The organism is Sphingobacterium thalpophilum (assembly GCF_038396785.1).
In the GTDB taxonomy this organism is placed as follows: domain Bacteria; phylum Bacteroidota; class Bacteroidia; order Sphingobacteriales; family Sphingobacteriaceae; genus Sphingobacterium; species Sphingobacterium thalpophilum_A.
Genome location: NZ_CP151087.1, coordinates 3,863,993 through 3,979,335 on the forward strand (window position 1 = coordinate 3,863,993; position 115,343 = coordinate 3,979,335).

The 115,343-nt window shown below is 41.0% G+C and carries 87 protein-coding genes and 4 tRNA genes (2 of these 91 running past the window's edge); 54 read left to right on the forward strand and 37 right to left on the reverse strand.

Annotated features, from left to right (window positions below):
* The 7 genes from AACH28_RS17205 to AACH28_RS17235 all read right to left on the reverse strand — a co-directional run.
* Positions 1-536, reverse strand: the 5' portion of a protein-coding gene (locus tag AACH28_RS17205; RefSeq protein ID WP_341831084.1) for a sugar transferase. 379 nt of this gene lie to the left of the window's left edge; the window shows 536 of its 915 coding nt (coding positions 1-536); the start codon lies at positions 534-536; the stop codon falls past the left edge of the window.
* A gap of 3 nt (positions 537-539) precedes the next feature.
* Positions 540-1,412, reverse strand: coding sequence for a glycosyltransferase family 2 protein (locus AACH28_RS17210; protein ID WP_341831085.1), 873 nt, complete (start codon positions 1,410-1,412; stop codon positions 540-542).
* The gene (locus AACH28_RS17215) at positions 1,413-2,873 is read right to left on the reverse strand and encodes a lipopolysaccharide biosynthesis protein (protein ID WP_341831086.1); all 1,461 of its coding nucleotides are present in this window, start codon (positions 2,871-2,873) and stop codon (positions 1,413-1,415) included.
* A 23-nt stretch (positions 2,874-2,896) separates the two neighbouring features.
* The gene (locus AACH28_RS17220) at positions 2,897-3,640 is read right to left on the reverse strand and encodes a DeoR/GlpR family DNA-binding transcription regulator (protein WP_341831087.1); all 744 of its coding nucleotides are present in this window, start codon (positions 3,638-3,640) and stop codon (positions 2,897-2,899) included.
* A 63-nt stretch (positions 3,641-3,703) separates the two neighbouring features.
* The gene (locus tag AACH28_RS17225) at positions 3,704-5,131 is read right to left on the reverse strand and encodes a hypothetical protein (protein WP_341831088.1); all 1,428 of its coding nucleotides are present in this window, start codon (positions 5,129-5,131) and stop codon (positions 3,704-3,706) included.
* A 119-nt stretch (positions 5,132-5,250) separates the two neighbouring features.
* Positions 5,251-5,976, reverse strand: coding sequence for a YebC/PmpR family DNA-binding transcriptional regulator (locus tag AACH28_RS17230; RefSeq protein ID WP_341831089.1), 726 nt, complete (start codon positions 5,974-5,976; stop codon positions 5,251-5,253).
* Between the two features lie 2 nt (positions 5,977-5,978).
* On the reverse strand, positions 5,979-6,926 hold the full coding sequence (locus tag AACH28_RS17235) for an NAD-dependent epimerase/dehydratase family protein (RefSeq protein ID WP_317669178.1): 948 nt from the start codon (positions 6,924-6,926) through the stop codon (positions 5,979-5,981).
* A 576-nt stretch (positions 6,927-7,502) separates the two neighbouring features.
* Here AACH28_RS17235 and AACH28_RS17240 point away from each other — a divergent pair.
* Positions 7,503-8,492, forward strand: a complete 990-nt coding sequence (locus tag AACH28_RS17240) for an aspartate-semialdehyde dehydrogenase (RefSeq protein WP_046671587.1) — start codon at positions 7,503-7,505, stop codon at positions 8,490-8,492.
* Positions 8,493-8,616: 124 nt separating this feature from the next.
* On the opposite strand, the gene def is transcribed toward AACH28_RS17240, so the two are convergent.
* On the reverse strand, positions 8,617-9,843 hold the full coding sequence (gene def / locus AACH28_RS17245; RefSeq protein WP_286769196.1) for a peptide deformylase: 1,227 nt from the start codon (positions 9,841-9,843) through the stop codon (positions 8,617-8,619).
* Between the two features lie 322 nt (positions 9,844-10,165).
* Between def and ruvX the strand changes: the two genes are divergently transcribed.
* Complete coding sequence (gene ruvX, locus AACH28_RS17250; RefSeq protein WP_070561409.1) at positions 10,166-10,579, forward strand: Holliday junction resolvase RuvX; 414 nt, start codon at positions 10,166-10,168, stop codon at positions 10,577-10,579.
* A gap of 49 nt (positions 10,580-10,628) precedes the next feature.
* Positions 10,629-11,057: an rRNA maturation RNase YbeY gene (gene ybeY, locus AACH28_RS17255; protein WP_070561407.1), complete on the forward strand. Its 429-nt coding sequence runs from the start codon at positions 10,629-10,631 to the stop codon at positions 11,055-11,057.
* Positions 11,058-11,196: 139 nt separating this feature from the next.
* On the opposite strand, the gene AACH28_RS17260 is transcribed toward ybeY, so the two are convergent.
* Positions 11,197-11,616, reverse strand: a complete 420-nt coding sequence (locus tag AACH28_RS17260) for a nucleoside-diphosphate kinase (RefSeq protein ID WP_046672716.1) — start codon at positions 11,614-11,616, stop codon at positions 11,197-11,199.
* 285 nt (positions 11,617-11,901) lie between these two features.
* On the opposite strand from AACH28_RS17260, the gene AACH28_RS17265 reads away from it, so the two are divergent.
* The 5 genes from AACH28_RS17265 (at position 11,902) to galK (ending at position 17,424) form a co-directional block, all read left to right on the forward strand.
* Positions 11,902-12,750, forward strand: a complete 849-nt coding sequence (locus tag AACH28_RS17265; protein WP_070561403.1) for a 4-hydroxy-3-methylbut-2-enyl diphosphate reductase — start codon at positions 11,902-11,904, stop codon at positions 12,748-12,750.
* An 81-nt stretch (positions 12,751-12,831) separates the two neighbouring features.
* Positions 12,832-13,866, forward strand: a complete 1,035-nt coding sequence (gene hemH, locus AACH28_RS17270; RefSeq protein ID WP_070561401.1) for a ferrochelatase — start codon at positions 12,832-12,834, stop codon at positions 13,864-13,866.
* 12 nt (positions 13,867-13,878) lie between these two features.
* Entirely contained in the window at positions 13,879-15,153 is a 1,275-nt protein-coding gene (locus tag AACH28_RS17275) for a metallophosphoesterase (RefSeq protein ID WP_070561399.1), read from the forward strand.
* A 68-nt stretch (positions 15,154-15,221) separates the two neighbouring features.
* The gene (locus AACH28_RS17280) at positions 15,222-16,271 is read left to right on the forward strand and encodes a UDP-glucose--hexose-1-phosphate uridylyltransferase (RefSeq protein ID WP_201640007.1); all 1,050 of its coding nucleotides are present in this window, start codon (positions 15,222-15,224) and stop codon (positions 16,269-16,271) included.
* 1 nt (position 16,272) lies between these two features.
* Entirely contained in the window at positions 16,273-17,424 is a 1,152-nt protein-coding gene (galK, locus tag AACH28_RS17285; RefSeq protein WP_112375072.1) for a galactokinase, read from the forward strand.
* 91 nt (positions 17,425-17,515) lie between these two features.
* Here galK and AACH28_RS17290 read toward each other — a convergent pair whose 3' ends face one another.
* The 5 genes from AACH28_RS17290 to AACH28_RS17310 all read right to left on the reverse strand — a co-directional run bounded on the left by AACH28_RS17290 (position 17,516) and on the right by AACH28_RS17310 (position 25,644).
* On the reverse strand, positions 17,516-18,706 hold the full coding sequence (locus AACH28_RS17290; RefSeq protein WP_286767503.1) for a PLP-dependent aspartate aminotransferase family protein: 1,191 nt from the start codon (positions 18,704-18,706) through the stop codon (positions 17,516-17,518).
* A 219-nt stretch (positions 18,707-18,925) separates the two neighbouring features.
* Complete coding sequence (gene mfd / locus AACH28_RS17295; RefSeq protein WP_341831090.1) at positions 18,926-22,261, reverse strand: transcription-repair coupling factor; 3,336 nt, start codon at positions 22,259-22,261, stop codon at positions 18,926-18,928.
* Positions 22,262-22,553: 292 nt separating this feature from the next.
* Positions 22,554-23,138 carry a hypothetical protein gene (locus tag AACH28_RS17300; RefSeq protein ID WP_312482494.1) on the reverse strand — a complete coding sequence of 195 codons (585 nt, stop codon included), beginning with the start codon at positions 23,136-23,138 and terminating at the stop codon, positions 22,554-22,556.
* A 137-nt stretch (positions 23,139-23,275) separates the two neighbouring features.
* Positions 23,276-24,568: an HAD-IB family phosphatase gene (locus AACH28_RS17305; protein WP_070561389.1), complete on the reverse strand. Its 1,293-nt coding sequence runs from the start codon at positions 24,566-24,568 to the stop codon at positions 23,276-23,278.
* A gap of 104 nt (positions 24,569-24,672) precedes the next feature.
* On the reverse strand, positions 24,673-25,644 hold the full coding sequence (locus AACH28_RS17310; RefSeq protein WP_341831091.1) for an NAD-dependent epimerase/dehydratase family protein: 972 nt from the start codon (positions 25,642-25,644) through the stop codon (positions 24,673-24,675).
* A gap of 191 nt (positions 25,645-25,835) precedes the next feature.
* Between AACH28_RS17310 and AACH28_RS17315 the strand changes: the two genes are divergently transcribed.
* On the forward strand, positions 25,836-27,023 hold the full coding sequence (locus tag AACH28_RS17315) for a formimidoylglutamase (protein ID WP_070561385.1): 1,188 nt from the start codon (positions 25,836-25,838) through the stop codon (positions 27,021-27,023).
* 222 nt (positions 27,024-27,245) lie between these two features.
* Positions 27,246-28,568 (forward strand): DNA recombination protein RmuC, encoded by a 1,323-nt coding sequence (rmuC, locus tag AACH28_RS17320; RefSeq protein ID WP_341831092.1) that lies wholly within the window; start codon positions 27,246-27,248, stop codon positions 28,566-28,568.
* Between the two features lie 106 nt (positions 28,569-28,674).
* Here the strand turns inward: rmuC and AACH28_RS17325 are convergent, their stop codons facing one another.
* Positions 28,675-29,751: a DUF4407 domain-containing protein gene (locus AACH28_RS17325; RefSeq protein WP_070561383.1), complete on the reverse strand. Its 1,077-nt coding sequence runs from the start codon at positions 29,749-29,751 to the stop codon at positions 28,675-28,677.
* A gap of 170 nt (positions 29,752-29,921) precedes the next feature.
* Here AACH28_RS17325 and AACH28_RS17330 point away from each other — a divergent pair, with 170 nt between their 5' ends.
* Positions 29,922-32,033 (forward strand): M3 family metallopeptidase, encoded by a 2,112-nt coding sequence (locus tag AACH28_RS17330; protein WP_286752774.1) that lies wholly within the window; start codon positions 29,922-29,924, stop codon positions 32,031-32,033.
* Between the two features lie 127 nt (positions 32,034-32,160).
* The gene (locus AACH28_RS17335; RefSeq protein ID WP_070561379.1) at positions 32,161-32,481 is read left to right on the forward strand and encodes a hypothetical protein; all 321 of its coding nucleotides are present in this window, start codon (positions 32,161-32,163) and stop codon (positions 32,479-32,481) included.
* Positions 32,482-32,621: 140 nt separating this feature from the next.
* Here the strand turns inward: AACH28_RS17335 and AACH28_RS17340 are convergent, their stop codons facing one another.
* A complete protein-coding gene (locus tag AACH28_RS17340; RefSeq protein WP_286752773.1) occupies positions 32,622-34,007 on the reverse strand; it encodes a nucleotide sugar dehydrogenase in 1,386 nt (461 codons plus the stop codon).
* 226 nt (positions 34,008-34,233) lie between these two features.
* On the opposite strand from AACH28_RS17340, the gene dnaG reads away from it, so the two are divergent.
* From dnaG to AACH28_RS17355, 3 genes are read left to right on the forward strand one after another with little or no spacing between them, the layout of a single operon-like run.
* The gene (gene dnaG, locus AACH28_RS17345) at positions 34,234-36,237 is read left to right on the forward strand and encodes a DNA primase (RefSeq protein ID WP_115046406.1); all 2,004 of its coding nucleotides are present in this window, start codon (positions 34,234-34,236) and stop codon (positions 36,235-36,237) included.
* Between the two features lie 8 nt (positions 36,238-36,245).
* Positions 36,246-36,602 carry a YraN family protein gene (locus AACH28_RS17350; RefSeq protein WP_046672699.1) on the forward strand — a complete coding sequence of 119 codons (357 nt, stop codon included), beginning with the start codon at positions 36,246-36,248 and terminating at the stop codon, positions 36,600-36,602.
* A gap of 30 nt (positions 36,603-36,632) precedes the next feature.
* The gene (locus tag AACH28_RS17355) at positions 36,633-37,661 is read left to right on the forward strand and encodes a glutaminyl-peptide cyclotransferase (protein WP_046672698.1); all 1,029 of its coding nucleotides are present in this window, start codon (positions 36,633-36,635) and stop codon (positions 37,659-37,661) included.
* Between the two features lie 548 nt (positions 37,662-38,209).
* On the opposite strand, the gene AACH28_RS17360 is transcribed toward AACH28_RS17355, so the two are convergent.
* On the reverse strand, positions 38,210-39,232 hold the full coding sequence (locus tag AACH28_RS17360; RefSeq protein ID WP_341831093.1) for a kelch repeat-containing protein: 1,023 nt from the start codon (positions 39,230-39,232) through the stop codon (positions 38,210-38,212).
* Positions 39,233-39,235: 3 nt separating this feature from the next.
* Positions 39,236-40,612, reverse strand: a complete 1,377-nt coding sequence (locus AACH28_RS17365) for a DUF4270 family protein (protein WP_341831094.1) — start codon at positions 40,610-40,612, stop codon at positions 39,236-39,238.
* Positions 40,613-40,731: 119 nt separating this feature from the next.
* Here AACH28_RS17365 and AACH28_RS17370 point away from each other — a divergent pair, with 119 nt between their 5' ends.
* Both AACH28_RS17370 and AACH28_RS17375 read left to right on the forward strand, forming a co-directional pair.
* A complete protein-coding gene (locus AACH28_RS17370) occupies positions 40,732-42,168 on the forward strand; it encodes a HAMP domain-containing sensor histidine kinase (RefSeq protein WP_341831095.1) in 1,437 nt (478 codons plus the stop codon).
* 121 nt (positions 42,169-42,289) lie between these two features.
* Positions 42,290-42,964: a response regulator transcription factor gene (locus AACH28_RS17375; protein WP_286833951.1), complete on the forward strand. Its 675-nt coding sequence runs from the start codon at positions 42,290-42,292 to the stop codon at positions 42,962-42,964.
* Between the two features lie 71 nt (positions 42,965-43,035).
* On the opposite strand, the gene AACH28_RS17380 is transcribed toward AACH28_RS17375, so the two are convergent.
* Positions 43,036-45,777 carry an outer membrane beta-barrel protein gene (locus AACH28_RS17380; protein ID WP_341831096.1) on the reverse strand — a complete coding sequence of 914 codons (2,742 nt, stop codon included), beginning with the start codon at positions 45,775-45,777 and terminating at the stop codon, positions 43,036-43,038.
* Positions 45,778-45,995: 218 nt separating this feature from the next.
* Between AACH28_RS17380 and AACH28_RS17385 the strand changes: the two genes are divergently transcribed.
* Together AACH28_RS17385 and AACH28_RS17390 are read left to right on the forward strand one after the other, a co-directional pair.
* A complete protein-coding gene (locus AACH28_RS17385; RefSeq protein ID WP_070561361.1) occupies positions 45,996-46,538 on the forward strand; it encodes a TetR/AcrR family transcriptional regulator in 543 nt (180 codons plus the stop codon).
* 305 nt (positions 46,539-46,843) lie between these two features.
* Positions 46,844-48,550: a glycoside hydrolase family 3 protein gene (locus AACH28_RS17390; protein WP_201640014.1), complete on the forward strand. Its 1,707-nt coding sequence runs from the start codon at positions 46,844-46,846 to the stop codon at positions 48,548-48,550.
* 96 nt (positions 48,551-48,646) lie between these two features.
* Here the strand turns inward: AACH28_RS17390 and AACH28_RS17395 are convergent, their stop codons facing one another.
* Complete coding sequence (locus tag AACH28_RS17395; RefSeq protein WP_070561357.1) at positions 48,647-50,194, reverse strand: glycoside hydrolase family 10 protein; 1,548 nt, start codon at positions 50,192-50,194, stop codon at positions 48,647-48,649.
* Between the two features lie 215 nt (positions 50,195-50,409).
* Between AACH28_RS17395 and AACH28_RS17400 the strand changes: the two genes are divergently transcribed.
* Entirely contained in the window at positions 50,410-51,837 is a 1,428-nt protein-coding gene (locus AACH28_RS17400) for an L-serine ammonia-lyase (RefSeq protein ID WP_201640015.1), read from the forward strand.
* Positions 51,838-52,068: 231 nt separating this feature from the next.
* On the opposite strand, the gene AACH28_RS17405 is transcribed toward AACH28_RS17400, so the two are convergent.
* The gene (locus AACH28_RS17405; RefSeq protein ID WP_341831097.1) at positions 52,069-53,265 is read right to left on the reverse strand and encodes an IS110 family transposase; all 1,197 of its coding nucleotides are present in this window, start codon (positions 53,263-53,265) and stop codon (positions 52,069-52,071) included.
* A gap of 151 nt (positions 53,266-53,416) precedes the next feature.
* On the opposite strand from AACH28_RS17405, the gene AACH28_RS17410 reads away from it, so the two are divergent.
* The 6 genes from AACH28_RS17410 (at position 53,417) to AACH28_RS17435 (ending at position 60,176) form a co-directional block, all read left to right on the forward strand.
* Positions 53,417-54,229, forward strand: a complete 813-nt coding sequence (locus AACH28_RS17410; RefSeq protein ID WP_341831098.1) for an MBL fold metallo-hydrolase — start codon at positions 53,417-53,419, stop codon at positions 54,227-54,229.
* A gap of 389 nt (positions 54,230-54,618) precedes the next feature.
* Entirely contained in the window at positions 54,619-55,335 is a 717-nt protein-coding gene (locus AACH28_RS17415) for a DUF4198 domain-containing protein (protein ID WP_341831099.1), read from the forward strand.
* A gap of 122 nt (positions 55,336-55,457) precedes the next feature.
* Positions 55,458-57,875, forward strand: coding sequence for a TonB-dependent siderophore receptor (locus AACH28_RS17420; protein ID WP_341831100.1), 2,418 nt, complete (start codon positions 55,458-55,460; stop codon positions 57,873-57,875).
* A gap of 29 nt (positions 57,876-57,904) precedes the next feature.
* Positions 57,905-58,237 carry a hypothetical protein gene (locus AACH28_RS17425; protein WP_341831101.1) on the forward strand — a complete coding sequence of 111 codons (333 nt, stop codon included), beginning with the start codon at positions 57,905-57,907 and terminating at the stop codon, positions 58,235-58,237.
* Between the two features lie 10 nt (positions 58,238-58,247).
* Complete coding sequence (locus AACH28_RS17430; protein WP_070561349.1) at positions 58,248-58,526, forward strand: hypothetical protein; 279 nt, start codon at positions 58,248-58,250, stop codon at positions 58,524-58,526.
* A 6-nt stretch (positions 58,527-58,532) separates the two neighbouring features.
* Positions 58,533-60,176, forward strand: coding sequence for a PepSY-associated TM helix domain-containing protein (locus AACH28_RS17435; protein WP_341831102.1), 1,644 nt, complete (start codon positions 58,533-58,535; stop codon positions 60,174-60,176).
* A gap of 242 nt (positions 60,177-60,418) precedes the next feature.
* On the opposite strand, the gene AACH28_RS17440 is transcribed toward AACH28_RS17435, so the two are convergent.
* Complete coding sequence (locus AACH28_RS17440; protein WP_341831103.1) at positions 60,419-61,834, reverse strand: PLP-dependent aminotransferase family protein; 1,416 nt, start codon at positions 61,832-61,834, stop codon at positions 60,419-60,421.
* Between the two features lie 2 nt (positions 61,835-61,836).
* A complete protein-coding gene (locus tag AACH28_RS17445) occupies positions 61,837-62,208 on the reverse strand; it encodes a hypothetical protein (protein WP_201667071.1) in 372 nt (123 codons plus the stop codon).
* Positions 62,209-62,381: 173 nt separating this feature from the next.
* Here AACH28_RS17445 and AACH28_RS17450 point away from each other — a divergent pair, with 173 nt between their 5' ends.
* The 3 genes from AACH28_RS17450 to AACH28_RS17460 all read left to right on the forward strand — a co-directional run bounded on the left by AACH28_RS17450 (position 62,382) and on the right by AACH28_RS17460 (position 66,417).
* A complete protein-coding gene (locus AACH28_RS17450) occupies positions 62,382-63,959 on the forward strand; it encodes a Na+/H+ antiporter (RefSeq protein WP_341831104.1) in 1,578 nt (525 codons plus the stop codon).
* A gap of 76 nt (positions 63,960-64,035) precedes the next feature.
* A complete protein-coding gene (locus AACH28_RS17455) occupies positions 64,036-64,674 on the forward strand; it encodes an NAD-dependent epimerase/dehydratase family protein (protein WP_341831105.1) in 639 nt (212 codons plus the stop codon).
* 603 nt (positions 64,675-65,277) lie between these two features.
* Positions 65,278-66,417 (forward strand): ATP-binding protein, encoded by a 1,140-nt coding sequence (locus AACH28_RS17460; RefSeq protein WP_341833128.1) that lies wholly within the window; start codon positions 65,278-65,280, stop codon positions 66,415-66,417.
* A gap of 47 nt (positions 66,418-66,464) precedes the next feature.
* Here the strand turns inward: AACH28_RS17460 and AACH28_RS17465 are convergent, their stop codons facing one another.
* The 3 genes from AACH28_RS17465 to AACH28_RS17475 all read right to left on the reverse strand — a co-directional run bounded on the left by AACH28_RS17465 (position 66,465) and on the right by AACH28_RS17475 (position 69,783).
* A complete protein-coding gene (locus tag AACH28_RS17465; protein ID WP_341831106.1) occupies positions 66,465-68,156 on the reverse strand; it encodes a HEPN domain-containing protein in 1,692 nt (563 codons plus the stop codon).
* 23 nt (positions 68,157-68,179) lie between these two features.
* Positions 68,180-68,725, reverse strand: coding sequence for a hypothetical protein (locus AACH28_RS17470; protein WP_341831107.1), 546 nt, complete (start codon positions 68,723-68,725; stop codon positions 68,180-68,182).
* A gap of 296 nt (positions 68,726-69,021) precedes the next feature.
* On the reverse strand, positions 69,022-69,783 hold the full coding sequence (locus tag AACH28_RS17475; protein ID WP_341831108.1) for a hypothetical protein: 762 nt from the start codon (positions 69,781-69,783) through the stop codon (positions 69,022-69,024).
* A gap of 186 nt (positions 69,784-69,969) precedes the next feature.
* Here AACH28_RS17475 and AACH28_RS17480 point away from each other — a divergent pair, with 186 nt between their 5' ends.
* The 3 genes from AACH28_RS17480 (at position 69,970) to AACH28_RS17490 (ending at position 72,234) form a co-directional block, all read left to right on the forward strand.
* Positions 69,970-70,386, forward strand: coding sequence for a hypothetical protein (locus tag AACH28_RS17480; protein WP_201667078.1), 417 nt, complete (start codon positions 69,970-69,972; stop codon positions 70,384-70,386).
* 28 nt (positions 70,387-70,414) lie between these two features.
* Entirely contained in the window at positions 70,415-70,795 is a 381-nt protein-coding gene (locus tag AACH28_RS17485; RefSeq protein WP_070561333.1) for a hypothetical protein, read from the forward strand.
* 218 nt (positions 70,796-71,013) lie between these two features.
* The gene (locus AACH28_RS17490; protein WP_341831109.1) at positions 71,014-72,234 is read left to right on the forward strand and encodes a hypothetical protein; all 1,221 of its coding nucleotides are present in this window, start codon (positions 71,014-71,016) and stop codon (positions 72,232-72,234) included.
* A gap of 183 nt (positions 72,235-72,417) precedes the next feature.
* Here AACH28_RS17490 and lipB read toward each other — a convergent pair whose 3' ends face one another.
* The 9 genes from lipB to AACH28_RS17535 all read right to left on the reverse strand — a co-directional run bounded on the left by lipB (position 72,418) and on the right by AACH28_RS17535 (position 84,501).
* Positions 72,418-73,113, reverse strand: a complete 696-nt coding sequence (lipB, locus tag AACH28_RS17495; RefSeq protein ID WP_070561330.1) for a lipoyl(octanoyl) transferase LipB — start codon at positions 73,111-73,113, stop codon at positions 72,418-72,420.
* Positions 73,114-73,173: 60 nt separating this feature from the next.
* Positions 73,174-74,364 carry a GTPase HflX gene (hflX, locus tag AACH28_RS17500; protein ID WP_046672676.1) on the reverse strand — a complete coding sequence of 397 codons (1,191 nt, stop codon included), beginning with the start codon at positions 74,362-74,364 and terminating at the stop codon, positions 73,174-73,176.
* A gap of 511 nt (positions 74,365-74,875) precedes the next feature.
* Positions 74,876-76,981, reverse strand: a complete 2,106-nt coding sequence (gene recG / locus AACH28_RS17505; RefSeq protein WP_341831110.1) for an ATP-dependent DNA helicase RecG — start codon at positions 76,979-76,981, stop codon at positions 74,876-74,878.
* Between the two features lie 65 nt (positions 76,982-77,046).
* Positions 77,047-77,472: a hypothetical protein gene (locus AACH28_RS17510; protein WP_341831111.1), complete on the reverse strand. Its 426-nt coding sequence runs from the start codon at positions 77,470-77,472 to the stop codon at positions 77,047-77,049.
* Between the two features lie 308 nt (positions 77,473-77,780).
* The gene (locus tag AACH28_RS17515; protein WP_341831112.1) at positions 77,781-79,451 is read right to left on the reverse strand and encodes a RagB/SusD family nutrient uptake outer membrane protein; all 1,671 of its coding nucleotides are present in this window, start codon (positions 79,449-79,451) and stop codon (positions 77,781-77,783) included.
* Positions 79,452-79,547: 96 nt separating this feature from the next.
* Positions 79,548-82,607, reverse strand: coding sequence for a SusC/RagA family TonB-linked outer membrane protein (locus AACH28_RS17520; RefSeq protein WP_341831113.1), 3,060 nt, complete (start codon positions 82,605-82,607; stop codon positions 79,548-79,550).
* Between the two features lie 448 nt (positions 82,608-83,055).
* A complete protein-coding gene (locus AACH28_RS17525; protein ID WP_341831114.1) occupies positions 83,056-83,967 on the reverse strand; it encodes an EamA family transporter in 912 nt (303 codons plus the stop codon).
* 3 nt (positions 83,968-83,970) lie between these two features.
* A complete protein-coding gene (locus AACH28_RS17530) occupies positions 83,971-84,357 on the reverse strand; it encodes a RidA family protein (protein WP_159333461.1) in 387 nt (128 codons plus the stop codon).
* A 12-nt stretch (positions 84,358-84,369) separates the two neighbouring features.
* The gene (locus tag AACH28_RS17535; protein ID WP_338112831.1) at positions 84,370-84,501 is read right to left on the reverse strand and encodes a DUF6728 family protein; all 132 of its coding nucleotides are present in this window, start codon (positions 84,499-84,501) and stop codon (positions 84,370-84,372) included.
* Between the two features lie 147 nt (positions 84,502-84,648).
* On the opposite strand from AACH28_RS17535, the gene nagA reads away from it, so the two are divergent.
* The 3 genes from nagA to AACH28_RS17550 all read left to right on the forward strand — a co-directional run bounded on the left by nagA (position 84,649) and on the right by AACH28_RS17550 (position 88,132).
* Positions 84,649-85,758 (forward strand): N-acetylglucosamine-6-phosphate deacetylase, encoded by a 1,110-nt coding sequence (nagA, locus tag AACH28_RS17540; RefSeq protein WP_341831115.1) that lies wholly within the window; start codon positions 84,649-84,651, stop codon positions 85,756-85,758.
* A gap of 94 nt (positions 85,759-85,852) precedes the next feature.
* A complete protein-coding gene (locus AACH28_RS17545; RefSeq protein WP_341831116.1) occupies positions 85,853-87,478 on the forward strand; it encodes a family 10 glycosylhydrolase in 1,626 nt (541 codons plus the stop codon).
* Positions 87,479-87,577: 99 nt separating this feature from the next.
* Positions 87,578-88,132, forward strand: coding sequence for an acyl-CoA thioesterase (locus AACH28_RS17550; RefSeq protein ID WP_341831117.1), 555 nt, complete (start codon positions 87,578-87,580; stop codon positions 88,130-88,132).
* Between the two features lie 15 nt (positions 88,133-88,147).
* On the opposite strand, the gene AACH28_RS17555 is transcribed toward AACH28_RS17550, so the two are convergent.
* Complete coding sequence (locus tag AACH28_RS17555; protein WP_341831118.1) at positions 88,148-88,795, reverse strand: DUF6266 family protein; 648 nt, start codon at positions 88,793-88,795, stop codon at positions 88,148-88,150.
* Positions 88,796-89,358: 563 nt separating this feature from the next.
* Here AACH28_RS17555 and AACH28_RS17560 point away from each other — a divergent pair.
* From AACH28_RS17560 to AACH28_RS17650, 19 genes are all read left to right on the forward strand, one after another.
* Positions 89,359-92,520: a SusC/RagA family TonB-linked outer membrane protein gene (locus AACH28_RS17560; RefSeq protein WP_286710256.1), complete on the forward strand. Its 3,162-nt coding sequence runs from the start codon at positions 89,359-89,361 to the stop codon at positions 92,518-92,520.
* 12 nt (positions 92,521-92,532) lie between these two features.
* Positions 92,533-94,305 carry a SusD/RagB family nutrient-binding outer membrane lipoprotein gene (locus AACH28_RS17565; RefSeq protein WP_201667089.1) on the forward strand — a complete coding sequence of 591 codons (1,773 nt, stop codon included), beginning with the start codon at positions 92,533-92,535 and terminating at the stop codon, positions 94,303-94,305.
* A gap of 85 nt (positions 94,306-94,390) precedes the next feature.
* Positions 94,391-95,005 carry a peptidoglycan recognition family protein gene (locus AACH28_RS17570; RefSeq protein WP_341831119.1) on the forward strand — a complete coding sequence of 205 codons (615 nt, stop codon included), beginning with the start codon at positions 94,391-94,393 and terminating at the stop codon, positions 95,003-95,005.
* A 444-nt stretch (positions 95,006-95,449) separates the two neighbouring features.
* Entirely contained in the window at positions 95,450-96,694 is a 1,245-nt protein-coding gene (locus tag AACH28_RS17575; protein WP_341831120.1) for a DUF1343 domain-containing protein, read from the forward strand.
* A gap of 51 nt (positions 96,695-96,745) precedes the next feature.
* The gene (locus tag AACH28_RS17580; protein WP_286727414.1) at positions 96,746-100,237 is read left to right on the forward strand and encodes a TonB-dependent receptor; all 3,492 of its coding nucleotides are present in this window, start codon (positions 96,746-96,748) and stop codon (positions 100,235-100,237) included.
* A 13-nt stretch (positions 100,238-100,250) separates the two neighbouring features.
* Positions 100,251-102,092 carry a RagB/SusD family nutrient uptake outer membrane protein gene (locus tag AACH28_RS17585; RefSeq protein WP_286802848.1) on the forward strand — a complete coding sequence of 614 codons (1,842 nt, stop codon included), beginning with the start codon at positions 100,251-100,253 and terminating at the stop codon, positions 102,090-102,092.
* A 143-nt stretch (positions 102,093-102,235) separates the two neighbouring features.
* Positions 102,236-104,095: a PQQ-binding-like beta-propeller repeat protein gene (locus tag AACH28_RS17590; protein ID WP_313419863.1), complete on the forward strand. Its 1,860-nt coding sequence runs from the start codon at positions 102,236-102,238 to the stop codon at positions 104,093-104,095.
* Positions 104,096-104,137: 42 nt separating this feature from the next.
* Positions 104,138-105,964, forward strand: coding sequence for a glycoside hydrolase family 9 protein (locus AACH28_RS17595; protein WP_236586153.1), 1,827 nt, complete (start codon positions 104,138-104,140; stop codon positions 105,962-105,964).
* A 50-nt stretch (positions 105,965-106,014) separates the two neighbouring features.
* Entirely contained in the window at positions 106,015-106,659 is a 645-nt protein-coding gene (locus AACH28_RS17600; protein ID WP_231585211.1) for a polysaccharide deacetylase family protein, read from the forward strand.
* 22 nt (positions 106,660-106,681) lie between these two features.
* Positions 106,682-107,494: an N-acetylmuramic acid 6-phosphate etherase gene (gene murQ, locus AACH28_RS17605; RefSeq protein WP_201669728.1), complete on the forward strand. Its 813-nt coding sequence runs from the start codon at positions 106,682-106,684 to the stop codon at positions 107,492-107,494.
* 39 nt (positions 107,495-107,533) lie between these two features.
* Positions 107,534-109,024 (forward strand): sodium:solute symporter, encoded by a 1,491-nt coding sequence (locus tag AACH28_RS17610; RefSeq protein WP_115046435.1) that lies wholly within the window; start codon positions 107,534-107,536, stop codon positions 109,022-109,024.
* A gap of 119 nt (positions 109,025-109,143) precedes the next feature.
* Positions 109,144-109,959, forward strand: coding sequence for a purine-nucleoside phosphorylase (locus AACH28_RS17615; protein WP_286710248.1), 816 nt, complete (start codon positions 109,144-109,146; stop codon positions 109,957-109,959).
* Between the two features lie 113 nt (positions 109,960-110,072).
* Positions 110,073-112,142 (forward strand): putative porin, encoded by a 2,070-nt coding sequence (locus AACH28_RS17620; protein ID WP_341831121.1) that lies wholly within the window; start codon positions 110,073-110,075, stop codon positions 112,140-112,142.
* Positions 112,143-112,272: 130 nt separating this feature from the next.
* Positions 112,273-112,350: transfer RNA gene (locus AACH28_RS17625), tRNA-Val, on the forward strand.
* Positions 112,351-112,360: 10 nt separating this feature from the next.
* Positions 112,361-112,438 (forward strand) — tRNA-Val (locus AACH28_RS17630).
* A 9-nt stretch (positions 112,439-112,447) separates the two neighbouring features.
* Positions 112,448-112,522 (forward strand) — tRNA-Val (locus AACH28_RS17635).
* Between the two features lie 34 nt (positions 112,523-112,556).
* Positions 112,557-112,631 (forward strand) — tRNA-Val (locus AACH28_RS17640).
* Between the two features lie 137 nt (positions 112,632-112,768).
* Positions 112,769-113,134 (forward strand): transposase, encoded by a 366-nt coding sequence (locus AACH28_RS17645; RefSeq protein ID WP_149525777.1) that lies wholly within the window; start codon positions 112,769-112,771, stop codon positions 113,132-113,134.
* A gap of 115 nt (positions 113,135-113,249) precedes the next feature.
* Positions 113,250-114,098 (forward strand): transposase, encoded by an 849-nt coding sequence (locus AACH28_RS17650; protein ID WP_341831122.1) that lies wholly within the window; start codon positions 113,250-113,252, stop codon positions 114,096-114,098.
* A gap of 80 nt (positions 114,099-114,178) precedes the next feature.
* On the opposite strand, the gene AACH28_RS17655 is transcribed toward AACH28_RS17650, so the two are convergent.
* On the reverse strand, positions 114,179-115,343 hold the 3' portion of the coding sequence (locus AACH28_RS17655; RefSeq protein WP_341831123.1) for an acyloxyacyl hydrolase. 17 nt of this gene lie beyond the right edge of the window; 1,165 of the gene's 1,182 nt are visible here — the last part of the coding sequence; the start codon falls outside the window, past its right edge — the gene reads right to left on this strand; it ends in the stop codon at positions 114,179-114,181.

Below are 115,343 nucleotides of genomic sequence, written 5' to 3' on the forward strand. Positions count from 1 at the left end.
GTAAAATCCGATACAAGTTCATCAATATTCGGATTGAAATGTTGCCAGGCGCGGTCCCAGGTTGCCCAGCCCCAACTATTGGCGACCCGAAAAAAGAAGGTCTCAGGCAGTTTATTTAAATCTTTTAGCGGATAACCATAACCGCTGATCTCCATGACCTGATCTTGATCTTTATAGCGCTCCAGTGCTTGATTGAAATAATCTAGGGCAAACACAGCAGTTTCCAGATCATCTTCCAAAACTATAATCTTTCCATGTGCATTAACCACTTTTGTAACTCCGTCGATCACATTGGCTGCCAAACCCCAATTTTCTGTTCGTTCGACAATAATAACTTCTTTGAAGTTCCAGAACTCGTTGATAATCTTTCGGACTTCAGTAACAGCTTGAACAGATTTTTCGTTTTTTGCAGCATCCGAATAGATGTAAAGTGTAGTCTGGTCCGCAAGTTTATTCTTTTCTAAAGCTGAGAGCGTTCTTATCGTATGATCAGGACGATTGTACACAAAAAGTATGACTGGAGCAATACTGTTCATTTATCAATAGATTTTGTTGTATGCTTTTTTGTTGCTTAGACGAGTACGATAAACTGCTCCCGATTTGCCCAGCAATCTAAAAGCAATGTTTAAGTAGCTTTTTGCTTCAAAAATATGACCTTTAAAAATTGAAGCTCCCATTTTCTTCAGACTCGCCAATACGGCCATCGAAAAAGATCTTACAAAGGTATAATTGATATTGCAATACTCTGTCAAATGATAGACAAATTCGCTTTTCAGAAAGGTTTTTCGGTCTGTTTTACGCTGTTGTCTATCGTGATAGGCTCTGGCTCCTTCGGCAAGAACAATGCTTAATCCGTAGTACTTGATGCGGTTGGCATAATCCTTATCTTCTCCATAATGGAAAAAGATCGGCGCGAAACCACCGACTTTTCTGATCACCGGATTAGGGATAAACCAAAATGCAGCGTTGACGAAAGAGCAAATGCGATGTGAATTTTCGGTAGTAGCATTTTTTGTATATACAGCAAAACCATGGTCCAGCGTTTTTTCGGTTCCATCGTAGTGAATAGGCGAGATAATTCCGATATCGTCTGTGTTTATCTTCACTAAATTGGCAATACAGTCCCGATCCAGCCAGGCGTCCTGATTAACCAAAAATGCATAATCATATTCTTCCTTCAAAACAATGTCAAGTCCGATGTTGTTGGCCTTTCCAAAACCCAGATTTTCGGAACTTTCTATTAGTCTTATTGTCGGATACGTTTCTTTTATGATCTGTGTGGAATTGTCTACCGAATTGTTGTCGACAACTAAAATATCTGTAGGGTAGCTCGAATCCAATAGACTGGGTAAGCACTTGTGGATCCAAGGCTCAAAATTATAAGAGACGATTATGGTGAGAATCCTGGCCATCTATTTTTTTCGGATAACTGTTAGGAAATAGTGGAATAATTCCAACAAAATGCTGGGTTTAAAGATTCTATTGACAATGATATATGCACATACGGCCACTCCAATTGTGCTTGCAAACCTAAGATAGAGATTGGCGATAGCTGCGGTGGCATAATGAGCTGTAATACAACTGGCAGCTGCCAATAATGCATAAGCAAAAATATCTGCCAGAAGATAACGAAACGAATAACTCATATAAGGTTTAGCAGAAGCATACCATACGAATATCCAGAGCGTATTTAATGCTGAGGTTAATCCAATGAGCAATTCAAGACCTAATGATTTGCCGAAGAACAGAATAGCGATTTGGAGCAGACCAAACACGATGATATTCCGCATATAAACTTCGGGTTTTCCCTTGCTAATGATAAGGTTGGAAAAAACATTGCTTACAGAATCAAATGCCGCGCCAATACAAAATATTTGGAGAAATATGGCACTTTGTGCCCATTTATCGGTGATCGCAATAGTAATGAAATCTTGTGCTACAGTTGTTAAACCAAATAACATTGGAAAGGCTAAAAAGGCCGTAAAGGAAATTAGCTTGCGAAAAACCCGAACTTGTCTATCCTTATCATCTTCTATTTCCTTTAAAATAGGCTGTGTCACATTATTAACCATATTGGTCAATATATTCTGGGCCATGATGCTCCAACGATTTGGATTCACGGTATATCCTAGTTCTTCGGCGGTATAATGCCGGCCTAAGATCGCGGCATATATATTTTTGTTGATGTTGATGAAAATATTGGTGACTAGTATTTTACTGCTAAATCCTAAAATGTCGCGAATAGGTCGGAAATCGAACTGGAAAGTAGGTCTGAATTTGGAAAAATACCAGAATCCGAGCATATTGAAACCACTATATGAGACAATTTGGATGGCGTATGCCCAATAGGCATAGTCCTTATAGGCTAAATAAACCCCGACTATATTTGATGCAATAAGCGCAAAGGTGCCTGTGATGACTCTTTCTTTGATTTTTAAATTCCGGAAGAGGTAAGCATTGTGCGCAATACCAAAGCTGCCTAGCCAAAAGGATAAAAAGGTAAATCTACTAAGTTCTACAAGTACTGGTTGATTATAGTATAAGGCGATAAGAGGAGCCGCAAAAAATAAAACAATATAAATAAATGTTCCAATTCCTACACTTGTCCAAAATACCGCGTTATAATCTTTATGTTCGACTTCTTTTTTATTGACAATTCCATATACAAATCCACTTTCTTGAAAAGCAGAAGCGAGAACAGAAAAGATGGTGATCATAGCTACTAAGCCATAATCTTCTGCTGTTAGCTTACGGTTTAGTAGGATGCCGAAGCCGAAGCCCAAAAACTGCTGGATGATACTGGCCATACCACCCCATAGCAGTCCTTTTGTTGTTTTTGATTTTAAAGAGTCATTTTTCGTTTGCGATGACATGCTAAATTAAATGAGCGGCAATATTAAAGTATTGCAATTGTATTCGCAAATTCTTTTAGGGAAACATCAGTTGGATTGACATCGGTAATTAAATAAGAAATATCACGTAACGGCACAACTTTCATTTTTTGAACTGAATTTAGTTTCTCAGCAATACTTAAAATAGCCACTTTTTTCGAGCATTTAATCATTGCACGTTTGATTTGTACCACCTCCCAGTCAGAGTCGGTCACTCCGTCTTCTACGGAAAGAGAATTTGTCCCCAATAAACAAAGATCGACTTTAAGATCCGCCAATTCATTAGCTACCTGGGCTCCGGAAACAATGTTTGTATTGCGTGAAAGTTTTCCGCCAACTAAAATGACTTCAAGATTTGGCTTTTCGGCCAATTCTAGGGCAACTAATGGACTTATAGTAAAAAATGTACACTGAAAATGATCGGGTATTGTTCTCGCTAATTCAATTAAGGTTGTCCCGCCTCCGACTAAAACAGTCATTCCATTGGAGATTAAAGTGCTTGCTTTCTTGGCAATTTCTTTTTTTGCCTCCTTGGCATATACGTTTCCATCCTGAAAAGGGAATTGAAAAGATTTTGATAATGCCCCACCATAGACTTTTAGAACTTTTCCATTCTCGGCGAGTTCGTTTAAGTCACGTCTAATTGTATCTTCAGATACATTCAGTTGAACACTTAGATCTGACGATAAAACTTTGTTATGTAGGTTAATCTGATGTATAATGAATGCTTGTCTTTCTTCCTTTAACATTGGTCTTTGGTTTTTAATCGGAATTTAAAAATAATTAAAAAATCAGTCTAAATGTAGTGAAAATTATTCTTCCTTTTTGTCAATTTTTGTTATGCCAGCTTTGAACCTCGGTTTGAAGCCCGTGGGTTTACTTGCAGCGGATTCCTGTGTTTCTGTGCTGCTGTTTTCAGGTTCGGTTTTTACGCTGTTATCTAACTTAATTTCGTCTTTCGTATTGGGCAGCTGTGCCTGTTCAGAAGTTTCCGTTTTTGTTATGCCAGCTTTGAACCTTGGTTTGAAGCCCGTGGGTTTACTGGCAGCGGATTCCTGTGTTTCTGTGCTGCTGTTTTCAGGTTCAGTTTTTACGCTGTTATCTAGCTTAATTTCGTCTTTCGTATCGGGCAGTTGTGTCTGTTCAGAAGTTTCCGTTTTGGTTATGCCAGCTTTGAACCTTGGTTTGAAGCCCGTGGGTTTACTGGCAGGGGGTTCCTGTGTTTCTGTACTGCTGTTTTCAGGTTCAGTTTTTACGCTGTTATCTAACTTAATTTCGTCTTTCGTATCGGGCAGCTGTGCCTGTTCAGAAGTTTCCGTTTTTGTTACTCCAGCTTTGAACCTCGGTTTGAAGCCTGTAGGTTTTGGAGCGGAGTTTGTTGTCTCGTCCGTCGTTTCTTCGGATGCAGATGTGCTTGCGGCTGCGTCAGGAGATTTGGTTACTCCTGCTTTGAACCTCGGTTTGAAGCCTGTGGGTTTTGGAGCGGAGTTTGTTGTCTCGTCCGTCGTTTCTTCGGATGCAGATGTGCTTGCGGCTGCGTCAGGAGCTTTAGTAACTCCTGCTTTGAACCTTGGTTTGAAGCCTGTAGGTTTACTGGCAGCAGGTTCCTGTGTTTCTGTGTTGCTGTTTTCAGGTTCAGCCTTTACGTTGGTATCAAACTTAATTTCATCTTTCGTATCGGGCAACTGTGCCTGTTCAGAAGTTTCCGTTTTTGTTACTCCAGCTTTGAACCTTGGTTTGAAGCCTGTCGGTTTTGGAGCGGCTGTTATTGCCTCGTCGGTTTTTTCTTCTGGTACAGATGTGCTTGCGGCTGCGTCAGGAGCTTTAGTAACTCCTGCTTTGAACCTTGGTTTGAAGCCTGTCGGTATTGAATCAGGGGTGGATTCAGCTGAATCAGTTATTTCCTTTTTGGTTATTGCCTCGACTTCATCTTCTACGACTGTAGGCGGAGCCTTGAATCGCGGTTTAAAGCCTGCTGGTTTTGCCGTATGAATACTGGAGGTCTCGGATGCTGTATCAGTGATAACCTGCTTTACAATAGGTTTTGCAATGACAGTTTCCTCCTCTGCTAGATGGAAACTTTTTCGGAGCTTGTTGAACCAAAACTTTTTGCTGTGGTCAAAACTCTTTTCTCCCATAGCAGAATAATGTGCTTTGAACTCTTCAAATAAAGGTCCATCTGCAGCTTGTAAAGCTTTTAAATCAATTTTCTTTTTTATGAAAAATTCTTCAAAAGTCATCCTGTTATGAGTTTAATATAGTCTATTACAAATGTAGTAATTTTTCTGACGCAGCTGGGAGGCCTAAAATAAAAAAGAGCGACTAGCGCTCTTTTTTATTGTTTTATAGGTTCAATAGCTTAAGCCATGTTATGGTAAACTGCTTGAACATCGTCATCTTCTTCGATTTTATCGATCATCTTCAACACATCAGCAGCTTGTTCTTCCGTAATATCTGAATGCGATAAAGCAATACGTTCCAATTTCGCAGATGTTACTTCAATTCCCTTTTCTTCAAGTAATTTTTGCATATTACCAAAGTCTTCGAAGGAAGTTTGAACGACAGCAATATCATTGCCTTCTTCATCAGCTTCTACGTACAATTCTTCTAAGCCTCCATCGATCAACTCTAATTCAAGCTCTTCTAGGTCCAGTTCGTCTGTTGCAGCAAAACGGAAAATGGATTTACGATTGAAAATAAAATCCAATGATCCTGTTTTTCCCAATGAACCACCTGCTTTTGTAAAATAGCTACGGATGTTTCCTACGGTGCGGTTGGTGTTATCTGTTGCAGTTTCAATTAAAACAGGTACACCATGCGGGCCATAGCCTTCGTATACATACTCTTCGTAGCCTTTTGAATCTTTTTCTGAAGCACGTTTGATTGCGGCTTCGATACGATCCTTGGGCATATTTACTGCCTTGGCATTGTGTATTGCTGTACGAAGTCTCGAGTTGGTTTCAGGGTTAGGGCCGCTTTCTTTAACCGCCATGGCGATTTCTTTACCTAAACGTGTAAATTGAACGGCCATTTTGGCCCAGCGTTTGAATTTCCGCTCTTTTCTGAATTCGAAAGCTCTTCCCATTGTTATATTTTGTTTTTAAGATTTTCAATCATGTCGACTGTCATCTTCTGGATGTCAAATTCCGGCGTCCAGTTCCAGTCTTTTCTTGCATAAGAATCGTCTAGACTAGCAGGCCATGAATCGGCAATCTGTTGTCTTGGATCGTTCTCGATGTAAGAGATTGCAAAATTAGGAAGAATTTTTTTAATTTCTTGTGCAAGTTCTTTTGGCGTAAAAGTAATACCACCAAGGTTATAACTGTGACGAATGCTTAGACTTTCTTTCGGTGCGTCCATTAATTCGAGTGTACCACGGATGGCATCCTCCATATATAACATGGGTAATGCTGTGTTTTCAGATAAGAAACAGGCATAAGTCCCGGTTTTCAATGCTTCATAAAAAATATCGACTGCATAATCTGTCGTTCCACCTCCTGGTTCAGTTTTCCAGGAAATGATGCCCGGATAACGGACACTACGAATATCCAGGCCACGGTGTTCCTGATACCATTCGATGAGGCGCTCACCTGCAAGTTTGCTGATGCCATAAATCGTGTTGGGATCCATGACGCAATATTGTTCGGTATTTGTTTTCGGAGAATGCGGTCCAAAAACAGCGATTGAGCTTGGCCAGAATATCTTGGAGACTTTATAGTTCACGGCTAGATCAAGAACATTCAATAAACCATTCATATTCAATTCCCAAGCCTTTTCAGGGTATTTCTCACCTGTAGCCGAAAGCATAGCAGCTAGTAGATAGACTTGAGTAGGTTTGTATTTTTGAAATAATGTCTCGAGTCCGTTTTTGTCAAGAACATTAGCGATTTCGAAATTTTCGTCAGGGCTTTTAATCTGTGGTTCTCTAATGTCAGTGGTTACAACATTGTCTGCACCAAATTTTTTGCGCAAGGCGATAGCTAATTCTGTGCCGATCTGGCCATTTGCACCAATGATAATAATGCTTTCTTTCATTTGTAAGTTTTATTTTATGAAGCTCCCGCTTTCACTATATTGAGGATCTATACTCAAGAATATAAATGAATCGCTTCGCTCGTTTCTTCCTATCGATATAATAGGATCTAGCCTGACATAATTTACGTTTCATCATGTAATGAAAAATGAAATTTCAACCATGGCGGTTTATGATGCAAATATAAAGGCTTTTCAGTATCTATCAACTTTGATGGCTTTAGGGGGGAAGGGAAAAAATGCTAATTTATAGACTCTCTTGGCTGTTTTTATGAGATTTTAAACTGTTTCAATCGTTTGTTCTTTTTTTTTGAATAAGCAGCGAAAATTTTTATTTTTTTTGAATTGCTTTGATCTTGATTTCTAGCAATAGTTATGGGGTGCAGGGATTCCATTTTAGCAATTTAGGCGGGAAAATGCTAAATGTTGTGACATTTTTAGCTAAGCGCTTAATATTTTGTTATTTTAATAGTGGAATTGGGGAATATTTTTTAAATTTGAAGAATTCATTCTTCGAGAATCAACTAAAAACAAAATCAAATAACAATTTTAATATACACAATTTAAACACAGACAAAAATGAAAGTGGCAGTAGTCGGCGCAACAGGCCTTGTAGGTACTGAGATGCTAACCGTGTTGGCGGCGCGAAATTTCCCAGTAACAGAATTAATTCCAGTAGCTTCAGAGCGTAGTAAGGGTAAGGAAATTGAATTCAAGGGAAAGAAGTATAAGGTGGTTACACCATCTGAGGCTATTGCTTTGAAACCTGATGTTGCGTTATTTTCTGCTGGCGGTGATACCTCGAAAGAATTTGCCCCTCAATTTGCAGAAGCTGGAATTACAGTGATCGACAATTCTTCAGCATGGCGTATGGATCCAACGAAAAAGTTGGTTGTTCCAGAAGTAAATGGTGATGTGTTATCTGCTGAAGATAAAATTATTGCAAACCCGAATTGTTCAACTATACAAATGGTGGTGGCTTTAAAGCCATTACATGATAAATATAAAATCAAACGTGTTGTCGTTTCTACCTACCAATCTGTAACAGGTACAGGTGTTAAGGCCGTTAACCAATTGATGGATGAACGTGCCGGAAAAGATGGTGAAAAAGCTTATCCTTATCAGATTGATCTGAACGTGATTCCGCATATTGATGTTTTCCAAGAAAATGGATACACCAAAGAGGAGATGAAGATGATTTTGGAAACAAATAAAATCATGCGTGATGATTCTATTAAAGTAACTGCAACGACAGTGCGTATTCCTGTTATGGGAGGACACTCTGAATCATTGAATATCGAATTTGAAAATGACTTTGATTTGAATGATGTACGTGCAGCTTTAGCCGCGCAAAGTGGCTGTATTGTTGTCGACGATCCTGCGTCACTACAATATCCAATGCCAAAGGATGCACACGGTAGAGATGAGGTTTTTGTAGGACGCATCCGTCGTGATGAATCTCAGCCAAATACGCTCAACATGTGGGTAGTAGCGGATAACTTACGTAAGGGTGCTGCAACAAATGCAGTTCAGGTAGCGGAATTATTGGCTGAAAAAGGATTGATCTAACTCAAGTAGATTCCATAATAAATATTGAGCCCCCATGAATTCGTTCATGGGGGCTCTTTTTTGTTCCATTAGCAAATCACAATTTAGATACTTATGATTTGGTCCTTGATGTCGGGGCTATAAATTATGGTGTCAATGTTGTGGGGTGGATCGAAAATTCAATCTTGTCATTCAACGGAGCATAGCTTTCTTTGCTTTGCTCTTCCAGTCGATCTGGAAATAGAATGCCGAAAAGATGATCCGTTTCGTGCTGAAAAATAACAGCAGTAAAACCCTCGATATTTTCTTCGATAACTTTACCTTCTTTATTGATGTATTGCAGGCGGATCGCATAACTCCGTAATACATCTTCTTTACGGTTGGGGATAGAAAGACAGCCTTCTGCACCTTTGCGCTTCAGTTTGGAGCGCCATAGAATTTTAGGATTTACATAGAATTCAAATGGCTGATCCGGTTTGTCAAATCGCTGTACCCAGATTAAATTTTTATTGATGCCGATCTGTGGCGCTGCGATGCCTACACCGGGGTGATTGGGATCACGTACAGTCGCGAACATTCTTTTGGAAAGAGACTCAATCAATGGGTCGTTGTATTTGACATCACTGCTTGTCGCTTTTAAAACTCTCAGATCTTTATCGTCTGTTGTTTGCAATACGCGAAGAATTGCATTTTCATCTCCTGATAAAATGATTTTCTTGTCGGCAGCACTGAACTCCTGTCCTGCGTTAAGATTGACTGGTCTTTCATTCTTTGACTTATGAAATGCTTTTTCTCCGGCCATAATTTTTGTTTCTAAATTGTTCTCGACTGGGGGTACTGGGCAACGGTACCCGTTGCTATAGGCACAGTATGGGTTGTAGGCTTTGTTAAAGTCTATCTCAACATCGTTTCCTTTAATGTCGTCTGTGGATAAATCAATATACCGGCCCCCACTGTAGCTTTCCTGACCATTTGTTAAATCTAAAAATGGTAAAAATAAATGTTTTTTGTATGCAGGATTTTGAAATAATGCGACACTTTGGTAGACATTCAACGTATGTTCTTTTCCATGAAGCGTAAATGTTATGATAGCATAACGTTTGTATTCGTTGCTTGTGCCGTCGTAGGTCGGCATCCGGAATACCGGTTCATCAAATAGGACTTCAATTTTGGCGTTGACTTTATAACTGGCGTCTACAGGAAAGTAATCCAAAAACGCTACCTGATCTGATTTCAATGGGCCATATTGTTCTTTCGCCAATTCAGCGGCTTTTTCTTCACGAAGAGCAGTAATGTGTTGCTCGTATTTACTTTGGGCATGCGTATTCAAGCATAAGGCCAAAAGGAAACTGGCAATAAGTGTTTTTTTCATTTGTTTGCATATTTATTTGCCCGATTTCATACAGCCCAATGCCCTGTTGCTTTTGCTGTTATTTTGATCCGTTTACTTATAGGGTAAGTCGGTAGACCCGCTATGATCGGATTGAATTCGGTGATCTATTGCCCCAAAAAGCAAGTTAGTTTGCTTTTGTTAAATAGTCTATCAAAGTTATAGTTTTTTTTGATTAAAAAGTCAGAATTAAAAGATCAAAAATGAAAAGGGCATGTATTGAAAAGAAGTGTCCAATTGAAATATTACATCTTCCTGTGTAATACTCAGGACTACTTTGTATTTTTGTGAAAAATATATATCCATGAGATTGATGGCCTTTGATTACGGTACAAAACGAATAGGGGTTGCGGTGACCGATCCAATGCAAATTATTGCTACAGCATTGACGACGGTACACCCGCAGGATATCTGGACATACTTAGCCGATTATTTACAGACAGAACAGGTGGAAACTTTTGTTGTAGGCAAGCCACGGCAACTGGATGGGACCGACTCTGAATCCGCACAGCATGTTGTCGGGTTTATTCGAAAACTGAAAAAGACTTATCCCACAATTGCTGTCGCTGAAATAGACGAGCGTTTTACTTCTAAAATGGCTTCTGCAGCGATCGCACAAAGTGGCAAAAAAAAGAAGGATCGTCAACAAAAAGGGCTGATTGACACGGTGTCTGCAACGATTATTTTGCAAAGCTACATGGATAGCCGTAATTTTTAGATACACAGCGACTAATACGTCAAAATAAGAATGAATAAAAAATAGAAGGATGAAGAGCATATTATTTTTTACCGAGGATACGGATTTCAAATTAAAAGAAAAGGGAAAGATTCGTCAATGGATTGCTGATGCCATCAAAGGCGAAGGATTTAAGCGTGTGGGCGAATTGAGCTTTATCCTTTGCTCGGATGCTTACTTGCTTGAAATCAATAAGCAATATTTAAATCACGACACCTATACTGATATCGTTACTTTTGATTCTTCCGAATATGAGGACACCATCGCCGGCGATATTTTTATCAGTGTGGAACGTATTCAGGAGAATGCCGAAAAATTTAAGGTTGATGTGCGAGACGAGCTTCATCGGGTGATCATTCATGGTGTAATGCATCTGTGCGGTTATCCGGATAAAAAGCCGGCAGATAAAGCCAAGATGACCGCCAAGGAGGATGAGTATCTCGGTAAAAGAAACTTTTAATATACTCCTTCGTGCATTCATTAGGACCCACAGTTCGGTGAACCGACTGAAGATTCTATTTTACTCGAGAGAAGGAAGCAATACATAAAAAAAGCGCTTTACAATTTGTAAAACGCTTTTTTTATGTTGTTTCTAACGACTAGAATCTTTCAAATTGAGAGAAGAAGAAGTTTCCTTCAATAGCAGCATTCTCATCTGAATCCGATCCATGTATAGCGTTTGCATCAATAGATTTAGCATATTTGTTACGGATTGTACCTTCAGCTGCATCAGCAGGATTAGTCGCGCCGATCAATGTGCGGAAATCCTCAACAGCATTATCTTTTTCCAGGATTGCAGCAACGATAGGACCTGAAGTCATAAAGTTTACCAACTCACCATAGAAAGGACGCTCTTTGTGTACTGCATAGAATGCACCTGCTGTCTCTTGAGAAAGTTGGATGTATTTCATTGCAATGATTTTAAAACCACCAGCAATGATATCGTTCAAGATTGCACCGATGTGACCGTTCGCTACTGCGTCAGGTTTGATCATCGTAAAAGTTCTGTTAGTTGCCATTATTTTAATTTTTTTGCAAAATTAGATAAATTGCTTTTCATATGCAATATCATTACGCCTCAATATAGACACAATTATTGATAAGCCGACTAGCTGATGTCACCCTTATCGCTAAATTATTGGTTTTTGTTCCCGGATTTGTGCATCTACTGAAATAGATGTTTCCTTTTGTTCCCAGCCCAATGTTTTTCTCTGTATGTAACAAAACTTTGTATCTGGCCGTTTATAGAAAAGTAAAAAAACAATTGATCTAAGTTCAATACGAATATGTAACTTTGTGTTATTATGGCATTAAATCTAACAGTAGACATCGATAAAGATTCAGGCTTTTGCTTTGGAGTGGTATACGCTATTGATATGGCAGAGGAAATTTTGGAGGAAGAGGGTTATCTTTATTGTTTGGGAGATATCGTTCATAATGACGAAGAAGTTGCCCGATTGAAAGCAAAAGGCTTACGCATTATCGATCATGCCGCCCTGCCGACCTTGAGCAATGAAAAGGTATTGATCCGTGCTCATGGTGAAGCCCCCGAGACTTATCGTGTTGCTTTGGAAAATAACATTACCTTGATAGATGCCTCTTGTCCTGTAGTGCTCAAACTACAGAACCGTATAAAAACGTCGTTCGATCAAGAGGAGAAAATTTTAATCTTTGGGAAGCACGGGCATGCTGAAGTGATCGGCTTGCAGGGGCAGACAAATAATGAAGCCTTAGTTTTTCAGGATATTTCCGAATTGGATCAAGTCGAATTGCCCGCCTCATTTACCTTATACAGCCAGACAACAAAAAGCGTGGATAAATTTTATGCCATCAAAGACGAACTGATCAGGCGAGGGTATGAAGTGAAAGCTAATGATACCATTTGTCGACAAGTTTCCAATCGATACGAAGATCTTGGCGCTTTCGCCAGACAATATGATAAGATCGTTTTTGTCTCAGGTAAGAAATCCTCCAATGGAAAGGTGCTGTTTGAAGTTTGTCAGAATGCCAATCCCGCTAGTTATTTTATTTCTGATCCTGCTGAATTAGATGCATCAGTCTTTGCTGAAAATGATCGTATTGGTATCTGTGGTGCCACTTCAACGCCAATGTGGTTGATGAAAGATGTAAAAGCAAGTTTAGAAGCATTATAAGCACAATTACCCGTCACAGATATTTCATAATTCCGCGGTTTAGATCCGGAGTGCATTCTTTTTTGCGTAGCTTTGTAAGCTATGAGCAATAAAGGCAAAAAAGGTATTCTTTTAGTACAATTGGGTACACCTGATAGTCCCACTACTCCAGATGTAAAGAGATATTTAACGGAGTTCCTAATGGATCCGCGAGTTATTGATATTCCTTATTTTCAACGCACCTTATTGGTCAAGGGAATCATTGCACGTACACGTGCGCCCAAATCGGCAAAAGTATACGAAACGATTTGGGATAAAGAAACGGGATCACCTTTGATGCACTATAGTATTTTGCAACGCAATCTGCTTCAAGAAGCGTTGGGTGAAGAATACCATGTGGAATTAGCGATGCGTTACCAAAACCCATCGATTGAGGCTGCATTGAAAAATATGGAGGGTCTATTTTTGGAGTCCATTCGTGTCATTCCTTTATTTCCACAGTACGCTTCAGCAACATCGGGTTCGGTCATCGATCGTGTCATGGAGCTTATTCGCAAATGGAATTATCTGCCAGAAATCAGTTTCGTAAGCAATTTCTGTACGGACGACTTAATGGCAGAAACTTATGCGGATCATGCCCGCAGGCACGATTTGGAAAGTTTTGACCATTTTGTCTTTAGTTATCACGGCCTTCCTGTGCGGCAGCTTGGAAAAGTAGATCCGACAGGTCAGCTTAAATGCCCCGAATCAGGCTGTGATTCTTGTAAAATGACAGTCAATTCATATTGCTATCTTTCGCAATGTTATGCGACAACACGGACGATAGCTGCCAAGCTCGGGTTGAAAAAAGAACAATATTCGCTCTGCTTTCAATCCCGTTTAGGTAAAGAACCCTGGATACAGCCCTATACCTCCGATTTATTGCATGATCTTGCCGCTAAGGGTTATAAGAAGTTATTAATTTTTAGTCCTGCTTTTGTGGCGGATTGTATCGAGACCATTGATGAAATTGGCGTGGAATATGCTAATGAATTTAAACATTTAGGGGGGGAGGAAGTGTGTTTGGTAGAGAGTCTTAATGATGATCCCAAATGGATCGAATCTTTAAAACAATTGGCGCTTAATGCCAAAAACTAAAATCGATAAAAGATGTTGTTAGTAAACGCGTGTGTATTACTCATATTGGATTTTTATATTTTCTTTGCGCTCCGTGCAACGAAGATTAAATTTCCCAAAACAAAGGTATTTTCCATTCTCTGGTGGTCTTATTCTGTTTTACTGCTATTGGGCGTTTTTATCTCAGCACAATATAGTATTCCTTTAATCGTACGGTCGGTTATTTTAGTCGCCTTTTTTCTGACAGCGGCGTCAAAGATATTTTTCTTTTTGATTTTGTTGATTGATGATATCCGACGTGGGGGTGTATGGTTGAAGCGTCTGTTCGCAAAAAAGAGATCTGTTGAGGATTTGGTCGACGATGCCGGAGACCCTTTACCAGAGAATCCAGTGAAAGGGATTAGCCGATCCGAATTTTTGACCAAAGCTGGTATTCTAGTTGGTGCCTCACCCTTGATACCCCTGAGCTGGGGAATTATTTCAGGAGCCTACGACTATCGTGTCAGGAGAGTCCCGTTGTATTTGCCAAATTTGCCCAAAGCATTCCATGGAATGACCATTGCGCAGATTTCAGATGTGCACTCAGGATCTTTCTATAATAAAAAGGCTGTCAGCGGTGGTATTGATATGCTTTTAAAGGAAAAAGCGGATGTGACATTTTTTACAGGTGATATCGTGAATGCCCAAGCTTCTGAAATGCGTGGTTATCAAGATATTTTTGCGCGTGTGAAATCTGATTTAGGTGTGTTTTCTACATTAGGTAACCACGATTATGGTGACTATTATTATGGTAAAGAAGATTCTCCTGCAAAGCGTAAGAACCTCCAGGATGTTATCGATGTGCATAAAATCATGGGCTGGGATCTTTTAATGGATGAAAATCGTAAGATTAAGGTCGACGGTGAAGAGCTTTGTATTGTCGGGGTCCAGAATTGGGGGACAGGTCGTTTTCCGAAACATGGTGATATCAAAAAAGCATTAATGGGTACCGAAGAGCAACCTGTTAAGTTGCTGTTATCGCACGATCCGTCGCATTGGCGGGCTCAGGTATTGGATACCGACGTGGATGTGATGTTTGCCGGACATACACATGGTATGCAATTTGGTGTAAGGTCCGAGATGTTGCAATGGAGTCCGGTACAATATATCTATAAGGAATGGGCAGGGCTTTATCGTGCGCAACAGAACAAACGATTATATGTTAATGTCGGCTATGGCTTTTTGGGTTATCCAGGACGTGTTGGAATTCTGCCTGAAATTACCATATTCGAATTGCTAAAAGCGCAGGACCCAAAGTTTAAAGCCTAAAAAATCCCCTTTGACTTTTGACTTAATATAGCTATAATTGTGTATTCTGTACACCAGTTATACATAACATGCAATCAACTTTAAACTTTGGGGACTCTCCCCACACACGTGTTAATATTCTTACCGGGGAAAAAGTACTTGTGTCTCCGCATCGTAGTAAAAGACCATGGCAAGGGCAAGTAGAAGATCTTCCCGGGGATAATAGACCGGAATATGATCCTCAATGCTATTTGTGTCCGACAAATAAACGAGCAGATGGTGATATCAATCCAGATTATAAAGAAAGTTTTGTCTTTGTGAACGATTTCTCAGCTTTATTAAAAGATACAAGCCAGCAGGAATTTAATGAAGATGAATTATTTATCGCCGAAACCGAAAAAGGAATCTGTAAAGTAATTGCATTCACCCCGCGGCACGATCTTACACTACCCGAAATGGATCAGGCTGCAATCAAATCGGTGGTCGATCTTTGGCAAAAAGAGTTTGTCGAACTTTCGAAGGTTGACTGGATCAAATACATTCAGATTTTCGAAAATAAAGGTGCGATTATGGGCTGTAGTAATCCGCATCCCCACGGGCAGATCTGGTCACAAAATCATTTGCCTGTAGAAATCCAGAAAGAATGCGTTCAGCAACTGCACTATTTCAGTAAATATCAACGTACCATCCTGTCAGATTATGTTAAAGCGGAGTTGAGAAAAGAAGAGCGCATTATTGACGAAAATGATTCTTTTGTTTCGCTAGTCCCTTTCTGGGCCGCCTGGCCTTACGAAACGATGATTGTGAGCAAACGATCTATCCAAAACATTGCCGGCTTTGACGAGAAGGAAAAGTCGGATTTTGCCGCTATCCTCAAGTTGCTGACGACGCGTTATGACAATCTCTTCAAAACATCCTTCCCCTATTCTGCAGGAATGCATCAGTCCCCAGTAAATGACGGTGACCACCCGGAATGGCACTGGCATATGCACTTCTATCCACCACTGTTACGTTCTGCTACCGTTAAAAAATTTATGGTTGGTTATGAAATGCTAGCGAATCCACAACGTGATATCACACCGGAGGTTGCCGCAGAACAGTTGCGAAATTGTTCGACAGTACATTATAAAGCTAAATAAGATGATAACAAAAGATACAATTGTAAATAAATTTAAAGAACTCTATCAAGAAGAACCTCTTGTCGTTACTTCACCCGGCCGGATTAATATCATTGGAGAACATACGGATTATAACGATGGATTTGTATTGCCTGCTGCAATTGACAAAGCAATATATGTTGCTGTAAGCAAGCGATCGGATGATAACATTGTGCTTTACGCGGAAGACTACAAGGAACGTCATGAGGTCAAGCTAGCGGCTATTGCTATTTCTGAGAAACATTGGCCAAACTATATTTTGGGGGTTGTTGACCAGTACCTGAAACGTGGTGCAACACTAGGTGGCTTCAACCTGTATATTGATGGTGATGTGCCACTGGGTGCTGGATTATCGTCTTCAGCAGCCGTTGAATGTGCCGTTACCTTAGCACTCAGCGAACTGTTCGATTTGCAGGTCGAACGACTCGATATTCCACAGATTGCTCAAAAGGCCGAACATACGTATGCTGGTGTGATGTGTGGTATCATGGATCAGTTTGCTTCAGCCTTTGGTAAAGAAAAAAATGTCATCAAACTGGATTGCCGCACCTTGGGTTTCGCGTATGTTCCACTTGATCTTAAGGGTTATGAAGTTGTATTATTGAATACAAACGTAAAGCATTCATTAGCTTCCACAGCTTACAATACACGTCGTGAACAATGTGAACAAGCTTCTGCATGGGTGCAGGAGAAGTACCCCGCTGTAAAGAACTTGCGCGATGTAACCATAGCGATGCTTGATGAATTGGTGAAAGATAAAGATGCCGATATCTATGCGAAAGCAAGCTTTGTGGTTCGTGAGAATGAACGCGTAGAGAAATCCTGTGATGCACTACGCTCGGGAGATGTTGTTCAGCTTGGACAGTATATTTTTCAGAGCCATGAGGGATTAAGTAAAGTGTATGAAGTCAGTTGTCCGGAACTGGATTATCTAGTGGATTACGTCAAGCAGTTTCCTGAGGTGATCGGTGCCCGAATGATGGGTGGCGGTTTCGGTGGATGTACAATCAATATCGTAAAAGAAGGCGTACTACCTTCAATTTTGCCAACACTTGAAAAAGAATACAAAGAGAAATTTGATAAAGAACTTTCGGTCATTCAGGTCAGGATTGCCGATGGTACCCGCGTACTTTAATAAAAAATAGGTGTGCAGTAAGGGGAATAACATTCACGTGCTATTCCCCTTCTTTTTTTGCCTTTTTTGATAAGGACTTACCACATAAGTCCTAGTCAAGCTGATCCAATGCCTGTTTTAAGTCGGCGATGAGATCATCGGCATGTTCGATACCAACAGAGATACGCAACATCCCTAGCGTGATTCCCGAAGCTTCTTTCTGTTCCTTCGTATGGTGACCTCCCCACATACTCGCAGGGTGTACAATAAGCGATTCGACACCCCCCAAACTGGCCGCGTTAATAAATATGTGCAGTCCATTGATGAGTTTCTGTGCATTTAAAAATGCATCCTCTTCATCTTTACCATTGATATCGATGCAAATCATACCCGAAAATCCACTCATTTGTTGGGCTGCGAGCTCATGTTGTGGATGATTGGGTAATCCAGGATAACTGACTTTATTGATTTTTGGATGTTGATTTAGAAACTCGGCTAGTTTTAGCGCATTTGTATTGATCTGTTTGACGCGTAGACTTAATGTTTTCAATCCCCGTAACAATAACCAGGAATCAAGCGGTGCGAGTGATGCGCCCAAAGCGACGGATCGTTTCCATACGCTGGCGATATAGCCCTGCGTACCGCAGACAATACCTGCGGTGAGGTCACTATGTCCGCCCAAATATTTCGTGGCGCTGTGGACAACAACGTCGATTCCAAAATCTGTCGGTGTTTGGTTGATCGGGGAGGCAAATGTATTATCGACCATGCTCTGAATCCCATGTTGTTTGGCGAGTTCTCCGATCGCTTTTAGGTCGGTGATATGGAGATTGGGATTTGATGGAGTCTCAATATATATCAGCTTGGTATTTGCTTGAATAGCTTCTTCAAACGCTGAAACATCGGTCTGGTCTACGGCTGTTACCGTGATCCCATAATCCGTTAGAAACTCTTTAAAGAAAATAGCTGTTCCGGAATAATGTGCATGTTGGGCGACAATATGATCCCCCGATTTAACGATAGCCAATATGGCTGTGCTGATCGCTGCCATACCTGTTGCAAAGACCAGTGCATCCTCCGTTTTTTCCAATTTCGCTAGAATGGAGGCGACTTGGCTATTCGTCGGATTGCCATGACGATGGTAAAAATAAGGGTGTTTCGGCTCGGTCGCAGCTTTGATGTATTCCGCAGGGTCAGGATCTGCAAAGTAGGTGGATGTCTGATAGATTGGAGTAGTTACTGCAGATGTCTGGTTGAATTGCTGTCCTTCATGGACGAGTATTGTTTCGGTATTGGTAGCCATGCTAATAATGTTGATTGATGCTTGTATTGCCTTAAAAGTCTATGATTCGATCTTGTCGAATCTTTGACCGTAAGGAACCCTTCGTTCGTTTGAAAGCATTGTTGGTGCTAATAGCGCGAAGACGGTTTATCTTGTATCTCAAATATAAATAAAATCTACTCAATATGTAGATTTTATTTATATCGGGTGCATCAATATCGCTTACAACATTAATACATCTTACAACATTTCTTTCAGCAGGCTCAACGCATACCCAATGGTATTCACATTATTTAACGCTAAACGAAGCTGGCCTTTGACTTCTTTGAGGTTGCTGATCTCGGGATGGCTTTGTACAAAGGACAGCACACGGCCGAATTGATCTGATTCAAAGTAGCTGGATTTGGGGTTATTGACAAAATAACCTTTCAATGTATGCTTTTTATACGCTATTTTTTCAAACCCGATCGTCTTCCCAAACCACTGTAAACGGAGTGTATTGAATAATTCAAAGACTTCGCGTGGGATAGGGCCAAAGCGATCTTCAAGTTCTTTTTCAAAGGCTGCCAATTGCTGCTCGTTTTCCAATTTGGAGAGTTCAGTATACAGATTATACCGTTCTGTAATATTGGTTACATATTCATCAGGGATCAATACCTCAAGGTCTGTGTCAATCTGCGTAAAGGACACATATTTTCGTTCTTTCTCATCCGCGAATACTGCCGAAAACTCGTCCTCTTTTAGCTCCTGAATAGCTTCGTCTAAGATTTTATGATACATTTCGAAACCGATCTCGGCAATAAAGCCCGATTGCTCGCCTCCCAAGAGATTTCCCGAGCCACGTATATCTAAATCGCGCATGGCAACATTAAATCCAGAGCCCAGTTCCGAAAACTCTTCTATTGCAGAAAGTCGTTTATAGGCTTCCGGTGTTAAGGTCGACAATGGCGGACTCAGTAGATAACAAAAAGCTTTCTTATTGGATCGGCCCACCCGACCCCGCATTTGGTGCAGGTCGCTCAGGCCAAACATATGGGCGTGATTGATAATGATCGTATTCGCATTTGGGATATCAAGACCCGCTTCAATAATCGTTGTTGCAATTAAGACATCAAAATCGTGATTGATAAACTTAAGCATCACATCCTCGAGCTCATCACCCTCCAGTTGGCCGTGTGCAACACCGACCCGTGCTCCAGGAACCAGCTTGCGGATCAAATTGCCCAGCTGCGGTAGATCTGCAACACGATTGTGGATAAAGAATACCTGCCCGCCACGATCAAGTTCGTAACTGACGGCCTCTCCGATTAGTGTTTCATTGAAAACGTGGAGTTCGGTCTGTACGGGCTGCCGGTTGGGTGGTGGAGTCGAGATGATACTCAGATCGCGGGCCCCCATCAATGAAAAGTGCAATGTTCTTGGAATTGGCGTTGCTGTCAATGTTAGCGAGTCTACATTCGCACGCATGACTTTCAATTTTTCCTTGACCGAGACCCCAAACTTTTGTTCCTCATCGATAATCATCAGGCCGAGATCTTTGAATTTGACATCTTTGCTAACAAGGCGGTGTGTACCAATGATAATGTCTATTTTTCCTTCAGCGAGCCTGGCTAAGGTATCTTTGATCTGTTTGCTCGTCTTGAAACGGTTGATATAGTCGATCGTGCACGGAAGACCCTTTAGACGCTCCGAAAATGTCCGGTAGTGCTGTAATGCCAGGATAGTCGTCGGTACCAGGACAGCAACTTGTTTACTGTCTGCTACAGCTTTGAAGGCTGCACGGATGGCAACCTCCGTTTTTCCGAAGCCTACATCCCCACAGATCAATCGGTCCATCGGATGTGGCGATTCCATATCTTTTTTCACATCGGCAGTAGCCTTTTCCTGATCGGGTGTATCTTCATAAATAAAGGAGGCCTCCAGCTCATTCTGTAGGTAGCTATCCGGTGAGAACGCATTTCCATGCTGTGCCTTTCGTTTGGCATAAAGCATGATCAAGTCGCGCGCAATATCCTTGACTTTTTTCTTGGTCGTCTTCTTGAGTTTGTCCCAGGCGTCGGTACCCAATTTATTCATTTTGGGAACAGTTCCCTCCTTACCGGAATATTTGGAAATACGGTTTAAAGAGTTGATGTTCACATACAAAAGATCATTGTCCGCATAGATCAAGCGGATCATTTCCTGAGACTTACCGTTGACATCTACTTTCTCCAAACCTCCGTAGCGGCCGACACCATGGTCAATGTGTGTAATGAAATCGCCCGGTTTAAGATCTCGTAGATCTTTGAGCGTAATTGCCTGTGAGCGCTCGTAAGCCTTCTTACGTTTATATTTATAATAACGGTCAAATATCTGGTGATCCGTGTAACAGGCTAACTTTAAACTGTCGTCTCTAAAACCTTCGCGTAACGCTTTATGAATCGGAATGAAGGTGGCTGATTTATCGAGATCTTCCAGAATCGTATGGATGCGTTCGACCTGTTTGGTCGAATCTGAAAAGATCAGATTCTGAATTCGCTGGCTCTCATTCTCTTTGAAATTATGGATTAAGAGATTAAAATCTTTATTGAATGAAGGTTGGGGATGTATATCGAACTTGAACGTGGCTTCAGCTTTATAAAAGAACTGTTTGCCGAATTCGATGATGGGAAACTCAAAAAATAACGCATTGAGGTTTTTCTCGTCTGTAAATTCATAGGCTGGATTATGCCATTCCGGATTATCCTTTTTCTGCTTATCGGTTAACCCCGCCCATAATTTTTCCGCTTTCTTTAACCCATCTTTCACAATATCTAACGTAAATTGAGCGTCTTTGATCCAGATTGTAGCGTCCTGATCTACATATTCCAATAAAGAAATGTGTTGGGATGTCAGGAACTTCGCTTGAACATTTGGTACAATGGTTACTTTGTGGATTTTTTTGACAGACAGCTGGGATTCAATGTCAAATGTACGTATGCTTTCGATGTCGTCGCCAAAGAATTCAATACGGTATGGGAGGTCATTCGAAAAAGAAAAGATATCTACAATGCCACCGCGTATCGCAAATTGTCCTGGTTCATACACAAAGTCGACACGTTCGAAATCATATTCGATCAAAAATTCGTTGATGAAATCAATACTTAGCGCCGTGTTTTCTGTTATTTCTAAGGTGTTTTTATCCAGGTCGTTGCGGTTGATCACTTTCTCCGCGATAGCCTCTGGATAAGTAACAACCATTTTCGGTAATTCCGACGTATGATTGAGCGAACTTAATGTCTCCGCACGTTGCAATACATTGGCGGAGTCCGTTTGCGTAAAATCAAATGTTTTGCGATAAGACGAAGGGAAAAAAAGAACCTGCTTATCCAACAGGCTTTCCAGGTCACTTAAAAAATAAGAAGCGTCTTCATGAGTCGGTAAGATAAAGACCATTGGACGTTCCTGTAAGTTGTAAGAAGATACGGCTATGAATGCATCCGAAGAACCAATAAGCCCTTTCAACTGAATCTTGGGGTTTTTGGATTGTAAAGCCTTGGTAAGCGACTGAACAGTTTCGCTTTGGCTGTATTTTTCTAATATTTCTTGAATTCCCACGAGCAAAAATTTCGAATAAGTGCGAATTTAACGAAATAGTATCAAGTATCGGGTATGAAGTACTAAATTTTTTGGTAAAAAAATAGCTGACTTGCTCGTTAAGAAGGAGATGACTTTGTGAAGCTCAAAAGCTATAATAGATGAATCTGTGCAGGGGCTTATTTCGCGAGGTAAAAAGTATAGGCAAAAACGAGCAACACCAATAAGGTGGCCAGGTAAATTAATTTATATTGCTCATAAGCTGTAACATGAAAGGATCCAATTTTAACGCGATTTTTGCTGTTTCTCATAACTAATTTAGGTCGAGGTCAATCTTCTGTTCACTAATATAGCTTTTAAGTGTTGTATTACCAAAAGCATCCAGTGTATTTTGAAAATCTTCCCGATAGTCAAATTGAAAGTCTTCATGAAGTTTACTGTATTTGCCCACCGCATGCTTGATACGCCCTGTTATATATTTATGTAATTTATGGGCAGCAGACTGATAGGAGGAGGCGAAAAGCCTGTCGTAATCAGCGATGGCTCTCTTTAGGATATAGCATCTGAATTCTACTTCACTGATTTTATCCTTCGTGACTTTTTCGTGCTCATTCACTAAACCGCTTGCTTGTTTGATAAGCTTGTTAAGCGCAATAAAATTACTGTGTTGTGGCGTATTACCAATTTGACTCAAACCACTATCGAACAATTGTTGCAGCTGCTTTCGTAGTTTTTCAATACGTTCCTCTAAATCCTCCGCATTCTCCAATAATTGGAAATGCAATTGCTTGATCAGCATTTTGTCCTTGCTTATCAGGCGTACGAGGAGTTTGTCTTTTTCCTTTTGGGGTAGGTCAAGGACAGCTTTCTTTAGTTCGGCATCTTGATGTAAGGACATAATCTGTGTGTTTTAGTGTAAAGAGAGTTATTGAGCGAAAATTCAGGCACGCTGTCAGTGTGCCCGAATAAATTGCTCGTTTCATCAGCCGGAGTTTATGTACGCAATAGCTGCCCCACATTTACCGTCGCTTGCTATTAATACAATATTCTGAACTTAATTGTATTGTCGATCTGTTTGAGTTGTTTCAATAGATCTTTATCATATTCACCTTGTATATCGGTTACCGCATAGCCAATGTCACTTTTGGTCATTAGAAATTGTGCAACGATATTGATGTTATTTTGGGCATAGACCTTATTAATCTGAGCCATAATTCCGGGAACATTTTGGTGGATATGCAGCAATCTTGTGACCTGTTTTACTTTTGGTAAAATTAGATTTGGGAAGTTGCGACTTAAATAAGTATCACCATTGTTGATAAAATCGGCCATTCGACGCGGAATAAACTCTGAATTTTTCTTTTTATTTTTCTTGTCGTCGAAAACGACAATACCTTTTGCATTGCAGATATCCTTATTGATATGCCCTTTGATATCGCCCAAATATCCGATTGTTTTTAATTTGTCGGCCTGTTGAAGCTGTTCATCACTGATGTCGATATTGTCGCCCAAGAGTAGCATCCCTACATCCTTTACATACTTTTCTTCGAATGTATCTTTTGTGCGGATAGAAAAACCGTCTCTTTTTAAGATATGAGCCGCTATTTCTGGTACATCTCCCACGATCAAACAAAGGATACGATTTTTAGGATAAGAGATGGCACGGGGCAGATCATTTACATATAAGAACTCATCAAAACTAGGTGTGATAAAGTCTGCTTTCTCAGTGACACTTTTACGTTGGATATTCTCTGTGAATGCAAAGAATTTTTCAATTAATCCCGATTCCTTCAGTTGAAAATCTGAATAACCGTCACCAATGCCAAACAGTCTTCCTTCAATATTTAATTGTTTTAATAATTGCACTTTTCCACCTTCATTTGATAATGGATTCTCTTCGTCAAAACCGATAATATTACCGTCTTCATCAAATCTGAATGTATTGGCATAGATATTTTCGGTCTTGATATGATACGGTGTAACAACAGGTGTAATAAACTCCTTAAAACCTCCTGAAACGATCCATGCGGTGTCGGCGTGTTTCTTGAAAAATTCACGATTTCGGGAAAAAGAGGTTGAAACTTTTTTCTTAAGATGTGAAACAAGTTTATCCAGATGAGATTTATTGGCATTTAATAGTTTTACGCGACCAGCCAAAGCCTCACGGAAAGATAGTTTACCCTCCATGGCAAGATTGGTGTACCGCTCAATTTCGTGATAGATAGATTCGCGATCCGGATGGTTCTCAAGAGAGATTCGTGCAAGTTCATCAAGTGCCTCTACTTGTGTAAATGTACTATCAAAATCAATGATGTAATAGTTTTTCATCTTGTTATTTTTTTATGAAACGATCGTGAGAGTGCTGAATGCTAATCTCCGATATCGGTAGGTGCCGATGGTTTCAAGGTTCGGTTGTTTGTTATGTTATCGTTTTATTGTTTGTTATATAAATCTGCAATTTCCTTCAGCGTTTGTTCCAAAGGCCGATAACTGTGGTTTAGGAGCCCCTGGATTTTAGCGTTGGAATACTGCAATTTGGCACTTGAAGCCGCCGCAGTTTCTTTTGTCAATGTTGAATCCGATTTTTTAAATACGGAAAGCATGCTGGAAACAGTAGAGGCAATTTGGAGTAAGGTCTCGGAAACTTCGATTGTCGGTTCTGGCTTGTTCATTAATACACTTGCAACGCTCAACAGATCCTTTATGCTTATATTGAGATGATTAATGATATAGCGTTCAGCAGTAATATCGTCTCGCTCCATCAATTGAATCATGATCGCGGCAACATCCTCTACATCAACAACACCAACACTTCCTTTTGGGTAAAATCGTAGCCCTTTATTGATCATTGAAAAAATAGCTCCAGAGCCTTTGTCGTTGGCCGAAGCACCTAAAATTACGGCGGGGTTGACAATAACTGCATTTAGACCCTCGGTAATGCCACGCCATACCTCCATCTCCGCCTGATACTTTGATAACGAATAGTTGGATGTTAGTGCATTGTGCTCCCAGTGGTCTTTCTCGGATACCGGCAGGTTGTCTCTATTTGTCCCTAAAGCTGCGATTGAGCTGACATGGAGTAAGCGAATGCCCTTTTCAAGGCAAAGATTGACCACATTTGTCGTTCCTTCCACATTCACTTTAAAAAGCGCTTTAGCATCTTTCTTTTGGTAGGAAACCAATGCTGCACAATGGAACACTTTAGTAACGCCTTCAAGAGCATCTTCTAATTCAAAATAATTGTTGATATCAGCGTCGATCCATTGCACCAACGAAGAAGATAACAACGAGGCCGGAATAGTCGATTGAGCTCTTTTGATGGCTATGACGTCAATTCCTTGGTCTATCAACTGTCTGATTAGTGTAGACCCTAAAAAACCTGTTCCTCCAGTTATTAATATCACTTGATAAAGATACTGTTAAAAATAATGTTTTCAAAAGTTAGTTAATAAATGGATATTTGTGTGAATTGCATCCTGAAAAAACCTTCATGCTTTCGCGGGTATCAAATACCATGAAAGCCAAGGTAGATTCTTTCAGTCCAATTAAAACAGTCGCTTTCAGAACAAATAGGAGATTTTACAAATTATAGCTTATGTCATCACTGTCCGTATTCTTTAGCCCGATTTCAATTACAGGTTTTGCTCCTGAGCATGGGTTCTTGAGTTCTCAACTAGGAAACGTTATTCAAGCCTATGAAACAGATTTTCCGAGCTGGGAAACGGATAAACAGCCTCAGTTGGCTATTGTCGGTGTGGAGGAAGATCGTGCATCCATCAATAATAATGGAACGGATAAAGCGCCGGATGCTGTTCGAAAACATCTTTATGCACTATATCAGGGCGATTATACGATGAATATCGTTGATTTGGGAAATATCAAAGCAGGTAATACGATTCAAGATACCTATATCGCTTTAAAATCTGTCGTGGAGGAACTGGTCAAAGAGAATATTCTTCCGATTATCATTGGCGGTGGACAGGACCTTACCTATGCACAATATTTGGGGTATCAAAATTTAGAACGAAAGATCGAGCTAGCGATTATAGATGCTCGGTTTGACCTTGATGAGGAGAACGCCGAAAATGTAAGCCTGAATTCCCGATCTTATGTGAACCATATTATTTTGCATCAGCCTGACTATTTATTCAATTTAAATGCCATAGCCTATCAAACTTACCTCGTCAGTAAAGAGTCTATCCATATGTATGATAAACTATTTTTTAATGCAACACGAGTCGGTATGATTGCGGGTAAAATGGACCAATCAGAGCCTTTGATCCGAGCAGCGGATTTGATTAGTTTTGACATAGGAGCCATTCGGGCCTCTGAGGCGCCTGGAAATGCCAATGCAATGCCAAATGGTTTATTTGGCGATGAAGCTTGTCAACTTGCCCGCTATGCGGGGATGTCGGATAAATGTTCTTCCATCGGTTTTTATGAATTCAATCCAACATTTGATCCAATGGAACAGACGGCTATGTTGGTCTCGCAAATGATTTGGTGCTTTATTGATGGTTATTATAATCGGAAACAAGATACGCCGTTGTATCCCAAATCATCTTATATCATTTATCGCACCACACTGGAAAACGAGGAGCATGAATTGGTCTTTGTGAAAAGTAAAAAATCAGACCGCTGGTGGATTCAAGTGCCTTATTTTGGATCTAAATCAGTCAACGAACGCTATTACCTCGTGCCTTGCCGTTATGAAGACTATCAATTGGCTGTCTCAGGTGAAATGCCCGATCTATGGTGGAAAACACACCAAAAATTGCAATAAAGCTTCGTTGAACGGTACATTGCTCTGATTCTGCTTCGATGGCGAAGCGGATGATGCACCTTGTAAATTGACAACAGCTTGCCAACTGACTACAGACTTTTTATAAGTGTTTTTAGTCGTGCAGATCCATTAAGTTTGAGATGTTATAGGTTTAATTAAATGCAATGATGGTTAAACAGACCTGCTCAGGTAAGCATACACCATCTTCAGAAAATACAAATCATGGAAATATTTTTCTTTGCGGGAATCGTATTGTTATTGGTCATTTTGATCGTATTGGTATTAAAAAAGAATACCGATTCCAGTGCTGGTCCTGCATACAATAAAGAGGTTGAAACACTAAAAATTGAGCTTGCCAGATCGCAACAGCGGGAACAAAGTTTGCTGGAAGAACGCCTTATGCTAAAAAATGAATTGGATAAGGAACGGGAGAATCTTCTGGTCGCAGAGCGGTCTTTAGAAAGTACACGTTCATTTTATGAGGCGCAGCTCGATAAATTTCGGGAACAGAAGAATGAAATCGCCGAGATTAAACGGCAGTTCAACAATGAGTTTCAGGTTATTGCCAATAAAATATTGGAAGAGAAGACACAAAAGTTTACAGAGACCAATCATCGTTCCCTGGGGTTGATTTTGGACCCATTGAAGGAAAAAATCAAATTGTTTGAAGAGAAAGTCGATAAAAATTACAATCAGGAGGCAGCGGAAAGAAATTCTTTAAAGGGAGTTGTCCTTCAGCTGGTCGAACAGAGTCTTAAAATTAAAGACGAAGCCAATAGCCTAACCAAGGCATTAAAAGGGGATACCAAAAAGCAAGGCAATTGGGGCGAGGTAATTTTAGAGCGGGTCCTGGAGCGTTCTGGACTGATGCGCGATCGCGAATTTAGATTACAGGTGTCTCTTATGGATGCCGAAGGAAGAAGAATGCAGCCCGACGCGATTATCGACCTTCCTGAAGATAAACACCTGATTGTGGATTCAAAAGTTTCGCTGATTGCGTACGAACGTTGGGTCAACGCCGACACGGATGAGGATCGTGCAATTTTCGCAAAACAACACGTACAGTCTGTGGAAAATCACGTGAAAGAACTTTCCGCAAAAAACTACCACGAGTTGTATGGTATAGAATCGCCAGAATTTGTATTGCTATTTATGCCTATAGAATCGGCTTTGAGTATGTCTGTGGCGCAAAAACCGGATTTGTTTAGTGAGGCTTGGGATCGAAAAGTCGTTATTGTAAGTCCTTCTACATTATTGGCAACCCTGCGTACCATAGCAAGTATCTGGAAACAGGAACGTCAGACCAGGAATGTAATTGAAATAGCAAAGGAAGCCGGGAGCCTTTACGATAAATTTGTGAGCTTTCTGAACGATATGGAGCAGGTGCAGAATCAGTTGGAGCGCGCATTAAAAAGCCATGAAGATGCAACTAAAAAACTTTCTACAGGAGCTGGGAATGTGATTGGAAAAGTAGAGAAATTAAAACGTTTAGGAGCTAAAGCAAATAAACAGATCGATTCCAAATTTTTAGATGAGGAAGATTAACGATGAGGAAGATTAACAAAAACGGACTTGCCGAAAGGTAAGCCCGTTTATAATTTTTAGCTTCGAAATGCAAAACCTACTTTGCTAACTTCTGCTAGCGATTCTACTAAAGCTCTTTCATGCGCTTATTGATGGAAACATCAACATACGTATCCTTTAAACGGTCTACGGCTTCTTTTTGAACAGTGACATTGGTGTCTGATTCATAATCATGAATAGTCCTTTGATTTTGGATTTCATTATCATAAGGATCCTTTCCTGCCAAAAGTTTGACGATTACCGGAAGACATTCGAGGAAGACAAAAAGCAACGCAATAAAAAATACAGCATTTGCATTGGACTCGTTAACCTTTCCATTGGCATCGTACCTTAGATTGCCCAGCGCAGAGTTGCGGTCTGCAAAACCAGCGACATTGACGGCGCTGTCCAAAGAAGCGTTGGATAAAACTTTTTGGTCCAATATCCCTTCAAATTTCTGTTTCTGGCGTATAGCGTTTTGCTGGGTCGTTATCTTGTTCCGTAAAGTGTCCAAATAGCCCTCTTTTTTCTTCAGCTCTTCTTCTTTCATTTTGGCATAAGGGCCATACCCCATGACACCGGACGTTTCAGTTGTTTTGTTACCGAATATCTCGTAGTTCAATTTTGTACGGTCATTTTTAATGCTGGATTCCAATGAGTCACGTTCTGTCGTGGTTGCTTTCAAAAGTGCAACTTCATTGGCATATTTCTTATTGAAAGTACTGTTGAGCGTGTCAATTTTAGCGCGTTGGTCGGCAAGAAACCGTACACGGAGGTTTTCCCGGATCTCTTTATCGAAGATTTTTAACTCCAATGGCCTAGAGATAACCAACCCGATCAAAATAGCCAATAAAATTCGCGGCAGGGCCTGCAGAAGCTGCATAAAGCCACTTTTGGATTTATTAATACTGAGCACAATATAGCGATCCATGTTAAATATCGCTAAACCCCAAATAATACCAAATACAATAGCTAAAAGCCAGTCAAATGTTCCCCCACTAAAGACGAAATACATGGCATAACCACCCGAAAGGCTGGCAAACAATCCCGTAAAAAAAATAGTAGCACCTATGGCTGTGTACTTACTATGTTCTTCCGGATATTTTTCAAGAGTTTCTTGATGTACCCCCGCACATCTCCAAAAGAAACGGTTAATATCGCTCATTAATATATTTTTACTTAAATTGACAGATTATTTTTAACAAGATTTATGAATAAGTTTTTGTTTTACAATAGGATGACTGTTTTCATGCTCCTTTGTAACGCCTCCCCCAGAAGACACAGCATTTGCCTAATTTTATTATCTTTGAAAAAAATCAGGAATAATCAGATAATATGAAGAAAAGACAACTTTTGCCATTCTTTGCGATAGTGGCAACTGCATTTGTTGGTTGTGAGGAAAAAAAAGTGATGACAGATAATCCTCTTTTATTGGCTTACGAAACCCCATTTAATGTACCACCTTTTGACAAGATCAAAACAGAGCATTTTAGGCCAGCGTTTGATGAAGCAATAAAAATACACAATTTGGAAATTGACACAATAGTCAACAATTCGGATAAAGCAACATTTCAAAATACGATAGTCGCCTTAGAAAATGCGGGTGGATTACTGAATAATGTATCAACTGTATTTTATAATCTCAATAGTGCCAATACGAATGACAGTATTCAGGCAATAGCGAAAGATCTGGCCCCCATCTTATCGAGTCATTCGGATGAAATCTCGATGAATACCAAATTATTTGACCGTATCAAAACAGTTTGGAGCAGCCGAAATACACTTGGACTGGACGAACAGGATAATAAACTGTTAGAAGAAACCTATAAGAGTTTTGTTCGTTCTGGCGCAAATCTAAAGGATGCGGATAAGGAAAAAATGAAAAAAATTAATGCTGAACTTTCAACATTAACAACACAATTCGGACAAAATTTGCTTGCTGAAACCAATGCTTATACATTGGTCGTTGATTCCGCGAGCCAATTGGAAGGCTTGCCGGAATCGTTGAAAACGGCAGCGGCTGAAGAAGCCTTAGCAAAAGGAAAGAAAGACAAATGGGTCTTTACCTTACAGAATCCGTCCATTATGCCCTTTCTTCAGTATGCAAAAAATCGTGAGTTGAGAAAACAGCTTTGGGAAGCCTATCAGTTGCGTGGCAATCAAGATAACACCAACGATAACAAGGCAATCATTCAAAAAATTGTTAATCTCCGTCTTCAAAAAGCAAAATTATTGGGTTATTCTTCACATGCAGCTTATGTACTCGAGGAATCCATGGCGAAGAATCCGACCAATGTCTATGCACTGTTAAATAAACTTTGGACTCCAGCACTTGCTAAAGCGAAAGGCGAGGAGGCTGATATCGCACAGGAAATTAAAGCTGAAGGCGGCAATTTTGCTGTCGCTCCTTACGATTGGAGATATTATACAGAGATTATTCGCAAAAAACGTTTTGCATTGAATGAAGACGAAATTAAACCTTATTTGAGTCTTCCAGCAGTTCGTGAAGGAGCATTCGGTGTCGCCAATAAATTATATGGTTTGACATTCGTAGCCTTAAACAATGTCCCAACCTACCATAAAGACGTAGAAGTGTATGAAGTTAAAGACAAAGACGGTTCACATTTAGGTCTCTTATACGCTGATTTTTTCCCGCGCGAATCAAAAAGAGGCGGTGCCTGGATGACTTCTTATCGTAATCAGTCGACAAAAGATGGAAAACGTGTTGCTCCGGTAATTTCCATCGTATGCAATTTCACAAAACCAGTGGGAAAAAATCCTGCCTTGTTGACATTTGATGAAGCAACTACCTTGTTCCATGAGTTTGGACATGCGTTGCATGGTCTTCTTTCCAATGTAAGATACCGCTCAATGGCCGGAACTTCTGTACCACGTGACTTTGTTGAGTTACCTTCACAGGTGATGGAAAATTGGGCAGCAGATCCAGAGGTATTAAAAACATATGCTAAGCATTATAAGACGAAAGAAGCGATGCCAGATTCATTGATTCAGAAAATGGAAAAGGCCGGTACCTTTGATCAAGGATTTGCAACCGTTGAATACCTTTCTGCTGCGTTGTTAGACATGGATTATCATGCTACCACAAAAGAAATTTCAAAAGATATTAATGGCTTTGAAAAAACGGCAATGAAAAAAATAGGTATTATTGATGCTATTATTCCGCGCTATAGAAGTACATATTTTCAACATATTTTCGCAGGTGGGTATTCTGCAGGTTATTATGCTTATATCTGGTCTGAAGTATTGGATTCGGATGCTTTTGCAGCTTTCAAGGAAAAATCATTGTACGATCAAGTGACAGCAGATTCTTTCCGTAAGAATATTCTTGAAAAAGGAGGTACAGATGATCCTGCTAAGATGTACCGTACGTTTAGAGGTGCGGATCCAGATCCAAAATATCTATTGAAAAAGAGAGGTTTGAACTAATACTCACTAATCAAAAAAAGGCGATATAGAAATATATCGCCTTTTTTTTGTTCAGGTACTTGTTATTCTAAAAACTATTCTTACATTTGAATATTATTTATAATGAGTCTAAATAAATAAAGATGCTATGTGTGACACAAAAATTCTAAGCCAAAGAGGAGATACCCATATTAGTGTTTGCCATAAGTGTCAGACCTATTATATCTGGCAACAAAGTTTTGTACTGACATTTACGAAGAAAAAATTCTTCGACTTCTTGAATATTACGAAAAGTAATGGTGATGAACTCTTTTTTAGCACATTTCCAGATGGTGAATTTCGATTGATCATGAAAACACCTTATCCAGATATCGTATTTTCATTTGACGAAGAACAATGGCAGAATTTCAGAGATGCGCTCCAAGAATCTTATTACATGAATGAGTTTTATGGAATGCTGAATAATTAAGATAAAAAGTCCTGTTGCATCGCTTGTGTTTCATCTCTCTTTCCTTATGCGTTGACAACAGGCACAAACAAAACCCTCAGTTATAGCTGCATAAGTGTACGCAACTGTATCCTGAGGGTTCTTTTTTACCTATATATTGATTACTCGCCTATCGCGTAATATTTAAAATCAAGGTCTTCAAGTTCCTTACGGTTCAATAGTTTACGGCCATCGAACACAAATGCAGGCTTTTTCATGTGCTCCTTGATTTTGGCCCAGTCATAGTTCTTAAATTCATCCCATTCAGTCAATACTGCAATTGCATGTGCATCATTGCAAGCCTCATAGGCGGTATTGACCACCTTTACCAAGGCCCTGTTTTCTTCCGAAGATCTGGTGTTCAGATAATCGAGGTCGGCATAGATGCGTTCAGCAGAAACTTTGGGGTCATAGACCGTGATTTCAGCTTGTTCACTCAATAGATAATCAGCCACATAGATCGCCGCAGATTCACGCGTATCATTCGTGTCTTTTTTGAATGCCCAGCCTAAGAAAGCAATCTTTTTGCCCGATACAGTATTATACAATGTTTGGATAATGTTGTCCGCAAATCGCTGTTTTTGATAATCATTCATCAAAATCACCTGATCCCAATACTCGGCAACCTCTGTGAGACCGTAACTCCGTGCGATATAAACTAAATTGAGGATATCTTTTTGAAAACAAGAGCCTCCAAAACCTACAGAAGCTTTCAGAAATTTGGATCCAATTCTGGAATCCATACCGATTGCCTTGGAGACTTCATCGACGTTCGCGCCTGTTTTCTCGCATAGTGCCGAGATGGAATTAATGGAGGAGACGCGTTGTGCTAAAAAGGCATTTGCGGTTAGTTTTGACAGTTCAGACGACCAAAGGTTTGTTGTGAGAATCTTGTCGCGACTTACCCAATGTGCATAGATATCGACCAATGCAGCAATAGCTTCATCATTCTCTCCACCTATAAGCACGCGGTCCGGATTGATTAAATCCTGTATCGCTGTTCCTTCAGCCAAAAATTCAGGGTTGGAAAGAATATGGAAATTAACACCATTACCCGTGTTATCCAGGATACTTTTTAAAGCTGCCGCTGTGCGAACGGGTAAAGTCGATTTTTCAACGACAATTTTGTCGTTTTTGGCAACCGCTGCGATCTGCCGTGCACAAAGTTCAATATACTTTAAGTCCGCAGCCATCCCCTTGCCTTTTCCGTAATTCTTAGTCGGTGTATTGACCGAAATAAAAATCATGTCGGCCTCGTCGATAGCTTTTTCGATATCGGTTGAGAAAAACAAATTGCGATGACGCGCTTCCGCAACAATCTCTTGTAAACCGGGCTCGTATACAGGAAGATTATCGAGATTTTCATCATTCCAAGCCGCGATACGGGCTGCATTGACGTCGACGATCGTAATCTCAATATGTGGACATTGCTTTGCAACAACTGACATGGTAGGTCCACCAACATAACCAGCACCGATACAGCATATTTTCTTGATTGTTTTGCTCATTTTGATTATCTTAATCAGCTATAAATTGAAGAACAAACTTAGATAAATTGCTTTTGATATGCAATACAAAGCACAGCATATCAAAACAATTTATTTATAGGAGCTGGCTCATCACTTGTTCTGCTTTCTATTTGCATAATTGCCCTTATGCAATGCTATTAAAGAAGCCATTTCGTAGTGGAGATGCAAAAGATTTATTCTAATTTTACATTAAAAAAGAAACGTTTTGATAAAGCAGGAAGTTATTGATAAGGTACTGGAAACAGCACGGATAGAAGAGGTGGTGGGAGACTTCGTTGATTTAAAGAAACGGGGAACTTCTTTGATCGGAAATTGTCCTTTTCACCATGAAAAGACACCTTCCTTCCACGTTTCTGTTTCGAAGGGTATCTATAAGTGTTTTGGTTGTGGTGTCGGTGGGGATTCCCTCAAATTCGTCATGGAACTGGAAAAGTTCTCATACCCCGAAGCCATTCGTTATTTAGCCGATAAATATTCCATTCAAATTGAAGAAGTCGAGCGTTCTCCAGCCCAGCTTGCCGCGCAGGATAAACGGGAAAGTCTATATGTGCTAAGCGCTTGGGCCAGTAAATTCTTCGCCGAGCAACTCTGGAAAACTGAAATGGGGCAGGTGATCGGACTCAACTATTTCAAGGAGCGCGGCTACCGTGAGGATATCATCAAAAAATTTGAATTGGGTTATTCGCCTGAGGAATGGACGGCATTGGTCGATAAAGCACAGGTAGCGGGTTTTCACCCAGATTATTTGGCCGCGAGTGGTTTGGCTATTGAACGCGATGATAAATCTTTATATGATCGTTTCCGTGGCCGGGTCATGTTTCCGATTCATAACCTTACAGGCCGTGTCATTGGCTTTGGTGGCCGGACACTAAAGACCGACAAAAAAGTCGCCAAATATGTAAACTCTCCTGAAAGCGAAATCTACCATAAATCCGATGTACTGTATGGATTGAATTTTGCCAAAAAAGCAATTATGGAAGAGGATAATTGCTACTTGGTAGAGGGGTATGCAGATGTTCTTTCGGTACATCAAGCTGGAGTCGAAAATGTTGTTTCCTCCTCGGGAACTTCGTTGACAACAGGTCAGATCAAGCTTATTTCCAGATTCACCAAAAATGTGACCATACTGTATGATGGGGATGAAGCGGGGATCAAAGCCTCCCTACGCGGTACAGATATGCTGCTCGAAGAAGGCTTAAACGTGAAGGTGCTGCTTTTTCCCGACGGTAATGATCCCGACTCTTACGTGCAAAAGTTTGGTGCCACGGCTTTTAAAGATTATGTCAAATCCAATCAGCAGGACTTCATTTTCTACAAAACGAATATTCTGCTTCGCGATGCCAATAACGATCCCATAAAAAGGGCCGAGGTTATTCGCGATGTGGTCGAAAGTATTGCATTGATTCCCGATGAAATTAAGGTTTCTGTTTTTATCCGCGAATGTAGCAGCCTTTTGGATATCGAAGAGCGTATTTTGTTGGCTGAACTCAACAAGATTAGGCTCAATAGAGCAAAGAAGGCGGATAAGGATGCTGCTCGTAAAACTCAGAGTCCGCCGCCAAATACAGGGATGCCCCCTTTCGGAATGGACGGGCCACCGCCGGATTTCTTTATGACAGATGATGAAAGGGCGGGATTACCTCCCATAGAGTCTGTAGAACAGCCTGCACAGCTGACTTCGGAAATTCTCCAGGAACGTGAGATCGTCCGAATTTTAATCAACTATGGTGATTATCTGGCAACCTGGGAAGGTGACGGTGATATTCCAGTTGCAGGATTGCTATTGGGAAATATCAGCGACATTGAATTTAAGGATAAAGCTGCGGCTTATATTTTAAACGTCTATAGAGAAGCTGCGGAAAAATACGAAATTCCAGATACGAAACAATTCTATTCAAACTCTGACCCTGCTATAGCAGATTTGGCGATCAATTGCGTTGCCAGTAAATATTCGCTCAGCGAAAATTGGAATGACGATAAGCGTAAAATTTATGTAACGCAAGAATACGAACATCTAAAACAACTTGTCGTTACAGCGATCTATCGGATCAAGAAACGTAAGATTGAAGCTGAAATGCATCATATTCGTGAAGAAATGAAACATGAACAAGATGTGGCCAACCTGGAAGTCCTTATTTTTAAATATCAGAAATTAAAAGAAGCCGAACGCCTATTGGGCGGCTTTCTGGGCAACACTATTGTAAAGTAATCTTTGATATGGCAAAGCATCTTGAAACGGGCGAATGGGGCGAGCAAATGGCCATGGAATACCTCGTCAAGATAGGCTATAAAATAGTGTTAAGAAATTGGCGATTTAAGAATTTAGAAGTAGATTTGATTGTCGTGGACAAGGATACCTTGGTATTTGTTGAAGTAAAAACGCGGTCGGGAACGGATTTCGGCGAACCTTACGAATTTGTGGATCGCAAAAAACAGCGTCTACTGATTCGTGCAGCTCAGGCTTATATTCTTAAAACAGGTTATGTCGGTGAAGTCAGATTTGATGTTGTCGCAATAACAAAATCTCCCAAAACAGCACTCAATCATATCAAAGATGCGTTTTGGGATAGTTGAGGATACGTACTTATAAATAACTATACATAGATGAGAAAAATAACTTATTTTATGGCAATTGCAGCACTAGCTTTTGCTTCTTGTAAGTCAAAAAAATCAAGTTTGGAATTTGCCTCTCCTGGAGCAAATCAAGCTGTTTTAAAAGGTGCTCAGGTCCAATTGAAATTGAAATTTGAATCTGTATCAATGGACTCTGTGGCTTATTTTGTAGATGATAAACATGTAGGGTCATCAACAGATACAACGGCAATTACGGTTGATACCAAAGACATGGCCTATGGTACACGTAATATTTCCGCCCTGGTATACAATGCTGGAAAACCCGATTCTGTTTCAAGTACATTTTATGTTGTACCTGAAAATGCGAAGAACTATGGTTTTGAGGTTGTCAACAAATACCCGCACGATACCACAGCTTTTACACAAGGGCTACAGTTTGCGGATGGTATTCTCTACGAATCCAATGGCCGTTATGGAGAGTCCAACTTGAGAAAGGTCGATCTAAAAACAGGCAAAGTACTACAGGAGATCAAATTTGATGAAAAGACTTTTGCCGAAGGAATGACATTGGTTGGTAATAAGTTATTTATGTTGACTTGGCAACAGGGAGAAGGATATGTCTTTGATAAAAATTCTTTTGTCAAGGAAAGTTCCTTTAAATATGAAAATAGCAAAGAAGGTTGGGGCTTGACCTACGATGGCCAGCATTTGATAAAGTCTGATGGATCCAATAAATTGTTCTTTTTAGATGCAACGACCGGTAAAGAGCTAAATGCTATCGGAGTTTACGATGAAGCTGGACCCGTGGATGAACTTAATGAACTGGAATATATAGACGGCAAAGTCTACGCAAATGTCTATCAAAAGGATGTTATTGTTATTATAAATCCTCAAACAGGAGCGGTAGAAGGACGGATTAATCTTGTTGGTATCTATGAGCATACTTCCGCTTATGACAATGAATTGAATGGAATTGCTTACGATCAAGCTGGAAAACGTCTTTTTATAACAGGGAAGTTATGGAATACATTATTTGAGATCAAGACAGTTGAAAAATAAATGAACTTCAAGTCTTGATCCTTCTTCGTAAGGTCGACAGTATTGCAAGTTTGTGTAAAATTAGAAGGGGGTATCCAAAAGATTGGATACCCCCTTTTTCATGCAATTTTATACGTATTCCGCTGCCACATCATTTTAGAGATTCAATTCTCAACGGGTCTGATTTGGCTTTTTGAGCATTTTCTTTTTTATTGGCCCCATTCTTTTTTGAAGTATGGATGTTATCGTATGAGGCATGCAATTCAATCTTTTGTATAATGATGCCTCAAGGGCTGAGACAGATCGCTTTTAGAAGTGTATGGAGTGAATGAAACATTATGGCGAGCAGATCTCCGGGAGCGTGCCTCTCTAATAAAGAAGAGCAGAGTTTACCCGACATCAATATAGCTGATGGGTGTATGCTATTATTGTTGGCTGATTTCGCTAGAATAGGCAGTTATAAAAGGAAACTAAAAACCCCTTTGAACCAGTAGGAGCAAAATAGTTAAAGCAAAAAAAGGAATGAAGTTTGAAACTCCATTCCTTTTTTTATATTGATTTAATTTCGATTAATAAATCGGAGTAAACATCCAAGTATCGTCAAAACGAGATGAACCGTTAAGTCCAGTCGTGATGTAACCGTTGTTTCCTACAGCGAAACCAACAGCATCTTGGCGTGCTGAACCAGCGAAAGCGCCGTTATCATTTGTCCAGTAGTCACCAGAAATATTATATTTCCATGTACTATTGATTACTGCATTTTTGTAACCACCAACAACGAATGGTGTACCATTGATCGCGAACGCAGAGGCATTTGAACGAGTCAAATCGTACGTATATGAATTATCAGCTCTATTGATATCGTTCAATTTAGTCCATTTGCTACCATCAAATTTATAGAAATCTTTTGGGTAAGAACCGTTAGAAATACCACCACCTACATAGGCTACATTATTGACAACAAAAGAGAAAGCTGCTTTTCTTTTCGCTGAAAAAGGAGCATCACTAATTGCTTGCCAAGTATTAGCAGCAGGATCATATTTGTAAAACTCATTGGTATTTGTTGTTCCACCACTAACTACAGTTTCACCGGTTCCAACATAAGCCGCACCGTTTAAAGTAAAAGCTACTGCATTAGACAAAGCAATAGGAAGTGGAGCAATGCTTGACCAAGCACCTTTTCCGCCGTTAGCTGTAGGGTCAAATTTGTAGAAATCTGTTAGGTTGTTTGTTCCGTCATTTCCACCACCAACATAACCGACATTACCAATGGAAAAGCCGATGGCACCGTTTCTCTCAACACCTGTGAAAGGTGCTTTTTCAGCCCAAGTATCTGATGCTGCGTCATACGCATACGTGTCTTTCACGCGGAATGGTTTACCACCAGCGTTACTTGCTAGACCAGTAGTGACATATGCAACGTTATTTATCAAAAAGCTAGCAGCAGATGAAGTTTGTGGCCCTTTAAAAGCAGCTTTTGCAAACCATTCATCTGATTTGGTTGTGCTGTCGTCACTTTTTTTACAAGAAGAGATAGTTGCAACTGTAAATACAAAAGCTAATAAAACGAGTAGCCAATTTTTCTTGTTCATAAATTATTGAAATTTAGTATAAAGGATGTTTAATTTAATTTTCGGATCATTCTCATTATCTTTTGCCAATATTAACCTGTCTCCAGTTGAAAACAAACTCGATGTCGGTAAAGATAGATATAATGAAGTGTTTTTGTATGCTGTTGTTTTAATTTTTGTCAAATATTCAATCAGATTGAATGTATATTTTCCATTGGAACCAAAATCATCGCCAGGAACTAATGTAGGTGCTTGCACACTTCTAGAATCAGTCGCATAGGGTGTTAATAACATACTAATTGGGTTCCCGTTTGGACTGGCAATCATCAAAATTACATTCTTGGGTTGCGCAAAATTTGTTTTGGCTCCATTTTCTACCTCGATGATCAGTTCCGCTTTATTGATTGCAATGGATGGATTGTTCACCAATTCTAATAACGTTGGAAATTCAATTTTTGCTACAACACCAGTTGAGCCTTCTAAAAATACATTTCCATCAGTTTGTTGACTTGCAAGTTGCGGATTTTTTAAGGTCATCGGCGCAAATTTTGTTGCAGAGCGATCTGCTTCAATTTGATTATACTGATAAGCCTTGTTATCAATGGAAAAATATTGTTTGCCAACGGATTTTGTTCCTTCATTATTCAGGAATGAATAATGGACCTGTAAAAATACAGTGTCTTTGAATCCAATAACTGCCGTATTGCTATTGTCAGGGACAAGTGCCAATCCTTTGAAATACTCTTGGAAACTTGTACTATTTTGAATTCGGTTATCATTATTTTTGATCATTGTAAACAACTCATTGCTAATGCTGTTGTTGAATCTAAAAAATAAGGAATCTGCCGATTGTATACGCGGTTTAAAGGAAAGTTGTGCCAGTGGGGTATTTTCATAGGCAAACTTTTGTTTACTGAATATCGCTGCTGAACTTACAAAAACAGGACGTTCATCAACAGGTTTGGTAAAATCAACCTGTGTTTGCGTAATTTCTTCTGTGACACGGTGTACTGTTATCTTTTGTACTTTCGTTGTATCACCGTAAAAATATTTGTTTGGCTTTAATACCAAGGTTACAGAATCCAAGGTAGCATCATCAGGTATAGAAGCATTACTTATCGTTCCTACTCCTAGGCGCATATAAGCTGTAGACTTCATGCTACCCGTAACAGCATTGCTATTCTTTCCTACGAGCATTGTTCCAGTAGCAGAAGTCGGAATATCGTCCAATTGATAAGTCGAAACTTTGGCGGAAACCGTATCAATTGGTACTAAACCGATTGTTTCATCTCTTGAACTATCCAATGAGAGCGAAATGTCTTTATTACAACCAACAAAAGCGGCCAATGTAAAAAGTGGAAGTAAAAGTTGAATACTACGTCTCTTAAAGTCTTTAATCATATTAATTTTTGAATAGTGCAAAAGTAATCAATGCGAACTGTTAATCAGTGTTATATTTTGTTAAATATGGTTAATTACCACAGCGATTGCAAATCTAGTAATTTAAATTTGTTTTAGTTATGGGTAGAAGATTTAAATTACTGATCAGTTTGATCGTTTTAATAGGGGCAGGAATTACTGTAGTGCTAGGCTTTTGGCTTTATGGAAGTTATACCAATCGTCGCGACCTGTTCCTTTCTACCGCAGAGCGTTCACTCTTCAATGCTGTTCAGGAGGCATACCAAGCGCGCAATGGTGATCGGAAGTTAGATGGCCCCGAGGCTGATCGGAATCGCCTCCTCCAAGATGTAAAACGAGAGCTTCTGGGCTTATTGCCAGCTGCTGAACTCGATAAGGCTTTACAACGTGTAAGCGCCGAACGACCTAAAAACGAGCGATTTGATCGCGAGATCCACAGTAGGCGGGAGAAAATGTTTCCCAAAGACCGCGAAGGGCAAGGCGCAATTATTCCGCCCTTTCTGTTCCGGGACTTTGAGATGAACAAAGCTAATCTGGATTTGATCGAAAGGAAGTTTAAAGAATCCCTGAACAATAAGAGCATAGCAGTACCATTTGAAATGGCTATTGTCACGATTCCACACGATCAAATCAAAGATGTACGACGCAAATACCGCGAAGCAAATCTTGCTTGGACGAGACCCATGATGGTTAATCCCATAAAAAATGAATTTCTTGTTATCAAGTTTAAGGAGGATTGGAAGTATTTGCTGTATAGCTTAAGTTGGCAGCTGTTGATCTCACTGCTTTTGATTGGACTGCTGCTTGGGACATTCTTCTATTTGATGAAAACCATTCTCAACCAAAATAAGATGGCCGAGCTGCGTAAGAACTTTGTCGATAACATGACGCATGAACTAAAAACACCGGTTTCCACTGTGATGGCAGCTATAGAAGCGATACAGTTGTATGGTGTGCAGGATGACCGGGAAAAGATGAATCGTTATCTGAATATCTCCAAAAAAGAACTGGAGCATCTGTCCAATATGATTGAAAAAGTGCTTCAGATGGATATTGATGCAACGAGAGGGATTGTGCTGCAGCGTTCTGATTTTGATCTTGTCGCGATGGTGAAAGGAGCCATTGAAGTTGCGCAGCTGAATAAGTCCAAGCAAGTGGACTTTAAGCTCATTGCCGTTCCAAGTGAGATAAGGATCAATGGCGATGAAGCCCACTTAAAAAATGTGATCAATAATTTACTGGAAAACGCGATAAAATATGCTGGACAGCACGTTTATATCGAGGTAGAAGTGAAGGAAATGAAAGAAAATGTCCATATTCGTATTACAGATAATGGTAACGGAATATCCGCAGAATACCATAATCAAATCTTTGATATGTTCTTTCGGGTTCCTTCCGGTAATCTGCACGATGTGAAGGGTTTTGGCTTGGGGCTTGCTTATGTCAAGCAGGTTGTAAAAAGGCACGAGGGCAAGATCACAGTGGACAGTGAGCTGGAAAAAGGGAGTACCTTTAATATCCGATTACCTTACAAATAAAAAGCAATATTTATATTTCAGAAAGAAAATAGGGCCGTTTATCGGACAGTAATTAGGCTGATTTATCCTAAAGATTTCTTAGAAACAAAGCCGAAATATATTTTGATTGAATGACAACGCTATGATTGAAATTTTATATGTAGAAGATGAGCCAAGTCTTGGGATGATCGTTGCCGATAGCCTGGAGGCGAATGGATTTAATGTCACCCATTGTAGCAATGGTCATGAAGCCTTGGAAGCATTTATAGCGGCTCGGCCGGATATTTTGGTCGTAGATGTCATGATGCCCGTGATGGATGGCTTTACATTGGCAACAAAAATACGCGAATCAGACACGCAGATACCCATTATCTTCTTGACGGCCAAAGTGCAGACAGAGGATGTTGTAAAGGGATTTCGTTTGGGCGGAGACGATTACGTCAAAAAACCGTTTAAGATTGAAGAATTGGTTGTGCGGATAGAGTCCCTGTTAAAAAATAGCCCCAAAATGCTGTTCGGCCAAAAGCTGATGATAGGAGACTATAGCCTCGATAGCCTAAAACATCAGTTGACCTATCAAGGTGAGGTGCTTAAGCTGTCTTTCCGTGAAAGTGAGCTGCTGCGGAAGTTATACGAACAAAAAGATAAGGTCATCCCACGCGAGGATATCATGCGAGCCTATTGGAGTCATGATAAATATTTTACGGGACGAAGCTTGGATGTGTTTATCAGCCGGATACGAAAATACCTCAGTCAGGATGACCGCATCAAGATTACCAATGTCAGAGGAGTTGGCTATATGCTTACTGTTGATTGATTGATTGATTGATTGATTGATTGATTGATTGATTGATCGGAGTGTTCCACGTGGATTGGCAATGGTGCATATTAACGACGGGTTTTCATTTCTCCTTTTCTGCCGAGTCCCCGAATATGGTAGGTAAAACTTAATATGGCGTAGCGTGTTATTGCATTTGATTGGGATACACGTACCCAAAGATCATTGACCTGCTGATTGATGTTTTTATTGTCATTAAATAGATCAAATACCGTGAGATTGATCTCGGCATTCCTACGTTTGAACAATTTCTTGCCGATAGAGACATTCCACAACAAACTTGTCGTACTTGGTGAATTCAGGATGCTGCCATTGTAAAGGTAGTTGAACGTTGAATTGAGCGTCCAAGTTTTTAATAAAGTCAATGCAATGGAATTACCAATGGTATGTTTATAGACCGAATAATTCGATTTTTCGCTGGCTGAGTTCTTGGAGAAGGCGATGTTTCCATTGTAATCCAGTCCGATAATGACATCCTTACTGAATGCCGTGTTTACACCGACCCGTTGACTCACTCCATACGTTTGCGCATTGACCTTTTCGAGATTCAATAAGGTGTAATTCTGGTTGAAATAGAGGTTATTGTTTAGGTTGAAGTTAAGTTTCCATGGTTCAAGGCGGTATCCAAGGCTATTTTGCCATTTGAGATTATAGACCCCATTGAAATTTTCGGGCCTGATGTATTGCCCACCAGGCCCGAGTATAACATCCGCTGCGATCGTAAATGCTGAATCTGTGGTGAAAATGGTATTGGAGATTTTATGTTCAATAAAATCTGCTGTAATGTCAGAGGTGAAACTTCTGCCCGAGCCTTTATTGATCGATCTAAATTGTACCACAAGGTTATGGTCATATTCTTGCTTAAGATCCGGATTTCCCGAGCTAATGCGTAGTGGATTTTGATTGTCTATAAAATCTTGCAATTGCTCGATGGAAGGGGTATTTGTCTTTGCATTATACCGAAACTCGACCCGAGTATCCTTATTGAAATTATATTGGAAGTTGAGGTTAGGTAGTAGGCTATTGAAGCGGCTTTTTGTGGTCAGTATATTCGGAAACAATTTATCATTGACCTGTGAAGCCGTCTGATAATCTAAACCAATCTGAAATCTTATGCTATCCTTTTTGTTAAATAAGTAGGAAACCCCACCACTATGGTAAACAAAATCATTCCGGAATTCATTGGAAAGACGATTTTTTAATTCCCCTAGCTGGCCTGTTTCGGCTAGAAATTCATAGGTCCTGCGGTCCGAATAGCGTGCCGTATTCCGAAAAGTATAATTCCCTTGCAACCGGGAATACTTACCGAGCATCTCGGTATAGGCTATCTTTGAGCGAAAGCCGTTATTGTCACCCATGGTATAGTTCCTATTGTTGACGGTGTCGACCCGGCTGAATAAGCCCTCTTTATAATAAGAGTTTAGTGCAAAATTTTCCGCATGACTCTTGTTGCTGTTAAATGAGCCATTGAAATTAAAACTGATCGTGCGCCCAGGTTTGTTGAGTCTCCGCATGTAAGTGAGGTCTCCGCTCCAGTTGAAGTTTTCTCCAAAGCTCTTATTCCTGCGGTCGGAACTATTCAGCATTTCTGCTAGATTTAACAAGGTATTGCCTGTGGAACTTGTATTCCTATCGTTACTTTGATAGGAGAAATTAGGCTGAAAGTCCAGTTTCTGAATCGAATCTATCTTCCAGTTTGCGCGGATAGAGAAAGCATGATTGTTGTCGTAAGTACTGTTTAATTGATCTTGATTGTTGATTTGGTTGGCCCGGTTACCTGCCGTATATTCTGTTTTATTTTGGCTGACGATGTTATTGTCCGTATAGTTGTAGGTATAATTCGCATTGAAGTCCATGCGGTCATCGAAAAAGCGATCCAAGTAGTTGAAACCGGCGTTAAAGCGCGTCGTCACCCCTTGTCCGGTACGTCCTCTGGTGTTTCCGCGGGTCGCAAAACCATTGGGCTGATTAACATTGTTGGTATTGATGTCAATTGAATATTGCCGTTTGGGGTTCATTTTGGTTACCTGTGTATTGACGGCATATTTTCGGTCGGGACCCGCACCTCCGGAGAGCTTGCCAAAATAGGATTTTCTTTTATCAGGCTTGGTGACAATATTGATCACTTTCATGCGTTTTCCATCGTCAAAACCACTAAACTTGGCCTGCTCGGTTTTGTCATCGATAATTTGGATCTTGGCGATAACATCGGCCGGAAGGTTTTTTAGGGCAATCTTAGGATCGGTGCTAAAAAACTCCCGACCATCAATAATAATCTTATTGACAGGCTCTCCCTGCGCTTTTACATTGCCATCTTCATCAATTTCAACACCAGGAATCTGTTTGACCAATTCGTCAACATCTGCAAAATCCTGCGTGATATATTTCTTGGTGTCAAACTCCAGCGTATCTCCTTTAACCTGTATACTGCTCGAAGAAATGTTAATTTCATCCAGTACAATCTCGGCATTAGTGAGTTTAAACATTAAATCGATTGTTTGCCCGATTAGTTTTACACGCCGAAGATCCATGCTGTATCCCATCGGCTGTGTACTGACCAAATAATCTCCGTTGGGAAGTGTACTGCTGCTGAATCTGCCCAAAATGTCTGTCGGAACCTGGACTTTACTGGAATCTTTTACCGCTATAATGGTGATGCTTGCACCTCTGATAGGCTGCGAAGTCGTATTGTCAAGCAGCTTGCCCGTAATATACTGTTGGGCTTGCCCGTTTTTCCCCAATAGCGATAAGCAGATAGAAAAGAACAAAATGGTCCAAAGTTTGATCTTCATCGGTCGAGGTGCAAATGTGTTTTAATGTGTTGTTGACGGTTATATAATTTTATTTCCCAAAAATATGGCACTATTTGTTACGAATTATTATCATTTTAGTTACAATAACCCCAAGTGAATGGAAAGATTAGATATATTTGCAGTAGAATTATAAAATCAACTGAACAAGTCCGTATAACGATCGAGTGATATGCGGATATAGATTAAAAAAATAAAAGATGAAAGAAAGTGTTTTGAGTAGAAAAGAGCGTATTATGAAAGAAGCCTTGTTGCTTTTTTCAGATCAAGGCTATACGAATACCTCTACCAAAACGATTGCCCAAAATGCAGGAGTTTCCGAAGCATTAATCTTTAAACATTTTGGGAATAAAGACGCACTGTTGGTTTATTTGATTAAATCAGGTTATCGTAAGGTTCTTACGCACCACCGCGGAATGATGACCTATCGTGAACCAAAGGAATTTCTGCGCACAATGATCAATCTACCCAATAAATTGGTTACCGCGGAACCCTTATTTTGGAAATTGCAGGAGCGTTTGTCTCATCACCCCTTTTCCAAACAACAGCACGAGCAGTTTATGAAGCCTGTGCAGCCCATTATCCATCGTGCTTTTGAAGATCTGAACTATGAAAATCCAGATCTCGAAACACAATTTCTCTTGTTGATTATCGACAAGCTGTGGAAAAAGGAAGCGATAGGTGAATTGGAAAATGTGATGGAGTTGACGCTGTTTCTAGAGAAAAAATATAACCTGATTTAGCTTAAAAAGCTGAATTATAGTCATTTCTAAACATCTATTCCTTGATAAAGTTCTTTCGTGCTTATCAAACCGATAATTGAATTGTAATCGTTGGATGGCAGTTGTATTCCGGCGCTGTTATTTTTCTATATATTAAGTGTTAGTATTGCTCCCACCAATTGACATGCGGTATATTTCAGCTCTGCACCTTACGAATTGCTGTTTTATGCGTTTTTATATGAAATTGTTGCAAAAACAATTTCATATTATCCAAAATAATGACGTTCTTAGTATTTCTATTTTAAATACATTATACAAACTAATTTATGTTCAAAAAACTCGGTCTGGGAATATTGGCATTAGTCGGCACAATTTCTTTTTTGAAAGCTCAGGACAAAAAAGATTTTGTGAAATACATCAACTCCCAGCATGCATGGGTCGATGCGGTATTCAATACGTTGACGCCAAAAGAAAAAGTTGCACAGTTATTTTTGGTTAGGGCACACACCAATTTAGGACAGAAATATATTGACTCCGTAGCTCAGGTTATACAGGACCAACATTTGGGCGGTCTCGTTGTTTTTCAGGGCGGTCCTGTCCGCCATGTTGATATGTTCAATCGGTATCAATCCCTGTCCAAGGTCCCATTGATGGTGACATTTGATGGCGAGTGGGGATTAGGCATGCGTATGCCAGATTCTACTTTGTCGTTCCCTTATCAGATGACTTTAGGGGCCGTTCAGGATAATCAGCTGATTTATCGCATGGGACGTGAGGTTGCTTTAGACTTCCAACGTATAGGTATGCATTTCAATTTTGCCCCTGATGTGGATATCAACAATAACCCTAAAAATCCCGTTATCGGTATCCGCTCCTTCGGTGATAATAAATATAATGTAACCCAGAAAGCTAAAGCGTATATGGACGGTATGGTGGATGGTGGTATCCTGGCTTCCATTAAACACTTCCCGGGGCATGGCGATACAGATGTGGATTCTCATTATGATCTGCCGCAACTACCTTTCGACAAAAAACGTTTGGATACCCTGGAGTTGTATCCGTTCAAAGAGCTTATTAAAGCCGGTGCACCTGCTGTTATGGTGGCCCACATGAATATTCCGAGTTTAGATGACACGCCTAATATGCCATCTTCCATCTCTAAAAAGGTTGTAACCGATCTTTTGCGTAATGAACTTGGCTTTAAAGGACTAACAGTTACTGATGCAATGGACATGAAAGGTGTAAAGAAGTTTTTTCCAAATGGAGAAGCCGACGTACAGGCGATTATAGCAGGGCATGATTTACTTGAAGTGTCGGAGAATAGCAAGCGTGCGATCGATTTGATTGTAAAAGCTATTGAAGAAGGACGTATCGCGCAGGCCGATATTGATGCGCGGGTAAAACGAGTGCTTGCCGCTAAGCTCTGGCTTGGTTTAGATAAATATCAGGCAACTGTACAACAGAATCTATACCATGATTTACATCGTGCTTCAGCTGTTCAACTCATTGACGAACTGTCCGATGCAGCGATCACCGCTTTGAACTCGATAGAAAAATTAAAATCCTTCAAAAAGGATTTACCTACGGCTATTATCAACATTGGTATTACAGCCAATCAGACCTTCCAAAATGAATTGGCTAGTGCACTCACAAATGAAACACAATATTTCATCACGGATAGCACAAGTAAAGATGATATCAAACGTCTTACCAAAGAAATCAAGAAGAACAAACAATTTATTATTGCCGTACACGATACGAGACTTCGTCCACGTCCGACCATGGTATTAAATAAAGATGTTCAGGGCCTGATGAAGAAATTTGCAAAAAAATCAATCCTGACTTTATTTACCAATGCCTATGCTGTGGATGGATTTGAAGCATCCAAAAAAGCAAAAACAATTTTGCTGGCCTATCAAAATGATGCTTTCATGCAGAAAGCGGCAGTGAAAACTATTTTAGGGCAAAATACGCCGAAAGGAAAACTCCCTGTTACGATAAACAAAAAATTTAAATACGGACAGGGGAAATAAAGCATTATAAAATCACACCAACACGGTACCTCTTCCAAAAATGGCCCTCCTGCAATTGCAAAGCCATTTCGGAAGGGGTATTTTTTTTAGCAGCACTTAAATCTCTTCATGGGCGGACCTGCTATCGGATGGCTTACTTTCATTTTTCATACGGTCAATCGCCGTCACGACATATTTATACTTTTGATGCTGTTTGATATCGTCATCGGTATATTGAAGCTTATCCCCATCAAAGGTGATAAAAATGATTTTTCCAGGGTCTTTAATGTTTACTTTTTCATCGAGGTTGAAGCGATAGATCACATAGCCATAAGCCGACTCCCCATCATTGGCCACATCGGGTTTTTGCCAAAATAAGGTGTTCATTTTACCATTGGCCGAATTTTTCACCAGAAGACCGAAGGGGGCATTGGGTGGGATACTATCTAACCAAGGCATTGTAGGGGGTAAAGCCGGTGTACGGTACAGGTCATTTCGCATGGAATCCTGCAATCCAACAAGATTGTCCGTAAGTGATTTGGAACTGAAATAAATACTTCCCTCCACATCGTGCTCCTCCCTTAAGTGGCGTACCTGTCTGGGGATCTGACTACGGTCTGTCCAGCCGATTTTATTTTCGGTAACACGATAAGCTCCATGCCCGACATAAAAGTGACGGCCATAGGTGTGTTTCTGCCACCAGTCAACCAAGATCTCATAGGCTGCTGCGCGATTTTTGAATGGAAAGTAGATCTGTGGATTGATATAATCGATCCAACCTTCCTGCATCCATTTGACACCGTCAGCATACAGTTCCCGGTAAGCGCTCAGACCACGGGTATCTGATCCGGCACTGTTATTTTCTTTGTTGTCCCATACCCCACAAGGACTAATGCCATATTTGACATATGGTTTTATCTTTTTGATGGCAACACCAAGATCGTGCACCAGTACGTTGACATTGTTGCGTCGCCAGTCGTCAATTTTCTCGATCCCATTATTATATTGACCAAAGGTAATCTGATCCGGTACCGGTGTATTTCTGCTATCGGGATAGGGGTAAAAATAATCATCGAAATGAATGCCATCTACATCGTAGTTTTTGACCACATCCATGATGACATCAATAATATATTTGCGAACTTCCGGAATACCGGGGTTGAAAAGCTTCTTGCCAGCATAGGTGAAGAACCATTCCGGGTGGCGCTTAGTAATATGCTCATCCGAAAAATGGGCCGGATTTAATGTTGTCGAAGCACGATACGGATTGAACCAGGCATGGAGTTCCATTCCTCTCTTGTGGGCCTCGGTGATGGCAAACTCCAAGGGGTCATAAAATGGCGAAGGTGGTAATCCCTGTTTTCCGGTTAGATATCTACTCCATGGTTCTCTGCCCTTCGCGTAAAATGCGTCGGCAGCCGGACGTACCTGCAAAATAATGGCATTCAGTCCCGCGCTGCGGTGCTGGTCCAGTAAATCAATAAACTCCTGTTTTTGCTGTGCGACATTATTGCCTGCTTTGACAGAAGGCCAGTCTATATTACCTATGGTTGCAACCCACACGCCACGAAACTCCCGCTTAGGTAGTTGCTGGGAATACGTTCTAATCGAAAATAAACAGATAACAATGGTAAAAAAAGAATATAAATATGTTTTTCCCGTCATTCTATAAATTATAGCCAACAAAGATAGGGAAGCATTTCTTACTTTTTCCCTAAAAAATGTAAGATGTTTGTTGGATACTTGTTAAAAGAACCTGAGCTTGGTTTTCAAATTGATAATAATGCAAATACAAGTAACATTATACTTTATTTGTGCTAATTTAGATGCGGTTTTCACAAAAGCAATGGCTTGATCGGCTGACCGCAATAAAAAAGATTATGAGCAAAGAACAAATATCCGTTTTTGACATGTTTAAGATTGGTATAGGACCCTCGAGTTCGCATACCTTGGGCCCTTGGCGTGCAGCCCAGCAATTTACAGCTGTTCTCAAGTCAAAAGGTGTCTTACATGAAGTCGAACAAGTCAAAATCCTACTGTACGGTTCTTTGGCTAAAACCGGCGCTGGACATGGTACCGATATTGCTGTGCTCCTGGGACTAAGTGGAGATGATCCGGTTACCTTTGATGTCAATAGCGTGATGCCCAAAGTGGAGCATATTAAGACAGTCGGCGAACTGGAAGTCGCTGGCGAACGGACGATTCCTTTTTCCTATCCGGAAGACCTCTTGTTTCTATATGCGGAAAGTTTACCTTTTCACCCCAACGCAGTGACCTTTCAGGCATTCCTATCCAATGGTAAGGCAATGACCGAAACCTATTATTCGATAGGGGGTGGTTTTGTGGTGCAGGAAAATGATACTGAAGGTGTTTTGTCTGAAGTGGACCTTCCGTTTCCTGTCGATACTGCACAGGAACTCTTGCATTGGACGATGAAAACGGGTCTGAAAATCTCGGAGCTGGTCCTTGAAAATGAATGTGCATGGCGTGAAGAAAGTGAAACCGTGGCAGGCGTTTTGAATATTTATAAAACAATACATGAATGTATCTACCGCGGCTGTCATACTGGGGGGACATTACCTGGGGGCTTAAATGTCGAACGTAGAGCAGCCAAGCTAAACAAGAAGTTAATGCAGGGACGAAGTTATCAAGATTATGAGTCCTGGGTAGCGGCCATTCGCGAGGGCGGCCAAAACTTTCAATATATTCTGGATTGGGTAAGTTGTTTTGCACTTGCCGTAAATGAGGAGAACGCCTCTTTCGGACGTGTGGTTACAGCTCCTACCAATGGGGCCTCAGGCGTTATCCCAGCGGTGTTGCAATATTACATTACTTTCCACGACGGAATGCTTGAAAATAAAATTATCCAATTTATTCTTACCGCATCCGAGATCGGATCGATATTTAAGAAAAATGCAACTATTTCAGCCGCAATGGGCGGTTGTCAGGCCGAGATTGGCGTTTCATCAGCGATGGCAGCCGGGGCGCTGACAGAAGTGCTGGGCGGATCACAGCGCCAGGTGCTGATGGCTGCCGAGATTGCCATGGAACATCACCTCGGATTGACATGCGATCCAATCGGTGGACTGGTACAAATTCCATGCATCGAACGTAACACAATGGGAGCCATCAAGGCAATTACTGCTGCACAATTGGCACTGCAATCGAATCCGGATAAAGCAAAAGTAAGTTTGGATACGGTGGTTAAAACTATGTGGGAGACTGCTTTGGATATGAATGCCAAATATAAGGAAACAGCAGACGGTGGATTGGCCGTCAATATTCCATTGAGTTTGCCGGAATGTTAATGACTGCCGAAGTTTTCTCGTTTTTCGTATATTTCCTCTATAAATTAACTATAATACAGTCCCCTTGCGCATTGGGTTTTGCGATTTTCCTCTTCGAGTTTGGTCAGCCGTAAGGCTGGCATTAACTCATGCTTGTGTACTTATAGCCTTTTATAGGCATTTGCATTGGCCAATTTAAAAACGGGGTCTTTTAGCCACCATAAAGATACCCGGCCTTTACGCAAAAAATTGTTATGGTTTAAGTTTCGCTATGCGTTCCATTTCTTTTTGGTGATACCGTATCCTGGCATCTAGTTTGGCTGGTTCGTAGATCACCTGTAGTGCCGGATTATAAGGGGTTAAGTCTTTTAGGATATTCCATACAACAACGGATATTTTTCGTGCGATAGCGATCAGGGCCTTTTTCGAGGATTTTCTTATACTTAGACGGTTGAATTTGTCTTTAAAATAGGAGCCTTTACAGCGGCTTGCCGCCCAGGCAACCTGTACCAGTATTGGCTTGAGATATCTGTTTCCTTTAGTGATCGCTGTACTTTTATATTTCCCTGCGCTTTCATCATTCTTTGGTCGTAATCCGACCCATCCGCTCAGTTTACCGCTGTTTTCAAAAACTTTCATGTCTGCGCCGGTCTCGGCGATGATCACAGCGGAACTGATACGGCTAACGCCGGGAATCGTCTTTAGCAAGGCACTCTGCCGTGGAAAATCACGCAGGCAGATAGCTTCAATCTTTTCTATATACTCAGCAGACTGCTTGATCAACAGGTCGTATTCAGCTTTTGCCATCTGCAGGTTGAAGCGGTGGTGCTCCTTCATGCAGCCGGTTAGTGCTGCTGCCAGCTTTCCGTTTTCTTTGTTCTTCTTACTGGCATAGACCAGTTTGCTTAAACGTACGGCATCACGCTCCCCGGCTATCAGGGCATCAATGACACTCAGCATACTTTTCCCTCCGATATCGGTCACAAGACTACCCAAACGGATTCCGGCCTGTACGAGGATATTGTCCATTTTGGTAAGCATACGGACTATCCGCTGCTGCAACTTGCTATAGGAACGGGTGTAGCTCCTGAGTTCCTGTATTCGCTCACCGGGCACAAAACTCCCGCGAAGCATATCTTTGTGAAGTAGCTGGGCAATCCACTGTGCATCCTTTACATCGCTTTTGCGGCCGGGCAGCTGTTTGATTAAAAAGGGATTCACCAGCATCAGATCAAAGCCCATTTCAGAGAGAATATTCCAGACCGGGATCCAGTAAATACTGGTACTCTCCATCGCTACTCGGAGAACACCCGCAGCCTTCAAGTAGGCTCCCAACTGTCGAATGCCCGTACTGAAGGTTTCGAAAACCTCCACATCCGAATAATGCTTCCCATTAAATACCGCACAAAAAATACTATCTTTATGCACGTCAAGTCCTGCTGTTTTCATATAACTTTTTTTTTCAACATAAAGATAAGCAGCGGGACTTGCTTTGATTGCGATAGCTCTCGCCAATTTTTATCCGCTTGTGTGTAATCGGAAAATTAAATGTAAATTTGACGCGGTAAAATAGATTTATTCTTATAAATAGCGTAAACGAATGAAATATTGTGCAATCGCCTCCGGAAGTAATGGGAACTGTTATTATGTCGCTAAAGATGATTCTGCTATCCTGATAGATGCTGGAATCAACAGCAAGCATATGCACCTGCGGATGTACAACCTGGGTATTTTACCGACTCAGATCAAAGCAATTTTCATTACCCATGAACATTCTGATCATATTAGGGGCCTATCTGTATTTGCCAAAAAATATAATTTACCGGTTTATATTACCAAGGGGAGTTACGATGGTACCCGTTTGCATCTTCCATCCCATTTGGTCCATATCATTTCTCCTAATCAGGTTGTTGAAATTGGAGGGCTTAAGGTGTATGGTATTCCCAAATATCACGATGCCAAAGAACCCTGCAGCTTTCTTGTCTCAGATGGAACATACAATATCGGTGTCCTGACAGATATTGGACGACCTTGCGAAAGTGTGCAGCATGTTATTCAACATTCGGATGTTTTGCTCCTGGAATCAAATTATGACGAGGAGATGTTGCGTACAGGACGCTATTCGTATTTCCTGAAAAATCGGATCAGCAGTGGTTGGGGACACTTGTCAAATCGTGTTGCCGTCGAGCTGTTTAACGCCTATAAAACCGACCGTCTTAAACATCTTATCCTCACTCACCTCTCCGGAGAAAATAATACAGTCGATCTGGTACAGCAAACTTTCGAACCACATTGCGAACGTATCCAGCTGCATGTCGCGACACGTTACCAGGAAACAGAATTATTCGACCTGAAACTTGTGCTGGAAAACCATGTGGCATCTTTTTCAATCCTTTCCGCACTCTCTTCCTAACTAACAACGCTCTTTTTGTTCGCTGTATTTCTTCAGTTAAAGCGTAAGAATACTGTAAAATGAAAAAATTAGTTGTTTTAAAAAGATTTCCTGTTATATTTGCTTTGTTTTTAATCAGTCTAAATAATATCTTTTATACTTATTTGGACAACAAGAAACAAAAAACACCATGTAATAGACGGCAATCTATCACATGGCGTTAATCTACATACAGCGGCAACTGCATGTAGATGACTGAAACAGCACGCTGTGTCAGTTACTCCCGATATACGATATGGAAGAACTTGCAAGATAACGAATTTTATTATTTTATTCGTTGTTAAGCATATGCAAAACCTGCAAATTCTCCCATAATAAGTTGAAGAAAACTAAACATCAATCAACATATTATGAAAATTTTAATTTCATTTTTCACATTCCTTACGGTATTACTGTGTAGTCATACTAGTCATGCCCATGCCCTTTGGATTGAATCATCTTCTTATGGAACGTTAAACCAATCCCATGAAGTCAAGGTAGATTACGGCGAGTTTGCAACGAATGAAAGAGATCAGGTCGACAAATGGTACTCCGACGTGAAGGACTTCTCATTAATGTTGCATGCCCCGGGACAGGAACCCGTCAAGCTTCAATTGACGAATCAAGGCGATCACTTTAGCGGTTCATTCCAACCTACAGCAGCCGGAACCTATTTCCTATCCATTGTTAAAGCACCTAAAGATCTAGGCGGTAAAACGAAATATGAATTTTCTTCCTTAGTGCCTGTTATCGTAGGAAAGTCTGCAACACTCGATTATAAAAATGTAAAAAGCCCATTGCAAATTGAGTTGCTTGGTGCGGCTAACGCAAAAAAGGGGCAACGTATACAAGCAAAGATCACCAGCTTCGGCAAAGTTGTGCCTCAGGCCAAAGTTTCTGTTTTTTCGACTACCGGTTGGGGAAAAGAGTTTGTTGCGGACGAGCATGGCATCCTGACATTTGACGCAATATGGGCTGGTCCATACGTCTTGGAAGCAAGTACGTTTGCTGAAACTGCAGGTGAACATGAAGGGAAAGCCTATGCTTCGACATGGCAGGGAAGTACGACTTTCATTACTGTCAAATAACCGCAGCTACAGCGCAGACAGCATAAGGGTCTAATCTGAAACGATGGCAACACCAATGGGTCCTTACAAAAAAAATATCTAAGAAAAATCTACTATAATAAAACATCTACCATACTACATTCATGAATAAAACTTTATCCTTTTTGGCTATTCCTATGATTAGTTCGGTCTTTTCTGTTGCACAAGCACAGACGAACAAAATCATTGAAGGAATTCTTATCAATGAAAAATCCGAACCTATCACAGGAGCGACAGTAAAATTAACTAATACAGGTGTGACCACCAGCACAGATAGTGAGGGGCATTTCGCTTTTCATAAGCTTTCATCCAAAACCTACCATATCGAGATTAAAGCGATCGGTTACGGTAAGCATACGATGGAAGTGAACGTAACAGATGAGACGGCAAACCTTGGTCCCATTATCTTAAAGGACCAATCGCAAGCTATTGACGAAGTTGCGGTTTATGGTAAATACTATGAGCATTATAAGTTTGACAGTATCTCCGGATCGTTACGCCTTAAAACACCAATCCTAGAGCTGCCTCAAAATATACAGGTTATTTCTTCCGATTTAATGGCAGATCAACAGGTTTTCGACATTGTTGATGGTATTACGCGTAATGTTAGTGGCGCAACACGTCAGGGCCATTGGGACAACCAATATGCCAATATCCGTATGCGTGGCTCTAAGATCCCTGCATTCCGTAATGGGATGAACATTGAAGCTTCTTGGGGGCCTACAGCCGAAGATGCAAGTATGATCGAACGGATCGAATTTGTAAAAGGACCAGCCGGTTTTATGCTTGCCAATGGCGAACCTGGCGGCTTTTATAATGTGGTAACAAAAAAACCTACCGGTAATACCAAGGGGTCTGTTACCCTGAATACAGGGAGCTTCAGTACCTATCGCGCTGCCGTTGACTTGGATGGTAAATTGCGCAAAGATGGCAAACTGCTTTACCGTCTGAATGTGGCCGGACAACAAAAAGATTTTTTTACAAAATATAATTACAGTAACCGGCTTGTTATAGCGCCAGTGGTTACCTATAAAGTAGATTCTTTGGCGAGTTTAACATTTGAATATACCTACCAAGGATCTTCGTACCTGGCAAATGGTAATTATACTTTTTCACCAAAAGGTTTTGCCGATCCAGGTATTGCCAATGATTTCTTCTATGCAGATCCTTCCATGGAACCTGGTAAGCTAAAAGACCATAGTGCCTATATTTACCTGGATCGCAAACTAAACGAAAACTGGAAATTGCATGCACAGATGGCCTATTTCAATTTTGATATGAAAGCCACCAGTACATGGCTGAATTACATGAAAGCCAATGGCGATATGCCACGTTATTACAGTATTGCCGACGAACATGGTGAAAATAGTTTTGGTCAGGTTTCCTTAAATGGAGAGGAATATACTGGAAGCGTTCGTCATCGGATTTTAATCGGTGCGGATTATGGTAATAAGAAGTTTTGGGGCGATTTCAGAACGATTTTAGATTCGATTCCTTCAGCGCCGCTCAACGTCTATGATCCTAAATACGGTATTCCAGGCAGTGTATTCCCTACGCTGGATCGTTCGCAGAGTGTAAAGGTCCGTGCGGGCGGTAGCAACTACGTGACTTCAACAAACTATATGTCATTCTACGCGCACGATGAATTGGCGTTCCTGGAAGAGAAATTGCGTTTATCGCTTGGCTTACGCTATACAATTAATGAGACCATAGGAAAAACGTCTGTAGCTGACAGAACCGATAAAGCATTTACGCCGAGGGTAGGGTTGAGCTATTCGATCGATAAATCCATGAGTGTATATGGCTTGTTTGATCAATCTTTTGTTCCTGTCGCTGGTACCGACTGGGAAGGTAATGCTTTCAAACCAATACGCGGAAATGATTTAGAAGCAGGTGTTAAGAAAGAGTGGATGGGTGGAAAATGGATCTCCACGTTAAGTGCCTACACTATTGCCCGTAAAAATGCGCTGGTAGCTGACCCCGATCCGAGTCACGTCGTTAATGGTGTGTCATTCCAGACCCAATTGGGAGAAACCAGAAGCAAGGGTATCGAATTTGATGTCACCGGTGAAATTATTAAGGGGCTGAATGTGAATGCAAATTATGCCTTGACAGATTCGAAGATCTCCAAAGATACCAAAGAAGAAAATATAGGTAATATCTCACCGAATACGGCCAAACATACAGCCAATGCATTTGTATCCTATCGTATTCAGGATGGGAAAGTGCGTGGACTTGGCTTTATGGGAAGTGTTCAGGGAATGTTTGACCGTGCAGTTGGGACAACAAAAGAAAGTAATTTCAAGAATTATCTGCGTACCGATGCAGGCATCAGCTATCAAAAAGGGAAGTATGCCATTTCGGTCGTAATCAATAATGTGTTGGACAACCGCAAATTGCTGACTGCTGGATCAATCTCCAAAGCAAGTGCGGCCGTTCAGAAGCTCGGTGGTGTGGATTATTATTCCTATATCGTCGAAGCCAGACGTAACTTCCGCATGGGAGTGACCTATAAATTTTAACGGACCGATCCAGATAAATTATAGAATCGATGTATAGTACACTGTTAATCGTTATACTCATGGGAGCCTATCTTTTTTACAACACGAGCAAAAAGGTGAAGTTTGGCCCTAGACCACAATGGCTTGAAAAATTGTGCGCACAAACGAAGTTTGTGCGCACATTGAGCATGCTACTGTTGATCTTTCCATTTATAGCTGTTCTTTATCTGGAAGGCTTTGGAGCAGGTTTTTTTGCTTTTTTTGCCTATTTCATGTGCATGATGTGTCTTGTGGTCCTATTAAATCCTTATCGCTATTTCAAATTATACCCAATTATGGGATTGTATGTATTTAGCCTTTGTGTTGAATTATTGATTTCTTAACCGATTAAATATGCCTGCTAATAAAAAATACCTCAGTACGCCCTTTCAGCGATTCCTGAAAATTACAGCCGGATTTATCGGTGGTTATGTCGTCATGATCTCTTTCCACGTTTTGGTCACTCATATTTTTGAGAAAAAGGATGTTGTTGCCACGGCTTGCTTCACGGGTTATCTCCTATGGGCAGTACTGCTCTTGTTGGCCTTTCTTGCTAAGAGTGGATGGAAAATATGGGGATTATACTTACTCTTGGCGGCAGTTTTTTCGCTGCCTTATTTTTTCAAAATGTAATTGACCATGAATAACCGAAATTATAATATCTATTTCAATACGCATACCATTAGTGGCATTATTATTTGCGCTATCCTTTATGTGATATTTTTTGCGGGATCATTTGCGTTTTTTAGGAATGAAATTGCTGCCTGGCAGAATAATACGTCGTATAAGACTTATCGCGAAGATCATAAAAACGTTGATCATTTGCTCGACTCACTCAAAGGACAAACAAATTTGCATGGACGCGATATTACCTTTTATATGCACCGGGAAGGGACCTCCGCTTATGTTGGGCTCAGTGCATCCAATGACAGTCTCTTAAATAAAGAAAATCTAGCGAAGGTAACGCCAGAACAGAAAGCAGCAAAAAAGAAGGGGCGCAGAAGAGGTGGAGATGATGATTCAAAGAACTTTACCTACAATTTTGCAAATAAGAAGTCAGGTGATTATACACAGAATTACGATATGGGCGAATTTCTTTTCCGCTTGCACTTCATGGCTCAGCTCAATCAGGTACCCATTAGGGTAGGTATAGCGCCCTTTGGTTATCTTATTGCTGGAATTACCGCTTTTATTTTCTTATTTGCTCTTATTACAGGATTATTGCTGCATTGGGACAAGATCGTCTCAAATTTCTTCGTGTTCAGACCTTTCAGTAAATGGAAAACGGTATGGACCGATATGCATACGGCATTGGGTGTTATCGGTTTTCCGTTTCAGTTTATCTTTGCGGTAACTGGTACGTTTTTGATCATTAACTCTGTCCTGGCTTTGCCGCTGAGCAAGTTGTTGTATGAGGGTGATCAACAAAAAATGTATCAGGAGATGGGGGTTAGTGCCGAGACCGATTTTCCTTATACCTACAAACCTTTAAAGGCAGACATTAAGATCGCTCCATTTTTGGATCTGGCCAAATATAAATGGCCTGAATCCGATTTTCAGCGCATTACGATCAAAAACTATGCAGATTCCAATATGCATGTTGTCATGGAGCTGGAGCCACATTTTAACAAGAGCTTTGCTGGGTCGGGTCTATTGTCTGTGCGAGCAGCCGACAATAAAGTGGTTGCCGAGAAATCTCCTGTCAGTGATCCCACCTATGCCGATGGCGTCCGGAGTCTTTTATACCGTCTGCATTATGGTGATTATGGCGGCTATCCCCTTAAAATGGTATATTTTATTTTGGGGGTCATGGGCTGTCTGGTCATTATTTCGGGTATATTAATCTGGTTGGTAGCACGTGACAAAAACAACGTCATTCCACGAAAGCGGAAATTTAATTTCTGGGCGGCCAATATCTTCACGGCAATATGTCTGACCATGCTGCCTGTCACGGCATTGACTTTTATTGCTATTAAATTGAGTCCAGAGGTTAACCAGGATTTTATTTATCGTGTGTATTTCTATAGTTGGCTCGCATTTTCAATGTATTATATTATTCGGAAAAGCATCCGACGCACTAATCGCGAAACCTTGCTGGTTGGCAGTGTATTGGCATTTTTTATTCCACTTGTCAATGGATTTATAACTGGTAACTGGATCTGGGATACATTTCGCAATGGACAGCGTGATATTTTTGTCGTCGACTTTCTATGGCTTATGATCGGTATCATCGGTATAATCGCCCATAATAAGACCAAAAAATTCTTTGAGACTATTCGTTAACAAAGATTCTTTTCTCTCTGCGAAGTAAATATACTTCGTTTCTTAATTTCAAGGACGCTCATAAGGTGCCCTTGAAACTTTTATAGGGTAAGGCTTAGAAAAAATCTTTGATACCACGTTGATCCTTGATGGAAAAGTAATAATTTTTCCAAAGAAGGTCCCAATGATATTCCTCCTCCCGTTCAGGCCGATGATGTTGATAAAATAGACCGGGGTTGATTTTTACTTGGAGTAGGACTTTCTTAAAGTGCGGCTTTGAAAAATCGCCCAAGGCGCATCAGATCCTGTGCCGTCTTTTCGTTCCAGTCCACGGCATAGTTGAGCCGAATACAATTCTTAAACTGATCGTGCTGTGTAAACATCCTCCCCGGAGCAAAACTCAACTTTTGCCTTAGGGCATAATCGTAGAGCAGGGTTGAGTCTATTTTAGGGTCCATCTCCAGCCAAAGCACAAACCCACCCTCAGGCTGTGACATTTTTGTGTTTTCTGGAAAATGGGCCTCAATGCTGTTTCTGAAATTGATATAGTTGCTGTACAGTTTTTTTCTGAAGCTATTGAGGTGATGGTCGTACCTGCCGATCTGTAAGAATTTGGAAACCGCCTCTTGATAAATTGCAGGCTGCGAAATCGTCTGTATGAGTTTTTGTTTTAGGATCTTATCCTTGTATTGTCCGGGCTCAACCCATCCGAGCCGAAAACTTGGCGCCAATACTTTGGTAAATGATCCACACCACATCACCAGTCCCTCTTCATCAAAATATTTGCATGGCTTGGGCCGTGACGAACCGAAATAGATGTTTCCATACAGGTCGTCTTCAATCAATGGAATATGGTGGTGTGCGAGCAGTTTGACCAGTTCCTTTTTATGCTCCTCGGGCATCAGCGCGCCCAGTGGATTGCTAAAATTGGTAACGAAGCAACAGACATCAATTTTATGAATAACTTTTTTCAGGGCTTCCAATTCAATTCCCGTAATAGGGTGGGTCGGAATCTCGATGGTTTTGAGACCCAGTAATTGAAAGGCCTGAATAAAACCAAAATAAAGGGGGCTTTCCACCGCGATGGTGTCACCGGGCTTAGTGACAGCCCGAAGGCAGCTGTAGATTGCATTCATGGCTCCCGAGGTGATAATAAGATCCTCATCACTTATTTTTCCTTCAAGTACCAATGACCATTTGGCAATTTCTTTCCGCAAGCTTGGACTTCCCTGTACCTGTCCGTATTGATCACCGTAATCATGCAGTTCATGAACCGACTCTATAATGCATCGATTGAGTTTCTGAATCGGAAGTAATGATGCACTGGGTAAACCCAGTGAAAAGCGTGTAATTTCTTTGTCTTCCAGGGAGTGAAAAACTTTATCGATCAATGCTGCAGGATCTTGTTTCTTTTCGTCTATTTTAAACGTGGAAATAGACGGAATAGCCATCCGACGAAGCCCCGACCGGCTAACGAAATAGCCTGATTTTGGTCTCGATTCAATGAGAGATCTACTCTCTAATTCCATATAGGCGCTTTTTGCTGTATTTAAACTTACATTGTATAGCTTCTGAGCGCTCCGGACAGAGGGCAAACGATCTCCATAGACCAAAGAGCCATTTTTGATCTGGCTCTCAACAATATTGGCTATTTTCTTATATAACAGTTGCTGCTCCATGCTTATGCTAATTTACTGTTTCTGTTTTGATTTAACCAGTCGTTATATCGGTGAATTCCTTTTCTGAGCAATTCTTCCGAACCAAATAGGTCAATCAACTGGTGCTCGAAGAAGGATTGTGCTTTTTCCGTGAATACTTTGGAGAGCGTGTCCGAAATAGGAGCTTCGTAGGTAATTTCGATCGATAACAGATTTTTTTTGCAGATTGTTACGGACGAAAAAGCTGTTAATTGATTACATTGATCGAGTGCCATAAAAGGCATGCCTATCGAGTCTGTATCCAGTTGTTTTTTGTTGAGTATTTCTTTGATAAGCGCTAAATCAGAAAGATCCACTTGTCTGATCAGATACGGTTGATTTGCAGTTGTCGCCATAAGAATAAATCTTTTTGCTAATTTAAGAAGGGTACAGGATGCTGTTTAGGTACAGAATGTTGTTAAAATAAGGGTACAGAAAAAAATAAGATGACCATGAGTTTTTTTAATTTCCATTTGAGATCTTTACACTAGGAAAAGGATATCTCTGGATCCATAAATTATGAACTCGTATGCATAGCTTGTTTCCGTTATTTATCGCGATGATCGCTATCATCGTATTGATCGAAATGTGGGCCACCAAACTACGGATAGCCTATCCCATTCTCTTGGTTCTGGCGGGGCTATTGATCAGTTTTATTCCCACTTTGCCCGTAGTGACAATTGATCCGGATGTCATCTTCCTCATTTTTCTACCACCACTGCTCTGTGAGGCCTCTTGGTCTATTTCGTTTAAGGAGATGAAGAAATGGTGGCGCATTATCGGGAGTTTTGCCTTCTTGGTTGTATTCTTTACCGCACTTTCCGTTGCCGTAGTTGCCAATTATTATATACCGGGGTTTACATTAGCGCTGGGTTTTCTGCTGGGGGGCATAGTATCACCGCCGGATGCCGTCAGTACGGGGGCGATTATGAAATTTGTAAAAGTTCCCAAAGCCACTTCTGCTATCTTGGAAGGCGAAAGTCTATTAAATGATGCTTCTTCCTTGATCATTGTCCGTTTTGCCCTTATTGCCGTTGGGACAGGGCAATTTGTATGGGGACAAGCTGCGGTATCCTTTATCTGGATGCTTGTCGGTGGTGTGGGTATTGGCCTGTTATTGGGTTGGTTCTTTATACAGGCACACAAACGTCTACCGACCGATGCACCGTCGGACATTGCACTTACCTTGATTGAACCCTACTTTATGTATTGGATTGCAGAGCAATTCCATAGTTCAGGTGTGTTGGCTGTTGTTGCCGGTGGCCTTTTGATGTCCGGTCAGCGGCTGACATTTCTCAATAGTACGAGCCGGGTGCGGGGGCTGAGTGTCTGGGAGAGTTTTGTATTTATCCTGAACGGTATCGTATTTTTTATTATTGGATTAGATCTTCCGGAGATTGTTGCGGGTTTGCGGTCCAATGGAACGTCGCTGTTAGAAGCCATCGGGTACGGTCTTTTGGTAACGGGAGTATTGATCCTTGCTCGTATTATCAGCTCGTATGCAGCCATGATTGCTACCCTTATTTTTCGCCCGGGTGTGGCGCCAAGATCGAGATCTACCAAACAGCGTTTTCTAATGCCTCTTTTGTTGGGCTGGACCGGCATGCGTGGTGTGGTGTCATTGGCAGCAGCATTATCCATTCCTGTCGTTATGAATGGTGTGGATATTCCGCAGCGAAACCTGATCTTATTCATCACCTTTGTCGTGATCTTATCCACGCTCTTGATACAAGGGCTTACTTTACCCTACTTAATCAAAAGGACTAGACTATTTGAAACTTTTGGAGAAGAGCCCGAAGAGCAGGTCCGTAGTCGCATGAAGCAAGGGTTGAAACATCATGTTTACCAATTTCTAAAAGATAAACATGAGAAAGAGCTGCACAATCGTGATGTTATGGACCGCATTTTGAAACATTGGGAGGAAAAGGTGAATGCGGCCGATGATTCGTGGATGAATGAAAAAACGAAAGTGATATTTATGGAGCTTTTGGATGTACAAAGGGAGTATCTTCAGAAGCTAAACTGCGAGTCGACCATTGACGAGGGGATTGTTCGTTCGCAGTTATATCAACTGGACTTGGAAGAAGAGCGGTTGCGGCGGATTTAGTCATAGAATTTTATAAATGCCTCAGGGCAATAATGTATTTTTAACTAAAGGTTCCAATGAGGAGCCATGCTGAAATATGAAGGTAATTATAACAGGAGCCACCGGAATGGTTGGCGAAGGCGTTTTGCTGGAATGTCTACAAAATGAAAAGGTAACAGCCGTGCTGAGCATTTCCCGCCGGACTGCTGCCATTCAGCATCCAAAATTAAAGGAACTTTTGGTCGAAGACTTTACTAAACTTTCGCTATTTAGAGATGCGATTGCGGGCTATGATGCCTGCTTTTACTGTGCTGGCGTGAGTTCTGTGGGAATGAAAGAAGACAAGTACCGTTATATTACTTATGATACAACACTAGCTTTTGCAAAGTCCCTGCTGGAAATCAATTCGGAGATCAGTTTTATTTATGTTTCCGGAGGAAGCACCGATAGTACGGAGCAAGGCAAAGTGATGTGGGCTAGGGTTAAGGGTAAAACAGAGAATGATCTTGCCAAATTACCGTTCAAAAAGGAGTATAACTTTAGACCGGGGGCAATGACGACTGTTGCAGGGCAAAAGCATGCCAATCCCTTTGCTTTTGTGGCCAAAATCATTAAGTTTTTTGCCCCTTCGGCAGTACTATCCTTGCATGAGGTCGGAAGGGCAATGATACATGCAGTGGAAAGCGATGGTGTTAAGAATATATTGGAGGTTAAAGATATTCGCGCTTTGGCTTAAAGCGTGCGGGATGTTATGGCTATGCCCATTGCCAGTTTAGTTCTTCCCGATAGTCTATTTGAAGGCGCTGGCAAAGTTGCTACAGGAAAACGTTGAATTCAGTGATTTCTGATAGTTGATTTTTTGGAAAAAATAATTGGTCAGCCATTTTTAATTTTATAAAAAAGCCGAGGACGTTTCCGTTATATATAAATTGGCTGAATGAACAAATCTATTTGTCGTGTAATAGTTGTTTCTGCGTAATTTTCTAACGACTGGTTAATCTCCATTTTGTTAAATATTTGTATAATAACCGGAATAATTCCGATTATTTGCAAATTATTTGACATAATTATAGTTGGGACTACTAGTTTGTAATATGCTTTCTATTCAACTTGTGCAAGCAGCTGCTGAACTGAAATCTTTTAAAAATAAATTTCCATTTCGCTGTTACACTTTCGATAAATGTTTGGCGGGATTCTTAAAGACTTCAACTGATGGATTTTTTGTGGATTCAATCGCATTTAAAGCAATATTATATTTTATAAAAAAGTCTTATAAAATTTCAATTCACCAAAAGTAATGCTTTTTGGTGAATATACTCACTAAAAAGCATTACTTTTGGTGAATATAAAATGGGTTATGATAGAGCGATTAATCAAAAATAATTTGGAGCAAGCACTTTTTAAAGGAAAAACTATCCTATTAATTGGTCCGCGGCAAGTAGGTAAAACTACACTGATCAAAGATATACTCTCTGGTGGCGATTATTTGTTTTTGGATGGAGATGATCTCTTGATAAGGACTTATCTAAACAACCCTAATACAAAGGAGATTGAAACAATTATTGGTCAAGCTAAAGTGGTATTTATTGATGAAGCACAGCGCATCGAAAATATTGGTTTAACGGCAAAAATTATACACGACCAATTTAAAGATGTACAACTTATTCTAAGCGGATCCTCTGCTCTTGAGCTGAAAACGCATACACATGAGCCATTGACAGGACGTAAGAGAGAAGAGTTCAATCTATTTCCAATTTCCTATGCCGAATATGAGAATAATACTGGCTTTCTCAATGCTGAAGGCGATTTGGAAACTAGATTGGTTTATGGATTTTACCCAGAATCGATAACTAGTCGCGGTGAAGAGCGGGAAGTCCTCAATGAGATTTCTCAAAGTTATTTATATCGGGATATTTTAGCCTTGGCGAATATCAAAAAGCCAGAAGTTCTAGAAAAGATTCTTCAGGCTTTAGCTTTTCAAATCGGATCTGAAGTAAGTTATAATGAAATTGCCCAGCTGACAGGAGTTGATAAAAACACCGTGTCTAATTATATCCATCTCTTGGAAATTTCTTACATTATATTTCCCCTGACATCGTTTAGCCGAAACCTGCGTAATGAAATAAAGACAAATCGAAAGATATATTTTTATGACAACGGAATCCGCAATGCTGTGATACAAAACTTTAATCCAATTGAATTAAGAGATGATGTGGGTGCCCTTTGGGAGAACTTTTTGATTTCAGAACGCTTAAAACATAACAGTTATAGCCGGCGTTTTATTAATAAGTACTTTTGGCGCACTAAACAGCAGCAAGAAATTGATTACGTAGAAGAAGCGGATGGTAAAATAACTGGCTACGAATTTAAATGGAATCCTAAGGCGAAAGCAAAAATACCATCAAATTTTGTAGAAGCCTATAGTGCAGATGTTCAGGTAATCTCAAAGGATAATTTTAGAGCGTTTATTGGTCTTTGATAGCATTTGAATCATGGTGCTCAGGCTTCTGTTTTTAATAATCTCTTTTATTCAACTTGTTCGAGCAGCTGTTGGCTGGAAATTTTCTCAAAATAGATTTCCATCTCATTGTTACATTTTTCGATAAACGTTTTGGTGAGTTCCTGCAATCTTAGGATGGTTAGCGGATTCGCTTGGTAATTTGCATTGTACCTAAATTGCTGTTGTGCTTCCGTAATGTTTTTAAAGGCTTGAAGATGATCCTCATGATCTAGGCAAAATGTTGCGTAGGCATCAGGGACTATCAATTTGCAGAGTGTCATTAGAAAAGTCAGGTTGACACGTTGCGGTTTGTATTGGAGTGCCGTATTAATGACGCCGAGACAAACCTGCTCCAACGCTTGCGATAGCATATAATATGTGGCCTCGATGCTTATTGACGACCAGTCTTCCTCGTAGGGTAAATATAATGTGCGCGCATTATTATAGCGCGTCTTCCACTGTTGATGTACATATTCAAGATCGAGCTGTGGGGCAACGATGCTTTCCAGATCGATATTTGCTATTGATGAGTTCTGAAACCAGATGTCACCGGCTTTCAGGAGTGAAAGAAAAAAGGGATGACCCTTTGAAAGCTGTTTGCTTAAAGTGGTGGAGTTTTCAAGGGCGAGCGTAAGCGATACATTGTTGGGGAGCAAATCCGTTATGAGCTGCGTTAGATTATTGATCTCGGCGCTAAAAATATCATAAGCGACAAAAATATAATAGTTATGCGTGATGCAATCAATTTTTGCCCTTCGGAGCGCATTCTGATAGTGGTGATGATCAGAATCATAGCCGAAACATACTACCAGCGCAGGCGTGCAATAGCGCTCTATAGCGTTTAAAATGAGGTCTCGATAATTGGCGTTACAATAGTTTTGTTTGTATATTTCATTGTTATTTTTGCAATTTTCAACTTCGTTGTTAGTAACTGGCACTGGGTTAAGTTTTGACTTGATTTCTTCGAATAAAAGATTGGAATAATCGTAGATCCAGTTTAATGTATTGATAGCAATTTGATAGGCTGTTTCTAATACATCTTCATCGATAAAATAGTCAAAGTGATATCGATAGTCAATGTAAGCTTTGTTGATTTTTTCCAACGCTTGTTTGTTTTCCATGTTATCTGCTAATGTGCCGAGGCGATCGTCGAAAGCTTTGAGATAGTTTATATGGTTTTTTAGCGAATGGGACTTTTTATCTTCAACGACGAGGATATTTTCTGCTGTTCGAAATGCAAGTTCTAACGCTTGATGTAGCATGAATGCCGCGTGTGCATAATTTTTATGTTCGAAATAGAAATTGTAGCCATCTATAAAAGATCGAATTTTGCCCTTTTCCTTATCGATATATGTCCGTGTTTTTTCGATGACTTCGTCACTTTTATTGTTTGGTAAGACAAGGGGGATGTCTTGCACAGGATTCTGATAAATGCGGTTTTCAGGTTGACAAATAAGATAGGCTCGGCCTAAACCTTGATTTATTTTTTGTTGTATTTCGTGGGTGAAGTTCACATTGATATACACATTGGGATAGGAACCAACAGTTTTGTTTATCAGACTGTTTGCATCGGAAAATCGAATTCCGGCATTTGACGTGAGATTGACCTGTAACATATGATACTTTTTACCATCGTGGTCAAAAGTCCATTGGTAGATTTCATCGACAGCAACGGCACGAAGGATTGCCTCGATAATAGGGTTAATATCGGTGTTCATAATTAATTGGTTTGGTGTTGTGGTTATTTATCTATTTTTCCTTCATTTAGATGTATGGTTTTCAAAACAATTGGGAGATCTGAGAGTGTTTCTTGAAGAGGTATGAGATCTTCTGAATAACTTAAAAAAGTGCAACTAAAACTTGGGTCCAAGTAGGAAAAGAGAAGTTCGTCTATAGCGGTATACCAGTCTCTGTGACTTTGGTAGCTAAACATTTTCGTTAAAAAATCGGGAGGATATACTCCTAGATGATAATTACATGAGCAGTCAATCTCGTTGCTATGGTTCGGAAGAACATATTTTTTATTCTTTCTTCTTAATCCGGATTTGTTAAATATCAGCCAAGCAAGATCGATCGCTTTACCGAGTTCTAGATAAGCATGCGTTGAGTTAAAATCCTTACAGCGGATCTCTTTACATAAACACATGTTGATAAAATGCAAGAAATTTTTACTGCAATTTTTTTTATCCTCTGAAAAGTTTTTGAGGGTCAACAAGTGATTATTGAATTGGCCTTTACGGAGGTATCTAAATTCTCTCCATGTTATTTTTCTGCTTTTCTTTTTCATCTTCTTAGGTTATTTGATTATCAATGTTTTTTTTGATTGAGTTATTTATACTACACCAGGGAGGCGCAGTTGAACTGAAACTTTCTGAGTACCTTCGTGGACGCACAAACTAGGTCTTTATTAAGCGCTGTTTTAAGCAATATTCAACGAGCCTAATGCCATTTATTAATTCCCCTCGTAATTACTCATGCATAGTTTATTTTTCAGCTGTATTCATGAATTCGTTGCATTTTGGTTGAATGAATTATGCGGATTTCATTGATCTTTGGTGCTTTAAAAGCGTTAGTTTATTGTTTCTAAGTTGCTATTTCGCTTACGGGGATTTCTGATATGTCTGAGTTTTGGCTGTCTTCAATATCATTGCTGTTTTCCTGCACTTCTTTTTGAGCATATTTTTTATCAATACTTTCTTCTATGATTTGCCGTAATTTAGTTTTCTCTTTGGTAGACTGATGAGGTTCATCATTTATAGCTTTTACATAGCATGGAACATTTAAGGATATTCCTTCATCTTCATAGATATAATGTAGGGCGAATGCGAGTCGCATCAGCAATTCTCGTATGGCCATAATTTGATCGCCAAAATATTCGTAGTTACCTGAGTCGGATACCGTTAGATAGTGCATGATATCATCCATTGTTTCATACCATTTTTGAAGAGATTGGTATGAGAAAAACTTACTGATGGTGTCAGAAGGATCTATATGTCCGTTGGTCGTATATTCCAGTTTAAATAGATAATTGTGGTAGTCTTCTTTTGTCGAAAAGAAATTCAATGGCGTTTCTTGTATAGAGAGTTGACATTGATGAAAAATTACAAAAGCCACTTCAATCTGTTTGATCATTTTTTTGCAATGATATCCGTTTTCAGCAAAATTGTGATCTGCCATTTCGGGGACAGTTGCTGCGTTGACAAAAAGCTGAATATGATTCACCCAGTAAATAATATTTGTTTCATAGCGATAGAAATCCCTGATATAGATCATTGGATTTTTGACTATATCCTTGCTTAAATAGCGAAAATGTTTCGCTTTTAGTTTCTTTTGCGTATTTTTCATCAGATTATATGTTTTAAAGTTGATGAAACTGCTGCTTGGGCTCATAATGATCTGTGCACTGATCTATAGCCCTGTTGGTTTCATTTGTTAGTTTTTGGTGAATGATGTGTTTATAATTATCAATAGTTAAGCTAATTTAAACACTAATTTTCGGTTAAACAAATTTTATATTGATAATTATTGATTATGAGTTCTTTTTTAACGAGAATTAAAGTTATTGCAGATAGAGAAGGATTGAGCGTAACAGCCTTTGAAACTGCCGTTGGAGCCAGTAGAGGCGTATTTACACGTGCCTTAACCAACAATACAGATGTACAGGCGAAATGGTTAATTAGTATTGTTGAAAAATATCCTGCATATTCTTCCGAATGGTTGTTAAAAGGCGAAGGCGAGATGCTAAAGCCTATTCTTGCGCAGGAAGAGGAGCGGGAAGGCTATCTGACAAATGAAATTGAAGGCGTTACTAATGCCGTTGTCAATTCACTAAGACAGGTTATATCGTCACAAAATATCACAATAAAATCTCAAGAGAAGACAATTATTTCGTTGGAGCGATTATTGTCGATTCAAGAGCAGGAAATAAAATCGTTAAGAAATAAATAAACAGCCAACATTTAAAAAAAAGCTATAGGTGAATGTAAAGGAACGAGTGCTGCTGATCGCTGAAACCAAAGGGATCAGCAAAACCGAATTTTTCAAAGATGTGCAACTTTCCTATGCAAACTTTAAGGGAGGGCAGAAAAATACTGCACTCAGTTCAGATGCTATGGTGGCTATACTGTCCAAACATCCTGACATTAGCCCAGCCTGGTTGCTCATGGGTGAAGGGACTATGATGCGAAAGGATGAGAAGGGGGCACTCAGTGCTCTACCTGCCGAAACAGCTCATGTCACTGCCGAAGGTCTTGGTATTTATAAACAGCTGGTTAATGCCTTAGAGCAAACGGTCAAGGCACAGGAAAAAACAATCCTCTCATTGGAAGGTCAGGTAAGTTTATTACAGCGCAAATAGCCACATTGCGTAGTTTAGAAACCAAACAATCTCCTGCCCAAAAAAATACCTGATTCCGGTGATTTCATTGGCCTCCTTTTTGTATTAATTTCGTTATTGCAACTGTGCGTGTTTGACCGGTAGCCAGGAAAAGTTTCTGTTGCATTTATTGATGTCTCGTTCCCTGCTGTTGATCGCAATGGAGCGACCACTGGTCATGTATTCAAAGAATTAATTTTATGCCAAAAAAAGGATTACTCATACTCTGCTTTTTTGTTAGTTGGTTTGTGCATCACGCAGTAGGACAGCCAGCGGGTCAACGGCCACTTTATACCTCAACATGGGGGCACCTTTTCAGTGAAGCAGGAAATAATAAAGACCTTCTGGGGGTGTTTCCGACGGAGGCACCTGTTTACCTGCTAGATTCCACCAATACACAGTATAAGGTGCAGGTGAGTAATGGGGATATCGGCTATATTGACCGTCAGCCCCTCAAAAGTGCCATGTTCGGAAAAAGATCTGCCGGCGAGCCAAAGCAATATTTCTATCGTGGAACAACAGATGCCCAATGCCCACATTTCTATGTACAGGTCTCGCAATTGCGCGTGCGTAAGGCTCCCAATACCACAAGTACCGCTGTGCGTAGGGCGGGGCTCAATGAAATGGTATGTATCGATTATGTGCCGCTCTACACAGATGGATGGGTCTACATCGGAGACCACTTCCATGAAAATCCGGAGTACATTCAGATGAAATTTTTGGGTGCTGAGTTAAGCTATGACAAGGTCCTTAAAGAATATTTGGCTGTCAAAGGGAAGGACCAGGAGGAAGAACTGATACAGGCAGGCCGTCTACGTGAAATCGGCTGGACGAAGTATTCCAAGTTAAAACAGGCGCTTACCTATTGGAAGGAATCTTACGACAAAGCGGGAAAAGTGGACCCCAAGGTTGATATCGATTTTGAACTGTTAATGGCCGATAAATTTCAACATGAGTTCCAGTCCGAAGTGTACGCAAAGAAACTGAAGGCCTTAAACTTCCATTTCGAATGGAAAGGAGTGTCTTTATTTGATGGTAAAATCACAGATGGACAAATGAAGCAACTGGCGCTGCAGCGGGTTACCGAAATCCCCGATATGCCCGAATGTGGCTGGGAGCCGCGGTATTATTATAAAACACCGAATATGATCGTTGCCTTTGAAGAAAATTATAAAGGCAAAGTGGTCGGAACCTTGTATAAGCTATTTTTTAGTGCGGGTGAAGCTATTGTGTTGGGGGACCAGCGGATGGATGCCAATTATGCGGAAAGAGACTTTGTAAACCACTTTGGTGAACTGCTTTCGGCAGACTGGATTTCAACGCCACATACTTTCTATATTCAAAATGGCGATGCAGGATTATTTATTTTCAGATTTGTTGATGGAAAACTGGCCGGCTATGAGTGTATGTATTATTGTTGATATTCGGAAATAGCGTCGGGGTCACGTAAAGACCTCCAAGTGTCTGAAAATGTCCCTCGTTTGTGTCTTTAGTAGGGGTTTTATTAACCATGAGGAACAGGGATGCTCAAAAAAGTAAGGCCCTTTGAAAGGAGATTAAAATTCCGCTTTCAAAGGGCCTTTGTATGTTATTGAAAACTTAAATTACACTATTTGCATTTCAAAGAGTTGGGCAATATGGCCTTTAAGTTTCCCTTTCACGTCTTCCATATCAACTTCTTTGCCAAGCTCCCGTTTTAAAGACGTTACATCCTTATCGTCGATGCCGCAAGGAATGATGTTGCCGAAATAATCAAGATCTGTATTGACATTGAATGCGAAGCCATGCATGGTCACCCAGCGTGAAGCACGCACGCCCATTGCACAGATCTTGCGTGCAGTTGGTTTATCCGGTTCTATCCATACTCCCGTAAACCCGGGATATCTCCCTGCTTCGATACCATAATCCGCACAGGTCAATATGATAGCTTCTTCCAGTGTACGCAGATACAGATGGATATCCGTAAAGAAGTTGTCGAGATCCAGTATCGGATAACCGACAATCTGTCCCGGACCATGATAGGTAATGTCGCCACCACGGTTGATCTTGTAGAATTTGGCCTCTTTCTCTTCCAGTCCTTTCTCATCTAGGAGCAGGTATTCCTCGTGCCCGCTTTTCCCTAAGGTGTAAACATGGGGATGTGCTGTAAAGATCAAGTAATTTGGGGTATTTGCTGCTGTTGCATTGACTCTATTGTCATGTTTGATGTCCAATACGCCCTTAAAGATGGATTCTTGTCTGTCCCAGGCTTCCTGATAATCGACAAGGCCCCAATCTTGAAACTGCACCTCTTTGTTCATTTCGTATTTTATTAAGCTGTGAACAGGTATAAGGCCCGTTCACAGCATTGTTTGTCAAAATTAATACAATAAGTTATTGTAAGGGTAGCGTTCATTGTGCATTTTCACAATAATATCGTAAAGTTTTTGTTTGAACTCTTCGATATTCGTTTTATTCGTTGCTGATAGAAAGATTGCTGGATCAGAATTTTTTGCCATCCAGGAATTACGAAAATCATCCAACGTGACCTCGATTTCCTCACCATCGTGTCCTTCTTCGACGGCCGGTTTATAAAGGTCAATTTTGTTGAACACTGTAATCACCGGTTTGTCAAGTGCTTTAAGATCCTTCAATGTTTCGTTTACCGCCTGGATATGATCTTCAAAATTCGGATGCGAGATGTCGACCACATGGATCAGGACATCGGCTTCCCGAACTTCATCCAATGTGGATTTGAAACATTCCACCAAATGGTGCGGTAGTTTGCGGATAAAACCAACGGTATCTGAAAGCAAAAAAGGAAGGTTGTCGATCACAACTTTACGTACCGTCGTATCCAATGTTGCGAAAAGTTTATTCTCGATCAGTACATCAGACTTGGAGATCATATTCATGATCGTTGATTTTCCGACATTGGTGTAACCTACCAAAGCTACACGGATCATCTCGCCACGGTTTTTTCGTTGTGTCTCGTTTTGCTTGTCGATTGCTTTTAGGCGTTCTTTGAACAGGGAAATCTTGTCCAGGATGATCCGTCTATCGGTCTCGATCTGTGACTCACCCGGACCACGCATACCAATACCCCCGCGCTGACGTTCCAAGTGGGTCCACATACGGGTCAGACGTGGTAATAGATATTGCAGCTGTGCCAATTCCACCTGTGTCTTTGCCTGTGCAGTTTTGGCATGTCGGGCAAAGATGTCCAGGATAAGGTTGGAGCGGTCCAATATCTTGCGTTTCAATTCTTTCTCAATATTACGCAGCTGCGAAGGTGAAAGCTCATCGTCGAAAACAACGATGTCAATTTCCTCCGCTTCAACGTATGCTTTTATTTCTTCCAGCTTTCCACTGCCGACAAATGTAGCGCGATCTGGGAAGCCCAGTTTCTGTGTAAACATGCCTTTGGTCTCGCCACCGGCAGTCTGTACCAAAAATTCAAGTTCCTCCAAATATTCCTTTGCTTTTGTCTCCGTCACACTTGGCGTGATCACACTCACCAAGACGGCTGTTTCGGGTTTTATTGCTGTATCGTGTATTTTAATTCTGGCCATTTTGTACTATTAAGTCTTTCAAGTGAAGTAGGGAGGTCATTAAGCTTTGCAATGTATGCTATTGCCTACCTCTTGTTATACGTTCACTTTTTAAATTATTTTCAATGAGCTCGCAAGCCCGGTTTTTGTTTGAAAAGGTAAATTTAAGAATTTATGCGTTTGTACACCACACAAGACTGATGCCGATTATGACATAATTCTCCATTAACCAATAAATTTCCTGTGATTTGCTTACCAGGGCAACTCAAAATATGTAAGCGTTCGGTCGCCATCTTTTGCCTAGTAAAAGAAGGGATATTTTTCTATATCATGTTCATAATGATGCAAAAGTAAATAAATTTGGTTTTATATACAAAAAAGATAAAATGTCTTCAAGCGCTCATTAACAACACTTCGTATCCTATTTATGTTGAAGATCGGCCTTTAGATTCCAATGCGCTCTGTTTATTCACTTAAACACGTTATCGATTTATTTGCTGGCCCCGTTTTTTGTTGCGAAAATGACATGCGGTTAAGAAATCTTATCCCAGGCAATGCCATCGGATTTTCTTGCCAGAAAGCTTCGCAGCAACTGATTCTTTTCACTTTGTAGTGTTGGGTCTTCTTTGAAGATAGCAATGACGGTGTTACGGCATTCGGTAAGCAATGCCTGATCTGTCGCTAGGTTCGCCATCTTGAGGTCAAGTACACCCGACTGTTGGGTACCCGATATATCGCCCGGACCACGTAGCTGTAGGTCGACTTCCGCAATCTCAAACCCGTCATTGGTACGCACCATTGTATCCAGCCTTAATCGTCCTTCTTTGCTCAGCTTATTGCCCGACATCAGGATACAGAAAGACTGTTCGGCACCACGGCCTACGCGGCCACGCAATTGGTGCAGCTGGGATAATCCAAAACGTTCGGAATTTTCAATGACCATGACCGAGGCATTGGGAACATTAACTCCAACCTCGATAACGGTGGTGGCAACCATAATCTGCGTTTCATGTTTGACAAATCGTTGCATCTCAAAGTCTTTATCTTTTACGGGCATCTTGCCGTGAACAATACTGATCTTGTATTGTGGTAGTGGAAATTCGCGTTGCAAGTTCTCAAGGCCAGCTTCCAGGTAAATCAGATCCAGTTTTTCGCTTTCCTTGATGAGGGGATATACCACATAGACCTGTCTGCCCTTGGCGATCTCCTCACGCATAAAACCAAACATCCGTAAACGGGAGCTTTCAAAAAAGTGAACAGTCTTAATCGGTTTACGACCAGCAGGTAATTCGTCAATTACAGAGATGTCCAAGTCGCCATACATGGTCATGGCCAATGTGCGTGGAATTGGTGTCGCTGTCATGACCAACATATGCGGTGGAATGACATTCTTGCGCCAGAGTTTGGCCCGTTGTTCCACGCCAAAACGGTGCTGTTCGTCAATAACAACGAAGCCCAGGTTTTTGAACTGCACCTTATCCTCGATCAGGGCATGGGTGCCAATTAAAATATCTAAGCTGCCATCTTCCAGTGCCTGGTGGATCAAACGGCGTTCCTTCGTGCTTGTGGAGCCTGTAAGTAGCTTGATATTGACAATGTCATCGCCAACGAGCTGCTTGAGTCCATGATAATGTTGTGTCGCCAGGATTTCTGTTGGCGCCATCATACAGGCCTGAAATCCATTGTCGACAGCGAGCAGCATACTCATGAGGGCAACAACTGTTTTCCCGGATCCGACATCGCCCTGCACCAGACGGTTCATCTGCGCGCCGGTATTGGTGTCTATGCGGATTTCCTTCACAACGCGCTTCTGTGCGCCTGTCAACGGGAACGGAAGGCGCTCTTTAAAGAATGTGTTGAATTTTTCACCGACTTTATTGAAGCGCTGGCCTCTAAACTTCTGGGTATTGAGCTGTTTGTTGTTGAGCAGCTTGAGCTGTATAAAGAATAGCTCTTCAAATTTGATACGTTTGATGGCTTGATTAAGCTCCTTTTGATCGCTCGGAAAGTGTATAGAGGCGAGAGCCTGCTGCCGCGAAATGAGGCCATGTTTAGTGAGAACTTCCTGAGGAAGCGATTCGTCAATACTACGGAATACGGTTTCCAAAGCAGTCTGTTGTAAGCGTTGGATTCCTTTGGTATCCAGATTGAACTTTTTGAGTTTTTCTGTTGATGAATAAACCGGCTGTAAACTCATATTGCCGATCTGTTTTACCTGCGGATTATATAGATCCATTTCGGGATGGGTAATGGATAACTGGCCATTGAATTCGGTTGGCTTGCCATAAATAATATAGGCGGAACCCACTTTCAATGATTTTTGAAGCCATGGAATGGACTGAAACCAGACAAGCTCCATGGAGCCGGTTTCATCTTTGAAAGAACCGACAAGACGTTTCGTTCTTTTCTCGCCCACGAGCTGTAAAGAAACCAGACGGCCCAGGACCTGTGCAGCCATCATATCGGGATGAAGTTTCCGGATTTTATGAAACTCCGTACGGTCGATATAACGGAAAGGATATTGTGTCAATAGATCACCAATGGTAAACACCTGTAGCTCTTTTTTGAGTACATCTGCTTTTTGTGGACCTACACCTTTGAGGTATTCTATGGGGGTAATTAAACTTAATTCAGCCATTCTTCTTGAATGGCTAAATTACGAAAATTTATGCGTTTATGGAGCTGTTTCTTGGGCTCGAGTAACTATTTTGAAGCAGGTTCTTCATATTTAATGTCTGCTTTTCCTTCTTTACAGATCACGCTCAATGGTTTGCGATAAGGGGCACAATTTATTCTGGGCGCCATCATAGGCTGGTATATTTCCATCAGCCGGTTGTTGTCGTTGATCATATTTTGCAAGGTTGTTTTATCAACGGATTTGTGGTAGGGAAGATAACTTGTCCCACATACTGTCCGTATTTCTATTATTTCCCATTCTGTAGCATCACTGCATGCTTTTGGGCCAGCAAAGGCAACGATTTTGCTGTACTTCTCATTGGAAAGTGACTCAAGTTCCTTCTCTGTTTTGTCCTTGTAAGGATTTTCTAAATGTGATTCTGATTTACAGACAACAAATAACATGGAACATGCTAAGAGGGTGGTCATACCCAAAATGGAAAGATTTTTCATAATATTCTTCTTGGTTTTTTTAATCGAACGGGTAATTCTTCGTCTCTGCTACAGAAGATGAATATTAAGTTTTTGTTAAGAGAAATTCGATTTTTTAAATCTATTGCAGATGATTTCTGCTGTATTGTAGGTTTGAAACAACAATATGCTGGCAAAAATGTAGTTTTAAAACAACATAATTTAGTTGACTTTATAATATAGAAACAACAATCTGGAAAGTTTGATTAATTTTCAAGATATCTTAAAAAAGGGGGCAATCCATAACTGGATTGCCCCCTTTTTGAGATTTATTTCGGCTAATCTCTTGATTAGAAATTACCTTTATTTACGTCCCACCAAAGTCTGGTACCGCCTTTGTCAGGTCCACCCAACAAGGAGATTGCAGATTGTACTTCAGCTGCATTTGTATTGTATTCATTTTGTGGGAACGGTAAACGGCGGATCTGTATTTTAGTATCGATCAGTCCACCGCTATTGTTGACAACAACTGGGAATAGACGTGGATATCCTGTACGGCGGAATTCACTCCAAGCCTCTTGTCCTTCAGGGAAGATCGCCAACCATTTTTGTGTGATAATACGTTCCAATTTTTCTTCGTTGGTAGCGCCCTCATTCCATTTGATTGTAAGAGCACTTGGTGATTCTGCATTATTCTTCGCATTGAACGGATCCTCGTAAGCTGCTGCCTTACTTGTATTATCATTTAGGTAAGTGCTTAAACCAGAAGTTACACCCCATTGCGTAAAGGAAGTTTCCACTCCTTTTTCATAAAGTGATTGCGCTGTTCCGCCTGCATTGTTCCAACCTCTCAATGCCGCTTCGGCACGTAGGAAGTAAACCTCAGCAGCAGTCATTAATATCGGTGCTGTTGTCGCTACGAAAGTAGGCGTTGTACCTTCGGTATTCAAAGCGGATAGTTTTTGGTATTTATCCTTTTCGATACCATCAGCACCCGTACGGATTCCAATGTATTTACCGGCGAAAGCTGTTGTGGTTGCATCTTTAATGACAGGTGCCATGTATTTGGAGATACGCGGGTCATTCAGTCCTGTCATATAAGACGAAAGCGTCGCATTGATACGGGTATCGGCCCAGTTTTTGGAAATAAACCAAAGTGGATTGCTGTAGGTTCCATCTGCAGGTACAGTGATCTTGAAGTTTTCGCTATTGCTTTCCAAGACACCACCATTTGCCGGATCCAATGCTTTCTCAGCCTGTGTTTTCGCTAACGTCGCATCGATTTTGACCAAACGCATCGCTAAACGAAGGCGCAATGAATTGGCAATTTTCAACCAATTTTTAAATCTGACCTGATTATCTGTATTCGGAAATACAAGATCGATCTGGTCAATTTTAGCAGCCATTGGACTATCTGCTTTGTACGATTTCAATGCGGTTACAGCCTCATCAAGCTCTTTGAAGAAAGCAGCATATACATCGGATTGTTTGTCGTATGGAACGGTGTTGGAGGTGCCGACTTTACTATATGGAATAGGGCCATAAATATCTGTCACCCGACTGGCCGCTTCTACTTTGATCACCAAAGCCGAGCCCCATAGTGCGGGATAGGTTTCTGCAAGCCCATTGCTTTTTAGCTTTTCAATAGATTTAATGACATTCAGATAGAGTACTTTAAATGGTTCTCCATTCCATCCGTTTACCATGGCGTAATTCAGGTTGTTCTGTCCACTATTAAACGGAGTAGGAGACATGAAGAAACCTGAAAATACATCCGCGTTTAGATTCTGCTGTACCTGATAAGAGTTCGGATCCCCTGCGCCTGAGAAATTGTAAATAGACATCTGTGCATTTCGTAAAAAAATCACAAGATCTTGACCATCACCTTTTAAATCCTCATCCGTAACGCCAATGTTACTTTTATTATAGTCCTCAAAATTCTTGGTACAGCTACTTAAGGTGCCGCCAAGCATTAAAAAAGCGAGTGAGAACTTGGATATGTTTTTTATGTTAAATTTCATCTTTTAATCGTTTGTATTTTAAGACTATATAAAATATCCTTGTCATTTTTGCCGATATGTGGCTTTTTTAGACGTGGATACTTCATTGTCGTTCGTTTAGAAAGTTGCATTTAGTGTAAGACCGTAGTTACGTGTTGCCGGCATCATAAAGATATCCACCCCACTTAAGGAATTACCTGTAGACATGGTTACTTCAGGATCGAAAGGAGCCTTTTTCGAGATATAGAATAGGTTTCTTCCTACAGCATTTACGCGAAGTTTTTTGAAGAAACTGTCTTTAATATTGAAGTCATAACCGAAAGTCAATTCACGCAACCGCACCACCGTTCCGTCGTAAATATATTGACTGCTAACAGGGCCCATACCAGCTGTGGAAGTGTACCATTTTTCTGCATCGACTGTTGTTACGGCTTTACCGCTTGGTGTAACCCCATTGATACTAACGCCGCCATTGGCACGAGCGTCGCCACTGACTTTTGAAACACCGTAACCATCAAGCAATGCTTGTGTCACCGACATGACCTGATAATCAAATTTACCATCGATCAGGAAGCTTAAGTTGAAATTTTTATAATTGAAACTGTTGTTCCAGCCCATTTGCCAGATCGGGTTGGAATTCCCAAGTTTGGTAAATGTATTATTCTTTTGTGGAATACCATCTTCAGAAATGATAATTCTTCCCTGACCATCACGTACAAAATCCTGACCATAGATATCGCCGAATGAACCACCGACTTTCAGTTTGGAAGCAAAGTTATTGCGGCTTTCACCTGTTAGCGTGAATTCAGTGATCTCGTCTGCAAGTTTTACGATTTTGTTTTTATTGTACGTAAAGTTGACACTGGTCGTCCATTTGAAATCATCATTTTTGATCGCATCCAACGATACCAATGCTTCTACCCCTTGATTCTGAATGTCTCCGGCATTAACCGCATACATGTTGTTGAGGGATGCATTTCCAGCTGCAATTTTGAAAAATTGATTGGTGGTGTTTGTTTTGTAATAAGTAACGTCAACATTCAAACGGTTATTCCACATACGCCATTCTGTACCAATCTCCAAGGAAGCTGTTTTCTCTGGCTTTAATTCTTTCAAGAAAGCAATATCATTTACCGTTAATACCGCATAAGGGTCTACCCGGTTGGTAAGCAATGTGGTGTAAGGCGGAAGGTCGTTTCCGACTTTTGCGTAGGAACCGCGGATTTTGGCCATATTGACAAATTCGGGTAGATTGAGCTTGTCATTTAGTACAATACCCAGACCTACAGAAGGGTAGAAGAAAGACGGTGTACCGGTATAGGCAAGGGTACTTGACCAGTCATTTCTAGCTGTTAAGTCCAGATAAACCCAGTTATCGTACGCTAAGTTAGCCGATGCGAATAGCGACTGTAGCTGTCTCCGGTTTGCGGATAATGTAGACGTAACAGGCGTTGTGGTATTTTGGATAAAGAACTGATTTGGAATTTTCAGCCCATTTTTACCGCTGTTAAAATCAGTACCTTCTGTTTTCCAATCGGTGATACTTGTACCAACCAATCCTGTGATCTGTAGCTTATCACCAATATTAAAGTTCATATTGGCGATCAAATCACCATATTGTTGCGTAATGGTCGTGTTGGTATAGCTATAAGCACCGTTTTCGCGTGCTAAGATGTGTTGCGTGCCGGCATAAGCTTTTCTATCCCATACCTCGCTGGTGCGGTCGACACTACCACGGGCCTGTACGCTGATCCAAGGTGCGATTTTATATTTCGCACTACCGTTTAATAACAGGCGATTGCGTGTAGACCGGGTTGAGTTACGGTTCATAATCCACCAGGGATTCTGTTGCGTAGTTTCGTCGTCCGAAAGTGTAAACCAGTTTTGGTCGTAAAGATTACGGCCTGTGTTAAACGTTTCGTAGTTTTTATAATCCGCGATATTTAAGCTTCGAGGTAATAAGTAGGTTCCAACTAATGGACTGTAATAAAAACCCGAAGTCGGTGCATTATCCAATTTTTGCGTAATGTAATTAGCACTTCCTTCAACGGTCAACTTATTATCAAAGAATGAAGCACTTTCTTTGAGATTGAAGTTGTGACGCATCAGGTCATTTTCTGGAAGAACACCTTTCGCAAGGGTATTGGCATAAGAGAAGTACGTTTGATTTTTTTCGTTACCTCCGGATAGTGTCAATGAATTGGTAAAGTTGCTACCTGTACGGAAAAATTCCCCTACATTATCATAGTTGGCACCATTGGTTTTATCGCCCCAGCTAAATACACTGGTATTACTGTTTTTACCGCCTGAACCTTGACCGTATTGGTTTTGGAATTCAGGTGTCGAGACAGCCTGTTCTATTTGTGCACTTGATGAGAAGTTGATCGTTGTGCGGCCTTGCTTGCCTGATTTTGTTGTAATCAGGATAACGCCATTGGCGGCCTGGCTACCGTATAATGCGGCTGCGGAAGCGCCCTTTAATACAGAGATGTTTTCTATATCCTCTGGATTGATCAATGAAATCGGGTCTCCACCATCGCGCTGTCCACCGAATACATCGTCTGGCTGGTTTGCTAAAGTCTGGTTGTTGATCGGAACCCCATCGACAACATAAAGGACTTGGTTATTACCGGAAGCCGATTTGTTGCCGCGCAAAATAACTTTTGCTGAACCACCTGGTCCAGAAGAGCTGGAAGCAATGTTAACACCTGCAACTTTACCGTTTAAATTATTCGCCAAGTTGGTGCTTTTAACTTTGTTTAATTCGTCACCACTGACCTGTTGCGTAGAGTATGTTAATGATTTTTGTGCACGGCTAATACCCAAAGCAGTAACGACCACACTTTCCAGTTGCTGTGTCTGTTCGTCCAGACTTACCGTCACTGTCGTTTCGCCGGGACCAAGTGTTACCGTTTTGTTTTCGTAACCGACTGTACTGATGTTCAGTATGCGATTCTTGTCATCCACATTGATCTGAAATGCGCCTTTGATATCCGTAGAACTTGCATTGGAAGTACCTAATACTTTGATTGTGGCACCTGGAATAGGAGCTTTGGTTTTTGCGTCTATAACCGTTCCTTTTACCTGGTTGGTTTGCGCGTGCAATAAAGATGCTGAAAAAAGCATTGTTGGAACAATACCTAACACCCTTAATGTAGAGTATAATTTGTTATTCATATAGTATATGTGTTATATTCAGTTTTTTATATACATATTTTCATAACGGTGAAATTTTTAATGAAATGGGCTAATTCCATTTAGCATTTTGGTTAGAAGAGAAGATATTGAATAATCGGGGGGCAAAATAAGTGATTATTTGTAATAGTGTATATGCTATTCAATACCTAAGTTATAGGAAGAAAGAGCGGTGTGATTTCCCTTAATAAAGATCTAATTTACTATAGTTGAGCAAAAATCAAAAATTTTATGAAACAAAAATGATACATATAATGCGATTTTAATAGTTAATGTATTGATATTGTTATGTGTTTTGTCATTTTTTTAAGTAGCGATTTTGGTACTGTCTTTCACCATCAGAAAGATATAAGCGGTTTAATTTCAACCGTGTACTTGATTTAAGAGCGATTTTAAAATAAAAAATGAGCTATTGTTTTGCATGCGGCTTCTATGTGGAAACATTCCCTTTGATGTTTTTGATATTAAAAAGGATAATTGCGACAAGTATGATTCCGTAAGCAATATATTTTATTGGAGAAACGGATTCTCGAAAATAGGTTGCGGCTAAAGTAAATGCGATCAGCGGATTAATATAGAGCAGAACGCCAGTCGTTGTTGATGAAATGCCAATGAGTGCATACATGCTCAGGAAAAGGGGGATAATTGTGAATAGCGATGCGATGAGTATTATGGTGCCCCAAAATATGGGTTCTGCCGGAATTGCATGATGATTGTAGATTAGTTTGGGGATCACAACCAATGCACATATACTGAGTTGGATCACCAATTGATTGAGTTTATCGAAACCCGTAGATACCCGTTGTACGATCAGATAAAAAGCGTAACAGGTGGCAATGGTAATAGCCCAGAGGACATCATGTAACGAACCTTTTGCAAGCAGACAAACGCTGCCAAAGGCAATAAAAAGCGCTGTTTTTTGCTGGTTCGTTAGCTCCTCCTTGAGCATGAGGTAGGCACCCGCCGCAGTGATCAGGGGGCAGGTCAGGTAAGCCAATGCCGCAGACTGAATGCTAATATGGTTGACCGCATAAATATAGGTAAACCAGTTTCCAAAGATGAACGCCGACGCGAGTAGGGTAAGGCAGGTCTGGCGGAGCTTGTCCGCCCGAGGCAGAAGTTGGAACTTCCGAATATCAGCTTGCATGGTTTTTCTTCGAAACAGCAACAGGTATATCCAGAGGATCAGGAGCGCCGTTATTATTCTAAAATACAGAATATCTTCGGCCGGATAGCCGCGTATCCAGCGTACAGGGATAGACATAAATCCCCAGATAAAAGGGGCCAAAAAAGCCGCGAAAAGATATTTTCCGCGGCTTGCTGTTTCGTTGTTATTTTCCACGGATTAATCTTTCCAGGCAATGACCGAAATTTCGACATTTACATTCTTAGGAAGGGTTTTTACCGCAACACACTCACGTGCTGGTTGCGCTTCCTTAAAATATTCGGCATAGACTTCATTGACTAAGGTAAAATTGCCCATATCACTTAAGAAAATCGAAGCTTTGACAACATCTTCAAAAGTATATCCCGCATTGGTCAAGATAGCTTCTACATTTTTCAGTACCTGATGCGCTTCGTCTTTCACACCCGATGAAATTAATTCCATTGTTTCGGGAACCAGAGGAATTTGTCCAGAGACATATAATGTATTACCGGCTTTGATTGCCTGGTTATATGGTCCTATTGCAGCAGGAGCTTTGTCGGTATTTAAAATTTCTTTTTTTGACATGGATAACAGTGTTTAGGAAGTAAAAAATATTTTGTAGATCAGGCCCAATAAAAAGACGATAATGGCCGTTGCATTAATAATATGCATAGCTTTTATGCTGCCATTTGATGGGCGATCGGCGTTACGCTTTCTAAAAAAGTACATGGAACTAAGTTACAACAGTAAATTAGAAAGTGAAAATGAAAAGATCAAAAACTTTGAAGGAACTCCCGGTAGACGATAAAACAAAATCCTGTACAAGTGGACGGTTTTTTTTGAATTTTAGTAACTTGGCAATGAAATAGAATTTATATGAATAATAAGATAGCATTAATTGGTGGCAGAATATACACTGGTGAGTCGATTTTGGAACAAAAAGCATTGCTGATCAGCGAAGGTAAAATTGTGGCGATTGTCAATGACCAGGAGGTGCCTGCAGCTTATACCAGTTATCCAGTTAACGGGTCTACTGTTTGTGCCGGGCTGATTGACCTTCAATTGTATGGTGACGGATCGGACTTGTATTCTGCCGAACGTAGTGTAGCCTCTTTGGAACGCATCGCCGAGGGTTTGGTCGGTAAAGGAACGACTTCTTTTATGATGACCTTAGCGACCAATACCATTCCCGTATTTAAGGATGCCATTCGGGTGGCAGAAGGCTTTCGGCACGATGCATTTTTAGGATTGCATCTGGAAGGTCCCTTTTTGAATCCTAAAAAACGGGGTGCGCATCCCGCGGAATTAATTATCGAGCCTACAAAGGAAAAGATTGACGATCTTTTGTCCGGAAATCAGGTTGTCAAGATGATGACCATTGCGCCAGAATGTTTCGCTGATGATATCTTACAGCATTTGCAGGGCTATAATCTATTGCTCAGTGCCGGACATAGTGATGCGACTTTTGAGGAAGGTACCCACGGTTATGATCTGGGGATTCCAACAAGTACCCACCTGTTTAATGCCATGTCGCCGTTACATCATCGCGAAGTCGGGTTAGTCGGCGCAATTTTTAATCATCCGACTGCACAAGCAAGTATTATTGTCGACGGACATCATGTCAGCTTTGAAGCCGTAAAAATTGCGAAACGTCAGATGGCCGAGCGGCTGTTTATGATTACAGATGCTGTAGCCGCCTGCGATAAAGACATCTATCATCACGTATTGAACGATGGCTATTATTCCCTGCCTGATGGCACCATTTCAGGAGCGGCAATCTCCTTGCTTGAGGGGGTAAAAAATGCCGTGCAAAAGGTAGGCATACCACGCGATGAAGCGATCCGAATGGCGACGGTGTATCCGGCAAACCTGCTAAAACGAACGGATATCGGAAATCTAAATGCTGGAAGCATAGCGAATGTCATTGTCTTTAACGACGACTTTAGGTTGGAGCAGGTGATTTTCAAAGGTGAGTTAAAGCATTGATCCATTTCGGAGAAGATTGGCCAATTGACCGACATTGACCAATATTATATGTATCTTCGTTCGTTATTTTGAAAAAACACTATTCTATAGCTTGATGAAACGTTCCCTATTATTTTTGGCAACAGCACTTTTTGTTTTATCTTCTTGTTCATCCAAGAAAAATAAAAAACAGGAGCCTGTTAATACCACAACTACAAATGTCGAAATTGTAAAAAAAGATCCCCCCACAGTGCCCAAGCGCGAACGGGTGAAAAACACAATTGAAACAAAAGAACAGCCAGTTGCAGAAAAGAAGAAGGAAATTGTGGTTGATCTCCCTGTGTTACCACGCGAGTTCCGTGCAGCTTGGGTGGCCTCTGTTGCAAATATCAATTGGCCGAGCAAAAACAACCTGAGTACAGCCGAGCAGCAACAGGAAGCGATCGGCATTCTGGATTTTTTGAAAAATAATAATTTTAATGCCGTAATCTTTCAGGTGCGTCCATCAGCCGATGCTTTTTATAAAAGTGATCTTGAGTCCTGGTCTTTCTTTTTGACTGGAACAGAAGGACAGGCTCCATCTCCTTATTATGATCCACTTGATTTCTGGGTGGAACAGGCGCATAAAAGAGGGATTGAGCTGCATGTTTGGTTGAATCCTTATCGTGCTCATCATACTGCTGGTGGTGCTGTTACCTCGACTTCTATGGCACGTAAAATGCCCGAATCGGTTGTCAAATTAAAACAGGGCTATTATTGGTTTGATCCATCTAAGCAATCTACACAGGATCATGCTGCGCGCGTGGTTATGGATATCGTCAAACGTTATGATATCGATGGTGTGCATTTTGACGATTATTTCTATCCTTACGCGGAATATAATGGTGGCCAGGATTTTCCGGATTCGGATAGTTACAATGAATACAGACGTAATGGAGGGGATTTATCGCGCGGAGACTTCCGTAGAAATAGCGTAAATACCTTTATCGAACGTATTTATAAGGATATTAAGAAAGAGAAAAATTTTGTGAAATTCGGTATCAGTCCCTTTGGTATCTGGAAACCTGGTTATCCGTCAGGAATTCAGGGGTCGAGTCAGTATGATATGCTTTATGCAGATGCTAAATTATGGTTGAATAAAGGTTGGATAGACTATTTTGCTCCGCAGTTGTATTGGCCTATACAGCCAGCCAAACAGAGTTATACGGCTTTGTTAAAATGGTGGGAAAGTGAAAATACATTGGGACGCCACCTTTGGCCGGGCATCAATACGGTTGGCAGACGTGGTCCGGAATATGTTCAGGAAATTGTGAATCAAGTTGAGGCAGCACGTACACTATTGCCTGATAACCGGGAAGGTGTAATCCACTGGAGTTTGGCGGGACTGACCAAAAACCCGGCCATGACACAAGCTTTGGTGAATGGTCCTTATCAGGTGAAAGCATTGGTGCCAACAAGCCCTTGGTTGAATGCAAATCCTTTGTTAAAACCGACTTTGCTACTGACTCCACAGGGAGGAAATATCTTTGCGAAATGGCAGCACCAGCAAATTGATCAGGTTTCAAAATGGGTACTATATCTCAACTACGGTGGGGTATGGCAATATGAGATTCTGGATCCGGGAGTTACAAGTAAGGACATTCCAACGACATTAAACAACAAAAAACTGCAGTATATTGCGGTAAAAGCTGTTGACCGCCTGAGCAATGAAGGGCCTTATGTCGCTGAGAAGATAAAATAACGAGTTATTGTGTTATCAACACTTAAAAAAGGGATATCTGAATTTTAGATATCCCTTTTTTGTTTTGAATTGTAATCTATGCAAGGTAAATTTATAGTTATGGAAGAAATCTATAAAACGGTAAGCGACTCTGTGATTCGGATGTCACAGCTGATGTTGCCCTCAAATGCTAATTTTGGCGGTAAAATTCACGGCGGTTATATTTTATCCTTGATGGATCAGATCGCATTTGCTGTCGCGTCTAAATTTTCAGCACATTATTGTGTGACGGCATCAGTTGGCAAAGTTGATTTTTTGAAGCCTATTGAGGTGGGTGAATTGGTGACATTGATCGCTTCTGTCAATTATGTGGGTAACTCTTCTATGGAAGTCGGTATTCGGGTCGAAGCCATGAATATTCAGACGGGAGAAACCAAGCATTGTAATTCCTCTTATTTTACGATGGTGGCAAAAGACGAAACAGGCAAGCCTGCCCGGGTGCCAAGGTTAATATTGGAAACCGAAAAAGATGTATTTCGTTTCTACCGCTGTGTGGTGAAGATGGAGGTCGACAAAGAAAGAGACCGTGCTATTCACGATCTGGAAACGGATTCCGCCGAACAACAGGCTTATATTAAGCAACATTTTGATGTGAAGATCAGTCTGAACTCTTAGGTCTCCTTCCCTTTCTTACCATTCAAATGTCCCTAGATATTTACTGTCTGTGCATTCGTCGCTTCCGTATGTTCTATGGAAAAATACATAGATGTGGTAGTTGCCGATATGCTGTTGTCGTTGAAGTTTCACTGTCTGTGTTCGCTGAGCAAGTGTATTCATGCTGTGATTTGTGAAAGCGCACTCGTCCGGATTGTATAGCAGCAAACGGCAACTACTTGAGTTGATGTCGTATTGTGCTGCGATATTTGCGTCATATTCCCAGAAGAGTGTGAATGTTTCTGTCTCTTTATCTACCTGAAATGTATGGGAGGAGACAGGGTTAGGCCCCCCTTTACTAACGCGGAAGTTTATATAATTGACTGCATAGCCAGTAGCAGTTTTTTCTATAGCATTATTGAGGTTGTAGGACATGGCATTACTGTAAGCCTTTTTATTGGGGTTATAGTTTTTAAATCCGACCCGTATTAAATCTAGCATTGGAGAGATAAATTTTTGGATGAGGGAGAAACGCGAGCGTGACTGGATTTGATCCGCAGAAGGTTTTTTTCTACTTTTCTTAGGTAAGCCCCTAGCATAGGTTGTATTTCCATTGGTAACAAACACTACTGATCCTGCTTTACCTGAAAGCGTGCCGTTGGCACCGTTTTTAATGACTGCCATAATCTAAGTTAATTGCTTATTTATTTTTCTTTAAGCTACAAAATAAATAAGCATTTATCAATATGAAGTTCGACTTTATCTCGGATCTTTTACAGATCTAAGACGGAACTTAGTCGGATTTTATTCGGTCACAACCGAAGAAGCACCGAGTAATCTCTGAATACAATGGCAATTAAATAGCTTAAAATGGTGGTTCCGACCTGGCATTTCCTTGCATAAGCACGCTGTTATGTGTTGGATGCTGCATGCTATTGGTGGTTTTGTTGTGCTAATGTTTTTTTTCTGCTATCAAATTCGGTGAAAAGGTGTTGCTAAATGCTTTTATAAGATGTTTTGGTTTTTATTTTGCTGTGCTATGCGTTTTTGTATCTGTTTTTATAGGAATTAATGGTTTTTTTTGCTGTCAGATTGTGCGTTAATGTGTTTATTGTTATTTCTTTTTCAAATAATTATGCATAAGCTTGCAAAAACAGGAAGCTTTTCATACTATTGTATAGTAATTGATATAAACTTAGGGTTGGAACCGCCCGTTATGGAAAATTATTAACAACTAACTAAAAACCATGAATAAAAAAATTCTCTTATTCTGTTCAGGGGTGATGCTGTCAACCAGTTTATGGGCACAGACCAAAACTGTAACGGGTAAAGTGACGAATGCTTCTGATGGTGGTACAATGCCTAATGTAACCGTAAGCATCAAAGGTAAATCTGTCAGTACACAAACTAAGCCTGATGGAAGTTTCACCATCAATGCGGAGCCAGGCGATATTTTGATTTTCAGAGCCGTGGGTTCTCAGGAAAGACAACAACTGGTTGGGACAAATGCAACGATCAATGTTACGCTTTCTGGCAGTGAGGAGGCGCTTGAAGAGGTGGTTGTGACGGCCATGGGAATTAAGAAGGAAAAAAAGGCGCTTGGCTATGCTGTTCAGGACATAAAATCGGATGAGTTGATGAAGAATAAGACGGCAAACGTGGTCAATTCATTGGCAGGGAAGATTGCAGGGGTTAATGTAACACAGGCTTCGGGTTCTGCCGGTGCCGGAGCGCAGATTATTCTTCGCGGCGGAACTTCTCTTGAGCGCGACAACCAGCCCTTGTTTGTTGTAGACGGTGTGATCTACGATAACTCTACGGTTATTGGAGGAAATAGTGCCTTCGATGGCGCTCAAGCAACAGCAACCTCTAACAGTAACCGGGTGATGGATATTAATCCCGAAGATATCGACAATGTGTCGGTGTTGAAAGGTCCGGCTGCGGCAGCCTTATACGGGTCAAGAGCTGCTGCGGGAGCTATTATCATTACGACGAAAAAGGGACAAGAAGGGCGTACGGAGATTGGTTTTTCAAGTAGATTTTCAAATAATTGGGTGAATCGCTTGCCAGAGCAGCAAGGAAAATACAAACGTGGCTATTATAACAGTGCGGGTGTACTGGATGATTATACCACGCAATCCTGGGGCGAAAAATTTGGAAGTAATGATGTTGTTTATAACAACGTGAAAGATTTCTTCCAGCATTCGACGGTATTTGACAATACCGTTAATTTATCCGGCGGAAATAAAAATGGATCATTCTATCTGTCTGGTTCCCGCTTTGATCAAAAGGGTATCGTACCTAATACAAGCTTTGACAAAACCACGTTCCGCTTTAATGGGGATCAAAAATTTGGTAAACTGACGGTGGGCGCTAATGTGGGGTATTCGCTGGCAAATACAGATAAAACCCTAACTTCCGCGGGGCTATGGGGATCAGGTGGTACAGGAGCGATGGAGTCCCTGTACAGCTGGTCAAGAAGTGATAATATGAAGAAATACCTCAACGATGACGGGTCGAAGTATCGGATGTTTGAAGGCCGCCAGCCGCTAGAATCTGATGTCGAAAATCCATACTGGACAATCAATAAAAATATTTTGGGCGATAACACCGAGCGTATTACAGGTAGTATCAATGCAAGTATGCCCATCTTCGATTGGTGGAGCCTCACCTATCGTGTCGGGATGGATAGTTATCTGACTAAAAACTCAACTATTATCGGTGAAGGTGGTGCAATTAAGAAACCTTGGCAAAAAGGTATGATGTCGGAAAGTGATTTCAAATACAACTATTGGTCTTCCAACATCATGTCCAATTTCAATAAAAAGGTAGGTGATTTTGATTTAGGCGCTTTAGTGGGATTTTTCTCGGAACAAACCAAGACGACAACAAACCGCCGTATGGGCTATCATTTTGAGGTAGACAATTTTTACAGCTTCGAAAATATAGCAGCAGCGAATAAACAGTTCGCAGTAAACAATACAAAAAAACGTCTTTTTGGTTTGTACGGTGAGTTAAGAGCTTCGTATAAAAATATGTTGTTTTTGAATGTTACGGGAAGAAATGACTGGACCTCGACGTTACCAGTAGACAATAGGTCTTATTTTTATCCTTCTGTTGGTGGTAGCTTTGTGTTTACCGAACTCATGAAAGACAGTCGCCCAGACTGGTTGGATTTTGGAAAGCTGAGAGCTTCCTGGGCGCGCGTGGGTAAGGACGCAAATCCGTATGTAACCAATACCTACCTTTGGAAGCCTGTTGAATATTTAGGTGGAATTGTAGGCGCGGGAAATAACTGGCAGAAAGGTAATCCGTTTTTGAAACCTGAAACAACAGGTTCGTTTGAAGTCGGTGCTGAATTGCGCTTTTTTAAGGGGCGATTGGGCGTGGATTATGCCTACTATACCAATAATTCCTATAACCAGATTCTGTCTCCACGTTTAGGACAATCGACAGGATATATTTTCATCTCAGTCAACGGTGGCGATATCTACAATAAAGGGATGGAGTTGTCCTTAACTGGTAAGCCGATTGTGAAAAACGACTTTGTTTGGGAATCTACGTTAAACATGTCCAGAAACAAAGGGACAGTAGATAACTTGCTCGCAGGGGTCAATATTTTGTATGTCACAGACGTGCAGGTAGGGAATGCGAAAGCTGCATCCTTTAACGGAGGAAACTTTATGGGGATCTCAGGTTCGCAATGGACCCGTACACCTGATGGAAAAGTTGTTTTGGACGCTAATACGGGTATGCCAACAAGTGACAACCAGACGACATATAATATCGGAAACCGTGAGCCTAAGCTGACAGGTGGATTCAATAACAGCTTGACTTATAAAAATTTTAATCTGTCCTTCCTGTTTGATTTCCGTATAGGTGGCGATATCTATAACGGTACAGATTATGCGATGACGATTAATGGAATGAGCAAGCGAACCGAAGATCGTGATCAGCTGATTTTGGACGGAGCCATCCGTAACGGCGGAACAAACGACGCTCCGGTGTACGAAAACAAAACATTCACTTTCTTGGCCGACCAGATGTACACGATTAAAGGTGTGTCAACAAGCGGACGGAAGATTATCCAAGATTATTGGAGTGATTTCTACGCCCGTGAAAGTGCGAACTTTATGGTGAAAACAAACTGGTTGCGCTTGCGGAATATCTCGATGTCCTACAACTTTTCGGACGGTGTCCTGAAGAATGCCGGTGTTTCCAAAGTGGTAAAAGGTCTTACAGCTACTTTGACTGGTACTAATCTTTGGTTGTTGACCAACTACAAAGGGCTTGATCCGGAGGCCTCCGCTGCCGGATCTGGTGTAACGGGATCTAGTTCGGTAGGTATTGATTACAACGGTGTGCCGAGTACTGCTGGTGTTATGTTTGGTTTAAATTTTAGATTTTAAGATAGAAAAGTCATGAATAAATATAAGAGAATAGTCTCATTTCTGTTGGTTCTAACTTTATTTTCGTCCTGTAGTAAAAATTGGTTGGATATCAATGTAGATCCCAATACCCCGTCGAGTACTGTTGCTTCGGTGCAAAGTCGTCTGGCCTGGATACAGCATTATTATATGTATGCGCAAGGGACAGCGGGAACACGGGCGGGGTTTGTGACACAGCAACTGACATTTGTCAACGGTACGGCATCAAACAGTATGATTGCTGGCTGGAATCCTGTGGCAGGTATGTCGACTACACCCTATCAGTTTTTCTTTGTCGGTGCTGGGGCCAATTTTAAGGATATGGAAGACAAGGCTACGGCCGATAAGGCTTACCATTATCTTGGTGCATTGCATGCTATCCGTGCTATGGGTTTTATGCTGATGACGGACTGGTACGGTGAGATGCCTTACACGGAGGCCTTGGGTACCATCATAACGCCAAAGTTTGATGGTGGGAAAGTAATTTTCGAAGGTTGTCTTGCAGATATTGATAAGGCAATTGAATACTTTAATATGACTCAGCCTGGTACTGCTGCTCCCTTGTCGGCTGGCGATAGCTGGAATGGTGGTGATGTAAGTAAGTGGTTGAAAATGTGTTATGGCTTGAAAGCGCGATGGTTGAATAATCTATCGAAAAAGAGCGCTTTATACAAGCCCGATGATGTATTGGCAGCGTTAAGTAAGGCTGCTACTTCCGTTGGAGAAAGCACAGTAATTGCCCATATGGATGATGCGACTGATAATATCGGGGATATCCTATTTGCAGATCCTGTAAAAACGTCTATCGTTTTTAATAATGCGGGTATGAATACCAATACCTTGGTCACGAAATGGTATGAAAATTTATTAACCAATTTCGATAATAAAGGCATAGAGGATCCGCGGGCAGACAAACTATTACCATGGGCAGAATACGGTTATCCCAAAAAGATGATGCGGTCCAAGGGAGTAGATATGCAGTCTACTATTCGCATGAACTCAGGACCGATTGCATCTTCTTATAATGATAAGGATGTGGCTATTCAGAGTAACGGCCGTACGGTAAACCCACATTCCTGGTATATTAACAGTGCCAATACGGCACGTTGGGGAGATACGGTATATGTTTCCATCAAGAGTAGTTCCAAAGGATATGATAGCGATGTGTCGGATACCTATAGATGGAAAGATGGTACCGTGGCTGCTTCAGGTACATTTTATTCGCGTCCCGATGCACCGACCCATTTGGTGGCCTACCCTGAGATGTGCTTTATTAAAGCTGAGGTCCTGTTTAATAAGGGAGATAAAGCTGGTGCCTTTAATGCCTATAAAGAGGGAATTAAAGCACATATTGACTTAATGAATATGAAGCTGAATTCCTATGCGGACGCCAGTCCGAGCAAATCGCCAATGGCGCAGGCTAAGATCGATAATTTCCTGAACAATGGCATTGGTACGGCGGGAGATATTACATTGGCTAAAATTATGACACAAAAGTTTATCGCACTTTCGTTTTCACAGCAAAACTGGAATGATATGCGTCGCTATGATTTTAGCAATTTGGTATATCCAGGCTGGGCTGTTCCTTATGAGTACACGGTGACTGCGGCAGCGCAGACTAAAATACCGCAAGGAAAGCAATTTAGAAGAGTCCGTCAGGTTTCGCATGAGATCAACTACAATTCCGATAATTTGAAAGCATCTCACCCGAATGCGTTAAATGACGATATCTGGTCATTCCCGGTTTGGTGGGATACCAAAGAATAAGTTAAATTTGAAAGCCGCAACTGCGGCTTTCTTCATCTAGTTTGTTTTTGTCATGAAATATTGTATAAATTTCCTTTTTCTTTTTATGCCATTTGTGCTTTTTGCACAATCCCCCAAGATTATTCAAAAACCGATTACCTGGGACAAGGAGCGTATTCAGCTTTCGTTGGATTACCTGAAAAATCGGCATGGCCTGACACAGTCAACACCTGTTATCCAACCTAAAATGGTGGTGGTGCATTGGACGGCCAATAACAGCGTAAAAGCAACTTTTAATACTTTTAATCCTGTCAGACTTCCGGGGCGTCCGGAACTGACCAAGGCCAGTGCCTTGAATGTATCTTCGCAATTTGTCATCGATCGTGACGGTACGATTTATCAGTTTTTACCAGATTCTATTTTTGCACGGCATACCATAGGTCTCAACTATTGTGCAATAGGGATAGAAAATATAGGTAGTCGCCAGAATCCACTGACTGATGCACAATTGAAAGCAAATGAAGAGCTTATCCGTTACCTCAGTAAAAAATATCCGATTGAATTTGTGTTGGGTCACCATGAGTACCAACGTTTTAAGAAAACAAGCTGGTGGAAAGAAACTGATCCCAATTACATCACGGGTAAAGATGATCCGGGAGATAAATTTATACATGAGCTAAGAAAGCATCTTGTCGATCTGAAATTGAATCCCCTACCTTAAATCATGCCTAATCGAAGAATTTCGTTCTGCAGGTAAATTGCGTTTTCCTACAGGAATAAGTAATAAGTGTGCAATTGGTGATCGTTTTGCAATATATTTTGCTGGTTTGCTGTATTTTGCTGCATTGTTAATAAAATGTTAATTGTATTTGATTTGTTACGTGAGCGTGTGCTCTGCACACTTACTTATTTTTCTTTTTAATCGTCTGATTTATTGTAATCGACTGTATTTCAATTTATTGTAATGTATTTTTGCTTTCAGTCTCAACTAATATATTGCGGTTTAATTCCTGTTACAGAAGTAATTTGTAAGTGAATACTTACTTTCTTTTGCGTTTTTATGTTGCTTTAAGTTTTAAAAACGAAAAGTTCTACTTACTTTTATTCTGATTTTCAATTATTCGTGCATAAAACTGCAATTTGTGCATGATCTAAGAGTCTATTTATGATGAAAAATGCCTTATTAAAGCTATCCTTTTTAATTTCTGTTGTTGCTTGGGTTTCCTGTGGGAATTCGTTGAAGTCTATGCAAGCGAGCAAAACCGCAGTAAACAGCATGGCCGGCCGGATAACGAGCCAAGTTGTTATTCCGGGTGCAGATCAACTTACGCTGTATTTACCACAACTAAAAGGTAAGAAAGTGGGAATAATGGGGAATCAAACTTCCATTGTAGGGGCTGATAAAAAACATCTTGTCGATGTCTTGATCGATAATAAGGTTGATTTGAAGTTTGCCTTTGCGCCTGAACATGGTTTCCGCGGGAACGTTGAACGTGGTGAGAAGTTTGGGAATGATGTTGATCAAAAGACTGGTTTGCCGCTGTTTACATTGTATGGAGGTAATAAGAAACAAGATTCTATCGTCAATTCCATTGATGTGATGATCTTCGACCTGCAGGACGTTGGGGCACGCTTTTATACATACATCACTTCTTTGCACCGTGTAATGGAATTATGTGCAAAGCATAATAAAAAATTAATTGTACTGGATCGTCCAAATCCAAATGGCGACCAGGTGGATGGACCTGTAAGGCATGATGATAAGTTTAAATCAGATGTTTCCTGGCATAAAATAGCCATGATCCATGGTTTAACAATCGGCGAGCTGGCGCAGATGATCAATGGAGAGCGGTGGCTTGAGCATGGCCGCCAGGCCGATATAACGATTGTACAGGTCAAAAATTGGAATCATAACAGTAGGTATGAGCTGCCGGTCATCCCATCGCCAAGTCTGCCAAATTATCTTTCTGTTCGGTTGTACCTTTCATTATGTCTTTTTGAAGGTACGGATATTTCGGTAGGTCGGGGTACGGATTGGCCGTTCCAGGTATTAGGTTATACAAATCCGGTCTATGGCTCCTTTACTTTTACACCGGGCGAACGTCACGGTATGTCCAAACATGTGGAGGGCAAAGGAACAGTTAATTATGGTGTTGATTTGCGCGGTCTGGATGCTGATCATCAAAAATTTACCTTAAAATATCTGTTGGACTTTTATCAAAAGACACCTGATAAATCCACTTTCTTCGCGCGGCCTGAATTTTTTGATAAGCTTGCGGGGACAGATCAATTACGTAAGCAAATCCTTGCCGGACAATCTGAAGCTCAGATTCGTGCTTCTTGGTCCGATGACCTGAAAGCCTATAAGCAAATGCGTAAAAAGTATCTGCTTTATACTGATTTTGAATAGCAATAACTAACAATATTAACTAGAATCATTTATTTTAAAACTCTATAATCAATGCGAAAATTTGTACTATTTTCTGTTGCTCTTGGATTGAGTTTTCCTTCTGAATCCTATTCTTTTGCAAAAAAAGAAGGTGCTTTGAATCGCGACAATTTAACAAGCGCCTTTCTGAGTTCTTCTGCAAAAAATGCGTTTCAAAATACGGTGCAAGGTACTGTAAAGGATGGAAAAGGTCCAGTCTCTGGGGTAAGCGTGTCTGTGATTGGCGGTACTGCGTCAACTAAGACTGATGCTCAGGGGCATTTTAAAATTACAGCTGCCGTGGGGAGCAAGTTGCGTTTTTCGTCTGTAGGATACGTGACGAAGGAGGTTGCCATTACTTCAGCTACGCTTGATGTAACATTAGCGGACGATAATCAAGCGTTGGACGAAGTGGTCGTTGTCGGTTACGGTACGCAGAAAAAAGGTAACCTTACTGGTGCGGTTTCATCGATCAATGTGAAGGAGAATCTACAGAGTCGTCCGATCGCCGATGTCGGCCGGGCAATTCAAGGAACGACACCAGGATTTAGTGTTACTGTACCGAGTGGTGAGGTTGGATCTGATCCTACCATGCGTATTCGTGGTGCAATATCTTCCATTCAAGGGAATAGTAGTCCATTGATCTTGGTGGATAATGTGGAAATCCCGAGTATCCAATATGTAAATCCGGATGATGTTGAGTCGATCACCGTATTAAAAGATGCTGCCTCTTCGTCCATCTATGGTGCGAAAGCTGCTTTTGGTGTCGTATTGATTAAGACGAAAACAGGTGGAAGTGCGGAAAAGGTTACCGTAAATTATTCTAATAACTTCTCATTCCAAAATCCATATAAAAAGTTGGAAATGGGACGTGTTAATGCCTTGAAATATACCATTGACGCATTAGAAAGAGTTGGCGGAACCGAAACTGGTGCTTTCTATAAAGTAAATAGAGAAAGTTATGAACGCGCAGTGGAGTGGGATAAAAAATATGGATCTTCAATCGGGAAAGATGATCCAACGGTATATGGCAGAGACTGGTATGTAGATCCGGGGTCGCCGACGAAAAAGTACGGTGTTAGAACGTATGATCCATATGATTATATGGTGCGCGAGTGGGCTCCCACACAAACACATAACTTGTCTTTAAATGGTACCATTAAGAAGACACAATATACAGCTTCATTTGGTTCGTTGAACCAAAGCGGTATGTTAAAGGCCGGCGATTCGGATAAGTTTAAACGGTATAATGCTGCATTAAGACTAAATACCGAACTGAATAAATATGTGACTATTAGGGGTGGAGTGATGTTTGCACAACGGAACAAGATCTATCCTTATGCGACAAACTCAACAACGGCCGATCCATGGTTGTACATGTATCGCTGGAGTTCCCTTTATCCAATGGGCTATGACGAAAATAACAACCCAATAAGGAGTCCATGGAGTGAAAATGAGGCGGCAAACCAAGCTTCCATGCTTCGCAATTATGTTAATTTAAGCGCTGGTGCTACAGTTAATATAATGAAGAATTGGAAAGTAGATGTAGACTATACATTTACCAATGAGGATTATAGCTGGCGTAAAAACGGGACGAGATATACAGCAGCCAATTCTTGGGTAGCAGCCAAACAACGGTTTGATGCACAAGGAAATCCAGTTTATGTCAATAAAGAAGGAGCTGTTGTCAATAAGGGAGATGCTGATGCAACTTTAGCTTATGATCTTTCCAATGATATGTATACAGCGAATGGTTCTGCGCAAGATCATATCTATATGCGTTCACAAAATGAACATAAGCATACTGTCAATGCATTTACAACGTATGAGCTCGACTTGAATGATGATCATAACTTTAAATTTATCCTTGGTTTAAATAGAGTAACAAACGATGGTTCTTTCCATTGGACACAGCGTGCTGATTTATTGGATATCACAAATCCTCAGTTTGATTTGGCTGTGGGCCAAATTACGGGTAGCGGTGGTGAGTATTGGGAATCACAATTAGGGTATTTTGGCCGTGTGAACTATGCGTATAAGAATAAGTATCTATTTGAAGGTAATATCCGTTATGATGGTTCCTCCAAGTTTCCAACAGATTTGAAATGGCGATGGTTTCCATCCTTTTCAGCAGGCTGGGTAGTTTCAGAAGAAAAATTCATGGACTGGTCAAGGGCTACATTAAATCAGTTGAAGTTTAGAGGTTCATGGGGTGTTATCGGAAATCAAACGGTACCTTCTGATCTTTATGTTTCAAACATGGATGCGGGTCAGATTAATTACATCGTCAATGGCGCATTGTTGAATTCTGTGGGCACGCCAAAACTGAATTGGCCAAACGTTACGTGGGAAGATCTGGAGACCCTGGATTTCGGTGCGGATGCCAGATTCTTCAAGAATAAATTAGGTTTGACGTTTGACTGGTATCAGAAGAAGACCAAAAATATGTTTGCTCCTTTGGAAGGAACAACACTGACCTTGGGTTCTGCGGCGCCTTGGGGTAACTTCGGTACCTTGACGACCAAAGGCTTTGAATTGGCCATCGATTTTAATCACCGATTTGAGAATGGATTGGGTATTAATTTTAGGGCTAATTTGGATGACTCTAAATCTGTTTTTAGTGGCTATACGTCATTACGCACTACCGGTGTGAATTATAATGGTCGGGTATATGGTGATATTTGGGGGTATGAGACAGACCGTCTGTACCAATACAATGATTTTGTATTGGATGGAAATAACAATCCGCAGTTGGTAAAACCAAATGCAGATATGACCAAATACTATGGAAGTACAGATAATGTCTATCTCTTGAAAGAGGGGCCGAATGGTGAAAAGCCTGTCTATCAGCCACGATTCCAAAATTCAACTAATTTCTATTTTGGTCCTGGGGATGTTAAATTCAAAGATTTGAATGGTGACGGCGAGATCGATAACGGTGACGGTACGATCGATAATCCTGGCGATATGAAGATCATTGGTAATTCGACGCCTCGTTATCAGTATGGCTTTAGATTTGGTGCCGATTGGAAAGGCTTCGATGTTTCAGCATTTTTCCAAGGTGTGGGGCAACGTAAAGTTTGGGGAGCAGGATTCTTGGCGATTCCAGGATTTAACACTTCAGATGGAGCAATGCCTGCAAGCTTTGTAAACGATTACTGGACGAAAGATAATCAAGGAGCATTCTATCCGGCTGCATTCAACAACGGCGGTAGTGCGAATGTCAATAATATGCAAGTTCAGTCCCGCTATCTGTTGGATATGTCGTATTTGAGAATTAAGAACCTAACTGTGGGGTATACAATTCCTCAGCATATCGTGCAACGAGCTAAGATAAATAACTTACGTGTTTATGTTTCGTTGGAGAATTTCTTCACTTGGGATAAGCTTCGTGGCTTACCGATTGATCCGGAAGAGGTGGGAGGCTTCTCGATTTTTAATGAAACGAATTACAACGGTGGACGTACAGGTGTTGGAACACCAACATTTAAGAGTGCCTCATTTGGTGTTCAGTTAAACTTTTAAACGAATTTGACAGATGAAATTAAATAGAATAAAAATTGGATCTATCATGCTTTCCGCCATGTTATTGGGGGTAGGCTGTAGTAAGGATGTGCTGGATAGGCCTGATCAAACTAAAGTAATCGATGAAAACTTTTGGAGAAATGAAGCTGATGTTCGTTTGTATGCAAATGATTTTTATTTAAATTATTTTGTTGGCTATAATACTTTTTATGGTACGGCCTATGCTCCCTTAGTGGGATATAACTATGCAGATGACTTTACGTCTGAAGGAACGCAAGGTGGCTTTGAGTCAGTTGTTCCGACGAGTAGAGGTGCGAGTACGGTGACACCTGATATGTTGACGACCTACTCAGGGCCGACCTGGAATTTTTACTGGGTTAGAAAGGCTAATGTGATGTTGACCAGGATTGAAACAAAGGCCAAGTCAAAATTGTCAGAGGCTGAGTATAAGCACTGGACTGCAGTAGCTCGTTTTTTTAGAGGCTACGAATATAGTAGGTTAGTTTCTGTGTTTGGTGATGTGCCTTATTTTGATGTTGAAGTTGATCCGATGGATCAGGCTACAATGTATAAGGAACGTACCAAGCGCGGGGAGGTTATGGATAAAGTCTATACAGATTTTGAGTATGTGCTTGATAATATGCGTGCTGATGACGGAAAAGGTTATGTAAATAAATATGCAGCAGCGGCACTTATTTCTAACCTCATGTTGTTTGAAGGTTCCTGGGAAAAATACCATGGCTTAGATCAAGATCGTGCGAAAAAGTATCTTGCGCTTGCGGTTAAAGCATCTGAAGTGGTCATGAACAGTGGTAAGTGGTCTTTTGGAAGTGATTTTAAGAGCCTGTTCGCATCTGAAGATCTTTCAAGCAATCCAGAGGTAATTTTCTTCAGAACTTATAATGATGCCTTGAAAGTAACGCACGCCGTAGGTTCTTACAGTAATGGTACTGAAGGGCAGAAGGGCGTTAACTTGGATTTGTTGAAATCTTTTATCTGTAACGATGGAAAGGTTTGGCAAAACTCAGCGCTCACAAATGCTTCGGACTTTTCGATGAAATCTTTGGCGAGAACGAGAGACCCACGGTTTGAAGCTTCGTTGATGGATACCGTTAATACAGCTTCATCAACATTTGCTTACGGTCATAAATTTGCTGCTAGAGAAGCCTTGACGTATATTGGAAAAACTTATCCAGCAAAATGGAGTAGTAATACAAATACAAATGATGCTCCGATTGTGCGTCTTGGTGAGGTTGTGTTGAATTGGATTGAGGCAAGGCAGATTCTTGCGGAGTTTTTTGGTGGAGCAGCTGTTACCCAAGGTGATTTGGATAAATCGATCAATGCAGTACGGAATAGACCGCTAGACGCAGATGCCATAGCTAAAGGGGTAAAGAAAACAGCACCTTTGACATTAAATTCTCTGCCGAATGATCCAAGCCGCGATGCGGATATATCGCCGTTGATGTGGGAAATCAGACGCGAACGAAGAATGGAATTTGTATATGAGTATGCGCGATTGAATGATATCCGTCGCTGGAAAAAATTGGATTATATGAACTTTTCGCGCAATGTCGATTATTCACTAGGTCCCTGGGTAAATATCAAAAAGGATCTTCCAAATCGTTTGACAAAAGCTTACGAAGGTGTTTTGAAAGTCCGTGACGCAGCAGGAAATACAATCACGTACAATGGTAAAAACGCCGATGCTATGGTGGGATATTACGTTGTTCCGAAATTTGCGAACAGGGTAAGTTTTACCGATCGGTCGTACTTGGCTCCTGTTGGACTGAATCAGATTCAACAATATGCAAATTTGGGCTATATCTTAACACAGACGCCAGGCTGGCAATAGATAGCATTGTATTAAAAGGCCTTTCTGAATTTCAGAAAGGCTTTTTAATACATAATGAATTTTGATTTACATGAAGATGCATAAAAATGCAATATCATTTCTGTTTTATGCATAAAAACGCTATTTTTAAGAAAACATTACGCATGAGGTTTCCAATTATCACCTTTTTTATTGCATTATCCTGCGTTTTTAACGTTGCGATAGCACAGCAGTCCTTCAAATTTGCCCACGTAACAGACACGCATGTCGGTGGTGCAACAGGTGAGGAGGATTTGCGACGTACTGTAAAGGACCTGAATACATTGAAAGATATTGATTTCGTTATACTTTCTGGAGATATCACCGAGTTTGGTGCTGATCATGAGTTAAAGCTTGCGAAGCGAATCTTAGATAGTTTGCAGCTGCCTTGGTATGTGATTCCGGGAAATCACGATGGCAATTGGTCAGAAAATGGAGCCAATACGTTTCGAACCGTTTTTGGTGGGGAAACCTTTTTCTTTAAGCATAAAGGCTACGCATTCATTGGAACCAATTCGGGGCCAAATATGCGTATGAGCCCTGGTCAGATTCCTCGTGAAAACCTGGTTTGGATGGATTCCATTTTTGCAGCGAATCCGGATAAACAGCTTCCATTGATCTATATTAATCATTATCCACAGGATTCATCGTTAAATAACTGGTTTGACGCACTGAAAAGAGTTAAAACGCGGAATGTCCAGTTGGCGCTTTGTGGGCATGGTCATGCCAATAAATTATACGATTGGGAAGGAATTCCGGGGGTAATGGGACGGTCTAATCTGCGTGCGAATAAAGCGGTTGGAGGGTATAATATTGTGACCATCGCTGATGGCAAAGCGAGTTATCAGGAGCGTAATCCCGGTGTCGGAATGCAGGAGAAACCTTGGGTTGTTGTCCCTCTATTTAATCATCACTATGAAAATGAAACAGTAAGCTACCCGAGACCCAGTTATGCTGTGAATGCAAAATATGCAAATCAGGTTAAAGTCAATTGGACGTTTGAAGATGCCAGCGATATCGGGGCTGGACTAGCTGTTTACAAAAATAGCGTGATTACATCAAATACCGCGGGCGATATCTTTGCGCTTGATTTAAAAACTGGCAAAAAGCTATGGGCATTTCGTACAGGTGGTAAAGTTTATTCTACTCCGGCAGTGTGGAAAGGAATTGTCGTGGCGGGATCATCGGATCATGCAATTTATGCGGTAGATGCCCGTAATGGCAAGTTGTTGTGGAAGGTACAGACTGAAAAGGCGGTTTTGGGTTCACCCTTGCTACATGATGGCGTGGCTTTTATCGGTGGCTCGGATGGTAAGTTTAGAGCGCTGGACATCAAGACGGGAGCTGTAAAGTGGAGTTTTGACCAGGTCAAAGGATTTGTATCGACGCTGCCAACGTATTATTTGGGGAATGTAATTTTTGGTTCCTGGAGCAATGGATTCTATGCTTTGGATGCCAAAACGGGTAAGCTTTCGTGGGAGTGGAATAATGGACAGGCCAATCGGATGTTTTCTGCTGCGGCATGCAATCCGGTGGGGGTAAACAATCGTGTTTTTGTAGTTGCACCGGATCGTTTTATGACAGCACTGGATGCGAAGAACGGTGCGGTCATCTGGCGGGAAAAGAAAGATACCATTCGGGTGCGCGAGTCTATGGGACTGGCTGCAGACCATAAACTGGTTTATGTGAAGACGATGGATGGGGAGCTTTTAGGTATTTCGGTTGCTGGTGATCGTATGGATGTTGCCTGGAAGTCCAAACTTAAATTGCCCTACGAATTGACACCTTCTGCAATTACATCCAATGGCAAGTTGGTCTTTGTGCCGAGTCATTCGGGTTTGCTATCTGGGGTTGACGCAAAAACAGGCGCGGTGGCATGGCAATATAAAATATCCAATGGAATGGTTAATCCTGTTGCGCTAAATGGTCGAAACACGGTGATAGCGAGTACGATGGATGGCAAAATAGTTTCATTACAGTTTTAAGCAATCGATTGAATTGATCTTTTTGAAAATAAATGCCTTGATATGATAAAAAAATGTCTAAACTTCTTAAATTTACGTCAAGCTTTTTTGCTTGTTTTTGCATGTTTTGTTTGTAACTTTGCGAAAGCACAGCAAAATGCTTGGATTAGAATAAACCAATTGGGCTATACACCGGCGGGCAAGAAGGTCGCGGTATGGGGTGGGAAATCAATCAGGCAGCTTCGTTCTTTTGAAATTAAAAACGCGCAAACGGGTAAAACAGTCTATGTGCATCCTGTCGGAAAAGATTATGGGGCTTATGGTCCTTTTGTTCAAAGCTTTCGTTTTGATTTCTCTTCTATGCAGGATACGGGACGTTTTTTTGTTCAGGCCGGAGATGTGAAGTCTCCAACATTCCGAATCGCTCGGGACGTTTATAAAGGAGCGGCAGATTTTGCACTGCGTTATATGCGGCAACAACGGACATTGTTCAACCCTTTTCTGAACGATAGCTGCCATACACACGATGGCTTTGCGCTGTATGCAGGAAAGGTTGGCATTCCCGATAGCTCCCGTATCGATGCGGGTGGCGGTTGGCATGATGCTTCTGATTATTTGCAATATGCGACAACGTCAGCAAATGCAACATTTCATCTGTTAGCGGCTTACCGCGATTTTCCAAAGGTGTTTGGTGATCTAAAGCAAGCAAATGGTCTTGATGGAAAAAATGGCCGGGCCGATGTGCTCGATGAGGCAAAATGGGGCTTGGATTGGCTGTTGAAAATGCATCCCAAGGCCAACCAAATGTACAATCAGATTGGTGATGACCGGGATCATGCCAGCATGCGGATGCCAAAGGAAGATCCTTACTATGGTCGTGGATTTGAGAGACCGGTGTATTTTATCGATGGCGAGCCACAGCAGCGTGGCAAGTTTATGAACAATACAACCGGGACAAGCTCTACTGCTGGTAAATTTAGTAGTGCTTTTCGACTGGGGGCGATGTTGTTTGACAAAGAGGATCGGAAATATGCAACGCTGCTTTCGAAGAAATCGGAAACAGCCTATGCTTATGCCAATATAAAACCAGGCGTGACACAGACAGTTTCTGTGAAATCGCCCTATATTTATGCCGAAGATAATTGGGTAGACGATATGCAGTTGGCCGCTGCAATGGGTTTTTCGATGACAAAAAAAGAAAAGTTTGCACGAGAAGCCTTACGCTTCGCCCGGCAAGAAAAGATTACACCTTGGATGGTTAGCGATACTGCTGCACATTATCAGTGGTATCCTTTTATCAATCTTGGGCATTATGAGTTGGCAAAAGGATTAAAAGGACAAGATCGCGAGGAGATTGTTTCCTATTATAAACAGGGGATTGAGCAAGTCAATCGGAGAGCTGAGAAAAACGCTTTTTTTCGGGGAGTTCCCTTTATTTGGTGTAGCAACAACTTAACGGTATCCTTTGCGATCCAATGTCTCTGGTATAAAGAATTGACGGGAGATGCACATTTTGATGAGCTAGCCCAAGCTAATTTTGACTGGTTATTCGGGGCGAACCCTTGGGGCACGAGTATGGTATATGGTCTTCCGGCTGGAGGCGATACACCTGTCGATCCGCATTCGGCATTTACCTTTCTTGGAAAGCATCCGATCGACGGCGGATTGGTTGATGGGCCCATTATGGCATCCACGTACCGCAATCTGATTGGTATCAAGTTGAATAATCCGGATAGCTATGCGGAGTTTCAAAGTGATCTGGCGGTCTATCATGACGACTACGGAGATTATAGTACGAATGAGCCGACAATGGATGGTACCGCTTCGTTGATTTATCTGTTGGCTTCAAAGGAGGGTAAGGCCATGGAGGAGCCTACCGGAAAAAAGTAACACGGGATATTTTTGGAGCTATTGTCCGGGGCGACTCGACAAAACGGCAGGTGGCCCTGGTGTTTACCGGTCATGATTTATCTGAGGGTACTGCTGAGGTATTAGCAAGTCTAAAGCATAATGGCGTTAAAGGCTCTTTTTTCCTGACAGGCGATTATCTCAGAACTCCAGGTTTTAAGCCGTATGTCCGTCAGATGTTAAGCGATGGCCATTGGATTTCGGGGCATTCCGATAAACATATTCTGGTGAGTGACTGGGGGAGTAGGGAGGTGCTTTTGGTCAAACGTGACTCTTTTGTCGCTGATCTTAAAGCAAACCTGAAAGCACTGGAAGGCGCGGGCGTCAAAAGAGAGCACTTGTCCTATTATATTCCTTCTTATGAATGGTATAATAGTGAAACAGTCGACTGGGCAAAAGCGGTTGGTCTGAATTCGGTTAATTATACACCAGGAATACGGACTGCGGCCGATTATACCTATCCTGAAATGGGAGCTCGCTATTTATCGTCGACAGCGATTCTCGACAATCTTTGGTCTCACGAAGCTCGATATGGGCTCAATGGATTTTTGATATTGATTCATATGGGAACTGATGATCGGCGGAAAGATAAGCTGTATCATCATTTGGATGATATCATTAGCATATTAAAGGGGAAAGGGTATCAACTTGTGGATGTACCCGATTTATTGAAATAAAGAAATACAATATATACTAATAATGGTAAATACAACGGAGAAAGATTCGAATTATCAGGATTTGGACAAGATGTCTGTGCATGAGTTATTGACAAATATCAATAATGAGGATAAATCTGTGCCACTTGCTGTAGAGCAGGCTATCCCTCAGATTGAAGCATTAGTCAAAGTCACTGTGGAGAAAATGAAGGCTGGTGGTCGAACTTTTTATATCGGCGCTGGTACAAGTGGTCGTTTGGGCGTGTTGGATGCGTCAGAATTACCTCCGACTTACGGCGTTCCATTTGAATGGATCATTGGGTTGATTGCTGGTGGTGATACTGCAATTAGAAAAGCAGTTGAATTTGCAGAAGATGATTTGGAGCAAGCCTGGAAAGATATGGAAGCGTATGATATTGATGAAAACGATGTTGTTATCGGTATTGCGGCCTCTGGAACCACACCTTATGTTATTGGCGGATTAAAAATGGCAAATGAGAAAGGACTTGTGACGGGATGTATTGTCTGTAATGGGGGTTCTCCGATTGCTGAAGTAGCACAGTATCCGGTTGAGGTTATTGTTGGGCCAGAATTTGTTACCGGGTCTACTCGGATGAAATCGGGTACAGCACAGAAACTTGTGTTAAATATGTTCAGTACTGCAGTGATGATCCAATTGGGTAGGGTAAAAGGGAATAAGATGGTCGATATGCAATTGTCAAACCATAAGCTGGTCGGTCGTGGTGTACGTATCATTATGGATCAAACCGGGGCGCTGGAAGAAGAGGCTGCGGCTTTACTTGAACAATTTGGTAATGTAAGACAGGCCATCGAAGCTTATCAGGCTACCCATTGAGTATAACCTACTAAAAATCACCTATTTTAAAAACAAACTATGTCACCAGTAATATTATTATCTTTTATAATAATCTATTTTGCAGTTCTGCTTGCAGTAGCTCACTTCACCTCGAAGGGGGCTTCGGATAACTCTACTTTTTTTGTCGCAAACCGGAACTCTAAATGGTATATGGTCGCCTTTGGGATGATCGGTACCGCGCTCTCCGGCGTAACTTTTATTTCGGTTCCCGGCGCAGTAGGTGCGTCTGAATTTAGCTATTTTCAATTTGTTCTTGGGAACGCCGTTGGTTTTGTCATTATTGCCTATGTATTGCTTCCGCTCTATTATAGAATGAACTTGACTTCCATCTATACCTATTTGGAAGAACGTTTTGGGCACACCACGTACAAAACAGGTGCTGCTATTTTTTTGGTTTCCCGTACGATCGGTTCGGCATTTCGTCTTTATTTGGTGGCAATCGTATTGCAGCATTTTATTTTTGATGCCTGGAATGTGCCTTTCGCGATTACGGTCGTTATATGTTTGGTGTTAATCTGGATGTATACAAATAAGGGCGGTTTAAAGACGATTATTGTGACAGATACCCTACAGACTACCTTTTTAGTGACCGCAGTAATTCTCTCTATCTATTTTATGGCCAAAGGATTAGATTTTGGTATCGTCGATACTTTCGAGGCTGTAAAAGAAAGTAGTTATTCGAAGATCTTTTTCTGGGATGATTTTGTCGGTAGTAAAGCTAATTTTTGGAAACAATTCTTGGGAGGGATTTTTGTGACCATTGCGATGACGGGGCTAGATCAGGATCTGATGCAGAAGAACTTATCGATGGGGACCATTAAAGAAGCTCAAAAGAATATGATCACTTTTACAAGTGTTTTTGTGGTCATCAATATATTCTTTTTAGCTGTCGGTGCTTTGCTGTATATCTATGCGGCTAAAAATGGAATTGATGTGACTCAATTAGCAACACGCGATTATTTGTACCCAGAAATTGCATTAAACCACTTGGCTATTGTTCCTGCAATCATCTTTATGATGGGGTTAACGGCTGCTACTTTTGCAACGACAGATAGTGCGCTAACGGCATTGACAACATCTTTCTGTGTGGACTTTCTAAATTTCAATAAAAAAGAAAATCCCAATGATCCAGCGCTGATCAAGCAGCGTAATTATGTGCATTTTGGTTTTTCCATTGTGATGCTGTTGGTTATTCTGGTCTTTAAGCTGATCAATGATGACTCGGTCGTCAATGCAATCTTTACGGCAGCGAGTTATACCTATGGACCTTTATTGGGTTTATTTGTTTTCGGAATATTCACAAAATATGCCGTGCGGGATAACGCTGTACCTTATATCTGTGTACTTTCGCCTACCGTCTTATTTTTGCTTAAAACCTATGTTATTGAAGTGTATACACCTTATGTTATCGGATTGGATTTGATCATTATTAATGGTTTTATCACGTTTGTGATGCTTTTGATCAGTTCTCCAGGTAAAGCAAGTGAAAAAGCATTGTCCCATAATTAATGCATTCCAGTGATAAAAAGTTTCTCCATTGGTGAGAAGATGTAAATACAAGTATTGATTTTGATTTGTACGTACAGAAAAATTAAGTTAAGTTTGATATACTTAGTTTTTCTGTACGTATGTATCATAGCATAAATGAGACTACGGAGTTTATCCGTAGAAAAATTGGAGATTTTACTCCAGAGTTCGGTATCATCCTAGGTACTGGTTTAGGTAAGTTGGTGGATGAAATTGAAGTCGAGTATCAGCTGATGTATTCCAATATACCAAATTTCCCCATTTCGACTGTTGAATTTCATTCTGGTAAGCTTATTTTTGGAAAGCTGAGTGGCCGCAATGTGGTTGCTATGCAGGGGAGGTTGCATTATTATGAAGGTTACGATATGCAACAAATTACCTTTCCGATCCGTATCATGAAAGTTTTGGGGGTACAAAAATTGTTTGTTTCCAACGCTGCGGGCTCCCTGAATCCTGATGTGAAAAAAGGTGACCTTGGAATTATTGAAGATCATATCAATTTGTTGCCGGATAATCCGCTACGCGGACAGAATTTGGCCGAGTTTGGTCCACGATTTCCGGATATGAGCGAGCCTTATAACCGAAAGATGATTGGACAGGCTCTTGAAATTGCAGCCAAACATGCTATTGCTGCGCGAAAAGTTGTTTATGTTTCTTCCGCAGGTCCAAATTTGGAAACAAAAGCGGAATATCGTTATATGCGCCTGATCGGTGGGGATGTGGTCGGTATGAGTACCGTTCCAGAAGTGATTGTTGCTAATCATATGGCACTGCCGGTATTTGCGATTTCTGTTGTTACGGATGAAGGCTTTCACGAGGAGCTTAAACCCGTATCATTACAGGAAATTGTTAATGTTGCGGAGAAAGCGGAACCTAAAATGACATTAATTTTGAAAGAATTAATAGCTTTGCAATAAATTACCTCTTCATGTATCTCTGTTGAAGGAGAAGGTTGTTGGATTTGTGTGCGGTGAAGGGTAATTGGTTCATTGAGGTGAATTTAGCTTTTTTGGTTTTTATATAATTTTAGATGAAGTTGATCGTACGCATACTTGCCGCATGGTGTGTTTTATTTATTTATTCCGTGGATGTCATTGCGCAGAGCAAAGAGGATTGGAGTAGCGCATTGGATTCGGCCAGAGCCAAAGAGGACGGGAAGAAAGATTCTGTCATCCTTTCTGCGAAGTATATCCGATATGCCACACTGGATATGTTAAAAAAAGGAACTTATACACGGCAGATCGATACATCACATCATAATTATCAATATTATAATCCGCAGAATTTACCTTGGAATCCCAGTGTGAACCTTGGGGCTTATGGCCTTGCCACACGGGATCTATTGTTCCAGCCTAAAAAGACCATTGGCTTTCAGTCTGGTTTTACAGCGTTGGAACGTTATTTATTGAACCCCGATTCGGTCCAATATTTTAGGGCCCGGGCGAGGTACTCCGAATTGTCCGCGGTAGGATTCTTTTTTAATGACCAGGTTTTTAGGGCTCGGGTGGCGCAGAATATCAATTCCCAATGGAATATGAATGTCGATTTCCATTCTACTAAAACGGATGGATTTTACCTTGGACAGAATTATTCGGATTTAAAGGCTTCAGTTGCTTCTTGGTATGAATCGAAAAATAACCGGTATAATTTGTTGATCAATGGCGTATTTAATCGTTTGGATGCCATGGAGAATGGCTCTATTACAGAAGATCTTCCATTTGCGCCTGGAAATAGACAGTCTCCTGATCGATTTATACCGAAATTCTATGATGCCGGTAACACAAGGGTACCTCGATCTAAGTGGTGGGATAATTCATTCTTCCTGAGACAGTCACTTTATTTGGGACGATTGGATACGATCGATAAAGGCAAGCCGACCATGCAGATCCATCCGACCAATAGTATGGCGCATAATACGCGTATCCGAAGGCAGACATACAGCTTCTTCAAGAACATGGATGACCAAAATGCAGCATTACCATACAATAATAGAGCATTGGCGCTAAACAATGATAAGACGTTGATCACGAATGTTTCCAATGAATTTGAATATAACTTTTTTCTTAGAGGGAAGTCGGTCTTTAAGAACGAGGCAAAGTTGAATTTGGCTTTTCAGCACGACATGAACTGGGTGGAGCAGAATCAGTTGGACTCCATGCGGTATTACAATAATACATCAGCCTATCCACAGCCGCTGAAGAAACTGCCGGATAGCACAACATTTGATCGTTTTTATCAGAACGGAATTGTGAAAGGTGAATTAGGATATAAGTTTTCAGATCGTCTTGATTTTAGTTTAAAAGCGAATCAAATCGTATTTGGCCACAACTTTGGAGATTTCTTGTATGAAGCTAAAGCGGATATCTCGATGGGGGATAAAATCGGAAAGGTGACGTTGTCAGCTTATTCACAGAACAAATCTCCGGAGATGGTTTTCGAGAATTTAAATTATACCTACGGAAAATGGAATGATTTAGATCTTAAAAAGACGAAAATTCAGAATCTGGGTTTTCAATATGCCAATCCGATGCTTGGTTTCCATGGCAAGGTGGAGTATTTTCTGATGAACAATTATTCTTATTTCGAAGAGTTGTCCAATCCACAGAACGATCCGAAGAAAGATAAATGGATTGTTCCGGCACAATTGGATAAAGCTAATTTGTTAAAGGTAACCGTTGGACAAAAATTTAAATTAAACCATTTTACGTTTGATAATCTCGTGGTCTATCAAAAGACAGATCAACAGGATGCATTGGCAGTTCCCGAGCTGTATACCTGGCATAGTTTGTATTACAGTAACCTGTTTTATAAAGTTATTGATTATAGTATCGGTCTGGACGCAAAGTTTAATACACCCTATGCCAATCCGAATTATTCGATTGGGACAGGGCAGTTTTACAATGCTTACAAACAGATTGAGTTTTCGACATATCCGATCATGGATTTATGGATTACAGCGAATATACAACGGGTAAATATGTTTTTGAGTTATAATTTTTTAAATCAGAACTTCTATCCGCATGGTTACTATACGGTCAGACGTTATCCGATGAATAGTGCTAATTTTAGGTTTGGTATTTCTTGGAAGTTCTATGATTAAAAATTATTTCGGTGTTTCTTAGCTTGTTGTGATATTAAAGGCATAAAATCTTATAAAATAATTTTGAGAATAGAATTTTTAAGCTATATTTGCACACGCAATTAGGGAACGGCGTTCTTTAAAAAAGTATGGAGGCTTAGCTCAGCTGGTTCAGAGCATCTGCCTTACAAGCAGAGGGTCACAGGTTCGAATCCTGTAGCCTCCACCATACAAAAGTCGGAGAATTAGCTCAGCTGGTTCAGAGCATCTGCCTTACAAGCAGAGGGTCACTGGTTCGAATCCAGTATTCTCCACCAATCCAAAACGGAGGCTTAGCTCAGCTGGTTCAGAGCATCTGCCTTACAAGCAGAGGGTCACAGGTTCGAATCCTGTAGCCTCCACAAAGCATCATCAAATGGTGCTTTTTTTTCGTTAGGGGGTTTAGCTCAGCTGGTTTAGAGCACTACCTCGACAAGGTAGGGGTCACTGGTTCGAACCCAGTAATCCCCACGATAAAAAAAAGCGTTCTTCATGAACGCTTTTTTTATGGGCTGAATGCGCTGTAAATTTGAAAGTCCCGGATCATGTACAAAAGTTGTGGAGGGGATAAAAAATAATTAGATATTTGTGCTTTGATATTTATACAGATGCACGAATCTTTCAACGCGTTAATGCCCTTAATTATTCCCGAAGGAGTTTCCGATTATTTTGAGATGACCCACTATTCCAAAGAAGAAAAAAGACTGGATATCTTTCTGGAGGAACTCAATAATACACCTGAAGAATATCAAGGCCAGAAGTTGATTTCCAAGGGGTTTTTCGAACCCGTTACCCTTCAAGATTTTCCTATCCGTGGCATGCAGGTCTATCTTCATGTCAAGCGCCGCAGGTGGCTCAACCAGGATACCGATAAAGTAGTCTACAGAAATTGGGAACTAGTAGCCAAAGGGACGCGCATCACACAGGATTTCGCAGCTTTTTTAAAAGGTATCAGCGGACAACCAGGCTCATAGCATTCAGACCATCAGTTCATTCTATGGGATATCAGCCAGTAAACTAAGGAGATACTACCGCAATAAACTGAGCGGTTTCCAGGATTGGGAGCATCGCGAAAATGCGCGAGATGGATTGACCTTCCCACAGAATGTCAGCGGCCATCTTTCTATTGACGAGACCTGCCTATCCCATGGCGAGCTCTATACCGTTGTCACCAATAAAGAAGCACGGGGCAAAAAAGGGACCATTGTAGCCATACTGAACGGGACAAAATCAGAGAACATTATCCCGATCCTTCAAAAGATCCCACAGAGATTACGAAATAAAGTTCAAGAGATAACGCTTGATTTAGCCGGTAATATGGGATTGATAGCCAAAAGATGCTTTCCCAATGCTGTTCAGGTAATAGACCGTTTCCATGTTCAGCAACTTGCTAACGAAGCGCTTCAGGAAATAAGGATAAAGCACCGCTGGCAGGCCATTGACTATGAAAATCAGGCAATTGACCAAGCACGAAAGAATAAGGAAACCTATTTTCCGGAAGTCCTATCCAACAGTGAAACCATCAAACAGTTACTTGCAAGAAGCCGATACCTGCTTTATAAAAGTGAACATAAATGGACTTACGAGCAAAGAGAAAGGGCTGCTGTACTCTTTGAGCGATATCCCGATATTGAAAAGGCGTACAGGCTATCCCAAGAACTCTCTTGGATATTCAACACCACCATAGATAAGATCTACGCCTTTACAAGGTTGGCAAAATGGGCGGATAAAGTGGAACAGGCCGGCTTCAAGTCATTCAACACCGTCTCCAGAACCATAAATATCCATCACAAAAAAATATTGAACTACTTCGACAACAAGAGTACAAATGCTTCAGCAGAATCTTTCAATGCAAAGATAAAAGCTTTCAGAAGTCAGTTTAGAGGTGTAGGTGACATCAATTTCTTCCTGTTCAGATTGACCAAATTATTTGCGTAGTCCACAGGTTTTGAAACTGATCCAAAGTCCCCGATCCGGTATTCAATCTGTCTCGGGAATCTCTCGCGTTTATTTTCTTACTATTTCCGTTTCTTACCTAGTTTAATTCCGTAACCTGTCGTCCATTCAATAAAATCAGCCTTGCCACCATGGGCTTTAATGGAAACACCGGCAAAGAAATCTTTGTATACTTTATAACGTACACCTGCTCTTAAATACACGGGCATGCTTTCGCCATTGAATTCGTTGCGATGAAGGTAGACTCCTACATTTCCGTTGATGTATAGACGTGAATTTAACACATGATCAATGTAGAATGCTGGGCCGTAAGAAAATAGGGCGGAGAATTTCCCGGCTTTATCGCCGGCAACCTTCTCATCGTTTCCGCTAGCTGAATAAAATGCATCGAAGCCAGCGCCAAGCCGCCATTTGTAGCCGAAATGCCTGCTGTAGTATGCGCCTAATGTAGATTTAAAATATTGGCCATCGTGTTCGCGGTCAATCTGTTTGAAGCCAAAGGCATAGTTGAAATGGAGTTCCTCTGTTTTCTCCATCGGTGGAATACTACTTTTTCTATAATCAAAAGGTTTGTTTGTTGGTGTATACGAAACAGATAGGCTCAAGGGGACGAGGTTTATCCCGGTGTTCGGTAATGCCAGGGCTCCATTGCTGAAGTGATGAAAGGCTGCGCCGGCCCCTACCTGGAAGTTTTTATTTAGGCGGTAGTTGGCCTGAAGTCCAAGATCAATAAATACATTATTTTTGCTGCCAATAAGTAGATTGAAAGGATTATCTTCTTCATTATAAGGATTGAATCTGCCCGAGAGGCCGAGTGCAATCCGATAGTTGAAATTCCACCTCGAGTTTACTTTTGGTCTAATGGGAATGGCAACAAAGCCATAAGCCGCGAAAGGTCGTCCGAGGTGTTCCTGACCAAAAGTACTGCTGTAGATTCCGATACCGTATATCGGATAGTTGTATATTTCATTGTAAATGCTCTTTAATGAGTCTTGAAACTGAGTTTGAAAACCGACTCTGAAATTTAGTCCACTATAGTATGAGTCAGCAAGGGTTTCTTTGGAGCGCTCATTGAATTTGAGTTCGCCCCCACTTTCATGTTCAAGTTGAAATATAAGTCTCGTCTTGGCTGGGGTACGGCTTTGTAAAGTGTCTTTCGGATTCTCTATTCGGGGTGTGACCTGTGCAGTGGCACGAAAGGAGAGTAGTGCCAGGGTCACAAAAGCA

Coding starts and splice junctions, on each gene's coding strand:
- AACH28_RS17210 (WP_341831085.1), bottom strand. CDS start 1,412: ATGGCCAGGATTCTCACCATAATCGTCTCTTATAATTTTGAGCCTTGG.
- AACH28_RS17215 (WP_341831086.1), bottom strand. CDS start 2,873: ATGTCATCGCAAACGAAAAATGACTCTTTAAAATCAAAAACAACAAAA.
- AACH28_RS17220 (WP_341831087.1), bottom strand. CDS start 3,640: ATGTTAAAGGAAGAAAGACAAGCATTCATTATACATCAGATTAACCTA.
- AACH28_RS17225 (WP_341831088.1), bottom strand. CDS start 5,131: ATGACTTTTGAAGAATTTTTCATAAAAAAGAAAATTGATTTAAAAGCT.
- AACH28_RS17230 (WP_341831089.1), bottom strand. CDS start 5,976: ATGGGAAGAGCTTTCGAATTCAGAAAAGAGCGGAAATTCAAACGCTGG.
- AACH28_RS17235 (WP_317669178.1), bottom strand. CDS start 6,926: ATGAAAGAAAGCATTATTATCATTGGTGCAAATGGCCAGATCGGCACA.
- AACH28_RS17240 (WP_046671587.1), top strand. CDS start 7,503: ATGAAAGTGGCAGTAGTCGGCGCAACAGGCCTTGTAGGTACTGAGATG.
- def (WP_286769196.1), bottom strand. CDS start 9,843: ATGAAAAAAACACTTATTGCCAGTTTCCTTTTGGCCTTATGCTTGAAT.
- ruvX (WP_070561409.1), top strand. CDS start 10,166: ATGAGATTGATGGCCTTTGATTACGGTACAAAACGAATAGGGGTTGCG.
- ybeY (WP_070561407.1), top strand. CDS start 10,629: ATGAAGAGCATATTATTTTTTACCGAGGATACGGATTTCAAATTAAAA.
- AACH28_RS17260 (WP_046672716.1), bottom strand. CDS start 11,616: ATGGCAACTAACAGAACTTTTACGATGATCAAACCTGACGCAGTAGCG.
- AACH28_RS17265 (WP_070561403.1), top strand. CDS start 11,902: ATGGCATTAAATCTAACAGTAGACATCGATAAAGATTCAGGCTTTTGC.
- hemH (WP_070561401.1), top strand. CDS start 12,832: ATGAGCAATAAAGGCAAAAAAGGTATTCTTTTAGTACAATTGGGTACA.
- AACH28_RS17275 (WP_070561399.1), top strand. CDS start 13,879: ATGTTGTTAGTAAACGCGTGTGTATTACTCATATTGGATTTTTATATT.
- AACH28_RS17280 (WP_201640007.1), top strand. CDS start 15,222: ATGCAATCAACTTTAAACTTTGGGGACTCTCCCCACACACGTGTTAAT.
- galK (WP_112375072.1), top strand. CDS start 16,273: ATGATAACAAAAGATACAATTGTAAATAAATTTAAAGAACTCTATCAA.
- AACH28_RS17290 (WP_286767503.1), bottom strand. CDS start 18,706: ATGGCTACCAATACCGAAACAATACTCGTCCATGAAGGACAGCAATTC.
- AACH28_RS17300 (WP_312482494.1), bottom strand. CDS start 23,138: ATGTCCTTACATCAAGATGCCGAACTAAAGAAAGCTGTCCTTGACCTA.
- AACH28_RS17305 (WP_070561389.1), bottom strand. CDS start 24,568: ATGAAAAACTATTACATCATTGATTTTGATAGTACATTTACACAAGTA.
- AACH28_RS17315 (WP_070561385.1), top strand. CDS start 25,836: ATGTCATCACTGTCCGTATTCTTTAGCCCGATTTCAATTACAGGTTTT.
- rmuC (WP_341831092.1), top strand. CDS start 27,246: ATGGAAATATTTTTCTTTGCGGGAATCGTATTGTTATTGGTCATTTTG.
- AACH28_RS17325 (WP_070561383.1), bottom strand. CDS start 29,751: ATGAGCGATATTAACCGTTTCTTTTGGAGATGTGCGGGGGTACATCAA.
- AACH28_RS17330 (WP_286752774.1), top strand. CDS start 29,922: ATGAAGAAAAGACAACTTTTGCCATTCTTTGCGATAGTGGCAACTGCA.
- AACH28_RS17335 (WP_070561379.1), top strand. CDS start 32,161: ATGTGTGACACAAAAATTCTAAGCCAAAGAGGAGATACCCATATTAGT.
- AACH28_RS17340 (WP_286752773.1), bottom strand. CDS start 34,007: ATGAGCAAAACAATCAAGAAAATATGCTGTATCGGTGCTGGTTATGTT.
- AACH28_RS17350 (WP_046672699.1), top strand. CDS start 36,246: ATGGCAAAGCATCTTGAAACGGGCGAATGGGGCGAGCAAATGGCCATG.
- AACH28_RS17355 (WP_046672698.1), top strand. CDS start 36,633: ATGAGAAAAATAACTTATTTTATGGCAATTGCAGCACTAGCTTTTGCT.
- AACH28_RS17360 (WP_341831093.1), bottom strand. CDS start 39,232: ATGAACAAGAAAAATTGGCTACTCGTTTTATTAGCTTTTGTATTTACA.
- AACH28_RS17365 (WP_341831094.1), bottom strand. CDS start 40,612: ATGATTAAAGACTTTAAGAGACGTAGTATTCAACTTTTACTTCCACTT.
- AACH28_RS17370 (WP_341831095.1), top strand. CDS start 40,732: ATGGGTAGAAGATTTAAATTACTGATCAGTTTGATCGTTTTAATAGGG.
- AACH28_RS17375 (WP_286833951.1), top strand. CDS start 42,290: ATGATTGAAATTTTATATGTAGAAGATGAGCCAAGTCTTGGGATGATC.
- AACH28_RS17380 (WP_341831096.1), bottom strand. CDS start 45,777: ATGAAGATCAAACTTTGGACCATTTTGTTCTTTTCTATCTGCTTATCG.
- AACH28_RS17385 (WP_070561361.1), top strand. CDS start 45,996: ATGAAAGAAAGTGTTTTGAGTAGAAAAGAGCGTATTATGAAAGAAGCC.
- AACH28_RS17390 (WP_201640014.1), top strand. CDS start 46,844: ATGTTCAAAAAACTCGGTCTGGGAATATTGGCATTAGTCGGCACAATT.
- AACH28_RS17395 (WP_070561357.1), bottom strand. CDS start 50,194: ATGACGGGAAAAACATATTTATATTCTTTTTTTACCATTGTTATCTGT.
- AACH28_RS17400 (WP_201640015.1), top strand. CDS start 50,410: ATGAGCAAAGAACAAATATCCGTTTTTGACATGTTTAAGATTGGTATA.
- AACH28_RS17405 (WP_341831097.1), bottom strand. CDS start 53,265: ATGAAAACAGCAGGACTTGACGTGCATAAAGATAGTATTTTTTGTGCG.
- AACH28_RS17410 (WP_341831098.1), top strand. CDS start 53,417: ATGAAATATTGTGCAATCGCCTCCGGAAGTAATGGGAACTGTTATTAT.
- AACH28_RS17415 (WP_341831099.1), top strand. CDS start 54,619: ATGAAAATTTTAATTTCATTTTTCACATTCCTTACGGTATTACTGTGT.
- AACH28_RS17420 (WP_341831100.1), top strand. CDS start 55,458: ATGAATAAAACTTTATCCTTTTTGGCTATTCCTATGATTAGTTCGGTC.
- AACH28_RS17425 (WP_341831101.1), top strand. CDS start 57,905: ATGTATAGTACACTGTTAATCGTTATACTCATGGGAGCCTATCTTTTT.
- AACH28_RS17430 (WP_070561349.1), top strand. CDS start 58,248: ATGCCTGCTAATAAAAAATACCTCAGTACGCCCTTTCAGCGATTCCTG.
- AACH28_RS17435 (WP_341831102.1), top strand. CDS start 58,533: ATGAATAACCGAAATTATAATATCTATTTCAATACGCATACCATTAGT.
- AACH28_RS17440 (WP_341831103.1), bottom strand. CDS start 61,834: ATGGAGCAGCAACTGTTATATAAGAAAATAGCCAATATTGTTGAGAGC.
- AACH28_RS17445 (WP_201667071.1), bottom strand. CDS start 62,208: ATGGCGACAACTGCAAATCAACCGTATCTGATCAGACAAGTGGATCTT.
- AACH28_RS17450 (WP_341831104.1), top strand. CDS start 62,382: ATGCATAGCTTGTTTCCGTTATTTATCGCGATGATCGCTATCATCGTA.
- AACH28_RS17455 (WP_341831105.1), top strand. CDS start 64,036: ATGAAGGTAATTATAACAGGAGCCACCGGAATGGTTGGCGAAGGCGTT.
- AACH28_RS17465 (WP_341831106.1), bottom strand. CDS start 68,156: ATGAACACCGATATTAACCCTATTATCGAGGCAATCCTTCGTGCCGTT.
- AACH28_RS17470 (WP_341831107.1), bottom strand. CDS start 68,725: ATGAAAAAGAAAAGCAGAAAAATAACATGGAGAGAATTTAGATACCTC.
- AACH28_RS17475 (WP_341831108.1), bottom strand. CDS start 69,783: ATGAAAAATACGCAAAAGAAACTAAAAGCGAAACATTTTCGCTATTTA.
- AACH28_RS17480 (WP_201667078.1), top strand. CDS start 69,970: ATGAGTTCTTTTTTAACGAGAATTAAAGTTATTGCAGATAGAGAAGGA.
- AACH28_RS17490 (WP_341831109.1), top strand. CDS start 71,014: ATGCCAAAAAAAGGATTACTCATACTCTGCTTTTTTGTTAGTTGGTTT.
- lipB (WP_070561330.1), bottom strand. CDS start 73,113: ATGAACAAAGAGGTGCAGTTTCAAGATTGGGGCCTTGTCGATTATCAG.
- hflX (WP_046672676.1), bottom strand. CDS start 74,364: ATGGCCAGAATTAAAATACACGATACAGCAATAAAACCCGAAACAGCC.
- recG (WP_341831110.1), bottom strand. CDS start 76,981: ATGGCTGAATTAAGTTTAATTACCCCCATAGAATACCTCAAAGGTGTA.
- AACH28_RS17510 (WP_341831111.1), bottom strand. CDS start 77,472: ATGAAAAATCTTTCCATTTTGGGTATGACCACCCTCTTAGCATGTTCC.
- AACH28_RS17515 (WP_341831112.1), bottom strand. CDS start 79,451: ATGAAATTTAACATAAAAAACATATCCAAGTTCTCACTCGCTTTTTTA.
- AACH28_RS17520 (WP_341831113.1), bottom strand. CDS start 82,607: ATGAATAACAAATTATACTCTACATTAAGGGTGTTAGGTATTGTTCCA.
- AACH28_RS17530 (WP_159333461.1), bottom strand. CDS start 84,357: ATGTCAAAAAAAGAAATTTTAAATACCGACAAAGCTCCTGCTGCAATA.
- AACH28_RS17535 (WP_338112831.1), bottom strand. CDS start 84,501: ATGTACTTTTTTAGAAAGCGTAACGCCGATCGCCCATCAAATGGCAGC.
- nagA (WP_341831115.1), top strand. CDS start 84,649: ATGAATAATAAGATAGCATTAATTGGTGGCAGAATATACACTGGTGAG.
- AACH28_RS17545 (WP_341831116.1), top strand. CDS start 85,853: ATGAAACGTTCCCTATTATTTTTGGCAACAGCACTTTTTGTTTTATCT.
- AACH28_RS17550 (WP_341831117.1), top strand. CDS start 87,578: ATGGAAGAAATCTATAAAACGGTAAGCGACTCTGTGATTCGGATGTCA.
- AACH28_RS17555 (WP_341831118.1), bottom strand. CDS start 88,795: ATGGCAGTCATTAAAAACGGTGCCAACGGCACGCTTTCAGGTAAAGCA.
- AACH28_RS17560 (WP_286710256.1), top strand. CDS start 89,359: ATGAATAAAAAAATTCTCTTATTCTGTTCAGGGGTGATGCTGTCAACC.
- AACH28_RS17565 (WP_201667089.1), top strand. CDS start 92,533: ATGAATAAATATAAGAGAATAGTCTCATTTCTGTTGGTTCTAACTTTA.
- AACH28_RS17570 (WP_341831119.1), top strand. CDS start 94,391: ATGCCATTTGTGCTTTTTGCACAATCCCCCAAGATTATTCAAAAACCG.
- AACH28_RS17575 (WP_341831120.1), top strand. CDS start 95,450: ATGATGAAAAATGCCTTATTAAAGCTATCCTTTTTAATTTCTGTTGTT.
- AACH28_RS17580 (WP_286727414.1), top strand. CDS start 96,746: ATGCGAAAATTTGTACTATTTTCTGTTGCTCTTGGATTGAGTTTTCCT.
- AACH28_RS17585 (WP_286802848.1), top strand. CDS start 100,251: ATGAAATTAAATAGAATAAAAATTGGATCTATCATGCTTTCCGCCATG.
- AACH28_RS17590 (WP_313419863.1), top strand. CDS start 102,236: ATGAGGTTTCCAATTATCACCTTTTTTATTGCATTATCCTGCGTTTTT.
- AACH28_RS17595 (WP_236586153.1), top strand. CDS start 104,138: ATGATAAAAAAATGTCTAAACTTCTTAAATTTACGTCAAGCTTTTTTG.
- murQ (WP_201669728.1), top strand. CDS start 106,682: ATGGTAAATACAACGGAGAAAGATTCGAATTATCAGGATTTGGACAAG.
- AACH28_RS17610 (WP_115046435.1), top strand. CDS start 107,534: ATGTCACCAGTAATATTATTATCTTTTATAATAATCTATTTTGCAGTT.
- AACH28_RS17615 (WP_286710248.1), top strand. CDS start 109,144: ATGTATCATAGCATAAATGAGACTACGGAGTTTATCCGTAGAAAAATT.
- AACH28_RS17620 (WP_341831121.1), top strand. CDS start 110,073: ATGAAGTTGATCGTACGCATACTTGCCGCATGGTGTGTTTTATTTATT.
- AACH28_RS17645 (WP_149525777.1), top strand. CDS start 112,769: ATGCACGAATCTTTCAACGCGTTAATGCCCTTAATTATTCCCGAAGGA.